Annotated in this window: 96 protein-coding genes, 1 tRNA gene and 2 pseudogenes (2 of these 99 cut by a window edge); 40 read left to right on the top strand and 59 right to left on the bottom strand. The window is 37.5% G+C overall.

From position 1 onward, the window contains the following. Positions 1 to 983 carry the 3' portion of a FecCD family ABC transporter permease gene (locus HO345_RS00730; RefSeq protein WP_253683395.1) on the top strand. The gene continues 49 nt to the left of window position 1, outside the view, so the window shows 983 of its 1,032 coding nt (coding positions 50-1,032); its start codon lies beyond the left edge, outside the window; the stop codon is at positions 981 to 983. Further along, complete coding sequence (locus HO345_RS00725) at positions 970 to 2,148, top strand: ABC transporter ATP-binding protein (protein ID WP_253683394.1); 1,179 nt, start codon at positions 970 to 972, stop codon at positions 2,146 to 2,148. Before HO345_RS00730 ends, HO345_RS00725 begins: the two co-directional genes overlap by 14 nt. A gap of 121 nt (positions 2,149 to 2,269) precedes the next feature. Here HO345_RS00725 and grdA read toward each other — a convergent pair whose 3' ends face one another. From grdA to trxB, 3 genes are all read right to left on the bottom strand, one after another. Beyond that, the gene (gene grdA / locus HO345_RS00720) at positions 2,270 to 2,743 is read right to left on the bottom strand and encodes a glycine/sarcosine/betaine reductase complex selenoprotein A (protein WP_010956809.1); all 474 of its coding nucleotides are present in this window, start codon (positions 2,741 to 2,743) and stop codon (positions 2,270 to 2,272) included. 126 nt (positions 2,744 to 2,869) lie between these two features. Further along, complete coding sequence (gene trxA, locus HO345_RS00715; RefSeq protein WP_253683393.1) at positions 2,870 to 3,187, bottom strand: thioredoxin TrxA; 318 nt, start codon at positions 3,185 to 3,187, stop codon at positions 2,870 to 2,872. A gap of 171 nt (positions 3,188 to 3,358) precedes the next feature. Beyond that, positions 3,359 to 4,312: a thioredoxin-disulfide reductase gene (gene trxB / locus HO345_RS00710; RefSeq protein WP_253683392.1), complete on the bottom strand. Its 954-nt coding sequence runs from the start codon at positions 4,310 to 4,312 to the stop codon at positions 3,359 to 3,361. A 231-nt stretch (positions 4,313 to 4,543) separates the two neighbouring features. Here trxB and HO345_RS00705 point away from each other — a divergent pair, with 231 nt between their 5' ends. Further along, positions 4,544 to 5,680: a sigma 54-interacting transcriptional regulator gene (locus tag HO345_RS00705; protein WP_253683391.1), complete on the top strand. Its 1,137-nt coding sequence runs from the start codon at positions 4,544 to 4,546 to the stop codon at positions 5,678 to 5,680. On the opposite strand, the gene HO345_RS00700 is transcribed toward HO345_RS00705, so the two are convergent. From HO345_RS00700 to tmk, 6 genes are read right to left on the bottom strand one after another with little or no spacing between them, the layout of a single operon-like run. After that, positions 5,677 to 6,777, bottom strand: a complete 1,101-nt coding sequence (locus HO345_RS00700; RefSeq protein WP_253683390.1) for a tetratricopeptide repeat protein — start codon at positions 6,775 to 6,777, stop codon at positions 5,677 to 5,679. The two genes, HO345_RS00705 and HO345_RS00700, sit on opposite strands and share 4 nt — an antisense overlap. A gap of 3 nt (positions 6,778 to 6,780) precedes the next feature. Continuing rightward, entirely contained in the window at positions 6,781 to 7,827 is a 1,047-nt protein-coding gene (locus tag HO345_RS00695) for a hypothetical protein (RefSeq protein WP_253683389.1), read from the bottom strand. Beyond that, a complete protein-coding gene (locus HO345_RS00690) occupies positions 7,824 to 8,786 on the bottom strand; it encodes a tetratricopeptide repeat protein (protein WP_253683388.1) in 963 nt (320 codons plus the stop codon). The genes HO345_RS00695 and HO345_RS00690 overlap by 4 nt, the downstream gene beginning before the upstream one ends. Further along, positions 8,783 to 9,412: a ribulose-phosphate 3-epimerase gene (rpe, locus tag HO345_RS00685; protein WP_253683387.1), complete on the bottom strand. Its 630-nt coding sequence runs from the start codon at positions 9,410 to 9,412 to the stop codon at positions 8,783 to 8,785. The genes HO345_RS00690 and rpe overlap by 4 nt, the downstream gene beginning before the upstream one ends. 53 nt (positions 9,413 to 9,465) lie before the next feature. Beyond that, a complete protein-coding gene (locus tag HO345_RS00680) occupies positions 9,466 to 10,077 on the bottom strand; it encodes a DUF8513 domain-containing protein (protein WP_253683386.1) in 612 nt (203 codons plus the stop codon). A 3-nt stretch (positions 10,078 to 10,080) separates the two neighbouring features. Beyond that, positions 10,081 to 10,722, bottom strand: coding sequence for a dTMP kinase (gene tmk, locus HO345_RS00675; protein ID WP_253683385.1), 642 nt, complete (start codon positions 10,720 to 10,722; stop codon positions 10,081 to 10,083). A gap of 32 nt (positions 10,723 to 10,754) precedes the next feature. Here tmk and HO345_RS00670 point away from each other — a divergent pair, with 32 nt between their 5' ends. Genes HO345_RS00670 through mutS form a run of 4 tightly spaced genes read left to right on the top strand, consistent with a single transcriptional unit; the run spans position 10,755 to position 20,957 of the window. Continuing rightward, positions 10,755 to 15,272, top strand: a complete 4,518-nt coding sequence (locus HO345_RS00670; protein WP_253683384.1) for a translocation/assembly module TamB domain-containing protein — start codon at positions 10,755 to 10,757, stop codon at positions 15,270 to 15,272. A 14-nt stretch (positions 15,273 to 15,286) separates the two neighbouring features. Then, positions 15,287 to 17,743, top strand: coding sequence for an outer membrane protein assembly factor BamA (gene bamA / locus HO345_RS00665; protein ID WP_253683383.1), 2,457 nt, complete (start codon positions 15,287 to 15,289; stop codon positions 17,741 to 17,743). A 9-nt stretch (positions 17,744 to 17,752) separates the two neighbouring features. Further along, complete coding sequence (locus HO345_RS00660; protein WP_253683382.1) at positions 17,753 to 18,280, top strand: OmpH/Skp family outer membrane protein; 528 nt, start codon at positions 17,753 to 17,755, stop codon at positions 18,278 to 18,280. A 13-nt stretch (positions 18,281 to 18,293) separates the two neighbouring features. Continuing rightward, positions 18,294 to 20,957, top strand: coding sequence for a DNA mismatch repair protein MutS (gene mutS / locus HO345_RS00655; protein WP_253684574.1), 2,664 nt, complete (start codon positions 18,294 to 18,296; stop codon positions 20,955 to 20,957). A 217-nt stretch (positions 20,958 to 21,174) separates the two neighbouring features. Here the strand turns inward: mutS and HO345_RS00650 are convergent, their stop codons facing one another. Further along, positions 21,175 to 22,443, bottom strand: coding sequence for an OmpA family protein (locus tag HO345_RS00650; protein WP_253683381.1), 1,269 nt, complete (start codon positions 22,441 to 22,443; stop codon positions 21,175 to 21,177). Between the two features lie 375 nt (positions 22,444 to 22,818). Here HO345_RS00650 and HO345_RS00645 point away from each other — a divergent pair, with 375 nt between their 5' ends. From HO345_RS00645 to HO345_RS00615, 7 genes are all read left to right on the top strand, one after another. Then, entirely contained in the window at positions 22,819 to 23,076 is a 258-nt protein-coding gene (locus HO345_RS00645) for a type II toxin-antitoxin system RelB/DinJ family antitoxin (protein WP_002677040.1), read from the top strand. Positions 23,077 to 23,208: 132 nt separating this feature from the next. After that, positions 23,209 to 23,517 carry a nucleotidyltransferase family protein gene (locus HO345_RS00640; RefSeq protein ID WP_253683380.1) on the top strand — a complete coding sequence of 103 codons (309 nt, stop codon included), beginning with the start codon at positions 23,209 to 23,211 and terminating at the stop codon, positions 23,515 to 23,517. Between the two features lie 188 nt (positions 23,518 to 23,705). Then, positions 23,706 to 23,921, top strand: coding sequence for a hypothetical protein (locus tag HO345_RS00635; RefSeq protein ID WP_253683379.1), 216 nt, complete (start codon positions 23,706 to 23,708; stop codon positions 23,919 to 23,921). After that, positions 23,918 to 24,313 carry a PIN domain-containing protein gene (locus HO345_RS00630; protein ID WP_253683378.1) on the top strand — a complete coding sequence of 132 codons (396 nt, stop codon included), beginning with the start codon at positions 23,918 to 23,920 and terminating at the stop codon, positions 24,311 to 24,313. The genes HO345_RS00635 and HO345_RS00630 overlap by 4 nt, the downstream gene beginning before the upstream one ends. A gap of 53 nt (positions 24,314 to 24,366) precedes the next feature. Then, positions 24,367 to 25,272, top strand: a complete 906-nt coding sequence (locus HO345_RS00625; protein ID WP_010694704.1) for a helix-turn-helix transcriptional regulator — start codon at positions 24,367 to 24,369, stop codon at positions 25,270 to 25,272. A 205-nt stretch (positions 25,273 to 25,477) separates the two neighbouring features. Continuing rightward, positions 25,478 to 25,990, top strand: coding sequence for a ClbS/DfsB family four-helix bundle protein (locus tag HO345_RS00620; RefSeq protein WP_253683377.1), 513 nt, complete (start codon positions 25,478 to 25,480; stop codon positions 25,988 to 25,990). Between the two features lie 32 nt (positions 25,991 to 26,022). Further along, positions 26,023 to 26,892 (top strand): SPL family radical SAM protein, encoded by an 870-nt coding sequence (locus HO345_RS00615; protein ID WP_253683376.1) that lies wholly within the window; start codon positions 26,023 to 26,025, stop codon positions 26,890 to 26,892. On the opposite strand, the gene HO345_RS00610 is transcribed toward HO345_RS00615, so the two are convergent. From HO345_RS00610 to HO345_RS00580, 7 genes are all read right to left on the bottom strand, one after another. Beyond that, complete coding sequence (locus tag HO345_RS00610) at positions 26,889 to 28,934, bottom strand: FtsX-like permease family protein (RefSeq protein WP_253683375.1); 2,046 nt, start codon at positions 28,932 to 28,934, stop codon at positions 26,889 to 26,891. The two genes, HO345_RS00615 and HO345_RS00610, sit on opposite strands and share 4 nt — an antisense overlap. A gap of 27 nt (positions 28,935 to 28,961) precedes the next feature. Then, a complete protein-coding gene (locus HO345_RS00605) occupies positions 28,962 to 29,723 on the bottom strand; it encodes an ABC transporter ATP-binding protein (RefSeq protein ID WP_253683374.1) in 762 nt (253 codons plus the stop codon). A gap of 94 nt (positions 29,724 to 29,817) precedes the next feature. Further along, entirely contained in the window at positions 29,818 to 30,897 is a 1,080-nt protein-coding gene (locus HO345_RS00600) for a sensor histidine kinase (RefSeq protein ID WP_253683373.1), read from the bottom strand. After that, on the bottom strand, positions 30,875 to 31,573 hold the full coding sequence (locus tag HO345_RS00595; RefSeq protein WP_253683372.1) for a response regulator transcription factor: 699 nt from the start codon (positions 31,571 to 31,573) through the stop codon (positions 30,875 to 30,877). Before HO345_RS00595 ends, HO345_RS00600 begins: the two co-directional genes overlap by 23 nt. A 143-nt stretch (positions 31,574 to 31,716) precedes the next feature. After that, positions 31,717 to 32,889, bottom strand: a complete 1,173-nt coding sequence (locus HO345_RS00590) for a M20 metallopeptidase family protein (protein ID WP_253683371.1) — start codon at positions 32,887 to 32,889, stop codon at positions 31,717 to 31,719. Positions 32,890 to 32,900: 11 nt separating this feature from the next. Beyond that, positions 32,901 to 33,572, bottom strand: coding sequence for a hypothetical protein (locus HO345_RS00585; RefSeq protein ID WP_253683370.1), 672 nt, complete (start codon positions 33,570 to 33,572; stop codon positions 32,901 to 32,903). 11 nt (positions 33,573 to 33,583) lie between these two features. Next, complete coding sequence (locus HO345_RS00580) at positions 33,584 to 34,318, bottom strand: DUF5058 family protein (protein ID WP_253683369.1); 735 nt, start codon at positions 34,316 to 34,318, stop codon at positions 33,584 to 33,586. Positions 34,319 to 34,567: 249 nt separating this feature from the next. Here HO345_RS00580 and HO345_RS00575 point away from each other — a divergent pair, with 249 nt between their 5' ends. Further along, a complete protein-coding gene (locus HO345_RS00575; protein WP_253683368.1) occupies positions 34,568 to 36,640 on the top strand; it encodes a sodium-translocating pyrophosphatase in 2,073 nt (690 codons plus the stop codon). A 143-nt stretch (positions 36,641 to 36,783) separates the two neighbouring features. Here the strand turns inward: HO345_RS00575 and HO345_RS00570 are convergent, their stop codons facing one another. Then, positions 36,784 to 37,818 (bottom strand): PTS sugar transporter subunit IIC, encoded by a 1,035-nt coding sequence (locus tag HO345_RS00570; RefSeq protein WP_253683367.1) that lies wholly within the window; start codon positions 37,816 to 37,818, stop codon positions 36,784 to 36,786. 49 nt (positions 37,819 to 37,867) lie between these two features. Further along, a tRNA-Ala gene (locus HO345_RS00565) sits at positions 37,868 to 37,940 on the bottom strand. Between the two features lie 112 nt (positions 37,941 to 38,052). On the opposite strand from HO345_RS00565, the gene HO345_RS00560 reads away from it, so the two are divergent. Further along, positions 38,053 to 38,550 carry a hypothetical protein gene (locus HO345_RS00560; protein ID WP_253683366.1) on the top strand — a complete coding sequence of 166 codons (498 nt, stop codon included), beginning with the start codon at positions 38,053 to 38,055 and terminating at the stop codon, positions 38,548 to 38,550. 77 nt (positions 38,551 to 38,627) lie between these two features. Here the strand turns inward: HO345_RS00560 and HO345_RS00555 are convergent, their stop codons facing one another. Together HO345_RS00555 and HO345_RS00550 are read right to left on the bottom strand one after the other, a co-directional pair. Further along, positions 38,628 to 39,746 carry a protein-glutamate methylesterase/protein-glutamine glutaminase gene (locus HO345_RS00555; protein WP_253683365.1) on the bottom strand — a complete coding sequence of 373 codons (1,119 nt, stop codon included), beginning with the start codon at positions 39,744 to 39,746 and terminating at the stop codon, positions 38,628 to 38,630. Positions 39,747 to 39,785: 39 nt separating this feature from the next. Next, positions 39,786 to 40,601 (bottom strand): CheR family methyltransferase, encoded by an 816-nt coding sequence (locus HO345_RS00550; RefSeq protein ID WP_010694693.1) that lies wholly within the window; start codon positions 40,599 to 40,601, stop codon positions 39,786 to 39,788. Between the two features lie 128 nt (positions 40,602 to 40,729). Between HO345_RS00550 and HO345_RS00545 the strand changes: the two genes are divergently transcribed. From HO345_RS00545 to HO345_RS00490, 12 genes are all read left to right on the top strand, one after another. Further along, complete coding sequence (locus HO345_RS00545; RefSeq protein ID WP_253683364.1) at positions 40,730 to 41,353, top strand: hypothetical protein; 624 nt, start codon at positions 40,730 to 40,732, stop codon at positions 41,351 to 41,353. Beyond that, a complete protein-coding gene (locus HO345_RS00540) occupies positions 41,310 to 42,095 on the top strand; it encodes an LptA/OstA family protein (protein WP_253683363.1) in 786 nt (261 codons plus the stop codon). Before HO345_RS00545 ends, HO345_RS00540 begins: the two co-directional genes overlap by 44 nt. Next, positions 42,088 to 42,825, top strand: coding sequence for an LPS export ABC transporter ATP-binding protein (gene lptB / locus HO345_RS00535; protein ID WP_253683362.1), 738 nt, complete (start codon positions 42,088 to 42,090; stop codon positions 42,823 to 42,825). The genes HO345_RS00540 and lptB overlap by 8 nt, the downstream gene beginning before the upstream one ends. An 11-nt stretch (positions 42,826 to 42,836) precedes the next feature. Beyond that, positions 42,837 to 43,448: an aminoacyl-tRNA hydrolase gene (gene pth, locus HO345_RS00530; RefSeq protein ID WP_253683361.1), complete on the top strand. Its 612-nt coding sequence runs from the start codon at positions 42,837 to 42,839 to the stop codon at positions 43,446 to 43,448. Between the two features lie 51 nt (positions 43,449 to 43,499). Further along, a complete protein-coding gene (locus tag HO345_RS00525; RefSeq protein WP_253683360.1) occupies positions 43,500 to 44,204 on the top strand; it encodes an early set domain-containing protein in 705 nt (234 codons plus the stop codon). 177 nt (positions 44,205 to 44,381) lie between these two features. Beyond that, positions 44,382 to 45,662, top strand: a complete 1,281-nt coding sequence (gene murA, locus HO345_RS00520; RefSeq protein ID WP_253683359.1) for a UDP-N-acetylglucosamine 1-carboxyvinyltransferase — start codon at positions 44,382 to 44,384, stop codon at positions 45,660 to 45,662. A 227-nt stretch (positions 45,663 to 45,889) separates the two neighbouring features. After that, positions 45,890 to 48,124, top strand: a complete 2,235-nt coding sequence (locus tag HO345_RS00515; protein WP_253683358.1) for a methyl-accepting chemotaxis protein — start codon at positions 45,890 to 45,892, stop codon at positions 48,122 to 48,124. Positions 48,125 to 48,205: 81 nt separating this feature from the next. After that, positions 48,206 to 49,147, top strand: a complete 942-nt coding sequence (locus HO345_RS00510) for an ABC transporter permease (RefSeq protein WP_253683357.1) — start codon at positions 48,206 to 48,208, stop codon at positions 49,145 to 49,147. Positions 49,148 to 49,149: 2 nt separating this feature from the next. Then, positions 49,150 to 50,112, top strand: a complete 963-nt coding sequence (locus tag HO345_RS00505; protein WP_253683356.1) for an ABC transporter permease — start codon at positions 49,150 to 49,152, stop codon at positions 50,110 to 50,112. Beyond that, positions 50,109 to 51,107, top strand: a complete 999-nt coding sequence (locus tag HO345_RS00500; RefSeq protein WP_253683355.1) for an ABC transporter ATP-binding protein — start codon at positions 50,109 to 50,111, stop codon at positions 51,105 to 51,107. Before HO345_RS00505 ends, HO345_RS00500 begins: the two co-directional genes overlap by 4 nt. Then, positions 51,100 to 52,062 (top strand): ABC transporter ATP-binding protein, encoded by a 963-nt coding sequence (locus tag HO345_RS00495; protein ID WP_253683354.1) that lies wholly within the window; start codon positions 51,100 to 51,102, stop codon positions 52,060 to 52,062. The genes HO345_RS00500 and HO345_RS00495 overlap by 8 nt, the downstream gene beginning before the upstream one ends. 31 nt (positions 52,063 to 52,093) lie before the next feature. Continuing rightward, positions 52,094 to 53,038 (top strand): cation diffusion facilitator family transporter, encoded by a 945-nt coding sequence (locus tag HO345_RS00490; protein WP_253683353.1) that lies wholly within the window; start codon positions 52,094 to 52,096, stop codon positions 53,036 to 53,038. Here HO345_RS00490 and HO345_RS00485 read toward each other — a convergent pair. From HO345_RS00485 to HO345_RS00415, 15 genes are all read right to left on the bottom strand, one after another. Further along, positions 53,035 to 53,835 carry a M15 family metallopeptidase gene (locus HO345_RS00485; protein WP_253683352.1) on the bottom strand — a complete coding sequence of 267 codons (801 nt, stop codon included), beginning with the start codon at positions 53,833 to 53,835 and terminating at the stop codon, positions 53,035 to 53,037. The genes HO345_RS00490 and HO345_RS00485 overlap by 4 nt on opposite strands. Before the next feature lie 23 nt (positions 53,836 to 53,858). After that, positions 53,859 to 54,182 (bottom strand): STAS domain-containing protein, encoded by a 324-nt coding sequence (locus HO345_RS00480; RefSeq protein ID WP_010694679.1) that lies wholly within the window; start codon positions 54,180 to 54,182, stop codon positions 53,859 to 53,861. A gap of 9 nt (positions 54,183 to 54,191) precedes the next feature. After that, entirely contained in the window at positions 54,192 to 56,318 is a 2,127-nt protein-coding gene (locus tag HO345_RS00475) for a SpoIIE family protein phosphatase (protein WP_253683351.1), read from the bottom strand. Positions 56,319 to 56,321: 3 nt separating this feature from the next. Beyond that, positions 56,322 to 57,773 (bottom strand): PP2C family protein-serine/threonine phosphatase, encoded by a 1,452-nt coding sequence (locus HO345_RS00470; RefSeq protein WP_253683350.1) that lies wholly within the window; start codon positions 57,771 to 57,773, stop codon positions 56,322 to 56,324. 71 nt (positions 57,774 to 57,844) lie between these two features. Beyond that, positions 57,845 to 59,026, bottom strand: coding sequence for a molecular chaperone DnaJ (dnaJ, locus tag HO345_RS00465; RefSeq protein ID WP_253683349.1), 1,182 nt, complete (start codon positions 59,024 to 59,026; stop codon positions 57,845 to 57,847). Between the two features lie 37 nt (positions 59,027 to 59,063). Then, entirely contained in the window at positions 59,064 to 61,004 is a 1,941-nt protein-coding gene (dnaK, locus tag HO345_RS00460; protein ID WP_253683348.1) for a molecular chaperone DnaK, read from the bottom strand. A gap of 19 nt (positions 61,005 to 61,023) precedes the next feature. Then, entirely contained in the window at positions 61,024 to 61,737 is a 714-nt protein-coding gene (locus tag HO345_RS00455) for a nucleotide exchange factor GrpE (RefSeq protein ID WP_253683347.1), read from the bottom strand. Between the two features lie 402 nt (positions 61,738 to 62,139). Continuing rightward, on the bottom strand, positions 62,140 to 62,433 hold the full coding sequence (locus HO345_RS00450) for a hypothetical protein (RefSeq protein WP_253683346.1): 294 nt from the start codon (positions 62,431 to 62,433) through the stop codon (positions 62,140 to 62,142). A gap of 101 nt (positions 62,434 to 62,534) precedes the next feature. Further along, the gene (locus HO345_RS00445) at positions 62,535 to 63,542 is read right to left on the bottom strand and encodes a formylglycine-generating enzyme family protein (protein ID WP_253683345.1); all 1,008 of its coding nucleotides are present in this window, start codon (positions 63,540 to 63,542) and stop codon (positions 62,535 to 62,537) included. A 39-nt stretch (positions 63,543 to 63,581) separates the two neighbouring features. Then, entirely contained in the window at positions 63,582 to 64,034 is a 453-nt protein-coding gene (locus HO345_RS00440) for a hypothetical protein (RefSeq protein WP_253683344.1), read from the bottom strand. Beyond that, complete coding sequence (locus HO345_RS00435; RefSeq protein WP_253683343.1) at positions 64,034 to 64,333, bottom strand: hypothetical protein; 300 nt, start codon at positions 64,331 to 64,333, stop codon at positions 64,034 to 64,036. Before HO345_RS00435 ends, HO345_RS00440 begins: the two co-directional genes overlap by 1 nt. A gap of 495 nt (positions 64,334 to 64,828) precedes the next feature. After that, the gene (locus HO345_RS00430) at positions 64,829 to 65,605 is read right to left on the bottom strand and encodes an ABC transporter ATP-binding protein (protein ID WP_253683342.1); all 777 of its coding nucleotides are present in this window, start codon (positions 65,603 to 65,605) and stop codon (positions 64,829 to 64,831) included. Next, positions 65,592 to 66,350, bottom strand: coding sequence for a precorrin-6A reductase (gene cobK / locus HO345_RS00425; RefSeq protein WP_253683341.1), 759 nt, complete (start codon positions 66,348 to 66,350; stop codon positions 65,592 to 65,594). The genes HO345_RS00430 and cobK overlap by 14 nt, the downstream gene beginning before the upstream one ends. Beyond that, positions 66,347 to 67,069, bottom strand: coding sequence for a precorrin-3B C(17)-methyltransferase (gene cobJ, locus HO345_RS00420; protein ID WP_253683340.1), 723 nt, complete (start codon positions 67,067 to 67,069; stop codon positions 66,347 to 66,349). Before cobJ ends, cobK begins: the two co-directional genes overlap by 4 nt. A gap of 26 nt (positions 67,070 to 67,095) precedes the next feature. Further along, on the bottom strand, positions 67,096 to 68,712 hold the full coding sequence (locus tag HO345_RS00415; RefSeq protein WP_253683339.1) for an ATP-binding protein: 1,617 nt from the start codon (positions 68,710 to 68,712) through the stop codon (positions 67,096 to 67,098). Positions 68,713 to 69,095: 383 nt separating this feature from the next. Here HO345_RS00415 and HO345_RS00410 point away from each other — a divergent pair, with 383 nt between their 5' ends. From HO345_RS00410 to HO345_RS00395, 4 genes are read left to right on the top strand one after another with little or no spacing between them, the layout of a single operon-like run. Beyond that, the gene (locus HO345_RS00410) at positions 69,096 to 69,869 is read left to right on the top strand and encodes a phosphatidylethanolamine N-methyltransferase family domain-containing protein (RefSeq protein ID WP_253683338.1); all 774 of its coding nucleotides are present in this window, start codon (positions 69,096 to 69,098) and stop codon (positions 69,867 to 69,869) included. 18 nt (positions 69,870 to 69,887) lie between these two features. Then, complete coding sequence (locus HO345_RS00405) at positions 69,888 to 71,528, top strand: outer membrane protein assembly factor BamB family protein (protein WP_253683337.1); 1,641 nt, start codon at positions 69,888 to 69,890, stop codon at positions 71,526 to 71,528. 20 nt (positions 71,529 to 71,548) lie between these two features. Further along, a complete protein-coding gene (locus HO345_RS00400) occupies positions 71,549 to 73,216 on the top strand; it encodes a P83/100 family protein (RefSeq protein ID WP_253683336.1) in 1,668 nt (555 codons plus the stop codon). Positions 73,217 to 73,229: 13 nt separating this feature from the next. Further along, positions 73,230 to 74,531 carry a 2-hydroxycarboxylate transporter family protein gene (locus HO345_RS00395; protein WP_253683335.1) on the top strand — a complete coding sequence of 434 codons (1,302 nt, stop codon included), beginning with the start codon at positions 73,230 to 73,232 and terminating at the stop codon, positions 74,529 to 74,531. 96 nt (positions 74,532 to 74,627) lie between these two features. On the opposite strand, the gene HO345_RS00390 is transcribed toward HO345_RS00395, so the two are convergent. The 5 genes from HO345_RS00390 to HO345_RS00370 form a co-directional block, all read right to left on the bottom strand. Continuing rightward, entirely contained in the window at positions 74,628 to 76,460 is a 1,833-nt protein-coding gene (locus tag HO345_RS00390; protein WP_253683334.1) for a hypothetical protein, read from the bottom strand. A 30-nt stretch (positions 76,461 to 76,490) separates the two neighbouring features. Beyond that, complete coding sequence (locus tag HO345_RS00385) at positions 76,491 to 77,276, bottom strand: outer membrane lipoprotein-sorting protein (RefSeq protein WP_253683333.1); 786 nt, start codon at positions 77,274 to 77,276, stop codon at positions 76,491 to 76,493. Next, positions 77,269 to 79,959: an efflux RND transporter permease subunit gene (locus HO345_RS00380; protein WP_253683332.1), complete on the bottom strand. Its 2,691-nt coding sequence runs from the start codon at positions 79,957 to 79,959 to the stop codon at positions 77,269 to 77,271. Before HO345_RS00380 ends, HO345_RS00385 begins: the two co-directional genes overlap by 8 nt. A gap of 47 nt (positions 79,960 to 80,006) precedes the next feature. Further along, the gene (locus HO345_RS00375) at positions 80,007 to 80,645 is read right to left on the bottom strand and encodes a transposase (protein ID WP_002684451.1); all 639 of its coding nucleotides are present in this window, start codon (positions 80,643 to 80,645) and stop codon (positions 80,007 to 80,009) included. A gap of 155 nt (positions 80,646 to 80,800) precedes the next feature. Continuing rightward, entirely contained in the window at positions 80,801 to 82,654 is a 1,854-nt protein-coding gene (locus tag HO345_RS00370; RefSeq protein ID WP_253683331.1) for an MFS transporter, read from the bottom strand. Between the two features lie 133 nt (positions 82,655 to 82,787). Here HO345_RS00370 and HO345_RS00365 point away from each other — a divergent pair, with 133 nt between their 5' ends. Beyond that, positions 82,788 to 84,302, top strand: a complete 1,515-nt coding sequence (locus HO345_RS00365; protein WP_253683330.1) for an IMP dehydrogenase — start codon at positions 82,788 to 82,790, stop codon at positions 84,300 to 84,302. Between the two features lie 57 nt (positions 84,303 to 84,359). Here HO345_RS00365 and HO345_RS00360 read toward each other — a convergent pair whose 3' ends face one another. From HO345_RS00360 to HO345_RS00345, 4 genes are all read right to left on the bottom strand, one after another. Beyond that, positions 84,360 to 85,091, bottom strand: coding sequence for a carbon-nitrogen hydrolase family protein (locus HO345_RS00360; RefSeq protein ID WP_253683329.1), 732 nt, complete (start codon positions 85,089 to 85,091; stop codon positions 84,360 to 84,362). A gap of 87 nt (positions 85,092 to 85,178) precedes the next feature. Next, the gene (locus tag HO345_RS00355; protein ID WP_253683328.1) at positions 85,179 to 86,699 is read right to left on the bottom strand and encodes a glycine hydroxymethyltransferase; all 1,521 of its coding nucleotides are present in this window, start codon (positions 86,697 to 86,699) and stop codon (positions 85,179 to 85,181) included. A 94-nt stretch (positions 86,700 to 86,793) separates the two neighbouring features. Then, complete coding sequence (locus tag HO345_RS00350) at positions 86,794 to 87,576, bottom strand: CDP-alcohol phosphatidyltransferase family protein (protein ID WP_253683327.1); 783 nt, start codon at positions 87,574 to 87,576, stop codon at positions 86,794 to 86,796. 77 nt (positions 87,577 to 87,653) lie between these two features. After that, a complete protein-coding gene (locus tag HO345_RS00345) occupies positions 87,654 to 89,639 on the bottom strand; it encodes a DUF4139 domain-containing protein (RefSeq protein WP_253683326.1) in 1,986 nt (661 codons plus the stop codon). A 135-nt stretch (positions 89,640 to 89,774) separates the two neighbouring features. Between HO345_RS00345 and HO345_RS00340 the strand changes: the two genes are divergently transcribed. Then, a complete protein-coding gene (locus HO345_RS00340; protein WP_010694630.1) occupies positions 89,775 to 91,115 on the top strand; it encodes a tetratricopeptide repeat protein in 1,341 nt (446 codons plus the stop codon). A 70-nt stretch (positions 91,116 to 91,185) separates the two neighbouring features. Here the strand turns inward: HO345_RS00340 and HO345_RS00335 are convergent, their stop codons facing one another. Continuing rightward, on the bottom strand, positions 91,186 to 91,890 hold the full coding sequence (locus HO345_RS00335; RefSeq protein ID WP_253683325.1) for a DUF2715 domain-containing protein: 705 nt from the start codon (positions 91,888 to 91,890) through the stop codon (positions 91,186 to 91,188). Between the two features lie 108 nt (positions 91,891 to 91,998). Beyond that, on the bottom strand, positions 91,999 to 92,820 hold the full coding sequence (locus HO345_RS00330) for a DUF2715 domain-containing protein (RefSeq protein WP_253683324.1): 822 nt from the start codon (positions 92,818 to 92,820) through the stop codon (positions 91,999 to 92,001). Positions 92,821 to 92,962: 142 nt separating this feature from the next. On the opposite strand from HO345_RS00330, the gene HO345_RS00325 reads away from it, so the two are divergent. The 3 genes from HO345_RS00325 to HO345_RS13050 are packed head-to-tail and all read left to right on the top strand — an operon-like array spanning position 92,963 to position 95,327. Next, positions 92,963 to 93,853: a DUF2156 domain-containing protein gene (locus HO345_RS00325; protein ID WP_253683323.1), complete on the top strand. Its 891-nt coding sequence runs from the start codon at positions 92,963 to 92,965 to the stop codon at positions 93,851 to 93,853. A 20-nt stretch (positions 93,854 to 93,873) separates the two neighbouring features. Continuing rightward, on the top strand, positions 93,874 to 95,187 hold the full coding sequence (locus HO345_RS00320) for a PALP domain-containing protein (RefSeq protein ID WP_253683322.1): 1,314 nt from the start codon (positions 93,874 to 93,876) through the stop codon (positions 95,185 to 95,187). Positions 95,188 to 95,192: 5 nt separating this feature from the next. After that, a complete protein-coding gene (locus tag HO345_RS13050; protein WP_010689391.1) occupies positions 95,193 to 95,327 on the top strand; it encodes a hypothetical protein in 135 nt (44 codons plus the stop codon). Here the strand turns inward: HO345_RS13050 and HO345_RS00315 are convergent. Both HO345_RS00315 and HO345_RS00310 read right to left on the bottom strand, forming a co-directional pair. Beyond that, on the bottom strand, positions 95,324 to 98,929 hold the full coding sequence (locus tag HO345_RS00315) for an alpha-amylase family glycosyl hydrolase (protein ID WP_366796410.1): 3,606 nt from the start codon (positions 98,927 to 98,929) through the stop codon (positions 95,324 to 95,326). The two genes, HO345_RS13050 and HO345_RS00315, sit on opposite strands and share 4 nt — an antisense overlap. A 115-nt stretch (positions 98,930 to 99,044) precedes the next feature. After that, positions 99,045 to 99,743 (bottom strand): annotated as a pseudogene (locus tag HO345_RS00310) (Rpn family recombination-promoting nuclease/putative transposase); the annotation flags it as partial. A 61-nt stretch (positions 99,744 to 99,804) separates the two neighbouring features. On the opposite strand from HO345_RS00310, the gene HO345_RS00305 reads away from it, so the two are divergent. After that, positions 99,805 to 100,695: a DUF4349 domain-containing protein gene (locus tag HO345_RS00305; protein ID WP_253683320.1), complete on the top strand. Its 891-nt coding sequence runs from the start codon at positions 99,805 to 99,807 to the stop codon at positions 100,693 to 100,695. Here the strand turns inward: HO345_RS00305 and HO345_RS00300 are convergent. The 9 genes and pseudogenes from HO345_RS00300 to HO345_RS13185 form a co-directional block, all read right to left on the bottom strand. Continuing rightward, complete coding sequence (locus HO345_RS00300; protein WP_253683319.1) at positions 100,692 to 101,270, bottom strand: hypothetical protein; 579 nt, start codon at positions 101,268 to 101,270, stop codon at positions 100,692 to 100,694. The genes HO345_RS00305 and HO345_RS00300 overlap by 4 nt on opposite strands. Next, positions 101,267 to 101,605 carry a hypothetical protein gene (locus tag HO345_RS00295; protein ID WP_253683318.1) on the bottom strand — a complete coding sequence of 113 codons (339 nt, stop codon included), beginning with the start codon at positions 101,603 to 101,605 and terminating at the stop codon, positions 101,267 to 101,269. Before HO345_RS00295 ends, HO345_RS00300 begins: the two co-directional genes overlap by 4 nt. Further along, positions 101,586 to 103,556 carry a FapA family protein gene (locus tag HO345_RS00290; protein WP_253683317.1) on the bottom strand — a complete coding sequence of 657 codons (1,971 nt, stop codon included), beginning with the start codon at positions 103,554 to 103,556 and terminating at the stop codon, positions 101,586 to 101,588. The genes HO345_RS00295 and HO345_RS00290 overlap by 20 nt, the downstream gene beginning before the upstream one ends. Positions 103,557 to 103,564: 8 nt before the next feature. Next, entirely contained in the window at positions 103,565 to 104,353 is a 789-nt protein-coding gene (whiG, locus tag HO345_RS00285) for an RNA polymerase sigma factor WhiG (protein WP_010694610.1), read from the bottom strand. 24 nt (positions 104,354 to 104,377) lie between these two features. Continuing rightward, a complete protein-coding gene (locus HO345_RS00280; protein ID WP_253683316.1) occupies positions 104,378 to 105,052 on the bottom strand; it encodes a hypothetical protein in 675 nt (224 codons plus the stop codon). A gap of 41 nt (positions 105,053 to 105,093) precedes the next feature. After that, positions 105,094 to 105,987, bottom strand: coding sequence for a MinD/ParA family protein (locus HO345_RS00275; RefSeq protein ID WP_010694602.1), 894 nt, complete (start codon positions 105,985 to 105,987; stop codon positions 105,094 to 105,096). Between the two features lies 1 nt (position 105,988). Continuing rightward, a complete protein-coding gene (flhF, locus tag HO345_RS00270; RefSeq protein ID WP_253683315.1) occupies positions 105,989 to 107,326 on the bottom strand; it encodes a flagellar biosynthesis GTPase FlhF in 1,338 nt (445 codons plus the stop codon). 69 nt (positions 107,327 to 107,395) lie between these two features. After that, positions 107,396 to 108,454, bottom strand: coding sequence for a pyridoxal phosphate-dependent aminotransferase (locus tag HO345_RS00265; RefSeq protein WP_253683314.1), 1,059 nt, complete (start codon positions 108,452 to 108,454; stop codon positions 107,396 to 107,398). A 55-nt stretch (positions 108,455 to 108,509) separates the two neighbouring features. Beyond that, a pseudogene (locus HO345_RS13185) lies at positions 108,510 to 109,315 on the bottom strand (Rpn family recombination-promoting nuclease/putative transposase). 193 nt (positions 109,316 to 109,508) lie between these two features. Here HO345_RS13185 and pyrG point away from each other — a divergent pair. Both pyrG and HO345_RS00245 read left to right on the top strand, forming a co-directional pair. Then, positions 109,509 to 111,119: a CTP synthase gene (gene pyrG, locus HO345_RS00250; protein WP_253683313.1), complete on the top strand. Its 1,611-nt coding sequence runs from the start codon at positions 109,509 to 109,511 to the stop codon at positions 111,117 to 111,119. Positions 111,120 to 111,218: 99 nt separating this feature from the next. After that, positions 111,219 to 114,020 carry an ankyrin repeat domain-containing protein gene (locus HO345_RS00245; protein WP_253683312.1) on the top strand — a complete coding sequence of 934 codons (2,802 nt, stop codon included), beginning with the start codon at positions 111,219 to 111,221 and terminating at the stop codon, positions 114,018 to 114,020. A gap of 94 nt (positions 114,021 to 114,114) precedes the next feature. Here HO345_RS00245 and HO345_RS00240 read toward each other — a convergent pair whose 3' ends face one another. After that, a protein-coding gene (locus HO345_RS00240) for a vWA domain-containing protein (RefSeq protein ID WP_253683311.1) crosses the window boundary here: on the bottom strand, positions 114,115 to 115,343 show its 3' portion. It continues 850 nt past the right edge of the window; 1,229 of the gene's 2,079 nt are visible here — the last part of the coding sequence; its start codon lies beyond the right edge, outside the window; the stop codon is at positions 114,115 to 114,117.

The raw sequence follows: 115,343 nt of genomic DNA, 5'->3' as shown, positions 1-115,343 counted from the left end.
CAATTTTATTTATATTTGCGGTATTTATAAATATTGTTTCAGGTTCCGTATCTTTTAGCTTAAAAGATATTTGGGATATCTGTATAGGAGAAAGAACTCCAAGTACCTTGGAATATAATGTCTTATTTAAAATAAGACTGCCAAGAATACTTGCTGCTATTCTTTTCGGTATTGCCTTATCAATATCGGGATTTTTATTACAGACCTTTTTTAGAAATCCTATAGCAGGGCCTTATGTATTAGGGATTTCCTCAGGTGCACGCCTTTTTGTAGGATTTATAATTTTGACTAATTTTACATTTAACATTGCCCTTAATTCCCTCTTCTTAGTATTTTTAGCCTCTGCCATAGGAAGTCTTTTATCAATGCTTTTGGTATTAGTCTTTGCAAAACGGGTAAGAGATATTTCAATATTAATTGTTGTAGGTATTATGATAGGCTACATAGCCTCCGCAGGAACTAATTTTATGATAGCCTTTGCTTCCGATTATAAAATTGCGGGTCTTACTATGTGGTCGATGGGCAGTTTTTCAGGCATCACATGGAAGATGATTCGGATTTCAGGTATAATTATTATTCCTTCTGTAATCGGAGTATTCTGTTTGTCAAAGCCATTACAAGCTTACCTCCTCGGAGAAAACTATGCAAAAAGCATGGGAGTTAATATTAAAAATTTCAGACTGGTCCTTATTTTTCTATCGAGTATTCTTTCAGCCTGCGTTACAGGCTTTGCAGGGCCAATATCCTTTGTAGGTATAGCAGTCCCGCATTTAACCCGCCTTACAGTTTCAACCTCACAGCCTAAAATACTGATATCGGCAGTTACATTGATGGGTGCAAGTTTTTCTCTTTTAAGCGATTATTTTGCCAGAACCTTATTTGCACCAACAGAGCTGAGTCTCAGTACAATTACATCCATGATAGGAGCTCCCATTGTAATTTGGCTAATGGTAGGAAAAAATAAAAAATATGGATCTATTTAAATTAAAACAGCTTGATGTCGGATACGGTAATTCCGTTATCTTAGGTAATATTGAGATAGAATTACAGCATGGACAAATACTTTGCCTTATGGGGCCTAACGGCTCAGGTAAGTCAACAATAATCAAAACAATTACACAACATATAAAAAAATTAGGCGGAAAAGTTTTTATAGGTGAAGAGGATATTGAAAGACTCAGTAATATAGAACAAGCAAAAAAAATGAGTGTAGTCTTGACCGACAGGATAAATCCTCATCTTATGACTGCCGAAGAAATCGTTGCAACAGGCAGATACCCTCACACAAATAAATTCGGAAAAATGACGGAAGCAGATTACATGGCTGTTGATGATGCAATAAAAATAGTAGACGGAGAGGCATTAAAACACAAAGAATTTCTTTCGTTAAGCGATGGTGAAAAACAGCGAATCATGATTGCAAGAGCGATTTGCCAAGAAGCTGACTTAATAATTCTTGACGAACCGACTTCTTTTTTAGATATCAGATATAAAATTGACCTTTTGGGAATCTTACGAACCTTGGCCCGTAAAAAAAACAAGATTATCATTCTTTCCTTACACGAACTCGATTTGATACCTAAGATTGCAGATAAAATCATTTTAATTTTGGACAAGGATAATTACCTATATGGCACACCGGAAGAAATTATAAGCGATACCTCAATTTGTAAGGCCTTTGATATCAAAAACGGTTCATATAATACCCTCTTAGGAAATATAGAACTGGCACGCCGAGATACCTCCTCTAAAATTTTTGTTGTCGGAGGTGAAGGCAAAGGAATTCCTGTATATCGGCTGCTCAATAAGTATGAAATCAATTTTAACTCAGGTATACTCTTTGAAAATGATTTGGATACACCAATAGCAAGAGCACTAAGCACAAAATATCTGACTCAAAATTCTTTTGAAGCTATAAGCGACAAAATATTTGATGAAGCAAAACTCGTGATCGAAAAATCAGAAATTATTATAGATTGCGGTGCATCTTTTAACGGTATAAATAGTAGAAATTTAGATTTAATAAAATACGCAGAAGAATTAAACAAAAAAATTCTCTCCTTAAAAGAAAGACAAGAGTATGCCGATTATACTTATTGTAATACCTTTTCACAATTATTAAAAACTATTAAATGTTTAAGCAAATAAAAAAAAGCGGTGCAGCTGCAAAAATGCTCCATTTTAAAGAATGGTGTCATTCTTGTACTACTGCACCGCCGACTAACACGAAAGAAGCTTACGGGATAAAACGCATAAGCTCCGAAAGGCATTACAGGAATTTGCAGCCTTTATTTCGGTATTCCGAAATTTCCGCGATAATAGCATTGACGTCCATAACCATTTCCATCATGCTTACCTGCTCTTCATAGACCGCAGGGTCTATTTGGCTCTTAATTTCCGGTTCTGCCACGTGATAGCACAAGAGTCCCAACGAGACTCCAGCCAACGGACCTGCAAAAGTCGGGTCGCCTACTGTAACAGTTTCGCAGGCTAAACCTGAAGATTCAGCTTCTGCACCGCCCAAAAGAACGATTACGTTCTCAGGACCGTATTTTTCAGCTAAATCTTTGACTCGCTTTTGGTTTTCCAAGTCCATTGCTCCTGCGCTTGTTCAGACAAAGCATTCGGTTGCAGCATATACAACCTCAGCACCTGCCGATTCTGCACAGAGCTTAATAGCCTCCCCGGGAACGCCGTCTCGGTCACCAATGATGATGACTTTTTTGGTTTTCAAATCAACCATAGCATCCTCCTAGGATAAATTTTTTAAGGCAGGATAACCTGCCCCACGGTCTATTAAACCGTATCTTTAAAAAGCCGTTAAAAAACTAATCGTCCTTTTTCCGGCTTAAAAGATTAAAACTTAAGATTAGATGTATTTTTTTACCATCTCTTCGATTTGATTAATTGTCAAATCGCTTCCGGTAACGCTGTCTTTTCTTTCGCCGTCAACATAGATGAGCATTGTAGGAAGACCTAAAACCTGCTCTTTCATGGCAACGCGTCTTGCACCGTCAATATTGAATGAGCAAAACTTTGCCTTTCCGGCGTGGCGTTCTGCCATTGCGTGAACATCCGGCATTAATTGTTTACAGGGAACGCATCCGTCCGACCAAAAATCTACAAAGGTTACGCCCTTTGACTGATGAACTTCTTGTTCAAAATTTTCTTTTGTCAATTCAATCATTTTCTTCTCCTATAAAGACTTTTTGCAGAAAACCTCAGTTTCCGAAAAAAGTTTTTTCACGCGGTTTGTTTACAAACCGCATATAATAATGCGATGTTTTGTACCTTTGGTACAAAACTCGATAGATAAACAGTGAGGCAGAATTCCTGCCGAACTGTTTATCGTATCTCCTTATTTTTTCATAGCCATTTTGGCTTTGATATCGTCGATATAGTGGCCTGCCCAGATTCCGGCGAGAGCACCGTCGGCAGCTGCCGTAACAACCTGACGTGATTCTTTTTGAATAACGTCGCCTACGCCGTAAATACCGGGTACGTTTGTTTCCATTTTTCCGTTTGTGAGGATGTAGCCGTTTTCATCAAGGTCTACCAAGCCCTGAATAAAGGCGGTTTGAGGATTGTGTCCGATAAATACGAATACGCCTTCGGTTTCGAATTTGGAGGTTTCGCCTGTTTTTGTATCTTTTAAGATAACGCTGTCTACAAGGCCGTCTCCGCAAACTTCTTCAACAACGGCATTCCATTTAAAGGCCATTTTGGGGTTGGCAAAGGCTTTTTCCTGAATGGACTTTGCAGCTCTAAGCTCATCCCTTCGGTGAACGATAGTTACCTTGTCGGCAAATTTTGTAAGATACATAGCTTCTTCAACAGCAGAGTCTCCGCCGCCGATAACTACGATTTCGCACTCTTCAAAGAAAGCACCGTCGCATGTTGCACAGTATGAAACACCCTTGCCCCAGTGTTCTTTTTCGCCCTTACAGCCGAGCTCCCTGGCACTTGCGCCTGTTGCAACAACAACAGCCAAGCATTCATATTTTACGCCGTCACTTCCGTGAACAATGCGTGCAGGTGAATTGGGAACAAGTTCGATTTTTTCGGCTCTTGCTCTTTTGAATTCAACACCGAACTTTTCGGCATGTTTTTTAAAGGCTTCGGTCAGAGCAGGACCTGAAGATTCAGGGAAACCGGGGTAGTTTTCGATTTCTTCAGTGATATAGCACTGTCCGCCTTGATTGGGCTTTTCTTCAAGAATAACCGTCTTTAACTTTGAACGGGCTGCGTAAATTCCTGCGGCCATACCGCCGGGACCGCCTCCAATTATAACCAAATCATATTTTTCTGACATAAAGTCCTCCTAAATATCTATAGTTAAATATACCAGTTTTTATCATTTTAATCAAGATGTATATCTAAACCGAGATATTTTCTAAAAAAATCTTAAAATAGGTTTAGAAACGAACTATACTGTATATAATGATAGAAAAATACGCCGAGCGCAAATACAAAGGTTCTCATAAAAAAGAACAAAAAAGTTTTGCAGCCTTGTAAGAAAAAAATAAATTTGCTAAAATACGGTATGAAAGATTGTGTTTACTCGGCATATTCAAAAGAGGATGCTCAACATTTTATTAAAGAAGTCGGGACTTTGTGGAATGTATCTTTAACCTTTGACAGCAGCAAAATAGTAGATATTTTAAAAGAAAAACATTTTGATTTTGTAATTATAGATGCAGAATCAGGCGGCCTTTTTCTACCCGATATCCTTGAATTAATTAAAAACGAATTTCCTCATATTCATATATTTATTATAATCCATTGTAAACAAAATGATTTACAATACACCCTATTAAATTCCCTTGTATCGGAAGTTTTTGAAATTCCAAAAGACTTTAAAGGGATATACGACAAAATAGAAAATTTTTTTCTGGAAGAATTGTGCAAAGAAAAAACACCGGCCTACACAAAGGAAGACGAAAATATACAAATAATAAAAAAAGAAATTATAGGTATCAGTAAGGAGATCTGTGAGCTTAGAGAATTTATCTACAGAGCAGCCAATTCAAACCTGCCGGTCCTCCTATCCGGAGAAACCGGAGTAGGAAAGGGACTGACGGCAAATTTAATACATAGGCTATCTCAGGTTAAAAACAAAAAATTCCTGCCGATAAACGTCAGCTGTATACCGGAATCATTAGCAGAATCTTTTTTGTTCGGCACTGAAGAAGGAAGCTTCACCGGTGCAGTTAAAAAAGAAGGTGCCTTTTTTGAAGCCTCCGGCGGCACAATCTTTTTAGACGAGATGGAAACCCTTTCACCGGATATCCAAGCAAAGCTTCTGCACGTCTTAGAATCAGGTCTTATAAGACCCGTCGGCTCGACAAAATCAAAACAGGTTGAATTCCGTTTAATAGCAGCAGCAAACGAAGATTTACAAAAAATGATTAACGAAAAAAAATTCCGCCAAGACCTCTACTATAGACTTCATGTTCTGCACCATGAAATACCTCCTCTGCGGAACAGAAAAGAAGACATAAAATACATTGTTCAAGCCTATCTTACCAAGGCAGAAAAAGCTATAAGCGATGAGGCACAAGCAAAACTTAATTTTCACAACTGGCCGGGAAACATAAGAGAATTATACAACTGTCTGGACAGAGCCTGCAATCTTGCCGGCAGTGAAGAAAAAATAGAAAACCGCCATATAAAATTCTAGTCGTTTTCAGCCGGTTTTTGGGTTTGATGAATCCCTTTTCCTTTTAAACAAACCGTACCGTCTTTTATAATTATTTGCCCCAACACATTTACCGGTCTATCCGGATCTATTTTTGACACAAAATCACAAAAAACAGGAACAACGCCTTCAAGGATTTGCTTTGTATCGTAACCGACCAAAAGGTTAAAGGCTGTACTATATGTACCGGTCTGTATATTGGCAGGCATTCCCTTCCATACCACCCAGCAATCAAGATAAAGGAGAGGCTCCTGTTTTACCTGAGCATAAGAATAAATATCCTGTATATTATCAAAACCGGGCTCTTCAAAATAATCCATCAAAAGTCTGGATTTTTGTTTTATCGAAAAAGAGGCATTTGATGAAAGAAGCCTGTTTATTTCAACTTGAGCAGCATTATCCCTATGAGCATTAAAATAGGTTTGAGCATCCGAATAAGCTTTTAATATTTGGCTCTGGGTCAATACATAAATATATGAACCTTCCATATCTACAGCATACTTTCTTTCATTGCTGTCCAATTTAAATTCCTCTAAATTGGCTCTTTCGTTGCCTGAGAACTGCCTTGTCTTAGTTATGTACGGCACAATAAAAATAAAAGAAATAATCGAAATACCTAAAACAAGAGCTACAGCAATACTTCTTCCTTTTTTTTCTTCATGTCCCGGTCTGGGGAAAAGAGTCTTTATTTTACCTGACTGAACAAAATTGCCTAATTTCTCCGGCGAGTTATTTTTACGAATAATGTTCAAACCTTTTTTTGCAAGTTTACAATTAGGGTTGTGTTCAAGAGCTTGTAAATAGTATTCTACGGCCTCTGTTGTAAGCGAGCGTCTCAAGGCCATAGCAGCATAAGTTGACAGCAAGTCGGAATCCGTCGGTTTTATTTGTCTGGCTCTTAAAAAATAATCCATAGCACCCTGGATATCACCTACATGAAAAGACGCCAAACCTAAATAAAAATGAAAGGCAAAAGAGTCTCTGTATTCAACAACATGAGGCTCCAATAAAGAGATAACATCATTGTATTTCTTTTTAGATAATAATTTTTTACCTTGATCTACAACGGAAATAGCCATTTTTTATTCCTGTATATTTTGTATTGCAGTATCTGTCTGTTGTATTAAATCCTCAATATATTCATCCGAGGCCATATCGGGATTTGATTCAACTTCAAGAATTTTATCCAATAAGGCTTGTATATATTGGTAATCTTTTTCATTTTTAGGCGGGGCTGCTTTATCCTGAGGAACAGGGGCATTAGTCTTCTCGGATACTTCCTCTTTTACAGAAGTGTTTTTCTTTCTTAAAAAGTCATAACAGCCTATAAACATTGTTACCTTTAAGCTGTCACTGTTCTCCAATACCTCGTTAGGCCAAACAAAAAGCAAGGCTGAATCATTATGCGAATATTGGGTACTAAATAATCTTCCCTGAACGGCTTTAGGCAGCCACTTAATACTTTGAAGTCTTTCCCAGTTGGCAACATAAATTGTTTCCGGCATTTTAGCTTCGGAATGATTGATTAAAAACAAACAAGCTAAATCGGAATTTGCAGAAATAATGGCAGAATCTTTTTCAAATTTAGGTTCTAAAACCGTTTCTCGAAAAATTCCTGTTCTTAAATCGGTATAAAGGGGAACTTTTCGGTTTTCTCCGAGCTTGGTGTCAAAAAGGGCCTTTAATGCAAATTCTGCCGTACCGCCGCTTGTATTTTCAATTATAGTTTCTATCTTTAAAAGCGGACTGCCGGTACCGTAAGTTTGTTCTGTAAACGATAATTTTTGAGTAACATAAAAAGAATCATCAAAGTCATATACAATTTTTATTGAATCTCCATCAGCTTCAATGGTAACGGGCTTCCCCAGTCTCTTTTTTAATTCATAGACCTTATTATCCTTATAAACATAGAATTTATTGGTACGGCCCAGAGACCTGTCATCATAAAGAGGAGTGTATTTTCCCTTTCCTCTGAGAGAAAGATTATAAAGACAAAAATTTCCCGTCTTTCTAAAAACCACCAACTTAAGATTATCTTTTAAAAGTTCGTAATCAGGCAGTGATTTAGCATGTAAAAAAAATGTTGTCAAACCTAATAATAAAATCGTAAAATATCTTTTTACTTTCATTGGCCGTTTCCCTCCAGAAGTTGGTTATACATACTCTGCAAAATTTTAGCTTTTTTTATAAGAGCTTCAATTGCAGCTCGTTTGGCTTTTGGATCGGAGTAATCTGCAGCAGGAGTTTCCCCATCCGCAGCCATCTCTGAAGTATATTTAGCATCCATTTTTGCTAAGATTGCCAAAAGCTCTTGATTTTTTAACTCAAACATTACAAGTTGGTCATGCAGTTCTTCATTACGCTTTCTTTCCATTTTAAGCTGCTCTGAAAGATCGGCAATCCTGATATCGCCTCCTGCATCGGAAGACTGCCTTTGATATGCAGCAATCGTTTGCTCATAAATTTTTTTATTTTTTTCCGATTCTTCAGAAAGCTTTAAAAGTTCCTCATGGCTTATTTTTAAAAGTTTTAAAAGCTCATCCTGTGTAGAAGCTTGATCTATAAGGGCTATCTTGTATCGGGAAGGTTCAACCTTGGCTGATGAGGGATAATCTATTATAACCCGCGAAAAAATAGTTCGAGCATCTTTTAAGCGTCCTACCATGTAGAGATTTTCACCTATCCAGTAATAGGCAGAGGCAGTTTGTCTGTGGTTCGGATATTTTCTTAAAAAGCCATATAAAATATTTATGGACTGATCATGCTTTGCAGACAGACAGCATATTCTTCCCTGTTGATACATAATCTCTGCGGCTTTAGAACTGTTTGGAAATCGTTTAAAAAAAGTCTCAATATCGTTTAGGGCAACCGGATAATTACGGGCTGAGGCATTTGCCATTATAAGCCAATATAGAGGCTCATCCAAAGAATTTTTTGAAACTTCCACTGCCTTTTGAAACGAAAAGAGTGCGGATGACCAGTCAGACCGGGCATAGGCATCCAGACCGGATGACATATAATCGGTGTAATTTTGTGTAAAGGCATTTACAGTAAAAAGTAAAAAAAATAAAATTAAAATCTTTTTCATATTCTTAAATCTCCCGAAAAGAAAGCTGAACCGGACACAATTACGTCGGCACCGGCATCAATAACCAACCCTACATTTTTTGAATCGATCCCGCCATCGACAGAAATCAAATAATTATAGTTTTTTTCTTCACGCAATGACCTTAGCCGCTTAACTTTTTCTAAACAATAAGGTATAAGCTTTTGTCCTCCGAATCCGGGATTAACACTCATAACCAAGATAAGATCGGCCAAGGGTGCTATTTCTTCAAGCATCCCGACAGGTGTGCTCGGTACGATGCTTACTCCGGCCTTCATTCCATGAGAACGGATATCGGCAATAAGTCTGTCTGCATGAATAGATGCTTCAGCATGAAAGGTAAAATAGTCTGCGCCTGCATCCGCAAAGGCCGAAACTAAATTTTCGGGATTATTGACCATCAGATGCACATCAAAAACAAGCTTAGAACAAGGGCGTATAGATTTTACCACCGGAGCTCCAAAGGTTAAATTAGGCACAAACTGCCCGTCCATAACATCTATATGAACCCAATCGCAGCCGTTTTTTTCTATAAAGGCCAATTCTTCACCTAATTTTGAAAAATCCGCACTTAAAAGCGAAGGGCTTAATTTAAAACACCTATCCATATTTACCATATTAGCAAACAAATGAATATATGTAAATAGGTAAACAGTAAAAATCAATAAGTAGTATCGTCCATATTCATAAAGTCTTCCCTGACCTTTTGAAGGCGGAGGAGCTCCCTTTTTATAGTTCGCTCATAGTTTAAGTCTCCGGAAGCAATGCGGGCTCTTTCATTTTCCCAAAAAGGAAGGCTGTCTAAAAATAAAAATTGGAATTCCCTCATATTGGCCTTTTCAGCCCATAGTTTTGCCTCATGCCAATAAACAAGGGCTGCTTCATAGAATTCTTCGGCCTTAGACAGGCTTTCTATATTTTGTTCTTTCCAAGGATAATTATAAAAGTATGCAGCCTGCTTATCGTATTTACTTCCCAATCTTAAATGCTGCTCAACCATTTTAAGGTTGAGGTGCATCATAAACATGTACCGGTATTTTTCCCATTCTTTTTTGGTAGTAATCTTTCCTAGAGCATGAATGGGATTACAAAAATCGGCGTTTATAGCTCTTTCAAGCCAATAAATATTTTCGACGATATCATCGGGGGCTTGTTCATAATGAATATGGTAGAGCTTATAGTATTGCTCCTTATATTCTACAAAATAAGGAAAAACCTGACTAGAGAAAATAAAAAAACATAAAATTGCAAAAAAGAAGAATCGCCTTTTCATCGATTATATTTTCGGCAAATCTTTTAGAATACTCCATAATTTCTCGTGAATTTCTTCAATTTGTTCAACAGCGTTAATTGTAACTATGTTCATTTTAGGCTCTTTTAGTCTGTACTCATCTATAATTTTCTTATACTCGTCTTGAACCTTGTATTGAAAGTTTTTTTCTTCGTATATTTCGAGAACATTACTGCGCCCCATTACCCGATTCATGGAAATATCTACAGGCAGATCAAAAAAGAATAAAAATTCCGGAAGGGGAAAACCCTCGTTTTGCAGTTTTGCAAGACCGGCAGCCCCTGCTGCAGCTTGATAGGCAAGGCTCGAAAAAACATATCTATCCGAAAAAACAGCCCTTCCCTCATTAAGCCGGTTAATAATACCTTGTAAGCCGTAAATATGCTCGCAGCGGTCAGCTGCAAATAAACGGGTCATCGTTTCAGGGGCAAGCTTAAACGAACCTTGAAGAGCCGAACGGATTAAAGTCCCTATAGGGCCCGATGTAGGCTCTTGCGTAAACGAAACAAGGGAGCTCTTATCCTCAGACTCAAACCTTTCCTTTAGAAGCCTTATCTGGCTCGTAGTACCTGAGCCGTCTATACCTTCAAATACAACAAAGTTGGGTAATATCATGAGGTCTATCATAACATTTTTTTTTTTGATATAATAGTAGGCTGGTGAAAAATATAAAAAAAATACGCATCATAGAAATTATCATTTTTCTCGCAATAGTTGTAAGCTCATTGATAGTTTTTTATCCGGCAGCCAAAGCACTGGAAAAGGAGCTGGTATATGTAAGGGACAAGCTTATCAAAACTGTGGAGGACGAATTTGAAATAAAAATCACCTATGAATCCATATCTCCTTCCTTTTTTGACAGGATAAAAATCAGGGATGTTACTATTTACAATGCTGCAACAAACGAAAAAATAGCTCATTTTTCGTTACTTTATATAGATTATAGACTTACCTCTCTAATAAAAAAAGATTTTACATCCGTAATTGCCTCCTTAGGAGTTTATGACGGAATTATAGACTTTAACATTGAAAAGAATAAAAATATTTTAAAGAAATTTAATACGGAAGATAGAGCCGAAGAGCTGATAACAACAAATCAAAAAACAGAAACCGATACGGCATCTTCTTTAGATATGCTAAAAATTATTGAAGCTGTTTCACAAAAAATTAAAAATACAAAACCCGTAAAACTCGAATTAAAAAATATTGCTTTAAACTACAGCAATAAAAGCTCAAATATAGATTTTTATACCTCAAGCGGAAAACTTACATTGGATTCCGGTAAAATTGACGTTTATATAAATTCAAGTCTTAGATATAGTAATTTTATGCAAACAAATTTTCCGGACTTAAGCACACTCATAAATATAAACGGTTCATTTTATCCCGGCAATATGTCGGCCTCATCGATACTAAACTTTTCGGATATAAAGATGGGAAATATTTATATAGATAAATTTTCTCTATTTGCATCATACTTAGACAAGACAGCATCCATTACAACCATGCAAGATATTCAGCCCATTGATGTAAAAATATCTTGGAATCTGGCAGAAAATGCAGGCAGCATAAATCTTGAGTGTAATGACTTAAAACCTCTGTTAGCCGTCTCCTCTCCCGAAGGAACAAACATTCTTAAAGAATTAAAAGATGCCGCTTTTACAGGGCAGTTTAATTTAAGTTTTTCTAGACCAGAAAAACTCCTGTGGGATACGGCTTTTTCGATTAAGCTGCCGAAATTTCAAATAGCCGGCAACAAAATTGAAAAATCCGTACTCAGCTTTAAGGCCGATGGAACTGATGACCTTATAAACCTTAAAAATTTAAAATTAACTAATTCCGATATAAATTTATCTGCACAAGGCTCCTACAAAATAAAAGAAATTTTACCTAATTTTTATTTAAACATTTCAAAATTTAAATTACCATCCGGTGAAAATATGGCGATGAACCTAAACGTCTCTTCAAATAAAAATAAAATATTTTTAAAAATTCCCCGTGCCGACATCGGCAAGGCCTCGTTAGAAAACATACAGGGCTTACTGGATAAAAAAACGGGAAAAACGGATATATATCTTTCCGGAAAGGATTCTAGCGGAGGTTTCAGTATTGACGGGACATGGACTCATCCTTCAAAAAACGGATCATCCGACAAAAATAAAGGTTATTTAGAGCTTCATGGAACTATAGACAGCATCAGTATTGAAAACATTTACAATGGAGCGGTTTCTTTTACGGACTTAACAGTTCCCATGCAAAATTTATTGGAGGCTTCAATCGCCCCCGTTCAAATGACAAGTGAATTTTATATATCAAGCGACCTTGAACACTTTTCGTATAATATAATACAGGCTGTTCTTGCATCAAAATCTAAAAACGGATTTTATAGCTTGTTTTCTCTGCAAGGGAACGAATCTTCTCTTAACATAAGCGATATCGACGTTCTTTTTAATAATATGAATCTACGAGGAAACATAAATTCAGCCTTTGAAAAAGACAGTATGATTTTTGATTCGCTTTTAACCTTAAACGATATAAGCTATAAGGTTTCAGGCCTCTTGACTGATGAAATGATAAGCATTTACGGAGATTATAATCTAAACGTAAATATTCTAAAGGAGGCCGAAAAAAAATTAAAAGGAACTATACAGGTAAAAGAACTTCCCGTGCCGTTTATAGATTCTCTTTTTTCTGCCGATACTTCTTTTGAATTTAACAATAATAAAAATTGGGAGCTTACCTGCAATTACGCAAAATTGGAATATCTTGGAACCGATATTACAAAAACCGATGAGGGCCTTGAATTTTATGCGGAAGGTTATGCAAAACCTACAGAAGTTTTTTTTCATAATGTAAAAGCCGGAATAAAAAATAAGCAGCTTGAAGGAACTGCAGCTTTTAATTTAATTCCTTCTTCAGACGAAAATATTAGTCAATACGCATCCAATCTTTCTCTCTTAGATAAAAACAAAACAGAGAGCTTTATTTTCAATTCACTATTTACGCTTTCGGATAAAATTTACTTTGACGGAACATGTAAAATAAAAGATATATCCCTTAACCGTTTTTTAAAAAAACAAAAACCTGAAAATAAAATAGGAGCAGAATTTATATTTCTGGGGAATAAAGATTCTCTTTCGGTAAAAGCCGACTTAAAAAATATGTCATTTAATTTAAACGGTAAAAATCTTGAGGGAAAGGCCTCTGCCTTTATCGATAACGATAAGATGAATCTTTATGAATCATCCTTTAAGTGGGGAATTCATAAGATTGATAACATTGAAGCTTTTATAAATCCTTCAGAGCAAAAAGGAGCTCTTACATTCTTATATGAAGCAGAAACAAAAAAGCAAGACAGCCAAGAAAATCCGGATACAAAAGCTTCTTTTTCATTTAATTTTACATCTACAGCAGATAAAAAAAATACGGAGAACCAAAACATAATCGAAAACACTATCGGTTTGACTTCTCATTTTACTATTGACATGAAAATATCCGATTGGATCCTCGCCGGTCAAAAGGGAGAAGGAAGCATCAAGGCTTCATTGGTAAAAGAACCAAGTATTATAGCCCTGTATGCAGGTGACAATGACGAAATATACGGTTTTAAAACAGATGACGGGCTTGTGTCCCTCCATATAGACGAATCTTTACCGCTCCATTTAAACGTTGACGGTAACCTGTCACAGGATAATATAAATCTTTCCGTATCAAATATAGGTATCGACCTTGCAAAGGTTATAAACCTTATACCGAATAACAATATTATAAAATTCTCAGGCGGCAATGTTCAAGGCGATCTCCAAATAAGCGGCACTCAAAAAGACCCTCTGTTTTACGGGACTCTTAAAGGAGAAAAGGTGTTCTGTACCTCACCCGGATATTCTCCCGATACCTATGGTCCTGTCGAAATTCCCATACAATTTAACGGAACCCTTATATCCGTACCATATACTATTCTTCACGGAAAAATCGGAAGCCTATGGGGTGAGGCTTCGTCGGAATTTATCGGATGGATTCCATATTATACTACCGTAGACTGCGGAGTCCTTGAAAACACACAAGGCTTAATAAAAACAAAAAATAGAGCTTTTCATGCGGACGGAAGAGCTGAAGGAAAAATAAGGCTTGAAATAAATCCTAAACTGGTTACTCTTGAAGGAGACGCATATTTTGACAAGGGCTATTTTTCGGTTCCATTTGCTGATCTGCAAAAACAAAGTGAGCAAAAATCAGACGGAAACGCTACAACTGCTTTTTACATGAATCTAAATTTAAATTTGGGAAAAAAATCCGAATTTAGGTATCCATCAACTGACTTACCTTTTTTAAGAGCCCTAGCTTATACCGAAAGTGAGCCTTTTAACCTAAACCTTGACACAAGCACGGAAAAATTTGAAATGTCAGGATCTGCAAAAATTCGTACAGGCGAAATATTCTATATAAAAAGAAACTTCTATATAAAAGAAGGAGAACTAAAAATTCTTAACTCGCCTTTTCAGGAAATTGAACCCATAATATCGCTAAGAGCAGAAATAAAGGATAAAATGGCCGACGGCCAGCCGCTTACAATAAATTTAACGGCAAAGGATCAGCATCTTGACCTTGAACGGTTTAGACCGGTAATCACAACCTCCCCCCCAATGGCTATGTCTGATTCCGATACAATGAACTTGATGGGACAGGTTGCCTTAGGCGATTTAAAAAACGGCAATATTTTAAAAGAAACACTACGCAATACCTCGGATATTTTAACAAATATGGGTATCATGAAGAAAGTTGAACAAGAAGTCAGAGACTTTCTTCATGTAGATGTATTTTCCTTAAGAAGTCTACTTATACAAAATGTTATTTTAGAAAATTTATTTAGATCTTCAAAGGATAAGCCATTGACAATTGGTAACTATTTTGATAATACAAGTGTTTACATTGGTAAGTATTTCGGTTCTGCCATATATGCAGATGCAATGCTGCATCTTAGCTATTACGATCCGCTTTCTGCAAAAACAGATGTTGTTAGAAAATCGGTTTATGAGAATTTACTGTTTCAACCTGAAATAGGTTTTGAGATGAATACTCCGTTTTTTCAGCTTAGATGGCACATAGCTCCGAGCAACCTCGATTCTCTGTTTGTATCAGATACAGGATTGACACTATCATGGAAATTTTCTTATTGATTAAGGGGATAAAAATGTTAAAGAAAAAAATTATAGGTTTTATGCTAATCTTATTTGCTTTAAATTGCTTTGCTCAAGAGCCTGAGGGATGGTATAATGGAAAACCTGTTTTAGAGATTCAGTTCAAAGGTTTACAAAATATCGCCGGCTCAGAATTAGATGAAATCTTCAAATCATACAAAAAAAAGCCTTTTTCTGATGAACTATATTGGGAAATATTACAAAAAATCTATGCGTTGGATTATTTTACCGATATTGTTCCTAAGGCAATACCGGCAGACGACAAATATCAATACGTATTTTTGGAATTTATAGTCAAAGAAAAGCCGGCCGTAAATAATATTGTATTTACAGGTAACAGCAATATCAGAAAAGCAGACTTACTTTCAGCTATCAAGGTAAAAAAAGGCGACATTTTTAATGAAGTTAATATAAAAAATGCTGAAAGAGCCTTAAAAGATTTTTATATCGAAAAAGGATTTACAAAGGCGGAAATATCAAGTAAAACTTCTGAAGATAAAGAAAAAAACAGTGTAAATGTCGAATTCTTTATAAAAGAAGGCAAGACATCCGTTATAACTAAGATACTTTTTGAAGGAAATTCAAAATTCCCCGAAAAGGCCTTAAAAAAAGTTCTTGTATCTAAAGAAGCATGGTTACTGCAAAAGGGATTTTTTAGAGAAGATGCTCTGCAAGCCGATAAAAGTGCGATTAAGCTATTATATGGAGAGCATGGATATATAGATGCCCATGTTGAAACTATAAAGAAGGACGTAGATACCGAATCCGATCCGCAAAAAGATCAAATTACCCTTACCTATGTAATAATGGAAGGAGAACAGTTTACCTATGCAGGAGTAGACTTTGAAGGAAACTATATTTTTTCAACCAAGGAATTAAGTGAAAAATTCAAGCTTAAAAAGGGTGATGTATTTAATTTAAGGAAATTTGAAACAGGATTTGGAGATGTAGCCAACCTATATTTTGAAAACGGTTATACCGGAAACTATATAGATAAAAAAGAAAATCGTAATACTTCAACTAAAGAAGTTTCTTATACGATTATAATCGTGGAACGTGAACGAAGCCATGTAGAAAATATAATAATAAAAGGGAATACAAAAACTAAGGACCATGTTATTCTAAGAGAAATCCTAATAAAGGAAGGGGATGTATTCTCTAAAACAAAACTAATAAATAGTTTTAGAAACTTAGCTAACCTAAGATATTTCTCGACCGTATTACCCGATGTTTTACAGGGTTCAGAGCCTGATCTTGTGGATATTGTCATCAATGTTGAGGAACAATCGACGGCCGGAATTCAATTCGGTGTTACTTTTTCAGGTTCGCCGGATCCGGATACCTTTCCCATGTCCGTATTTGCACAGTGGGAAGAAAAAAATTTATTTGGAACAGGAAGAGAGCTTTCGGCTAGTGTCAATGCCGCAAGCGATACACAGAGCTTAACCTTAGGGCTAACGGAAAACTGGTTTTTAGGTAAGCCTCTTTCGGTAGGTTTTAATTTTTCGGTATCTCATAAAAATCTATATACTTATCAGGATATACTTTATCCTTTTAACAATGTTCCTGACCCTCATACGAGTATGGAAGAATTTAATAAAAATCCCTCTTTATCCGATGCCTTTAAGATGAAATATGACCGTCTCGAATTCGGTTTAGGTATGAATTCGGGATACAGGTGGTTCCCTAAATTTGCAATTATCACTCTACGAGGAGAACTAAATTTCGGTCTTGTAAAGAATTTCTATAACAGTACGCTGTATAGACCTGCCGAAGAAAAAATTAGAAATCAACAGGCAAGATGGAGCTTAAGCAACTCTTTAAAGATAAAGCTGTCTGTAGATGACAGAGACCTTACATATGATCCTTCTAAGGGATGGTTTTTAAGCCAAGAAGCAAGCTTCTTCGGTCTTTTTCCTAAAATTGAAGATGAATACTTTTTTCAGTCGGATACAAAGGGAGAGTTTTATATTACACTCTTAGATTACCCTGTAAGCGACATCTGGAATCTAAAATTTGTTCTAGGTTTTTACTCCGGATTTTCCTTCCAAATCCCTCTTGCTAAACAGCCAATCAGTTTTGACAGAATGCTTTATATTGACGGAGCATTTAAAGGACGAGGCTGGATTGGAATGGGACTTCAAGGAGCCGGAACCGTTATGCAAAATAACTGGATAGAATTCAGATGGCCCTTAGCTCACGGAATCTTATCTTTTGACTTTTTCTTTGACGCTGTAGCCGTTAAAAATAACTTACAGGATTTAAAGTCCTTAAGTATAAACGATTATTATTTCAGTTTCGGCCCGGGATTGCGCTTTTCAATACCTCAATTTCCCCTGCGTTTGATGTTTGCAAATACCTTCAAATCCAAAAACGGAAAACCGGTATGGGGCAACGGAAAAGGTGCCGACTGGAGATTCGTTCTTTCATTCAATATACCCAATTTATAGGAGGTTAGTATGAATAAAAAAAGTACCTTAATTATTATTGTTATGTTATTGATGTCTCTTGGAATCTATGCACAACAGATTACCCGCTTTGCAGTTATAGATACAGGACTTATCTTTGACACCTTTAGGCGTGATGCAAAGGCGGCGAGGGACTATCAGGAAAAAAAGGAAAAGTTTGAAAATCAAAAGAAGCTCCTTGAATCCGAGATTATACAGCTTAGACAAAAAAAAGTTAGTGCCGAAGCTGACGGACAGGAAGCTGAAGTAAAAAAATATGAAGAAAAAATAAAAAGCAAGATAACCTTATTGATGGAATATGTAAAGGCTTCCAATGACGAACTAAATATGCTCAGAAAAAATCTTATCAATGATGATGTTTTTTACAGCAACCTATACGAATCCGTCCGCCGCGTTGCAGAATCTGAAGGCTACACAATGGTTTTAAGCTATGAGCATAACGCAGGTATCATATGGTATAGCCCTACTGTAGATATTACAGACAAGGTTATTCAAGAACTAAGAAAACGAAGTGAATAAACCTCAAACGCCCATGATGAGGCAATACCTCAGCATTAAGGCAAAATACAAAGACGAGATACTTTTTTTTAGACTCGGCGATTTTTATGAGATGTTTTTTGATGAGGCCGTCGAAGTAAGCCGAATCTTAAACCTAACCCTCACAAAAAGAAACGATGTACCTATGTGCGGTATTCCATATCATGCCGCAAAAATCTACATAGCCCGCCTCCTGCGTGCAGGAAAAAAAATTGCTATATGCGAGCAAGTTACGGAACCCGTAGCAGGAGGCCTGACCGAGCGCAAGGTAGTTGAAGTAATTACCCCCGGTACCGTTGCCGAAGACGACTTTTTAGAGCAGGGAAGCAATAACTACCTTGCCGCAGTCTATTGCTCAAATAAAAAAACGGAAGGCAACAGCGGATTAGACTACTATGCAGGCCTTGCCTATATCGATGTTACCACAGGCAATTTTTTTGCTACCTCTTTCCCCAAAACAGACTTTAAAGAGCAGTTTTTAAAAGAAATAGGAAGAATTAACCCCAAGGAAATTTTAATTCAGCAGTCGATTCAAAGCGAATTCCCGGCTTTAAAGCAAATCCTTTCGGAATTTCCTTCGATGATGCAAAACTTTTACCCCGACTGGAGCTTTAACCCCGATCAAGCCGAAAAAAGACTTTGCTCAAGCTTCGGGACGGAAAACTTAAAGGGCTTTTTACTCAATACCGATTCGCCTGAAGTTCCGCCCGCCGGTCTTTTACTTCAATACTTGGAAGAGATTTCGGGAAGGGACATTTCCCATATTTCCGGCATCAAAATTTATGCCGAAAGCGACTTCGTTTCCTTGGACGATTCCACGAGGAAAAATTTAGAGCTTTTGACAAACTTGAGGGATAACAGTCCCTCGTACAGCCTTTTTGAATCCGTAAATTATACAAAAACGGCCATGGGCACCCGCCTTTTGAGGAGGAGGATAAGCTATCCGCTCCGTTCAAAGAAGGAAATAGATAAGAGGCTTGACAAGGTAAACAGTCTTTTTAAGGACGGAAAGGCATCGGCTATTATACGGGAGACTCTTTCTTCCATACTCGATATTGAACGACTTTCAGGCCGCATTGCAATGCAAAAGACTCACGGCAAGGATCTTCTTGCCCTAAAACAAAGTCTTAACTCCGTAATAAGAATGGGCAGCCTCATAGAAGAAAAGAAACTTAATTTTTTGCAACTCAGCGATGAAGAAAAAAAATTGCTGACCGAAATCCAAAACCTTTTGGAAAATTCGATAGACGATGATTGCACAATAGCCTTAAATGACGGAAAACTTATAAAAAAAGGCTTTTCAAAAAAGGTAGACACGATAAAAAATATAAAAGAAAATGCCCACGAGATTCTTGAAAAGTATTTGGACGATGAACGGAAAAAAACGGGTATCAATAACCTAAAAATAAAATATAACAGAATGATGGGCTATTTTTTGGAAGTGTCTTTAGGAAATATCTCGGCTGTTCCCGATTATTTTATCCGCCAACGATCCCTGTCAAATGCAGACCGTTTTACCACCGAAACCTTAAAACAAATTGAAGATAATATAAATAACTCGGAAGAAAGGCTGATTGAAGCCGAAAAAGAAGTTTTTGATGAGGTTTGTGCCGAAATAGGCTCCCATCACTGCTTTTTACAAAAACTTGCCGAAGAAGTTGCCGAGCTGGATGTAAACCAATCCTTTGCACAGGCCGCAGTTTTACACGCTTGGACAAGGCCCGAACTTTGCAGCGATTCCGGCATCTTAAATATAACAGGCGGCAGGCATCCCGTAGTCGAAAACCATCTTAGAGCCGGAGACTTTGTACCCAATTCCATTAAACTCTTATCCGGAGAAAATTCCAATCCTGAAGATAGAAACATTCCGTCCTTTGCCGTCATTACGGGACCCAATATGGCAGGAAAAAGCACCTTTTTGCGGCAGACAGCCTTAATCTGCCTATTGGCCCAGATAGGCTCCTTTGTTCCGGCCGAAAAGGCCGTTTTAAGCCCCGTAGATAAGATTTTTTGCAGAGTGGGAGCTACGGATAATCTTGCTAGAGGAGAATCAACCTTTTTAGTCGAGATGATAGAAACGGCCTACATCCTTAATTCGGCAACTCAAAACAGCCTTGTTATTATGGACGAGGTCGGCCGTGGAACTTCTATGGAGGACGGTCTTGCCATTGCTCAGGCCGTAAGCGAACATCTCCTTGACACCATAAAGGCAAAAACCCTCTTTGCAACCCACTACCATGAGCTTACCCGTTTAGAGCATGAAAAAATCATAAACCTAAAATTGGACGTGCTTGAAGCGGAAGGAAAGATAGTCTTTTTAAAAAAAGTCGTCCCCGGAGCTGCCGGAAACTCTTACGGAATCCACGTTGCAGGCCTTGCCGGTATCCCGCAAAGCGTTCTAACAAGGGCCGAAAACCTTTTATATATGCGAAGCCAATTTCAAAAAGAACGAATCGGCCAAGAAACAGGTAATTCCTACAGCACAGCCAGAGCCTCCGAGGAAAAAGCTTCTTCAAGTCCGGCTGCAAAAGGCCTATCCCTCTTCCCTGAAGAAGAGCTTATCTTAAACGAAATCCTTTCAACCAATCCCGACGAAACAGCCCCTATAAAAGCCCTCCAGCTAATCGCCTCATGGAAAAACAGGCTCTCAGGAAAATAGGAAAGGTAAAGCCCAAGGAGCAAACCGCACAAGTATTGAGCTCATGCTCAACTTTGCAAAGATAAATTTAGAAGTTGAATTAAACGAGCTAATAGCTTATACTATGAAAAAAGTATAGAATTCAAGGAGATTTTGCCTAACCGCTCATATCGAGCGGAATCCTCATTCATTAAAAGTATTGATTCTTAGCCTGTTTATCGGCTTTTGATCAAAAAGTTTACTTATCCAAAATAGTAATTTCTACTCTTCTGTTTTTAGCCATATTTTCAGGTGAATTATTGGCGGCAACGGGCCTGCGGGCTCCGAAACCTCGGGTGTACACATGTTCTCTTTTTTGAACGCCCAAGTCAATAAGATAATTGGCTACGGCAGCAGCCCTTTCTTCAGAAAGCGATTGTCTTTCTTCTTCGGTACCGGCTAAAGCCGTATGTCCGGAGATCAAAAATTCCCTATCGGGAAATTTTAAAAGAATTTCGCCTATTTTTTTTAATTTTTCTTTTTCACTTTCTCTTAAAATTGCAGAATTGGGCAAAAACTGGATATTTTCAATACTGATTGTTAAGCCCTCATCGGTTTTTTCAATAGTAGTATTTTCAAGATTTAGATCTTCAACACTCTTTTTTATTTCTTCTTCAGTGCTTGTATCTATCTTTTTTACTTCAATAACCTTAGCCCTTGCTGACCCTATAAAATCATAGGTGTAGCCTGAATAAAGGAGCATTTTAATGCTAAATTCTTCATTATAGCAATATAGATTTCCTCTTTCTTCATCCCAATACAGGTTTTGCCTCGATTTTCCTAAAATTTTAACAGGCACGTCTATTTTTCCCTTATAATTTTTAAGAACCTCTTGAGGAACAGCATGGTTTAAATCATAGCTTGCAGTTATGTGGCGGTAGGTTTGACCGTCTATTTCTGCAAGGCCTATGTATTGATATTCAACCTTGAACGGAAAAGTGAAAGGCTTTTCAATCCCAAAGGCATCCCGAAAATCGTGGGCCTCAAAGCCTTCTCCTGTCCAAGTATCACCGGGTTTAACGGGATAATTTGGAAAAGTCGGCACGTTCCGTACCACAGGCATAAAATATTCATCGCCTATAGAGTAAAAGCCGGCTTCGTCCCGCCTAAAAACGCTTGGGTAATTTCGGGACCAGTCAAATGTTTTATTGGAATTTTGCTCGCTGGTCATAAACATACACGAAAAAAGAGCTGAAGCGGTTTTATCGCCTTCTCCGGTTTCTATATCCGAAACTTCTACCTCAATTCTGTTGATAATTTGGGCTTTATGATGGAATTTTCCGTTTACATAGACCTTTTCATCCACAACGGAGTGAATTTTATACGCATCATCGTCAATAAATTTAAATTTAAAGAGAAAATCAGCGTTTTTTTTACCCTCTTGAGCAAAAAGGAGAGAAAAAAGCAAAATAAACACAAACAAGACAAGTTTTTTTAAAATATTATTCTTAAAAATACGGTATTTCACACTTTCTTATCGGTATTTTTAGAATAAACCTTTAGAAACACTTTTTTACAAAAAAATGCTCTTTTTACACAAAAATTTAAAAATTTTTCTTAAATTTTTAAGTTTTTGTGTAACCAAAAGCCCCTAAATAGTTTTGTTTAGTGTATGTTGAACGACAACAAACAATTCAATATACCTCCTTTGCAGTTTCCCGACAGGTTTTTCTCCTCCTTTTGCCTGTCGGGTTTTTTATTTTTTATAGATAACTACTACAATCTAAATGCAGATTACATTGATAGTAAAAATACCTCATTTCAAAAATTACTGTATTTTATATATAATTATTGACATTATATATAATTATATATAAAATATAGGTATAAATTAGGAGGTTTTATGGCTCAAATAAATGTCAACATAAGGATGGATTCAGAAGTAAAACAAGAGGCTGAACAGCTTTTTGACAGTTTAGGCATGAATATGACAACTGCATTTAACATTTTCATTCGTCAATCATTGAGAATCGGCGGTATACCATTTAAAATTATAAGTGATGAAAGAGGTTTTTATAATAAATATAATCAAAAAAAACTACATGCTGCTGCTAAACGAATGAATGAAGGGAAATATATCGTGCATGATATAGTGGAATAGGCAAATAATTCAGTGTAGAACCCATTATGGTGAAAAATGATAATACTTATTTTATTGCGGCATAAAATTTATTTAATTTACTACATACAAACGCGGAATATTGTGCTATAATAAGGTTGTCAGGAGCAGACTATGATAACAAATGAAATCCGTGCTATTGCCGAGAGGCTTCAAAAAAGCGTAAATCCTCAAAAAATCTACCTTTTCGGGTCTTTTGCAAGGAATGAAGAGAAGGATGATAGCGACTATGATTTTTATCTTGTAATGTCAGATTCTATAACAGACAGGCTTTCAGTTTCCCAAAAAGCTTATCGCTCCTTGCGCGGTTTGAAGCGCCGTTCGGTCGATATAGTTGTCGGCTCTGTTTCCGGTTTTGAAGAAAGAAGAACCCGTAAGACCCTTGAAAATATCGTAGATCGTGAGGGGGTTGTATTGTATTAAAAATGAAAGTGATGTAAAAGAATGGATTCGCTATGCGGATATGGATGTTATTTCTGCAAATCATCTGAATGAAATTCAATATCCAAAGCCTATGGAGATAATCTGTTATCATTGCCAACAGGCGTTTTGAATCGGTAACTTGAAACCTAGTGTTTTTTGTGATATGATTAAAACAAGGAGGGTTAATTATGTCTTATGATATATTAATTGAGCAAATACGAACTCTACCGGAACAACTTTTGATGTCTGTTTCTGTATTTATTAAGTTTCTTCAATCGGAACAACATAGTGTTTTAACTAAGCATACAGAAATCAAAAGCAAGCAAGATTTTTTTGACTTGGCAGGGAAAATTCATTTAGATTGTAATGCCGTTACTGAACTACGGGAAAAAAGTCTTGTATGATTTTAGTAGATACAAATATAATAATAGATTTTTGGAACAACCCAATAGCCAAAGTAAAGAAAATTTTTGAGAAAAACGATATAGCAATTTGCGGCGTTATTAAAACAGAACTTTTACGAGGAAGTAATTCCGATTCGCAATTTTTACATATCGAGACAGCACTAAGCGGTTTTTATTACTTAGATTTTATTGAAAATGATTGGATTGAGCTTGCAAAACAATTTATTACTTTCAAAAGAACAGGCCTTACAGTTCCGTTTCAAGATGCTGTGATTGCATATCTTGGAATAAAATATGATTGCAAAATATGGACAAATGATAAACATTTTAAGCTTATGCAGGCAGCTATTCCCAAACTAAAATTATATGAAGAAACTCCGGAAGAATGTTAGGCAGGAGGTCATATCTGTAGTGTTTGTTTTCCTGAATTTTTAAGAGTTTAACTATGCGCTCGGAAAGACTTTTTGAAATCGTATTTATTCTCCTCAACAAAAAACGAACGACGGCGCAGGAGCTTGCAAAAAAATTCAGCGTATCGGCTCGTACCATTTACCGCGACATGGATATTTTAAGCAGTGCAGGAATTCCGGTGTATACAATGCAAGGTTCCGGCGGAGGAATTTTTATCGATGAAAGCTACACAATCAATAAATCGATTTTAACAAAAGAAGAACAGGAGAAAATACTGCTTGCTTTGCAATGCCTTTCACCAATTGATGAGATTCACACCGAATCCATTTTGAACCGCTTATCCGCAATCTTTCAAAAAAATGCAGATTGGATTAGGATTGATTATTCCCGCTGGGACAACAAAAACGATCATCAACTTTTTAAAACGCTTAAAGATGCAATTTTAGAAAGAAGGGCCGTCAAGCTGGAATATCTCAGCTCTTATGGAGAAAAAACGGAACGAACCGTCTACCCCTTACGTCTTTTGTATAAATCGAAGGCTTGGTATGCTGAATGCTATTGTACCGAAAAAAACGCATACAGACTTTTTAGATTAACCCGTATACTTTCTATTACAAAGACCTTAAAAACATTTAACCGTACAGACCTGCTAAATAAAATACCTGACGATAAAAAAGCAGCACCGCCTCCCCTTACAAACATTAAATTAAAATGCACTGCTAAAAACGCCTACAGACTCTACGATGAATTTCCGCAGGAGCTTATCGCAAAAAATTCCGACGGCTCATATACTCTGAATGCAGCCCTCCCTTTTGATTCGTGGGTCTGCGGTTTTATCTTGTCTCTAGGTACCGAAGTAGAAATCCTTGAACCGGAAAACTTAAAAACCGAAATCGCCCAACTTGCAGAAGAAATTATGAAAAAGCATAGAAAAGTTTAAATTCTTTTTTCAAACCTGACACATTCTGACAGGTTGATGTGCTATAATGAGTTTACATATTTTTAAAAGGAGATATGATAAACAGTTCGGCAGAAATTCAGCCTCACTGTTTATCAATATTGTATGCGGTTTGTAAACAAACCGCTTGAAAAAACTTTTTTCGGAAACTTAGGTTTCCTGCAAAAAGTTTTTATAGGAGTATACGATGCCGAGACCTACGACAAAAGAAGATTTGATTTTTGCTTCAAATGAGCAGTTTGAAAAACTGTGGAACTTAATTGACGGTATGACCGAAAAAGAAAGAACTGCCGATATAAATCCGAACGAGCGCGATAAAAATGTACGCGATGTGTTGGTTCATCTTTATGAATGGCACTGTCTTTTATTGAATTGGATAAAATCCAACACAAAAGGAAAACCGGCAGCCTTTTTGCCTGAACCTTACAACTGGAAAACTTATCCTGAAATGAATGTTGAGTTTTGGAAAAAACATCAAGTCACTCTTTATGCCGACGCCGAAAAAATGCTTAAAAAAACTCATAAAGAAGTTATGAAACTAATCGAAACCTTTTCCAATGAGGAACTTTTTTCAAAAGCTGTTTTTAACTGGACAGGTACAACCACTCTCGGAAGTTACTGCGTGTCCGCTACTTCCAGCCATTATGACTGGGCTATAAAGGATATAAAAAAAGCATTGAAAAAATATAGAGCACGATAACACAAATGCTGCCGGAGTTTTAGGAATAATACATGCACTTTGTTCAAGCGAAAGGAATTTTATCAGCTAAAAACGGAATGAACTTGTACCGCGGCTGTACGCACGGGTGTATTTACTGCGATTCAAGAAGTGAATGTTACCAAATAAAACATATGTTTGAAGATATCGAAATAAAAGAAAATGCAATAGAATTGCTTGAAAGCACCTTGCGTCGAAAACGAAACAAGTGTATGATCGGTACCGGTTCTATGACCGACCCGTACATGCCGCTTGAAGAAAAAATCGGCATGACGCGGAAAGCGATAGAAACAGTTTACCGATACGGCTTCGGGTTTACGGTAATAACGAAATCGCCGTTGATATTGCGAGACCTCGAACTTTTACGGGCGGTAAACAAAAAAGCAAAATGCGTTGTGCAGATGACGCTGACCACATATAACGATAGCCTGTGCAAAATACTTGAACCGAATGTTGCCGTTACGAGCGAAAGGTTTGCCGTACTAAAAAAACTGCGTGATGCGGGTATCCCAACTGTTGTGTGGCTCACACCGATTCTGCCTTTTATAAATGATACGATAGAAAACATAGAAGGCATTTTACAGTATTGCATCGAGGCAAAAGTGTTCGGTATCATCTGTTTCGGCATGGGCTTAACGCTCAGGGACGGCAACCGCGAATATTTCTATAAAAATCTTGACGCAGCTTTTCCGGGGCTAAAAGAAAAATATATACAACGCTATGGCAACAATTATTCCGTTATAAGTCCACACAATGCACGCCTTATGAATCTATTCCGCACACGCTGCAAGGAAAACGGAATAGAATACATCCCCGATACAATATTTTCTTATTTAACCGCTTTTGAGGATCAACGAAAAGAAACACAGCCTGAATTGTTTTAATTGATAATTTTATTGTACTTATTCAAAGTAATTTTATAAAAAAGCAAATATAAAATCAGGGTAAAGCCTCCGGTTAAAAGCAGGGCGGCAAAAAAGACTGCCGTGTTAAAAAGGCCGAAGACCAATAGGAGGCGACTGAACAAGGGAGAAGCAAAAAAGCAGTGGACTATCGAAACCAAAACAGGCAGCACAAAGAGCCAGACAAGCTGGGCGTGTGAAGCTTTTTTGATTAAAGAAGAGTCCATTCCTATTTTTAGCATTATTTGATAGCGTTTTCTATCTTCTACACCTTCAGCAATCTGTTTGAAGTACATAATTAGGATGAGCCATATTAAAAACATAAGACTTAAAAAGCCTCCTAAAAATAAAAAGCTTCCGTCAAATTCTCTTCTGTCTTTATAAGACTGAAATTTATTATCATAAAAAAAATCTGCATCCGAAGACTTTACCAATTTTTTTATGTCTTGAATGTAGCTTTGAGGAATAGTTTTAAGCTTATCGGCGGAGGTATTCCAAAACAATGCTTCTTCAAGTGCAAGCAGTTTTTTATTTTTAAACCTTGTTCTTGCATTTTCTTTTAATGAGTTTAATTCATTTTTAATAAGCTCAAGATTTTCAGAATTTTTAGCTATCAGATTTATATAAGGAAATGGCGAATACGGAATATAGGGCGAGTTATTCATTATAGAAACAAATTCGCTTTCAAGTTTTTTTAGTTTAAATTCTTTTTGCCCTATTTGTAATGGCTTTTTGTAGTCAATCTTCTTATTAGAAAAAATAAAAAACTCATCATCACTCATACTTGCAACATCTGTCAATAATTTTTTATAGAGTTTATCAGGGAAAATATTTTTAATATCTTCAAAACTGCATAACATAATCTGAACATTGTTGCGGGAAAAATATGAATCATCATTTTCATAAAGAGTATTATCCCTTATATTTGAAATTCCATAAAAATATCTTACATATAAAAAATCATTTGTTTCCATATTATGCTTTAAGCCTATTTTTTTTATGTCCGCAATTAAGCTTTCTTTATTTTGTAATTCTACATTGTCTTTTTTAAAGAGCCTATTCAATTGATGATTTCGTATAAAGGCCTTTGATATGATTTTCTCGCTTACCATATAAATACTTGTTACTGAAGCTAGGGTAAGCAAGATCATCGTAAGCAAAATACAAATACTTGCCAAGCCCTTTGCATGCTGTCCCATCCTATAAATCATCCCCGAAACGGAAATAAATTTTGCAGGCCTGTAATAGGATTTGCGTTTTTTCATTTTATTTAAAATAAAAATGGTAATACTTTCAAAAAAGAAAAAGGTTCCTGCAATCACAAGAAGAACGGCAGGTAAAAATGTTTTTAAGGCGGTTATGGGATTAAGACTTAAAACTGAAAGAGTATAACCGCTTCCGATAAAAAGAATAGCAAGAAATGTCTTTAAGCGTAAATATTTTGATCTTTTTTCTCCGCTCTTTGATTCGGTTAAAAGCTGAATGGGATTTAAAAGGCTTATCTTCTTTAAATTATAAAGATAATTTATTGTAAAAAAACAAAAGAATACTATACTCGCAGGTTTTAAAAAGCTAAAGGAAAGACTGTAGTTTATTTTTGAAGGAATACCGCTTACCTTAAACAAGATTAAAAAGCATAATTTTCCAAAAAGAGCGGAACCTATTGCTCCGAAGAATAAACTCAAAAAATAACAGGCTAGGAATTCAAAAAATAAAACTCCTGCAATATGTTTTTTTTCGAGTCCTAAAACGGTATAAAGTCCTATTTCTTTTACTCTGTTTTTAATCAAAAATTTATTTCCGTAAAAGATAAAAATCATTGAAAAGAAACCTACTATTATCACACCGAAATTCATCAAGGTAATTAAACCGGCTGAATTTTGACTAAAGGCTTCTTTTGAAAGCGTATACATAATCGAGAACATCATTATCGAAAGTGAGCAGGCAAAAATGTATGGAATATAGGTTTTTGCTCCCGTCGAAATATTTTTTTTGGCAAGTTGAAAATAAAAATTAAGTTTCATAAATTTTTCTCCCGTACCTTATTCCCATTAAGAATCCATTTTGTTCATCATAAAAAGACCTTCGTTGATCCTTTCTCTGAATAGAGCCTGTCCCATATCGCCTTTATATATTTCGTAATAAATATTTCCGTCACGCAAAAACAAAACACGCTTTGCATAACTTGCCGCCCGTGCACTATGGGTTACCATTATGATAGTCTGCCCTGCCTCATTCATTTTAACAAAGGTTTCTAAAAGCATGTCCGATAATTTTGAATCAAGAGCACCTGTAGGTTCATCGGCCAAGATGAGTTGCGGTTTTGTAATAAAGGCCCTTGCAGCAGCGGCCCTTTGACATTGCCCGCCTGAAATCTCATAAGGATATTTTTCGAGAAGGTCTGAAATCCTCAAGGCTTTAGCAAGAGGAAGGAGTCTTTTATTCATCTCATCAATAGGATAATTTGAGAGCACAAGAGGAAGTAATATATTATCCTTTACGGAAAACTGATCCAAGAGATTATAATCTTGAAACACAAAGCCTAATTTATTACGCCTAAAAGCCGAAATATCCTTAGTCTTTATTTTGGATATGGGTTCTCCTTTTAAAAATATCTCGCCGGAAGAAGGCTTATCCAAGGTTGCAAGTAAATTAAGCAAGGTCGTTTTCCCCGAACCGGATTCTCCCATAATAGCCGTAAATTCATTTTTCTTTACCGAAAAACTTACATCGCGCAAGGCAATCGTTCCCTGTTTTGAAAATCGTGACCTGTAAATTTTTTGAATATTTTTAACATCAAGTAATGTTTCCATAAAACACCTCCATAAAACTCCATACGATTTAAATAATTTTATCAAAAAATTAAAAGTCCTGCATTGACGGAGCCTTACATTTTGTTTTTTTGACTTACATTTTTGTAAGGATTGAAGTTTCTGTACCGAGTTTAACCTCTGCCCTAGTCCATGCACCTTGAAGAGAGTTTATTGTAAGAGTGCAGCCGAGCCTTTCGGATATTTCTCGAGCAAGGTAGAGGCCGAGGCCTGTAGCTTTTTCGCTGAGGCGGCCGTTTAAACCGGAATATCCCTTATCGAAGATTTTGGGGAGGTCTGAAGGGCTTATTCCGATTCCGTTGTCTTCAATTACAAGGACTGAAGGATTTTGATTTTCAATATAGATGCTTAAAATTCCTCTTTTGCCGTCTATACCGCAATATTTTAGGCTGTTGGAAATTATCTGCTCAATCATCAATTCAAAAAGAACCGGATCGCTTATAATGTTTATATCACAAGGTTTATAATTAAGTTCTATATTTTTATAAATAAAAATACTTCTGTATTTACGGAAGATGTTTTGCAAAACCTCATTTAAATTAAACTTAAGAAAATCCAAATCCTTATCCGGTCTTTGGAGCTTTAAATAATGCAATGCCATTTGGGTGTAATTATCTATACTTAAAAGAGCTCTTTTTATTTCAAATATTTCATCTTTTGAAGAATTCATATTTTGCAATAAAATATTTATAGAAGTAATGGGTGTTTTTATTTGATGAATCCAAAGAGAAAAATAATCGTTTTGATCGGTAAGCATTTTACGGTTCTTATAAATAGAAGCTTCTCTTTCCAAGATTATTTTTTTTATCTTTTTTAACGAAATAATTTGCGGTAAAGAAAGGTCAAGCCTATTTTCAAACTCTTCATCATCAAAAAATGCGCTTCCCGAATTTACTTCATATTGCTCCACGAGGTCAAAATAATTTTTTATTTTACGATAGTAAAAAATAAATTTTAATATAAGGAAGATAATCAAAATGGAAATGCTTAATGAGCTTATATAAGATACGAGCCCCTTTTCGGCATTGCTCAAATATAAGATAAGTACTTGTAAGAAGGTTAAAAGAAACGGAACAAATATAAATAAAAAATTATCTTTAAAAAAACTTTTTATAATTACGCTTAATTTTAACTTACCTGTTTCCATAATTTTCATTTAGTTTATATCCCAAACCTTTTTTGTTTTCGATAAAATTAAAAAGACCGGCGTTTTCCAGCTTTTTGCGCAAGCGGGTTATATTTACCGAAAGAGTATTATCGCTGACAAACTGATTATTTTGCCACAGCACATCCATAATTTTTTCTCTCGAAACAAATTCGCCTTGAGCCAAATAAAGGCATTTTAAAATTTTAATTTCATTTGCAGTCAACAAGGTTGTCTTATTATTATACACAAGAGTGAGCGTGCTCAAATTTAAAACAGTTCCGGCAAAACCGACTTCATTCATCGAAGCGGTAAATTGGTATGTCCGCCTGATAACGGCCTGTATCTTTGCAATGGTTATATCCATATCAAAGGGCTTTTCGATATAATCATCGCCTCCCATTTGCATGGCCATTACAATATCCATCTTATCGTTACGGGAGGATAAAAAGATAATGGGGACTTGAGACTTATTCCTGATTTCGGAACACCAATGATAACCGTTAAATGCCGGAAGCCCTATATCCATTAAGACCAGAGAGGGGGCATAGTCTTCAAACTCCTCCAAGATATTACTGAAATTTTTTGCACAGCGTACATTAAAGTCCCATTGCTCCAAATTCTTTTTTAAAACCGAGGCTATTGTTTTATCATCTTCTACAATCAAAATTTTTATAAGCTGTTTCATTTTTTTATCCCGAATTATAAAAACCAGTATAGCATATTAGGATATTTAATGCAAATATAAAAAGCCGCCCTAAACATCAAAGTTTAAGACGGCTTTAAGAATTTGATTTTTAATAAACTTATAAACCTTAACTCAGTATAAAATTATTTACCAAGTTCCTTCATTACATAAGCTGCAAAGAGCGCAGCGCCTCTGTAAAACTGTGATTCATCTAAGGCAAATTTGGGATTGTGGTGAGGCCAAACTTTTCCTTCAATAGGTGAAGGCGTTGCCAAGAATATAAATGAACCCGGAACTTTTTCTAAGTACCATGCAAAATCTTCTCCTCCCATAACAGGACGCTGCATAAGCTTAACATCATTCGGGAAAAGTTCTTTGGCAACTTCCATAACCTTATCTGTAACTTTCGAATCGTTTATAAGAGGCGGCGGCTGTCTAAAGAATTGATATTCAATTGCCCCCCTAAAAGACTTTGCAATATTGGAGGCAACTTCTTCAATCCGTTTTGCTATCAATTCCCTCGTCTCATTTGTTACAGCCCGTACGGTTCCCTCAAGATAGGCTTCAGGCGGAATTATATTGAATGCCGAACCTGAATGAAATTGCCCAACCGTTATTACAGCCGGCTCTGTAGGATGCACCTCGCGGCCTAAAATTTCCTGTATGGCGACAACTATGTGAGAGCCGATTACAACGGGGTCTACTGAAAGAGAAGGATAAGCTCCGTGAGCTCCTACACCTTTAACCTTAATTGAAAATTTATCCATACAGGCCATCATCGAGCCCTTTGAAAAAAGGAATTCCCCGGACTTTACTTCATCGCTTATACAGCCTACATGAAGTCCCAGGATTTCTTTTACATCATCAAGGATTCCTTTTTCACAAATGTCTACGGAACCTGTTCCCAGTTCTTCTGCAGGCTGGAAGATAAGCTTAACGGTTCCTTTGAAGCTGTCTTTTAAATCGTTTAATACCTTTGCGGCCCCAAGCAATATCGATGTATGAGCATCATGACCGCAAGCATGCATAAAGGAATTCTTAGAAGCAAACTCAAGCCCCGTAGCTTCACAAACAGGAAGGGCATCCATGTCCGCACGCAGAGCGATAACATCTCCTTTTTCTGCACCGTGAATATAACCTATAACGGCACTCTTTGCCGCATTTCTGTCATACTTAATTCCAAACTCATCCAATTTTTTACATACAAAATCTATTGTATTAGGAAGCTCAAAGCCGACCTCAGGATTTTGATGTAAATAGCGGCGCCATGAAATTATGTCTTTTTCTATTTCTTTTACTTTTTTTAATATATCCACTTTTTCCTCCCTTAAATTTCTTCTTTAGGCTTAGGTTTTCTATAAGTTAAAAAACCGAAAGCTACCGTTCCGAATACACAGGCCGGAATCATTATATATACCGGTATTTTGATAATGTTTAATAAAGACATGGCCAAGATAAAAGCAAATATACCGTATTTTATGTTTTTAACGGCAAACATTCCGAACATAGCACCGAAGATTGTAGGTGAAACATAGGCAAAGGCTTCCAACACTTTTTTGGGGAAGATGTTCATTAAGGCAGCTCCTCCTACCGCTGCAATAGTTACAATTATCAGATTGGTAACTATCGAGCCTGCAATTCCTAGAGTAGAAACTATTTCAGCTTTCTTTGTGCCGGGTTCCACACCGATAGCTTCTTGCGTAACGGCCGAAGTAGGCAAGCGTACGTTTCCGATATTACCTGAAAGAAAAGACATATAAGTTCCGGGCAAGCCTAGTATGGGGAAATAGCTGACAGGTTCAACAACAGAATAGATTGCATATACGGATGCAGCCAAGCCCCAGCCTGTCAATATATCCTGTGTTGACGGCTTTACTCCATAAACTGTCCAAACAAGAATAGAAGGCAGGAAGCAAAGAACCAAGGATAATAGGTTTGTCAATCTTCCATACCTTATAATCGGTTTTGTAAAAGTTTTTTCATATAATTCGTCACTCATTTAGCTTCTCCTTATTTTAAAATTAAATCTTTAAATACCATTGCAATTACCATTGCAAGAATCATAACAATACCTAAACTGTATTCTTTTAATTTAGGATATTTATTGCCGAGTTTTTCAAACAGAACCATGAGAAGAGCAGCTGATACGCCAGCAGCAATAGCCGGATAATTTTTTCCTTTTACCGACCGAAGAGCTTTTGTTATTTCGTTACTGAATAAAAAGCCGAAAGCTCCGCTCATTGCCGTGACCATTAAAATAGCCAGTTTTGCAGGATCACCGCGTGATATTTTGTTTGACAAAATATTCATTTTATCGGAGAATAAACCCGTCACAAAGAGCCATGCACTTCCGTTTAATGCCATAACCCATGTTGCATTTGCGAAATTTATTAAGCCGTAATCCGGACTTGATAAATCAATGCCTTGAGCTTGAGCCGCCATCTGTGCCGCTGCAAGCTCCGTTGAAGCTGCACCTATAATCGAAAGGCGCATCCATGCAAGAGGACCGCCTATTACCGACATTAAGCCCAGCATAACAATAAAAACACCCAAAACAGGACCGATAGAAGATGTCATACCGATACGGAAAGACTTCCGTACATCGGCATCACTTAAGCCGACAATTTTAGCAGCGTCCTTTGCTTTTTTGCTAAAAATTATAGCTTGAAACAATACCATAATCAATAACGGAAAAGCGGCAAACCATAAAATCCAAGAATTCGCAATGTTCAAATAACTGTCCATAGATTCCTCCTAAATTTCATTTTGTAATAAACCCTATAACAAATAGTCTAACATGCTTTTTTAAATTTGTCCAAGCTAAAATGTAAAAAATAAAATAATTTTAAAATAACCTTGCACAACATAAAAGCCCATTTTATTAAATAAATTCCACTACTTGCAAAACTCCCAAAAATATGCTAGGTTTAAAGATATTATGACGGAAAAACCGTATAATCTATTTCAAGTTGTACAACACAACAGGAGGAAAAAATGAGTATTTCACTCGCATTGTATGCCGTGCTCGGAGGCGGGATTGTTGCCCTGGCTTATGCACTTGTAAGAACCTTGTGGATTTATAAACAAAAGGTTTCAGATCAGTCTTTAAAAGAAATTGGGGGCCATATAGCCGATGGGGCAATGGCTTTTTTAAGAAGAGAATATTTAACTCTTCTTCCTTTTATCGCCATAGTTGCCGTTTTTTTAGCTATAGGAAATAATGGAGCTCTTAGGTTCCAGTCCCTTTCATTCTTGCTCGGTGCTCTTGCTTCAATGTCAGCCGGATACATAGGTATGCGTGTTGCAACACAGGCCAACTCACGCACAACACAGGCTGCGAAGGATCAGGGCCTAAACGGAGCCTTAAAAGTAGCCTTTTCAGGCGGAAGTGTTATGGGAATGAGCGTTGTAGGACTTGCTTTTATAGGTCTTTTTATAGTTCTTATTCTTTCTACTTCACTATTAGGAACTACAGAAAACGTACTTAAAGATATTATTTTACCCTTAGCTACAGCTTTTTCACTGGGAGCATCCTCTATTGCTCTTTTTTCACGTGTAGGCGGCGGTATTTACACAAAGGCTGCCGACGTAGGAGCTGACCTTGTAGGAAAGGTTGAAGCAGGTATCCCCGAAGATGACCCCCGAAACCCGGCCACTATCGCAGACAACGTAGGCGATAACGTAGGTGACGTTGCAGGCATGGGAGCCGACCTCTTTGAGTCCTTTGTAGGCTCATTGGTAGGAGCCATGATTTTAGGTCTAATCGTAAACACTCCGGATTCTTCTTTAAAATTGAGAATGATGCTTTTACCCTTGCTGATTTCGGTTGTAGGTCTTGCAGCTTCCTTAATCGGAACATTCTTTGTAAAGGCAAAACCGGGTTCAAACCCTCAAAAGGCCCTCAATACGGGAACCTTCGGAGCCGCTCTCATTGCAACAATTTTCGTTTTCTTTACCGTAAAATTTGTTATGGGAACCGAAACATTTAACGGAACTCAAGGTTATTTACACGTCTTTGCTTCTACGGTAATAGGTCTTGCTGCAGGCGTTTTAATCGGTATCATTACAGAATTCTACACAGGTACGGGAAAAAAGCCCGTTAAGGGAATCGTAGATGCTTGTGAAACAGGGGCTGCAACCACAATTATTTCAGGTCTAGCCGTAGGTATGAGAAGTGCCTTCCCCGTTATGATTTTAATCGGAGCTTCAATCTTTTCAAGCTTTATGCTTGCAGGCCTTTACGGCGTAGGTATAGCTGCTGTAGGAATGTTGGTAACCCTAGGAATCCAGCTTGCAGTTGACGCATACGGCCCAATAGCCGACAATGCAGGCGGTCTTGCCGAGATGGCAAACTTCCCCAAGGATGTACGCAATATTACTGACAGCCTTGATGCCGTAGGAAATACAACGGCCGCTATCGGTAAGGGCTTTGCTATCGGATCTGCAGCCTTAACGGCCATCATCCTCTTTACTTCGTTTAAAGAGCAGGCCGGTGTAGCAAGCGTAGATATTACAAATATCAATGTTCTTGTAGGTGTTCTTTTGGGAGGAGTTTTCCCCTTCTTGTTCTCGGCACTAACAATGTCGGCAGTAGGAAAGGCAGCCCATAAGATGATCGAAGAGGTACGCCGCCAGTTTAAGCAGCACCCCGGCATCTTGGAAAATACCGAAAAGCCCGATTATAAGAGATGCGTAGACATCAGTACTCAGGCTGCTTTAAAAGAAATGGTTATCCCCGGTATTGCCGCAATTATTACACCCATCCTTGTAGGCTTTGCAGGAGGCCCAGCAATGTTAATCGGTCTTTTGACAGGTGTAACGGTATCAGGCGTTGTATTGGCAGTCTTTATGTCCAATGCAGGAGGTGCATGGGATAATGCAAAGAAGATGATTGAAGGCGGAATCGCAGGCGGAAAAGGATCACCTTCTCACAAGGCCGCTGTTGTAGGCGACACTGTAGGCGACCCCTTCAAAGATACTTCCGGCCCCTCCATCAATATATTGATTAAGCTTATGTCAATGGTTTCATTGGTTATAGCCCCGATGTTAAAAATATACTGGGGATAAGTTATTGAATTTCCGGTAAACGGAAATCCGATAAACACAAAAAAAAGACGGCCTTATTTTTTAAGACCGTCTTTTTTTATTCGTGCGGAGGGTTTAATATCCTGTTGCTGCACAACGTACGCTCTGCGTTGTAATGAAGGGTATTAAAGATCCAGCTTTAAATCTCCATCCTTAATCCAATTTATTTTTCTTAAAATAAAGGTAAAAAATAATGCTAAAACAGCCGGCAGTACAAAATGTAAAAGAAGAATAGCAAAATATGTGTCGTGGCCTCCCCTTCCTATAGATTCCATTGCCGTGATAGTTCCTATTTGACCTACAAGGCCGCAGGTTCCCATTCCTGAACCAAGGGGTATGTTTTCCATTTTAAAAATGATAGTAGCCAAGGGGCCTAAAACAGCGGCCGTCAAGGTCGGCGGTATCCATATCCTAGGGTTTTTAATTATATTGGGCATGTGTAGCATACTTGTTCCTATGCCTACGGCAAAACTTCCTCCAAGGCCGTTATCCCGATAGCTCATAACCGCGAAGCCTATCATTTGAGCGGCACAGCCGACGGTTGCAGCTCCTCCTGCAAGCCCCGCAAGGGAAAGCATCATACAAATGGCAGCACTGCTTATGGGCAGGGTCAGAATAACACCGACCAACACTGAAACCGTAACTCCCATCCAAAAGGGCTGGAGGGCAGTAGCGTCCATAATGATTTTTCCTAGCCATGTCATAAAAGAGGACATTCCCGGCCCTACCAAGGCGGCAATAATAGTTCCCGAAATAATAGTTACCATAGGAGTAACGATAAGATCAATCTTTGTTTCGCGGGAAACGGCTTTTCCCAGCTCGGTACTGATTATCGTCGCGATAAAGGCGCCTACGGGTCCTCCAAGCTTGTTGCCTGCAAAGCCTACTATCGTTGCCGAAAAAAGCACAAAGGTGTGGGCTTTTAAAGAATGGGCTATGGCTATACCGATTGCGGCCCCCGTCATATCTCGGCAAATCGGCCATACGGTTTCGGTCAAAAAAGGAATATTAAGTTTAAGTCCTATGCTGTTTAAAATAGTCCCTACCAAAAGAGAAGAAAAAAGGCCCATAGCCATCGCACTCATAGCATCGATAAAATAACGTTTAGCCGATATTTCGATATTCTTTTTAGCCAAAAAGTTTTTAAAAGAGTTATTCATTTAAAATGCTCCCGGAATAAAATACTATATTTTTTAGCGGAAAAGATATTGGAGAATATGGGAATCGAACCCACGACCTATTGATTGCGAACCAATCGCTCTACCAACTGAGCTAATTCCCCAAGGCTGTAAATAAGATTCTCACAAACAACGTCCCATGATGTTACATCAAATGAAAAAAAAAAGCAATCAGGTATCTTGTTTTTTTCAAATTTTTTACGTAGAATGATGATTATGAAAAAAAATCTATATTTTTTATTCCTTATCACGGCTTTTCTTATCTTTACCTTGTCATGCGAAACATTTAATGCAGCTAATAGCAAAAAAACATTAAAAGAACAAGACCGTATTTCGGTTCCTTTCGATGAATACCTTACAGAAAGGGTTTGGCGCTTGGCAGGCTGCTATTCTGAAAACGGCCTTTATGTACAGCTTGATGCAAATTTGACAAGCTCCCGTATTAATTTTTTTTATAACGGAAAGTTTCAAGCCACAACGGGTATAACAAACTATGAAGGAACATGGAAGCAGAAAAAAAATAAAAAAGACAGTCCTTTTAAATTTCAAATAACCGGAAAAAAACTTATAGACCCTTCAAATACGATAGGTAAATCTTTTGACTCTTCTTTTGAAAGGAATTTAATAAATACCTACAGGATTGAAATAAGTAAAAATGAAATAAAATTTTATTCTAAAGAAGGCGAGCTTTTACTCCGGTTTATAAGACTGTAAGATAGCTTTTGTTAAAGATTTTACGCACAAAAAAACCGCCCTTTCGGACGGTTTTTATTTAAGATAAGTTTAAATTTTTAAGCAAATTCCTTTCCGTAACGGTTTATGGCAGCAGCCATATTATCAAGGCCTACCTGTTCCATAACTCCGCCCATTTCCCATGCAACCCGAGGCATACCGTATACAACTGAAGAAGCTTCATCTTGTCCTATGGTGCGGGAACCTTCGGTGTAAAGCTTTGTGATATTCTCAGCACCATCCTTTCCCATACCGGTCATGATTATTCCAAGGGCATGGTTTTGGTATTCCTTTGCAACAGATCCAAATAAAACATCAACGCTTGGTTTGTGACCGCTTTGAGGTTCCGTATCTATAATCTTTGCAACGGCGGCAAGAGAGCGTTTTTCTACAACCAGATGTTTTCCGCCGGGCGCAATCAAAATACGGCCGGGCTTTATAAGATCACCGTCTTCAGCTTCTTTTACTTCAAGAGGACAGATTTTATCCAAGCTGGACGCAAATTCCTTTGTAAATCCGGGGGGCATGTGCTGAACCACAACTATCGGCTGCGGAAGATCTTTATCGATAGATGCAAAAACTTGACGTAAAGCATTCGGCCCGCCGGTCGAAATACCTATAGCAATAATCTGAATATTTCCATGCTCCCGTTGAGCCTTAGGTTTTTCTTCTTTTTGAGGCTCAGCAGCTGTCATAGGCTTAGGGATAGAACTCTTAAACGGCTCAGAGAAAGGCTTCGCCGTATCTGTACTTCTTGTACCTGTCTCAATTTGATGACGGCGGCCGTAGGCAAGCAGCATTTTGGAAAGAGTTTCTGAAACGGTATTAAGATTGGCAGATTCCGAACCGGAAGGTTTTGTGATAAAATCGCAAGCCCCAAGTTCCAAACAATCCATAGTAACCTTAGCACCTTCTTTTGCAATACTGGACAAGATTACTACAGGGATCTTTATGTTTTGCTTTTTAAGTTCTCTTAAAAATTCAATACCGTTCATTTCAGGCATTTCCAAGTCTAAAACGATAACATCCGGGGCCACACGGTCAAGTTTTTGAAGAGCAAAACGGCCGTTCATAGCCTTATCGGCTATTTTTAGACCCGGAGTAGCATCAACAATCTTCCCTATAAGGTTCCTCATCAATGCAGAATCATCCACTATTAAAACACGAATATCTTCCATAAACAACTCCTTTAGAAGAATTATATAAAACCTTTAAAATCAAAAACCCTTTTGATAAAAACAAGCCCAATCCGTTTTTAAAAACTTAAATTGAGTTTCCATACCGAAAAGAGATTCGGAATGACCTATAAATAAAAAAGATTTAGGCGACATAGCGCGCCAAAACCTATCAATAACATCTTTTTGAGCAGGTTCATCAAAATATATCAAAACATTTCGGCAAAACACAAGATCAAAATCTGTATGCTTTGAGTCATGTTTTAAGTTATGATAGTCAAAATTCACCATTTGCATTATATCTTTTTTCACCTGATAGCCGTCATTTAGCTTGTCAAAATAAAGCTTCAAATAATCTTCAGGAATTCCTGTAACTCTGGATTCCTGATAAAAGCCGGTCTTACCGACAAGAAGACATTTTAAGGATAAGTCGGAAGCTGTAATTTCGGCAGTAAACCCTGCAGGAAGGTGTTTTTTCATAACCATTGCTATGGTGTAAGGTTCCTCACCTGTTGAACATCCGGCGCTCCATATTTTAAGTTTATTTTTACCTGCTGCCCTTTTCACCTTTACAAGCTCAGGAATAACGTAATTTTCCAATGCATCAAAATGAGGCTGGTTTCTAAAAAATCTTGTAAGGTTTGTTGTAACGGAATCTAAAAGGCTCTTTTGCTCTTCCGAATCCTTCATAAGCATTGCATAATAATCAGACACCTTTTCAAGTTTCTTATCCCTAAGTTTTTCTTTTAATCTGCTTTCCAAAATAGACCTATTAGTATCGGAAAAAGTAATACCGCTAGCGGTATATATTAAATCGCTGAACATATGGAATTCTTGATCAGTTAAAAAATCTGCCATACTCTAGGCTCCTGTAATCCTTAAATTTATTTTTTAAATCTTTCACATAGTGTATGCCTTATACGATATTATGTCAATCGGCAATCAAAGGCTTTTGACTAAGATTAAAAAAGATAGTATAATAAACCATGAATTTTAAGGAAGCTCAACATTTTATTATAGCCTCCATTCTCGCTATTATATCATTTTCTTGTACTTTAAACTATAGTAAAGAGGCACAAAATTTTGAAAAAAAACCGAATTTTGTATTTAAAAATGCAAATTTAGATCAATATGAAGAAAATTCCTTGAATTTACGTATAAATTTTATGGAATTAGAGATTTATGATTCGGATAAAATATGGGCCGGGAAAGATCTGCGTTTCTTTAAAATAGATAAAAAATCGCTTGAAACCGGCAAACCGGAGGCGGAACTCAAAGGACGAGCCGGGATTATCAAAATAGACGAAAAAAATAATCAATACTTTTTGGGTCAAAAGGTTCTTTTTGAAGATTTAAAAGAAGGTCTTATGATTTCCGGAGATGCATTTTTTTGGGACAAAAATGAAAATCTCCTATATGGAGTAGAAGGCGATTCGGTAACAGTAAAAAGGGGAGATGAGCTTTACATAAGCGGTGAAGGGTTTATAGCAAACACTCTTTCTAAAGAATTCGAATTTTTAAATTCGATAGAAGGTAAAATTCAGACTAAAAATAAGGAGAATGAAAATGAAGAAAATTCAAACCGAAATTCGGAATCACAAGAGCCTTAAACTTTTTGCCGTATATCTTCTCATATTCCTTTTTTTAATGAATATTAGTGCTCAAACATCAACAATAAGTTTTAAAGCCGATAAGGTAACAGCCTCAGTATCTGAAAATAAAAAATCGACTAATTTAATAGGAAATGCCAAAGTTAAGGTAGACAGCTTAACCATATCGGCAGACCGTATCGAAATTTTTGGAAAAGATTATAGATACGTAAATGCAAGCGGTTCGGTCAAGGGCGAGGACGACGAAAAGGGATACAGCTTTAAGGCCGATATAATCAATTTTGACAGAAAAACGGATATGGTTACAATGTTCGGAAAACTGGAGCTTAAAGACACAAAAAATGATGTCAGTATTAATGCCGAAAATATTGAATATAAAAAAAAGCAAGAAATAATTATCATGCGTTTTAATGTAAAAATAATAAATAAAGATATAAACTGTAATTCAATGTTTGCTTTATACAATAGAAAAGAATCAAAGGTAGAATTAACAGGAAGTCCCGTCGTAAAAAAAGGAAAGGACGAATTTAGGGCCGGAAAGATTTCCGTTAATTTGGATACGGAAGATATAACCCTTGACGGCCGAGTCAGAGGTTCCGTCGAGCAAGGAAAAGACGAAAAAGAAGACAATAAAGAACCTGAAGATAATAAAAACTCTCAAGATGAGAAAAACAACAATACCAGTCTTCAGGAAAACGGAGACAAACCGGACCAAAATCAAGAGGAAAAGCCCAATGTTTGACGAAAAAAGTATTTTAAAGGTTGAAGGATTAAACAAATTTTTTAGAAAAAAACATGCCGTAAAGGATGTCGGTTTTTCAATGTATCAGGGCGAAATTGTAGGCCTGCTGGGCCCTAACGGAGCGGGAAAAACCACCACATTCTATATGATTGTAGGTTTTTATAAACCGAATTCCGGAAACATATATTTGGACGGCAATAGAATAACAAACCTGCCAATGTATAAAAGAGCCCACGCAGGAATTTCATATTTACCGCAAGAAGCTTCCGTTTTTAGAAAGCTCACTGTAGAACAAAATATCTATGCAATTTTAGAAACACGCAAAGACCTCTCCAAAGAGCAAAAAAAGGAAAGGCTCGAATTTCTTCTCGAGGAATTCGGAATTACAGCAAACAGAAACCAACAAGCCTATACCCTCTCCGGAGGAGAAAGAAGGCGAACCGAAATAGCCAGAGCCCTAGCCATTGAACCTAAGTTTTTGCTTTTGGATGAACCCTTCGCCGGAATTGATCCGATTGCAGTGCATGACATTAAAAGTATAGTCCGTATTTTAGCCGACCAAGGCATCGGGATTTTAATAACCGACCACAATGTCAGGGACACCTTGGAGATAACCGACAGGGCCTATATAATCGGCAGCGGAGAAATTGTAGAACAAGGCTCACGGGATGAAATTCTAAATTCTGAAATTGCCCGAAAAATATATCTTGGCGAAGAATTTAGAATGTAATTGGAGATGAGATGATAGACTTAATCGTTTTTTTAGGCAACTACGGAAAAAAATACGAAAATACAAGGCATAATGCAGCCTGGGTTTTATGCGATTCAATAGAGATAGGCTCAAATGCCGTATGGCAGGGTAAATTTAAGGGGCAATATGCAAAGCTGCCTTCTTCTATGACGGCCGGCAGGACTGTACATCTATTAAAACCCGAAACCTATATGAACCTATCGGGAGAAAGCGTAATAGCTGCCGCATCTTTTTTTAGATTAAAGCCCGAAAATATTTTAATAGTGCATGATGAGCTGGAATTAAAACCCGGTATTCTCAGCTTTAAGTGGTCGGGAGGTCTCAGCGGACATAACGGATTACGCTCCATAAAATCGGTTTTAAATACGGCAGATTTTTTCCGTCTAAGGATAGGCATAGGCCGGCCCGATTTTTCATCTCAAGGAGGAGATGCTTCCCCCGATATTTCAGGCTATGTGCTTTCCCGTTTTGCACAATCCGAATTGGATGTCCTAAAAAGCCAAGTACCTCAAGCCGACTTTTTTTTTAAAGAATTATTGGAAGCTGATGAACCTCAAACTCTTATAAAAAAATGGGCTAAGGTACTGCCACCTCAAAGTTAAACTCCTGCTTAAGATTTTTTTTATTTTTCCGACACTAAAATAAGGATGAGTATGAAAAAATCAGTATTCTTATTAATTTTTATTAGTCTTTTTTTACCAATAGCTTTTTCTGAAAAGAGTATTGAGCCGGAAGTTTATCAAAAACTAGTAGAGTCTATTGTACGTATTGAAGCTCCTAAAATTAAGGATGGTCACATAATTTTTACCTCCACAGCTAAGAGGCATGTAGGTATAGCCTTTTCTCATGAAGATTACAAGCATATTCATTCCTTTAAAAAGCTCCCCCAAAATGAACTATATGAAGACAAGGAGCCTATCTTGTTCTATATTTTTCCGATTCCCGATGAGTTAACGGAAATAAAATACAGGCTTGTAATAGACGGACTTTGGTCATCGGATCCGGTAAATAGTAACACAGCCTTTGATAACATACACAGCATGAGTGTTTCACGTATTGAGGTCCCTTACAAAAAAGAGTATAAAACCGAGGTAAGCAATAAAAGATTGGTAAAATTTACATATTTAGGAGAACCTAAAAAAATTATAAGGCTTGCCGGTTCATTTAATAATTGGGATCCCTTTATGTATGATCTTATAGAGGTTTCTCCGGGACGATATGAGTTAAATTTGAATTTACCGTCCGGAACTTGGCTATATGCTTACTTTTCAGGCGGAAGCCGGCTGCCGGATAATACAAATAAAAATTATGTATATACGGCCGATGGACGGGTCGCTTCGGTTATAACCGTTAATTAAAGTTTTTATAGGAGATATGATAAACAGTTCGGAAGGAATTCAGCCTCACTGTTTATCTTCGAGTTTGCCTTTCAGGCAAACATCGCATCATTGTATGCGGTTTGTAAACAAACCGCTTGAAAAAACTTTTTTCGCAAATTGATATTTGCTGCAAAAAGTTTTTATAGGAGATTAAGTATGCACGAATATATTATACAAGGCGGATTTCCCGTAAAGGGAACAATAAAAGCAAGCGGAAATAAAAATGCAGCCCTGCCCTGCATTGCTGCCGCCATCCTTTCGGAAGAGCCCATTATCCTCAAAAACATTCCCGAAATTGAGGACGTTTTTGTAATGCTTCAAGTTTTTGAAGCTCTGGGAGGGCACTACGAAAAAATAGAAAAAAACGTATTTAAGCTCCAAATAGAAAAGGTAAAAACAAGCAAGATACCTGAGGATCTTGCGACAAAGATAAGGGCTTCCATTTTATTTGCAGGCCCGCTTTTGGCAAGAACAGGCAAGGCTGTTTTGCCCCCTCCGGGAGGAGACGTTATCGGAAGACGCCGCCTCGATACCCATTTTTTAGCCTTGACGGAATTGGGAGCCAGAGTCGAAACCGATCAAAATTTTTCTTTTATTGCACATAAGCTGATGGGAGAAGACATATTTTTGGATGAAGCCTCCGTTACGGCAACGGAAAATGCTATCATGGCAGCCAGCCTCGCAGAAGGAACTACCATCATATCAAACGCAGCAAGCGAGCCCCATGTTCAAGAGCTTTGTAAGATGTTAAATAAGATGGGAGCAAAAATCAGTGGAGTAGGCTCCAATATACTGACTATCGAAGGTGTCAAAAAATTGAACGGTACGGAACACCGTATCGGCCCTGATTATATGGAAATAGGCTCTTTTATCGGTCTTGCTGCCGTTACCCGCGGTCAGCTTAAAATTACCGATGTAGAACCGAGAGATATGAGACCGCTGCGTGTAGCCTTCGGCAAGTTGGGTATAGGCTGGTCTTTAGAAGGAACCACCCTTACCGTTCCCGATAAGCAAAAGATGCAGGTAAACTGTGACCTCGGCGGAATGATACCCAAGATTGACGATGCCCCATGGCCGGGTTTTCCGCCTGATTTGACAAGCATTATGACTGTAATAGCAACGCAGGTAGAAGGCACGGTTTTAATTCACGAAAAAATGTTTGAATCCAGAATGTTCTTTGTAGATAAGCTAATAGGAATGGGCGCCCGCATTACCTTGTGCGATCCTCACCGAGCAGTCATTTCGGGTCCAAGCTCCCTCCACGGAAGCGAATTGGTTTCTCCCGATGTAAGAGCCGGCATGGCCATGGTAATTGCGGCCTGTTGCGCCCGCGGAGAAAGCATTATCCGAAACGTCTACCAGATAGAAAGAGGCTATGAGCACCTAGTCGAAAGGCTTAAATCCATAGGCGTAAAAATAGAGCTCAACGAAAAATAGAAGGCATTTTTTTTCAAAAAAATTAAAAAAAACTATTGACTAACATTTATTTTTTTTGTAAACTCCAAATTACTTTCAATATAAGTGTGCTGATATTGTTTGAATAGTATTTTATTCTTTAAGCATAAAAGATCATTCTAATAGAATAAAATACTAACTCTTTAAAGTCCTCAAAGCACATTTCAATTATTTAATTCGTTTTAATCATACTTTTGGAGAATAAATTTATGGATGAAGCTAAAAGGAAAGAAGTCCGCAAAACTAAGGGAGAAGAAGGTTCTAAGGTATTAACTATAAGAACAAAAATTATAACAGCATTAATCTCGGTTCTATCTGTCTTTATTATTCTTACAAGTATAGTTCTTGTAAGAAAACTGAGTGAGACTTCAAAACAAAACGCTGTCGCAAAGCTATATGATTCCAGCAAAAATCTTAGCTCCTATGTCGAAACGGTTATAAAAAATGTTTATGATACAAATAAAACTTTAGCAAAAACATTTGAATCTTTCTCTGATATTCCGCCTGAAATCAGAAGATTTTATTTCAATAGCTTACAAAAAAAAATTTTAAAGGAATCCGAACAATTTATAGATGTATGGACAGTTTGGGAACCTAATGCCCTAGATGAGCTTGACTATAAATTTAAAAATACTGAAGGACATGATGATACAGGAAGATTTATTCCATATTGGACAAAGATAAACGGAAAAATCTCAATGACACCATTAACCGGCTATGCAGGCAGCTTTTGGTATGAAAAACCTAAATCTTCTCCTCAAGGTATTTTGATTGAACCCAATAATTATGAGCTCCAAGGAAACATGATTTATGTCGCAGGCACTGCAATCCCAATACGCGACAGAACAGGAAAAGCCTTAGGTGTAGTAGGGATTGACTACTCCCTTGATTATATGCAGGAAAAACTTTCAAAAGAAGTTTTCTTTAAATCCGGTTATGCAATTCTTATTTCAGCTAAAGGCACAGTTCTTGCACATAAAGATAAAAACTTAATATCAAAAACTCTTCCCGAATTTGAAAATAAAGAAATAGCAGATTATTTTTTTGACGCAAAGAGGTCTCTTACTCCATTTTTAATTGAAACTCAAATAAACGGAAATAAACATCTTGAAGTATTTACACCTGTCAAAATAGGCCGTACAAATGAAGTATGGTTTGTAGGCACTTCAATACCCGAAAAAGAAATCTATGAAGAAAGTACAAACTTAATTAAACTTGTTTCCGTAATTTTATTGACAGGCTTTATTGCATCAATAATCATTCTAACATTTATAATAAACGGAATCACAAAGAGAATTTCAAACGTAGTTAAAGCTCTCAGAAATATTGCTCAAGGAGATGGAGACTTGACAGCCCGTTTAGAGGAAAAGGGTAAGGATGAAATTTCAGATCTATCTCATTCATTTAATCAAACAATAGAAAAGATAGGCTTTACGATAAGGAATGTTGCGAACAGTACTTTGGATATGCAAAAGACAGGAGAAACTCTTGCAGTAAACGTTTTTGAAACCGCAAGTTCAATAGGCCAAATAAGTAAAAATATTTTAAAGGTAAAAGACCAAGCTGAATCTCAATCGGCAAGTGTGAGTGAAGCTACGGCAAATGTCGAACAAATTCTTCAAACAATAAAACAGTTAGACGGCCGTATTGAAAGTCAAGCCGCAAATGTTTCACAATCTTCTTCCTCAATTGAAGAAATGGTTGCTAATATTTCTTCAGTTACAAAAATATTGGATCAAAGCGATTCGGCAATTAAAGAGTTGGCAGATGCAACAGTCTACGGTAAGGATGCTCTTCACCTTTCAAATTCTGTTACACAAAAAATTGCAGAAGAGTCAGGCAGCTTGATTGAAGCTTCAAATGTCATTCAGCACATTGCAAATCAAACAAACCTATTGGCCATGAATGCTGCAATTGAAGCTGCCCATGCAGGAGAAGCAGGAAGAGGCTTTGCAGTAGTTGCGGATGAAATTAGAAAATTAGCCGAAGAATCAAGTCTTCAAGGAAAATCAATTTCTTCTGCTCTTAAGAAATTCTCAGAGGAAATCTCCATATTAGCATCTTCTTCAAAAACCGTAGAAGAAAAATTTAATGCAATTTTTAGTCTTGCTGAAAATGTAAAATCGATGAGCGGCAGCGTTATGGCTGCAATGAGAGCACAAGAGAGCGGAAGTCATAAAGTTCTATCTGCAATTCATGATATAAATAATATCACACTGGAAGTTCAATCAGGCTCTGCCGAAATGCTAAAGGCCGGTGAAGATGCCGTAAAAGAAATGAATCGGCTTGAAGGATTAACACAGATTATAAATGACAGCATCCAAGAAATGTCGGCAGGCACAGACCAAATACAAACTTCCTGTTCCGAAGTAAAGGGTATTTCACAAAAAAATAAAATGAATATTGAAGCCCTTGCAGAAGAGGTCGGCAAATTCAAAATATAACGGGACACTTAACCTCTTCCTATTATATAAAATTTATGGTATTCTAAACCTTAGGTTTAACAAAAGGGCTCGGTTTACAATATGCTTAAGTTTATTTTTAAGAGAATTTTATACGGTATTCTTACAATGTTCATAGTTGCAAGTATTACCTTTTTTTTAGTGCATATTATTCCGGGCAACCCCATTGAAACCATAGCTGAAAATTTACCTGAAGAAAGACGGAACGAGCTTTATTCTCAATACGGATACGACAAATCCCTTTTTACTCAATACATAGTTTTTTGGAAAAATCTTTTGGTTAAGGGAGATTTAGGAACCTCGCTTTATTACCGAGGAAGACTTGTTACCGATGTAATAAAAAACCACGCCCCTATTTCGGCAAGACTTGGACTCCAAGCATTATTTTTCGGCGTTTCAGTTGGTTTAAGTTTAGGTATATTATCAGCCGCTAAACGCGGAAAAAAAATCGATTATGCCGTTATCCTAATCGCAGTTATAGGAATATCTATTCCAAGTTTTGTTATGGGTCAGATGCTGCAATACTTTTTCGGCATCAAACATAATCTTTTTCCGATTACAGGTTGGGGAAGTTTTAAATATACAGTCTTGCCTTCTTTAGCCTTGGCCATAGGCCCGATTGCAAAATACTCCCGCTATATGCGATCCAATTATTTGGATATTATAAACCAAGATTATATTTTAACCGCAAGAGCAAAGGGAGCTTCAAAGGTAAGAATTATAAAAAGCCATATTCTAAGAAACGCTTTTTTGCCGATCATAACTATGCTCGGCCCTCAAATAGCCTTTACCTTCACAGGCACTTTTATAATCGAAAATATTTTTTCGGTTCCCGGACTGGGTTCCTATTTCGTGCGTTCAATTTCCGAAAGAGATTATACGATGGTAATGGGTCAAACTATTTTTATTTCTTTTTTATATGTAGCATCTCTCATTATAGTAGACATAGCTTATAATTTGCTCGACCCGAGAATTAAGGTGCAAGCAAAAAATGAGGTTCTTTAAAAATGGATGAAAAAAAAATTGCAAGCTATGATGAGCCGATTAAAGAATTAAATTTAAGTCCATCTGATTTTGAACCCGTTATAAGAACAAAAAAGGCACTTCAAACAACAAGGGTCAGTATAGGCTTTTGGGAAGATGTAAGACGGAGATTTAAAAAAAGCAAAAGAGCTCTTTTTTCTTGTGCAGTCTTGGGATTAATTATTTTGATATGTTCATTCGGCCCGATTTTAAGCGGACGGTCAGCCGATGACGGAAACTTAAAAGAAAAAAATTTAAGCCCCTCGTTTTCTCATTTTTTTGGAACAGATGAATTAGGGCGGGATATATTTACAAGGGTCTGTAAGGGCGGCAGGGTTTCTCTTATAATTGCAATTATAGGAGCTGCAATCGATATGAGCATAGGTTTAATTTATGGAGGTATTTCAGCATACTCAGGCGGAAGAACCGATACTATAATGATGCGCATAGTCGAAATACTTTCAAGTATTCCTTATTTAATTACCGCTATTTTAATTTCTCTTATTTTCGGTAAAGGAATTTTTTCGATTATCATCGCAATGACAATTACAGGCTGGTGCTTTACTGCACGGCTTGTCCGCGGTCAGGTCTTACAAATAAAAAATCAGGATTTTATTTTGGCGGCACAGGCCTTGGGCACGGGTTCATTTAAAATTATAATAAAGCATTTACTTCCCAACACTGTGAGTATTATGATAATCGCTTTAACCTTTGATATTCCTTCATTTATTTTTGGAGAAGCCTTTTTGTCTTATATCGGATTAGGAATTCAGCCGCCATATACCAGCTGGGGGGTGTTGGCATCCGAAGCCCAAAAGACAATGCTTTTTTATCCTTACCAATTATTTTTTCCCGCTCTATTTATAAGCCTGACAATTTTGTCATTACAGATTATCGGCGATGCTTTACGGGATGCAATGGATCCGCATTTAAGGAAGTACAAATGAAACCTATTTTACAAGTTAAAGATTTGGCTGTTACTTTCAAAACTTATGCAGGAACAATCCATGCCGTAAACGGAATTTCATTTAATCTATACGAGGATGAAACTCTTGTACTTGTCGGAGAGTCCGGCTGCGGAAAAAGCGTTACGGCTCATTCAATTTTAAAACTCCTCCCCGGAAAAAAAACACGCATACACGAAAAGTCCCAAATTATTTTTGAAGATAAAAATATCTTGGAATATTCCGAAGAAGAAATGCAGCACATAAGAGGAAATGAAATATCCATGATTTTTCAAGACCCTCTGACATATTTAAACCCTACGATGCCCATAGGCAAGCAGGTTATGGAAAGCATTTTAATTCATCAAAGGTTGAGCAAAAAAGAAGCCTTAGAGCGAACTATAAAAATTTTAGAGCTGGCTCAAATTCCTGACCCCGAAAAAAGACTCAAGCAATATCCTCACGAATTTTCGGGCGGTATGAGGCAGAGGGTTTTAATCTCGATAGCCCTAGCAAGCAATCCTAAAATTTTAATTGCCGACGAACCTACAACGGCACTGGATGTTACAATTCAAGCCGAGATATTGGAACTTATACAAAAAATTCAAAAAGAAACAAAGACGGCCGTAATGCTTATCACGCATGACCTTGGAATTGCAGCCGAAATTGCAGACCGCATTCAGGTTATGTATGCCGGAAAAATTATCGAACGCGGAAGAGCAGAAGATATTTTTAAAAACGCACAACACCCATATACAAAAGCCCTGCTTGCAGCCGTCCCTTCAATAGACCAATTAAAAGAAAATAAACTTTATTCACCCGAAGGGAATCACCCCGATATGCTTTCTGTTTCAGACGGCTGTGCTTTTGCCGACAGATGCGAAAAATGTATGAAAGTTTGCCTTAGGCATAAACCTCCCGAAATGCGGGTAAGAGATGAACACTTTACTTCCTGCTGGCTTCAACATGAATTTGCAAAAGGAAAAAACAATGGCTGATACTCTTTTAGAAGTTTGTAATTTAAAAAAATATTTTACTCTGGGACGTAAAGAAATTTTACATGCAGTAGATGATGTAAGCTTCACGGTAAACCGAGGAGAAACGGTAGGTATAGTAGGCGAATCGGGCTGCGGCAAAACCACTTTAGGGAGAACCGTCCTCGGCCTTTACCGCCCTACTGCCGGAAAAATAATTTTTGACGGAACCGAAATCGGCTCGGCTTCAAAAAAAGAACTGCATACTTTTAAAAAGAGGGCTCAAATAATTTTGCAAGATCCTTTTGCTTCTTTTAATCCCCGTATGACAATTTCTCAAATTATTTCGGAAGGAATGGAAGCTCACAATTTATATAAAACAAAAAAAGAAATGGAGAATAGCGTATATTCTCTTCTTGAAACCGTAGGCCTTGTTCCCGAACATGCCAATAGATTCCCTCATGAATTTTCGGGAGGCCAAAGACAAAGAATAGGAATTGCAAGAGCCCTGGCAGTGGAACCCGACTTTATAGTTTGTGATGAGCCTATTTCTTCCCTCGATGTTTCAATTCAAGCTCAGATAATAAATTTATTGATAAGGCTTCAAAAAGAATTTAAAATGACCTATCTATTTATTGCCCATGATTTATCTATAGTAAAATATATTTCCGATAAGGTCGGCGTTATGTATTCGGGGAAACTTGTAGAATTTGCAAAAAGTGCCGACCTATATAAAAACCCGCTTCATCCTTATTCTCAAGCCTTAATTTCTGCAATTCCAAGTACCGATATAGATTCTCCTATGTCGGCACGGCGTATTCATATCCATGGAGAAATAAGCAGTGCAATCAATCCTCCTCAAGGCTGCCGTTTTTACAAACGCTGCCCAAAGGCCTTTGAAAAGTGTAAATCAATTTCACCGGAATTAATCGAAACGGAAGAAGGGCATTTTACGGCCTGCCATTTAATTCAAGATTGATTTTATTTTATTATTTTGATATAATAAAAAAATGGATAGCGGTAACAGAATAAAACTTGTAAGAATTGCCTCTCTAATTTCTCTTATCGGAAACATAATAATATGCATCGCAAAACTTGTAATAGGAATTTATGCAAACAGTCTTTCAGTAATCGGCGATGGAATTGACTCTGCTACGGATATCGGCATTTCTATTATGACCCTTGCAGTAAGTTTTATAATAGGAAGACCTTCGGATAAGAAACACCCATGGGGTCATCAAAGAGCTGAAACTATGGCCTCACTCATCTTAGCCTTTATAATTATGATAGCCGGATTTCAATTATTTATCACAGCGACAGGGAAACTCATAAATGTTTATAAAGGAACCGTAACTATTCTGATGCCTCACATATTTGCCGTTATTGTTACGGTATCTTCAATTGCGGTAAAATTACTTTTAGCCCTAAACCAGTATATTATAGGCAAAAAAACCGGCAGCATGATGATTCAAGCCAATGCAAAAAATATGACAAATGACGTAATTCTTTCCGCTTCGGTTTTAGCAGGTCTTGCAATTTCACATTTTTTTAAAGCTCCTATTTTCGATGCAGTTACAGCCCTCCTCGTAAGCCTTTGGATTATGAAATCGGGTATAGAACTTTTTATGGAACTGAATATCGAATTAATGGACGGGAATACAAACGATATTTTATATAAACAATTATTTGAAGCCGTTAATTCCGTTGAAGGGGCTCATAATCCTCACCGCGCAAGAATAAGAAGGATGGCAAACCTTTTAGATATAGATTTGGATATTGAGGTCGATGCCGCAATCAGTATTTATGAAGGTCATTGTATAGCGGAAAAAGTAACTTCAGCAATTAAAGAAAAAATAGAAAATGTTTATGATGTCATGGTACACATTGAACCGTACGGAATTCATAACAATGAAGAAGAGGGTTTCGGCCTTTCCGAAAAGGATATAAACAACTAATTAAGTTTTGCTTTTTCTTTTTTCCAAAGGTCAATAAATTCCAGCATATATTGCTGAATATCGCTGAACCATTCTTTTTGAAATTTACAAGCCTCAACGCCCAAATACCTATAATGCCAGCACTCCCATTTATAGCCTGTAACATGCTCCATATCTTTCGGGTAAGATAAAGACCAACCGTAGTTTCCTGCATTTTCAAAAAGCCATTTCCCTTCAGCAGTATCGGCATAGTCATCCGTAATTGTACCGAAGTCAATGGCAGTACCAAGTTGATGCTGACTGGCGCCGGGAGGGGCAGAAAAAGACTGAGTGTTTTTTTTACCATGCATATTTACATATTTTGAAAAAAGTTTTGACTGATAGATATAAGAACGATAACCTGAACTTACCCTTATTTCTATTCCGTTTTTTTTTGCTGCTTCCGCCATTTTTTGCAATGGACGTTCTGCAATTTTTGCAAGATAGATATTGGTGCGATCTAGAACATACTTTCTATCTTTTATGTCATAGAGCAATATAATATTTTTAGGTTCATAATTTTTATCAAGAAGGTTAAGCTTATCTACCAAGACCAAAACATCTTCTTTTTCATTATTTAATACATTATTTAAATTCTTAAAAAAAATATTTCGATTGTTATTTATTTTATTAAAGATATCCTTAGGAAACCGTTTTGAAATATACGTATATACTTTTTTATATACATTTTCATCGGAAATTTTATTGTTAGGATAAATAGAAAATATAAAGACAAAAAAGAAAAATAGAAAGAAAATTTTCTTTAGAGTAAAATGCATATTTTAGTACTGATAAAAATTATTTATATCTCACCAATGGAATGGATAATATTAAACACATCTGAAAACCCTGTTGAATCCAAAGCCATTTTTACATCCTTGGCCGGATTCAACACATACATCTTGTGTCCGTTATCCTCACCATCATTATGGGCAGACATAAGCACTCCAATTCCCGACGATGATAGTGATGTTACCTTTGATAGATCCAAAATTGTATCGTGATCTTTAATTGCCGAATATACTCTTTTTTCAAAATCGCCGGATGTATATAAATTAACAGGGCCTTCTATAGACAATAATAAGCATCCGGATACCTCTGATTCATTAATAATTAAATTTTCCATAAAACCTCCTTATATATGTTTAAATGTCATGATAGTAATATCATCTTCAATTTCATGAGCAATATAATCCAAGAACGTTTTATATATCGCATTAGAAATCTCTTTAGCAGACTTAGTCTTATTCACTGCAATTAAACGGCTTACTCTCTCATTTCCGAATTTGTCGCCTTTTAAATTCTTGGAATCCAACAAACCGTCAGTAGTAAATACTATAATATCATTACGGTTCATTGTAATTTTTCTGACCTTTAAAAAGGGACGTATATTTTTTACAAAACCTAATACTCTTCCCTCTCCCTGTATTTCGATAACATTTTTATAAGAATCAATATACATAGACATGAGAGGAATACCGCAGTTAAGATAATATATTGTTGAAGTCTTAAAATCCATAATACCGAAAAGCCCCGCAAGGAAAGTTCCTTTAGGAAGATTATTCTTAATAAAAGAATTTATTTTTACTACAAGCTCCTTAAAATCAGAAGTCTCCGAAAGATAAGTATGCATAACAGACTTTAAAATAACCATTGACATACTTGCACTTAATCCTTTACCGGAAACGTCTCCTATCAAAAATAAATATCTATCTTCAGACAATCTAATAAAGTCGGTAAAATCGCCTCCCAATTGGTGAGCCGAAAAGGCAACAGAATCCACATCAATAACTTTCTTTTCAACAATATCTATATTTTTTTGGATTGAACCGATAATTTGATCGGACATTTCTATTTCTCTATCGAGAATAAGAACTATATCCTGCTTTGCTATATTCCGCAAATAATATACAACTAAAAAGAAATAAGAATAAAGACTGTTTAAGACATCAAAGTCATATGTAGTATAAGCCTCTCTTCTTTTTTTAGAAGAAATGGAAATAACTCCTATCAATTTTTGACCTTCACGTACACAAATCAATATTTCGGCATAGGTACTGTTCATAAAACCGATTAATTCACTTCTTACACCGGAAAAAGCAGGGTTTGTCAAAACTTGAGATCTCATTATGACCTGAATATTTTCATTCAATAAAAATTGAAAAATAGGTTGAGCAGCATCAAAAGTAGAAGTTACATTTATCGTCGAATAAACAGGTTCCAATATTCCGCTTTCACTAGTAATCAAAATATTGATAGCGCCGGCATTTAGCTGATCCAATAAAATATTAGAAAAACTTTCCATGACTTTTTCACGGCCTTTCGTATAGTCAACTTGCTGTAGTTTTTCCTCTATAGCTTCTGCATATTCGGAAGTATCACCCAAAAACCATTTAAATCTTTGAGAAACAAAATTCCTAATAATAAGAAAAACAAGAGCCCCTATAATCAACAAAACAACCTGAAAATAAAAATTACGGACATAGGTAAGAACCCATGAAGCCCAATATCCTGTTACGGCAGCAAACACTAAAATAAAAATCAAAAACCTCAATAAGGCAAGGAATAGTTGTTTTCTATCATATACCATTGAGGTTGAAAATCCGAATGAAGTAAAGAAAATTAGAAGCAAATATCCGAGAGGTGTTATAGCTATTGCCCACGAAAAAATAGTAGAAAAATAATAAACAAAACTCCAAAGAATTACGCTAAAAAGAAGAGCCAGAAAATAAATTATCATCTGCTGTCTGTAAATTCTACTTTCTTCCTTAAAAACTTTATATAGAGAAATCAACATTGCCAAAACAGGTACAAACAAAAGGAGGGTCCTTTCAAAAATACCTGAGGCAGGATTTCCCGCTATCATAAGTGATGTGAATTTAAAACCTGAGAGAGGATTCCAAAAGAAACCTTTTATAAAGAAAATTGCCAATGCAGTAATTCCTAAATGTAAAATACCATTAAGCACTGTAAAAGGAGTATTTTTTTTACGCTCAAAATAAGGCATTTTAACAGTAAACTGCAAGGTAAAAAAAGAAATCAAAACCATCCCTATCATGAAAAGTTTCGATATAATAGAAACGATACCGGAAAAATTGAAATATAATGCTAATATTAAGGTCAAAAAAAGCAAGGTCGTTATTACCGTCATTCCGGCAACCATAAAAAGGCTTTTTGCATAAGGCTCTTTTTTGACAATAAGGCTTATAGCCAATATCGTTAAAACAACAAGAAAAAAGAATACAAAAACAATCAGACCCATAATTTACCCCTTAACCTTAGCACACATTATAGTAATGTCATCTCTCATGGGCTGATTACCTGCATGAGCATAAGCCATACCGGCAACTTTTCGCACTATATCATCTGCACTATATTGAACAAAAGATTTTATAGATTCCATGTACATATCGGTCTCTGCTAATTCAACGCCTTCGCCATTCATAGATTCAGGAACACCGTCTGTCATCATCAAAATTACATCACCCCGATAAAGAGGCCTTTCACGCACTTCTATTTTATCGAAGTCAATGATACCTACAATACTGCAAGTAGATTCAAGTACCTTTACCTTGTAGCCGTCCGGAGATTCCGTAAGAATCATCGGATCTTCCATTGAGGCATTAACATATTTTATAGTCATTTTTTCGGTGTCAACTAAACCTAAAAATAAAACCGTATACTTATCCAAAAGGCCCATTCTTTTTATGGCGCTGTCTACTGCCAACACAAGAGCAGGAAGATCTTCTTTATTTTTTGCTATTTTAATTGTATTTACAACAATACCCATAACCAATGCAGCTGAAAGGCCCTTACCGGAGACGTCCCCTACAACTAGGAGGGTCTTATGCTCATCAATCTTTATAGCATCATAATAGTCTCCTGATACGTTTACAAGGGGTTTAAAATAAGCCGCCAACTCAAGCATAGGCATCTCAGGGAGCTTTTGAGGTAAGAAAGCCTTTTGTGTGTTTGCAACCATATTCCATTCTTGGCTTAATTCTGAAAAGTATAAAAGTTGTTCAAGAGTAGAAACCCTGTTTTGATAAGTCAAAAATTCCGAAAACATTGTATTAAAAATCTCAGGTTCAACATCGTTAAAATAACCGCAAATAATAAAAATTTGCATTTTTTCTAAGATTACCGCAGCAATACGTGCATCTTTAAGTTTACATCCCTGCATATCTGCATTAAAAAAATAAACTCCCGGCTTATATTCCACTGTAATTTCATGCAGAGAAGCAAAAGTTTCGGGAGAGGAAATAAATCTTGAAGTACTATTATATAATACGACATTTTCTATAGAATCTACAAGCATTACCGAACAGTCACCCGAATACTCAAGCTCATTACTTATGGTATCTATTAAATTTTCTATAGTGTAACAAAACCGAATTTTTTTCAAAAATTCCGCAAAGACCTTAGTTTTAGGTTTATCATATTCTCTACTTTCTATTTTCTTATAAGAGGTACGTATAAGCGAGTCAGTAAATATTGCAACAATGACAAAAACCAAAGCTCCTATAATAAACCTGTGCACTTGAGTCATTTCAGGAATCCTTGCCAATCGGCTCAAAGCCAGAGTCATATCATTAGCCGAATAAAATTTACCTAAAAACAAAAATCTTGGGCTGACAAATATCAAGAAGAGAGCAAAAACACACCCCATCCCAATACTTATCAGAATATTCGAAAGTAATTTACGTAATTTTATCATTATGATCTTCTCCAGCTTTGGAGGTATTATATCATAAAATAAAATAAAAATAAAGTGTAAAGTAAAATTTTTTAAGGTAAATCTTTTAAAGCTATTAAACTTGGATTTTCGTTTTCTCCTTCAAGCTCTGAAATTTCCTGTAAAAGTTTTTTTGACTTCGAAGAAAGCCTTGAAGGAATTTGCACTTGAATTTGAATATAGAGATCGCCCTTTCGGCCTATTCCTGAAGGAACGCCTTCACCCCTGATTCTTAAAAGTTTTCCGTTTTGTGTTCCGGCCGGAATTTTAAGTTTTAAGGTTTTTTCGTCAAGGGATTTTATGTTTATTTCTCCGCCCAAAGCAGCCTGAGTCATTGAGATGGGAACTGCACAATATAGGTCTATTCCGTTGCGCTCAAAATGAGGATGAGCTTGAACAAAGATAAATACAAAGAGGTCACCGTAGTCTCCGCCTGCCTGACCTGCATTTCCTTGACTGGGAATAGTAATCCGTTTTCCGTTTTCGACACCGGCAGGAATAGTAACGATTATACGCTGTTTTTTGCGCTCCAAGCCGTTTCCGCCGCATTTTTTACACGGTTTTTCGATTATGGAGCCTTCGCCGCCGCAGGTAGGACACGGCCTCGATATAGAAAAGAAACCGGTACTTTGACGCACCTGTCCCGTACCCTTACAATCTGGACACATTTTTTTTGAGCTTCCGTTTTCACTGCCTGTTCCGTGACATTCGGAGCACTTTTCATTGCGGGTATAGCTTAACTCGGCTTTTTTGCCGTAAACGGCATCAACAAAAGAAATTTGAAGATCATAGCGCAGGTTAGAACCGCGGATAGGGCCTGCATGACGGCCGCCGAAACCTGATGAACGGGAAGAAAACCCTCCTCCGAATAAATTTTCAAAAATATCCGAGAAACTTCCGCCGAAAATGTCTTCAAAACCTTGGAAGGCAGAAGGATCATAGCCTCCGCCGCCCGCCATTCCGTCTACGCCGGCATGGCCGAATTGGTCATACATGCTGCGCTTTTTTTCGTCGATAAGAATTTCATAAGCTTCGGTTGCTTCTTTAAATTTTTCTTCAGCAGCCTTATCCCCTTGGTTTTTGTCGGGGTGATATTTGATTGCTAATTTTCGATATGCTTTTTTGATGTCATCGTTCGAGGCTTTTTTATCTACGCCCAAAACCTCATAATAGTCTCTTTTAGATGCCGGCACTAAAAACTCCCAGTGTAAAAATTTGGGAACCTCTAAAAACATCAGTTTTTAGAGGTTCCTGTTTATTAAGTCTTAAAATTTATTTATCATTATCATCATTTACGACTTCATAGTCAACATCATCGGCTGTGCCGGTTTTGGGACCTGAAGTACCGTAATCGGTTCCCGCTTGGGCGCCCTGAGAACTGCCGGCATTAGGATCGGCTCCTGCTTGAGCTCCCTGCTGCTTGTACATTTCTTCTGCAATCTTATAGGCTGCCTGCTGAAGGCTTTCGGTCTTTGCCTTAATATCAGCGGTATTATCGGAATTAAGAGCCTGTCTTAAATCGGCTATTGCAGCTTCAATGTTTTGCTTATCGGCAGCACCGATCTTATCTCCCATTTCTTTGAGAGTTTTTTCGGTTTGATAAATAAGCGAGTCGGCATTATTTTTTGCTTCAACCTTTTCTTTTTCCAGCTTATCGTTTTCGGCATTGGCTTCAGCTTCTTTTACCATTCTATCAATTTCGCTCTCGCTTAAGCCGCTTGAGCTTTCGATTCGGATATGCTGTTCTTTTCCTGTTCCGAGGTCTTTTGCCGAAACGTGAACAATACCATTTGCGTCAATATCGAAGGTAACCTCGATTTGCGGAACTCCGCGCGGGGCGGGAGGAATACCTACGAGGTCAAAATTGCCGAGGGTTCTGTTTTGGCTGGCCATACCGCGTTCTCCCTGCAATACATGGATAGAAACGGCAGTCTGTCCGTCGGCGGCTGTCGAGAAGACCTGACTCTTCCTTGTCGGAATCGTAGTATTTCGGTTGATAAGGGGTGTAAATACGCCTCCCATCGTTTCGATACCCAAAGAAAGAGGAGTAACGTCCAAAAGAAGAACATCTTTAACATCTCCGCCCAAGATACCGCCCTGAATAGCGGCACCCATTGCTACGGCTTCATCGGGGTTTACGCTCTTAGAACCTTCTTTGCCGAAGATTTCCTTTATAATCTGTAAAATTTTAGGCATTCGGGTTGAACCGCCGACCAAAAGAATATCATCGATTTTATCGGGAGTTATACCCGCATCTTTTAAGGCTTTTCGGCAAGGCTCCTTTGTTCTTTCAAAGAGGTCTTCCGTCATCTGCTCAAACTTTGCCCTGGATAAGCTCTTTTGTAAGTGCTTAGGCCCGTTTGCATCGGCTGTAATAAAGGGTAAGTTTACCTCCGTATTTGCAACCGAAGAAAGCTCAATCTTTGCCTTTTCAGCGGCTTCGCGTAAACGCTGTAAGGCCATTCTGTCTTTAGATAGGTCAATGCCCGTATCTTTTTTAAACTCGTCAACAAGCCAGTTTACTATTCTGTTATCAAAATCGTCACCGCCGAGGTGGGTATCTCCGTTTGTCGATTTTACTTCAAAAACGCCGTCACCCAATTCAAGAATCGAAATATCGAAGGTTCCTCCTCCGAGGTCATATACGGCGATTGTTTTTTCTTTTTTAGAATCCTTGTTAAAACCGAAGGCCAAGGAAGCGGCAGTCGGCTCGTTTATGATTCGCTTTACTTCCAAACCGGCAATCTTTCCGGCATCCTTTGTTGCCTGTCTTTGTGCATCATTAAAATAAGCCGGAACGGTTATAACGGCCTCGGTTACGCTTTCGCCCAGATAGTCCTCGGCTGTTTTTTTCATTTTTTGTAGAATAAAGGCGGAAATTTCCTGTGTGGAATAAAGTTTTCCGTCAATGTCGATTCGTACATCTTCTCCCTGAGGTACGATTTTGTAGGGAACGCGTTTTAATTCGTCTGTGAGCTCGCTATATCGATGCCCGATAAAGCGCTTTACCGAATAAACGGTTCTTTCAGGGTTGGTAATCATTTGGTTTTTTGCAGGCTGGCCTACAACCCTTTCATCTTTTGAGGTAAAGCCTACAATGGACGGAGTTGTTCTTCCGCCTTCAGAGTTCGGTATAACGACGGGCTCACCGCCTTCCATTACCGATACGCAAGAGTTTGTTGTTCCTAAGTCAATTCCAATAATCTTTCCCATTTTCAATATCTCCTATAACCTAATTTTCGTTTTTTTTATCGGCGGCTTCGCTTTCTTCCGCCTTTTTTTCATCCTGCTTTTCGGCAGGCATTAGTACCATTACCTTGGAGTGACGAATCACTCTTTCTTTTAGCTTGTAGCCTTTTTGAAGTTCTTCTCCTACAACAGCCTCTTTTACATCGGGAGACTGAATCATTGAAACGGCTTCGTGAAGGTTGGGGTCGAAGGCTTCTCCCTTTGCGGGATAATAGCTAAGCCCGTACTTTGAACTCAGCATAGAAACCATTTGGTTCTTTATCATTACAACGCCTTCAACAAAGGCATTGTTTGCGGCCTCTCCGCCTTGAGTTTTGCCGGCCTCTATAGCTCTGTCAAAATCATCAAGCACCTGCACAAGGTCCAAAAGCAGATTGCTGTTTGCATAGTCTATTGCTTCCTGCTTTTCCCTAATCATGCGCTTGCGGTAGTTTTCAAAATCCGCAGCCTTACGCAAATACTGATCCTGCCAGTCCCTGCAAATAGTTTCAAGCTCTTCTATCCGCTTTTCAGGACTTAACACATCATCATTTTTTTCAGGTTTTTCTTCTTGCGGGGTTTCTTTTGGAGCTTCGCAACCGCATCCGGCTCCTTGTTCATCTTTCACGGCAGACTCATCTTTAGGCTGAAGGTCTTTTTCAAGGTCTTCCTTTTCCGCCTGTTTTTTGTCGGCCTGCTTTTCATGATTTTTGCTCATTTGAACTCCAACTATCCTATATCTTATAAGAAGATACTAATAGAAAAAAAAATGGTCAAGAGTTTTTGAAAAATCGTGGCAGAAAATTTACAAAATATTGCGGTATTAGAGGTTACCACATATAAAAAACGCCGATTATTCCCGCATAAGAATAACCGGCATTAAAAAGTTCGGATAAAAGTTTCTTGACCTTGAAACTCCGTTGGTTGTTACCCTCCCCTATGACCCCTCCTATCTTCAAAAGAACCGCTTAGGGGCAAGCCCCTAAGAACCCCTCGTCTTTACAAAGGCGAGGATAATTTAACCGCAAGGGGCAAATGTAAAATCGGCAGTTTCGAGCCTGTAATTCATAAGGGCAAAATTGTTCTGATAAACCTATATGATTAAAACAGTACTGTATCTCTATAACTTATTTAGCGGAACCAGTAAATAATCATTTCTTATTATCATCACATCTTCATTATAGGTGTTATTACATTCTTTACAAAGTGGAACTATATATATGGTTTTACTTTTCAATTTACCATCTTTATCACATTTGTACACATGTGACCCGCATTTATTATCATCATCAAGCTTATTATCGCAATTAGCATTTGAACAATATGCAGGACAGCTTTCTCCTGTATATTTTTCCCATTTTTCAATCATAGATCTTTCCTCTGCTTCACGATTACAATTTTTAACATAGGTCATTTTAATTTTCTCCTTAAATCATTTCCTTCTAAACCGCCCTGTGGGCGGTTTAGAAAAGTTAAATTCTTATAACAGACAGCAGAAGCTGTCTGTTATATCCCCTATGGCCGGCAAGCCAAGCGGAAGCCATAACTGGAGTGTCTATTGTAAGGACTACCTCCGTGACGGTAGCATACAATGCAGCTCTCCGCACTATAGTCACAACCGCCGCCTCGCATAACTCGGCTCGTACCCGTAGCTGGGCCCGGATAGTCTTGAGGGAAAGTATTCCCTGTATGGATATCCGCATGCCAATCCCAGCACCATTCCACGACATTTCCCGCAATATCGTAAAGACCATACCAATTAGGTTTTTTCTTCTTGACTTCGTGAGTTTTTAAATCAGAATCTCCGCCATCAATATTTGAATACCAAGCATATTCTATTAACCTGTTCTTTTGATTTGTATTCGACCATATATAGTTTTTTCCTCCCTTGGCAGCCCATTCCCATTCAGCCTCCGTTGGCAGTCTAAAACCGCTTTTATTCATATCAAGCTCTGCCTTATTCCAATCTACATTATCAGTGGTAGGGATTTGATCAAAGGTAAGAGTTTCAAAATCAACCGGAGTTCCTCCAACCTTTACAGTATAGCAGGGGTCAAGACCAAGCTTGAGGCTCAACTTATTACAAAAAGCTATTGCATGATACCAGTTGATATTTTCCACAGGACGCTTTTCTTGACTTTCTCCCGATGCAGGGTTGGATTTAAAAAAACTTGGGTTTTTATCCATAACCTTATACCATAGCTCTTGTGTTACTTCTGTTTCTCCTATAAGATAGGCCGAAAGCTGTATATCATGTAATCCATTATCATACAGATACTCTGCTCCCAGCTGATTCCCGGCACCGCTTACAGCCTTTATAGACTTCATCATAAAGTTTACACCATCAAGGGTATAAAACTTTCCGGGAGTGTTAGGAATTACTTCGGAAGATTCACCTCCGCCGGATTTTCCCTGACCTGTAGGACAGCCTGTAAATAAGAGCCCCGCAACCAACAACAATGCAGTAATTGATACTGCCCGATTTAAGACCTTAGTCTTAAGCTTGAAATTAGTGTTTTTCATAGCTAATCTCTCCTTTAAAATAATTTAATTTTTGATAGCTTATTCTCTAAGCCATTTTTCATTTAAGTCTATTATGTTCTTGTATTTGGAAGAAACTCCGAACTTATCAGGATATGTTTTAACCATTTCGACAATATAATCCCGATACTCAGCCTTCCAGTCTTTTTCTTTGAAATAACCTTTTTTTATGCAAAAGCAAAGTCTATCTAAAGAGTTAAACCAATTTTCCAAAGCCGTATTTAGATAAGCTTCATCAGTCGAGATAAGATTCGCGGTATCGGCATTTCCTGTTTTTAGTTTTACTTCAATTTCATGGGCTATATCATCTACCTTGGATTTTCTTAAATTTATTTCTTCTTCAATAGACAATACATTAAGCAATAAAGAAATATCTATTTGCTTGCGTAATTTTAATAATTGAGTAAAAGCTATACAAAGCCCTAAAATTCCTAGAATACAAGAACAAATTGAAGTTATATCTTGTATAACCATTAAACCAAACCCAGTTCTTTTTTTGTTTGTTGGATCAATTCCAAAAGTTTTTTTACATTTTCATTCGTCTGATGGGCTGACTGGCTTTCATCCATTTTTTCCAGTACTGAGCCATTATCAAGAACTTTTGTGTATTTTTTGGCAAGACCTTCTAAACTTGAAAGGAAAACTTCAACTTCATCTTCAGTTTTTCCAGCTTTTATAAGTCCCAAATTCATCTCATATACTTTTTTTACATCAATATTTCCTTTTGATTTTATTTCTTCAAAAAGATTATTAGCCCATATTTTAGGATTCATATACAACTCCTTTCCCGTACTTTACGGTATGTTTAATTTAGATTTTATTATTCTACACTTATCCCAAAGGATAAGAGCTCCCGGCTTTTCAATTTATCTTGCACATTAATCCCTCATTTCCAAATCATAACTGTCTCCCTCCTTTTAAATAGGACAAATTTATACAAAAAACCACAAAACCGAATAAATTCAGCAATGCGGTTTATAAATTGAGAAAAATAAGAATTATAATCTTTAATTAGAGATATTTTACTTAATGGAGAAATTGGGGGGGGGGGGGGGGTAAACTTAAGCTAACATTTTTCGGCACAGTACCGGCACACAAAAAATTAGAATGAGAAAAGTTGAATTTTAAGCCTAAGTAAGATTTTACTCTCATACCTACTATTATACTTCAAAATATATAAAAAAACAAGTCGTTTTGGACTTTGTTTAACCGTAAATATACAAAGTGTGCAAAAGAAATTCTAAGAATCTTAATAATGCCGGAGCGGCCTACAATCTCTTTTCAGGTATAACAACCGGATAACCCGCAGCGTTAAAGATTTTAGCTTCAATGTTGTAAATATTCAAAATATTTTGAGGATTCAGAACCTCTTCGGGACAGCCTTGTGCAAAAATTTTACCTTCTTTCATAGCAAAAAGGTAGTTGCCGTAACGGGCTGCTTGATTTAAGTCGTGAAGAACCAAAACTACCGTAACCCCGGTTTCCTTGTTTAGACGGTTTACGAGCTCCAAGAATTCTATTTGATGGGCCAGATCCAAATAGGTGGTAGGCTCGTCAAACAAAAGGATATCCGGCTCTTGGGCAAGGGCCATAGCGATCCAAGCTCTTTGTCGTTCGCCGCCGGACAGGGTCTCCAAGGTTTTGTCCCGCAAAGCAAAGGTATTTGTAAGCTTCATAGCTTCTTCTATTATCTTTTTATCGGAAGCTTCAAAACCCTCAAACCATTTTTTATGGGGATAACGGCCGAAATAGACCAGTTCTTCGATGCTTATATCGTCAGGGTTTTTATTTTGCTGTAATAGGATAGAAACTTTTTGGGCGAGTTTTTTGGAATCCATTTTTGAGATGTCTTTTTCTTCGATAAAGATTTTGCCGGAAACGGGTTTTATAATTCCTGCGATGCTTTTTAAAATGGTGGACTTTCCCGAAGCGTTGGGCCCGATTATCGAAACCACCTGCCCCTTTTTTACCCTTAGGCTTAAATTTTGAACAACAGGTTTGTCGCCGTAGGAAAGGCTTAAATCCTCTATCCTAAGCATGTCCATATTTTAAAACCTCTTTTTTAAATTCTTCAAATTCGATAATACCCTCTTCTTTTCCGCGTCCGAGAATTAAGGCTTTTATATTTAGAGCTTCACAGGCGGCGAGTTTTTCCCTTGTGCCTCCGGCATCTCCGCTGTCCTTCATCACAACATAGGAAGCTCCATATTCTTTAAACATAGCTTCATTTAAATTTTGAGAAAAGGGGCCTGTCATGGCAATTATGTCCTGAGTCGCAACTCCTGCATTTTTGCATTTTTCTATACTGTCTGCCGTAGGTAAAATTCTATATACAAAGCGGTTCGAGGAGCGGAAAGCTTCAAAGTCCGAAACGGTTTTGGAACCTGTCGTAAAAAAAACCGTAGAAGATTTTAATTCTTTTAAAAATGAGCAAAGGTCTTCCATATCCTCAAAGGTATAAAAATTATTTTGCTCTAAGTCCGTTGAAGATTGTGAAGTTCCTCGGGTAAAGCGCAAATATTTTATGTTCAAGTTTTGTGCGGTTTTTTTTGCATTTTGAGAAACGATTAGGGCATAAGGATGGCTTAAATCGGCAATGAGGCTTATTTTTTCTTCAATACAAAATTGTTCCATTTGAAGAGCATCCATTCTGCCGATTTTAAGTTTATGATTTTTAAAAAAGTCCTTGCTTTCTTCCGTTGCAACGCTCATTATATAGGGTACGGTTTTTACTTTTAAAAAATCCGCAAGGCTTCCGGCTTCAGTGGTTCCGCCTATAATCCAGATCATTTAATCTTATATCCTCGCGGGGTAATTATTTTTCCGTTTTGAATGTAGGTATTGCTGTTGCCTATTATTATCAGGCTGAACATATCTATTTCATCGTAATTTATTTTTTGAAGCTCGGTAAGGGTAATTTTTTCGTTATTACGGCAGGCATTTTTTACTATGCCTACGGGCGTTTGGGGCGCCCTGAATTTTAAGATTATATTTACGGCTTCTTCGATATAATCGGAACGGGTTTTAGATTTTGGATTGTAGAGGGCAATTACAAAGTCGCCCTCCGCCGCTAAGCCGACTCTTTTTTTTATAACCTCATAATCGGTGAGCCTGTCGGAAAGGCTGATAAGAGCCGTATCGTGCATTAAGGGAGCGCCCAGCCTTGAAGCTGCAGCAAAGGCGGCGGAAATACCCGGAATTATTTCGACATTTAAATCGGGAGCAAGCTCCAAGATTGGTCCTGCCATTCCGTAAAGACCGGCATCGCCTGTGCTTATAATGCTTACGGTTTTTCCTTCCTTTACCTTTGAAACTGCATACTTACATCTTTCAATTTCGCCGGTCATTCCCGTTTGAAAAACCTCTTTGCCTTCGATAAAGGGTTTTATATATTCAATGTATCCTGAATAGCCTACGATTATTTCGGATTGCTTTAAGGCCTCGGTCGCCTGAGCCGACATATATTCCGCCCCGCCAGGGCCTATACCTACAACAAATAGTTTACTCAATTTTATTTCCTCGCTTGTAACTCATTTTATAAAAGAGTTTCGGTTTTCCAGTCTTTTATGGTGCGCTCTTTTTCATCAAAGGAGGAACCGATTAAGACAATTTTTTTACCGCTTGATTTAAAAGGAACTGCATAGCCTTTTTCTTTTATCTGTGCTATTGCATCTTCCGAGCTTCCGTTTCCGTCAAGTTTAAATTCAAAGATATAAATTGTATCTTTTGTATGAACAATACAGTCTGCTCTTCCGGCTGCACAGTGTATTTCTGTTTCGACAAATTGACCCATCAGCTTAAAAATCAAATAAACGGCAGTCTGATAGTTTTGCTCTCTAAGTTTTAACTTTTCTTTGGGAAGATTATCGTAAGGAATTCCGGCAATTATGGACTTCATTCTTTCCATAAAGCCGTCCATATTTCCCCCTTCAATATCTTTAGAAAATTGGGCAACGGAATAAGCCGCTTCCGAGCTTTTAATATCTGAATAGACAGGCAAAAGATTGCTTAAAAAACCGTAACGCACTTCATCATTAGGAAAACCCAAAGAATAAAGCTTGTATTTTGAATCATAACTTTTTATTGTTAAATATCCTGCCTGAAACAAAATCGGCAGAGGATTTTTTGTGTCGGCTCGGTAATCGGCTAGACCGGCTTCATCAAGCTCAACATTTCCGTCTAGGTCGGGAATATTATAGTGAGCATCCTTTAGGTAGTTTACCAAGAAGGTCGGAGTGCCCGTAGCAAACCAATAACTGCCGGCATTGTTTGCCGAAAAAACATTTAAAACACTGAATGGGTTATAGACACTTTCTCCTACGCCGGCAAACAAGTAGCCGTCATATCGTTTCTTTAAAAGTTCTACACAAGATTCATAGCTTATCTTTTCTTTTTCTGCCAAGGCCTCAATTTCAGGCTTAAAAGTAAGGTGCAATTCTTTTTCGGTAATACCGCAAATTGAAGAGAAAGCCTCGTGTAGACTTATATCCTGTAAATTATTTAAATCGCTAAAAATACTTATCTTACTGAATTTTGTTACGCCCGTTAAAAACGAAAAGCGGATATATTGATCACAAGTTTTTAAAACCGAATAAAAAGATTTAAGAGTGCTGCGGAATTCTTCGTTTAGGGCTTCATTTACATACATTGTTTGTAAGAGGGGCTTGTCATACTCGTCTACGAGGATAACAACTTTTTTTCCGGTTTTTTCATAAGCCCTATTGATGATACCGGCAAAACGGGCGGTCAAGCCGTCATCCGTTTTATTGCTCCCATATATTTTTTCAAAATCGGTAAGATGGTAATTTAGAACCTGCTTTACGCCTTCTTTTTCGTTATACTGCCCCATATTAAAATCCAAGTAGAGGACAGGGTATTCAGTCCAAGGCTCCGAGCCTTCCGACCTAGCTCTTTCTTCTTCCGCCTTTTCAATATATAAACCTTTAAAAAGGTCTTTCTTTCCCAAAAAATAAGCTGCAAGCGTAGAAAGGAAAAGGCTTTTTCCAAATCGGCGCGGGCGGCTTAAAAAATAGGGCGATGAGGTTAAAATCAGCCTAAAAAGATGCTCCGTTTTATCAACATAAAGATATTTATCTGTTCTAAGTTTTTCAAAACTTTGAATACCGACAGGCAGCTTTCTGTAAAGATTCATTATGAGCCTCCTTAGCCTTTCTTTTTTATAATTATATAATAAAAAGCTCTTATGTACAAGCTGAGATAAACTATTCAACTTAGAACCCTATAATTATATGAAGACGGGCAAGGAGATAATGCCTAAAAAGGAGTTTGCATGAAACAATTATTTACAGTAACTCTCCGAAACGGCTATGCTTTTAAGCGTGCATTTGTTAATAAACAAGGTCAAGACTATTGTAAAATCTTTAACCGAACGTTATTATAATAATGGTTCTGCAACGAGGTAAAGTCTTTATTTTTCAACTAAGATTTTCTCTCAAGCACATATCATCTCTGCGTTTTTTTTGTATCTGCACTGTCTCTTGACTCTGATGCACAGATATTCTATACTTAATAACTATGGATCAACTGATATTTACTTTTAATATTGCACAACTTGTCTTATTCGGCGTAGGCTTAATTTGTTTTGTAGTACTGTTTTTTGTTCCGGCCGGATACGGTAAAATGATAAATAAAAAATGGGGCTTTTCTTTTAACAATAAAATTGCATGGTTTGTGATGGAAGTTCCTACGCTTATCACTATGATTGTACTAATGTGTGTATGGGCTAAACCTGAAAATTTTGTAAGAATTATAATAGGCCTTTTTTTTGTACTGCACTATGCTCAACGCGTTCTAATCTTCCCATTTTTATTAAAAGGAAAAAGTAAAATGCCCATCCTCATCGTTTTGATGGGAATCACATTTAATACGATAAATGCCTTTTTAATAGGTGCATGGCTTTTTTACCTTTCCCCCAAGACCATGTATCCTATTTCATGGCTTTATGATCCGCGTTTTATAATCGGCGTTCTTATTTTTTTACTCGGAATGGCCATAAATATAGATTCGGACAAGTATATACGCTCCTTAAGAAAGCCGGGAGATACCGCACACTATTTTCCGCATAAAAGGATGTATAAATATGTTTCAAGTGCCAATTATTTCGGCGAAATATTGGAATGGTTCGGCTTTGCTCTTTTATCATGGAGCTTTGTCGGCCTCTTGTTTGCCTTTTGGACCTGTGCCAACCTTGTTCCTAGGGCCTATACTATAAATAAAAGATACAGGGAAGAATTTCCTGAAGAATTTGCAGCCTTAAAACCTAAGAGGGTGTTTCCTTTTATATTTTAACGAAATGCGAGCAAAATTATGAAAAAATTGTTTTTTAGTATATTTTTTTGTTTTTTTGTTTTTTCTTTTAAAGTATCGGCTCAAACCCTTGATGCCCATTGGACCTTGGTTTTTGCCGGCAAGAACATAACGGTTCCGGTTTTTTGGAATGGAAACATTTATACGGCAGGAGACGATAAGGCCTTAAACTGCATTACCTCTCAAGGGACGTTTTTATGGCGAAGAAATACAAGTGAATTCCCAAGCGAGTTTTTATCGGTTTCTCAAGCTGGAATAGTTTTTATGGTTACCGCAAAGGGAAATATCGAAGCATTTTCTTCTCAAGGAATGCCCCTCTGGACCTATCCTCTAAAGAAAAAGCCGATTTTTCCCGTACACACCGCACGGGACGGCCGAATTTTTATAATCCAAGATAATAACATAATTTGCCTCACCTCGGGAGGAAAACTAAAGTGGGAATTGCCCCTTGTTTCCGCCCCGGTATTTCAACCTGCAGAAACGGGCTCCAAAGATATAGTTTTGATTTTAAAATCGGGAGATTTCTTGCGTGTTTCTATCTTCGGTTCGATTGTAGAGCAGTACAGGCTTAAAAAGACCGTTTCTGCTATAGGAGAGGCTCCGGACGGTTACATACTCGCTTGTACGGACGGCTCAATTTCATACTATAAAACAGGCGGAGGTTCGGAAGCTCTTTGGCAAACTACCGAACCGGAAATCTGTAAAAATATTTTTTATAAGGGCGGAAAAGTCCTTTATATGTTTGAAAGTGGTAAAGTTGTTTTCAAAAATCTAAAAACAAATGAACTCATATGGGAAGAAAAGACTTCGGGCAATTTTTCAAACGGAGTGCATTGCTACGCAATCGGTAACGAATTCAATATTACAGCAAAAGGATTCGGCTGTCTTATTACAGATGCAGGGCGCATCAAATGGGAAAAAAAGATACCGGAAACTCTCTTTTTCCCCATAATAACCGAAAACGGGCTTTTGGTCGGAATAACAAACGAGATTTTAAATGCCTACAGAGTAGAAACAAAGCTTTTGCGAAAAGGAACAAAACGAAATGCTCCTGAAAATTTTTATTCTATAATACAAAAAGATGACAAGGGTAAGGAAGACTTTCCGTTTTTTGTTGAATATGCTACTACGGCAGAACTTTTAGATGTTATACAAAAAGAAATAGAAAACGGAACCGTAGGCGAAAAGGAGCCCCGCTATGCCTTCCAATTAAAAACTATCTTGGAAAATAAGCGCAAGGCTTCATATTTTTCACAAGACTTTAATTCCTTTGATAGAGCAAGGGCCGCAGAGCTTTTAGGAAGATTAGGCTCCTATGAATATCGGGACATTTTATTGAGCGGAATCTACAAAATAGATGATCCTGATGTACTTGCCGGGATTTTGCGGGGCTTGGAACATCTTGCCTACGATCCCGATGACCGCACAATGGAAGGTATCCGCTTTGTAATGGGAAAGGCAAAATACGATGACATAAACCTTATGGCTGCAGTCTGCGATTGTTTGACCGCCTTGATGCGATTCGGCTCAAATGAAACGGCATCTGCTGCAATTTCAAGTATTTTTTATATTATTAAAGGCCCTTATTCCAATATTATTCAAAATTATGCAAGACAAAAAATAAAAAATATAGTAAAATAGAAAGAACGGAGGATTTAATTATGAGAAAGCTATTGGTTTTTTCGTTTTTTTTGATTATGGTAGTTTTTTCGGGCTTTGCAATTGAAGTTGATAAGCCTGAAATTGATTCTGTAAAAAATAAGACTATAGAATTTATAAACTACACGGGACCTCATGATGCAGTAGATAGTGCTGACACAATTCGGGGCATAGGTTCAAGTCTTGCAGGTGCCGTAAAAGCAGGCCGTGCAGGCGATATGAATAGGTACTCAGTTATTCACTGTGTCGACCCTGCAGTAAAAGAAGGCCTTGATGCGGATATTTTCATTATCGGAAAAAATGCCGGTGTTGATCATATTAACAACGTAAGGCTGATAATTGCAGGATATTTAAAAGCTGCTTACGGATATTCCGATAAGGATGCGGCAACTCTTGCACACTTTGTTACAATCTACAATGCCGTTTACCGCAAAAACATGGACTTTTTTAACCAAAAGTACAAGCAGGTTGTTACAAAGAATTTGACAAAAGAAAAAGCAGGTTTAGCTTTGCGTTACGATGAATGGCCGGGACAAACCCAAATAGTTATTCCGCTGACAGACCAAAAATACGCCGGCACTATAAGCTCTGTAGATACAACTTCTATTTCCGATAAAAAGGTTGTCGAAAAAATGCGTGAAGATAAGGATAAGGACATTGAAAAACGCAAGGAAATGGTTGACCTAAAAGAAAGAGAAAGCGAGGAGGCTGCTAAACGTGCAGAGATTGCAAAAAAAGAAGCCGATGTAAAACAAAAAGAAGCTGACAAGCAAAAGAAGGAAGCCGATACAAAGCAAAAAGCCGCTGAAAAACAAAAGAAGGAAACAGAGCAAAAGCAAAAAGAGGCTAAAAAAGCTGAAGAGAAGGCTGCAAAAACAGGAAAACCTGAGGATAAAAAAGCAGCTGAAGAGAAGAAGAAGGAAGCTGAAAAGTCTCAAAAAGAGTCTGAAAAGAAGACCGAAGAGGCTAAAAAAGCTAAGGAAGTTGCCGAAGAAGAGCAAAAAAAGGCAGACGAGGCCAAAAAAGAAGTAAAAGAAGAAGAAAAAATGGCTGAAAAAAAGACTGAAGAAGCTCAAACGGACAGAAAAGACATTGCTTCCGATACACAGAAAATCATAGAAGAAAAGAAAGCAGAGAAAAAAGCTGAGGGAGATGCAGCAATAGCCTCATCAATTCCCGGCTATGGTTTGAAGGTCGTGGACGATTCAAAAATGCTTTCGGAACTTGTTCTTTTGGATTTAAAAACGGAAGAAGAGCTTAGAACTTCTGGAATCAATACAATCAGAGGAAGGAACCTGCACATTGTAGGAAAAAACCTTATGGCCATTGCAGGCACTAAGTCCGGTAATGCAGTTATAGCTTTGGTTCTTATCGATGCAAAATCCCTTGAAATTGTTAAACAAAGTCAAGAGAATATTGCAGCTGAAAGCGTTTTGGTCAAAAACGGAAACGATTATTATGCAGTAATTGATAATAACGGAAAATACCTAATCGGACGCTATAACGATAAACTTGAACTTCAAGCTAAATCTGCCGTGGAAGTTTTACCCTATACACCCATAACGATAGGCGATAAGGGCTTATTAGTTCAGGACAACAAGAACAGTATTCGATTATTAAAATTTACAGATTTAACCAATATAGTTGTTGCCGAAGAGGAGAAAAAATAAGGAGTTTATTTTTATGATAAACGAAAAGAAAAAGTATCAAATTTTTGGCATGCCTCTCACACTTTTCGGAGTTATTTCGGCAGTTGTAATTGCTGCAACATGGTGGAATAAGCTGCCGGGCGGCATGATAGGAGCCCTTCTTTTGATGATGGTACTTGGTGAAGTCCTAAACATTATCGGAGATAATACTCCTATAGTAAAAACATTCTTTGGAGGCGGGCCGATCGTAATTATCTTTGCATCCAGTGCCCTTGCTTATTATAATGTATTGCCCGAAGGAATTTTAAAAAATACTTCAACTTTTATGAAAAGCGGAGGTTTTTTAGACTTTTACATTGCAGCCCTTATTACAGGTTCTATCCTAGGAATGGACAGAAAGCTTTTAATTAAGGCTGCTATACGATACTTCCCGTGTATTATAGGCTCGGTTGCAGCTGCGTTAATCTTTGTTTCATTAGGAGCTCCTCTTTTTGGAATAAAGGCAACTGAGGCTATTGCCCACATCGGTATCCCGATTATGGGCGGAGGTATGGGTGCCGGTGCGGTTCCGATTGCTCAAGTTTTTGCTTCAGCATTAAAAATCCCTGCAGAGCAAATTCTTTCCAAACTTGTACCGGCTGTAGCCCTCGGCAATGCTTTTGCAATAGTCGCAGGCGGTCTGCTCGATAAACTCGGAAAGGTTAAACCCTCTTGGACGGGAAACGGACAGCTTCTTGCAAGCGGAACATTTGAAGTTCCTAATGATGAGGAACTTCAAAGGCATTTTTCTTTGCAGGAGTTCGGAATTGCTATCGTTATTGCAACAGCCTTTTTTACATGGGGAAATATAGTCTCTAATCTATTTAAACTTATCGGCGTAAATATTCACACCTATGCTTGGATGATTATAAGCGTTGCTGTTGTAAAGGCTGCAAATATCTTACCAAAGAACTTTGAAAATGCTTGTGCTCTTTGGTATAAATTTGTCGCAAAAAACTTTACCGCAGCCCTCTTGGTCGGTATCGGCATTGCATATACAAATCTCGGTGATATTATCGGAGCATTCAGCATTTCTTATGTTGTACTTGTACTCTTGGTTGTAATCGGCGCAATAATCGGTGCCGGACTTATAGGAAAACTTGTAGGCTTTTATCCGATTGAATCTGCTATCACTGCAGGTCTTTGTATGGCAAACATGGGAGGAACGGGAGATGTTGCCGTTCTTACGGCCTCAAAGCGCATGGAGCTCATGCCCTTTGCCCAAATCTCATCCCGCTTGGGAGGAGCCTTTATAATCCTGCTTGCCTCGTTCTTAGTACCGCTGTTTTTCGGCTAAATTAAGCAATCTTGTGATAAAATAATTTTGCAAAACCCCTTCAAATCCTTTAAGGATCGGAGGGGTTTTGTTTATTCTGCCAGATTTTTTGTTTAATTAAAAATGATATTCAAAGCTTAATTGAACAAAGTGATTATTTTTCCATGAAGCAAATTCGCTTTTTTTATCTTTTGCATAAATATAAGCACCCGTTCCCTCCACATAAAATTCGTCTTTTATTCTATATTTTATTTTGGGCATAATAACTGCATCATTGTGTTCTATTCCCCAAATTATTGTTATAGAATCGGTTAAATTTTCGTGGAGCCATGAGTCTGAAATATTTACAACGAGCTTATTGTTTGAAGCTTTTTGAGCCTTATTCCAATCCATATCGATAAAACCGTTTTTATTATTTTCTTTTACATTTTTAAAACCTAAAATGTAAGAGCCTATATTTTGAACATTAAGATTTATGTTGTTAAGAGGAATATCTACATCAAAACCTAAAACCCACTGAATGCTGTTATTATGAACGGCAGGATTATTACCCTTAAAATCGTAGCTCATATAATATGCAGCTTCCGATCTAAAATTAAACATAAAAATTGCAGCTCCGAAATCCATACCGAAAATATGAATAGGATCGTAATAAACACAATCTCTTATATTCCCGCCGCTCATAGCTTTTTCGACCATTGCAGAAACATCGATAGATGGAGTTTTATAATGCCCAAAATAATATTGGCAAGCCATATCGGTCGGCCCCAAAGAACCTGAAAGCCGTAAGCCGTACTGCCCGTATTTTATCTGATTCATATCGGGAAGAAAAGAGTTCATTCCGATTTTTATAAAAGGATCTAAATCAAAGTTTTGGATTATTGCATTTGCTTTTTTTAAATCGGATTTTAATTCGGTTTCAAGTTTTTTTCCTTTTTCGGAAATCTCATGGGCAATCTTTGAAGTAAGTTGAGTTAAAAAAGGTTCTCCTTTAAGCATTTGTTGTATTTCCTCATCGGTATAAGCACTTCCATCAGGTTTAGGCGGTAATAAGGTATTTGCTATTTCGGTTATCGAGAATGTAATTTTTTGCTTTGCAAGATTTTCTAATAATTTTTTTATTTGCGGTTTTACGAAAGGACCGATACCATCCAATAAAGCCTCTTGATCCAACTTTGAAACGACATCTTTCATGTCAATGGTAATTGAAGAGTTTATATTTATGTTTTGTATCTGTGCAGAAATAGGGTCATGGAGCATTTTTTGAATTTTGTTCTCATTAAAAAAAAATGCAAAACTTGTATCTTCCATAATAGAGTTTAAATCGGTTATTACTTTTTGTTTCGCCTCCTCAATTTGAGAAGGTACCCAAGGCCCTTTTAGGGAAAGTCGGTCGGGGGTCATAAGAGGTGTCCATGCAGCTTCAAGGCGCAAGGCTATAGGAGCGTTGTAGGCTAGATGAATCATCGGCTCTCCTATTCTTTGGTCAATGTAAGAAGGAATAGTAAAATCCGTAAAATCGTTAGCATTAAACACATCCAAAACATGCAGCATATCACCCCTTCCCCAAACCAATTTCATCTTTCCTGTTGATAGTACAAAATCTCCAAGATAGGCTCTCATTGTGCATTCATCAATAAAATCAAGAGGATATTCTAAAATAGTCCTCATATTGAATTTAAAATGAGAGTCAATTTCCGTTTTTGAAGAAGAGTGTTTTAAATTTATGCCGAAATTAGGAACAGCTTCCGCCCGCTTTAAATCAGGGTGAGAATAGAATCTTATTCCAAGAGCGGCAAAGCCTGAAAATTCAAAATTCGACGATAAACTTTGTCCGGTTTCCGAGTTTGCACTTTCATCGTTGAAATTAGAATCATCAAAAAATGAGTCTTGAGCGTGGGCAAAATGTAGAAAAACAAAAATCATACAAATAAATATATATTTTTTCATAATGCCTCCGTTAAAAAATCGCAAAATACCTTATAATCTTCCCGTATTTAAAAAATTCTGTGTGAACATTTTATCATTAATCGGTTTGTCTATTTCTATATTTAAAATTTCGAGATGGGTAGAATGTTTGGTTTGAACGTTCGTTAAATTTCCTTTTATAGGGATCCAATATCCGTTCTTTTGTTCAAGTTTTTCTACCTTCAATACTTTGAGCAACGCACCTTTTTTGTCATACATTTCGGCCATTACCGGAATACAAGTTACTTTGTCGATGTAGGTAATTTTTTTTGAATAGCGGCTGCTTTTCGGATCTACTGCCGCCGATTCGACTTTCCAGCAATTGTAAGAATCAACTGTTTCTTCACCGAGCAGAGTATGAGTATCATCATCTATCTTTCTTGTTTCAAGATCATCATAATCGGCATCAGTTCCCATAAATGGTTTTGACCCTTCGGCTCCCGCAATACGGCGGACAGTTCTAAGAGCCGGAAGATAAATCCACTTATCATTGGCCCTATCCTTGTTTACAATCTGCAAAAATCTTGTATCTTTAACTGAAGCAGGCTTTTTAAAAACGATAACGGCAGCTCCTGTTTTATCTCCGGGATCTTTTGCCCATTGTTCTATCATCCGTTCTTCAGTATTTCCTTTAGAATCGACAAGAGTCATCTTTAAGGCAGAGTGAGTAAACTTAGGCCGTTTTACATCGAGTGATTTTTGAACAATACTTTTACCGTCTTCTGCAAACGTAAATCCGATACATAATACCGTTAATGCAAACAGTATAACCGCTTTTTTTAACAATGACTTATTCATTTGTTTCTCCTTTCAGCTTTTGCGCAAAAATGTTTTTATGCGGTTTAGCCATAAATGATGGTTTAAAAATATTTAATACGACAGGTAATATGGTCAATGCAGCAACGGAACTTGTGAACATTACTACCGCTACCAAAAAACCTACAAACCTGAGGACTACGAATTTAGAAAAACACATTACCAAAAAACCGCATCCGACCGAAAAAGCGTTTACGGCAATTCCTTTTCCTGAATGGCGGAGAGTTTTTAATGTAACCTGTGTTAAGTCTTCACTTATTATTCTTTCATTATGATAATTATTCATAAAGTGAACCGTGTAATCTATTCCGATTCCTATTGCAATAGCCGCAACCAAACTTGTTACCATATCAAGGTTTATTCCCGTTAAACTCATAATGCCGAAATTAAGTAAGATGGAAATACCGAGAGGAATAGCCCCGATTAGGCCTGCAATAAAAGATCGGTAAAAGAGAGATAAAATACAAAATACTATTACAACAGCCAAAACCAAACTTGATACCTGACTTGAAATTATCATAGAAGTCATAGCTGTTTCCAATTCTCCCAAACCGGCAGCTTCTAAAGTATAGCCTTGAGGAAAATGTGTACTTGCAAAATATTCTGCATCCTGAATAACATTTTTAATTTTCCCCGTATCATGAGTCCGCATTATAATCTGCATTCTGCTTTTCTTAGGTTCAAGAGTTTCATCTAAAAGAGAATCAAGAGCTCCCGAATATAAAAGCAAATACTGCGAAATAATATTTTTTAATTCTTCTTTTTGTGAAACAGAATATTTTTCGATATCGTCGGGTATTTCATAATAAGCCGCTCCTCTATAGTTAATCTCACGCTTTAAGGCTTCAATAAATTCGGATACACCGAGTTCTCTTGAATTAGAAGAAGCATAAGCTTTAGCGTAAGCCGAAACGAATAGCTCTATAGTTTCTTCCCGATTTAAGTTATCTTTTAATACCGAAACTGAACCGGAAGTAATTGCATCGGTTTCAGAGTATGAATCACTTTCAAGAGTATCTTCATCATCGAAAAAACTGTCAACAGATTCTGAATTTTCCGTATCGATATTTTGAGACTCTATAGGATGAGCATTCATAACCTGATTCATTCGTTTTATAAATTCTGTAAAAGAAACAATGCTGCCTATTTCGGGATGATTTGATTTTAAAAAAATTTCAAGATCATCCATGCTCTTTAAAATTTCGGGATTGCACATATCTCCTTTTTCACGTCCTGTTACAACCAAGCTAAAACCTGTAGTTCCGACATATTTATTATCGATAGAAACTACATCACTGCGTATCTTTGAATTTTTAGGAAAATATTCCAAAAATGCCGACTCAATATTAAGATTAAAAATTCCCCAAATTGAAATTCCTATTATGACTAAAAGACCGATAATGAAAACAGCCTGTCTTTTATTAAAATAGGAATAAAATCTATCGAGAACAGCTCCTTTTTTATTTACACCCAGAGCTGCAAGGCGGGCATTTTTTTTAACATTTAGGAGGCTCATTCTTTTTTGCTGTTTTTGTATTTGTTTGACCGATTTTAACATTAAAACAGAGGGTATAAATAAAAAAGCTAAGGAAAGAGCGATGACAATACCTACCGCACTAAAGATCGCAAAAGATTTCAAGGGCTTTATAGGACTTGTTATTGTAGAAACAAATCCTGCAATTGTTGTGATGCCTGCAAGTAAAACAGGCGGACTGGCACTTTTAAGTGTCTGCATTATAAGTTCATGGTGGCGGCTTACACTTGTAATAGGAGGCTCCTTTTCCAATTTTTGGTAATAATAATTTATTATGTGTATCCCGTAAGCGGAACCTACAGCGATAAGCAAGACGGGAAGACAGCTTGAAACTATCGTAAGAGGTTCTTCTATGATTGACATAATGCCGGCTGTCCAAATCGTACTTATTAAAACCGTCAATAGAGGGAGAAGAGTTCCTTCTATATTTTTAAAGGAGAAAAAAAGGCAAAGCAAAACGACAACCGTTATTAATGGAATTAGATTTTTTAAATCTGCATACATAAATATTTTTCCATATTCACCTAATACCGGATCTCCTGCAATTTTATAGTTTAAACTTTTATCCTTACTCAAATTTGTTTCAATTATGTTTAAGGTCTCATTGTAAATACGGCTTACTTCCGGCGGAGTTGAGTCTGAGTTTAAGGTTGCAATTATTTGTACGCCTTTAAAATCTGAAGACAGAACGGTACCGATATATGCCTTAGGCCATTCTAAAATTCTTTTTTGTAGATCATCTATTTCACTCTTTGTTCCATTAAAACTTTCGGGGATTAATGCCCCTGTCGAAAGAGTTCCTTGATCATCGGTAATAAAATCAACATTTGTTATCGACTTTACATTTACAATATTGTCAAGATTTTCCAAGTCTTCGGTAATTTGTGCAATTATCCCAATAGTTTCTTTATGAAGGATAGTTTCTTCTTTTGTTTCTATCACGACATCCATTATATATTGATCGCCGAAATCTTCAGTTAATTGGTTAAACCGTTTGTACGAATTATGCTCTTCAGGAAAAAAATGCCGCAGTTCATTATCCATAATTATATTCGGAAGCATAAAAGAAAAAAATACAGTTACACCTAAAACAATTGTTAAAATAATAAAGCTCAATTTTGTTTTATTCATAAAGTTCCAATCTCCTTAGATAAGTACTTTTTAATATTTATAACAATTTAAAATTTTTTAAAAATTTTTTTAATCAAAGCACATAAATCTTCATCACGATGATTATATCTAAACTCACATTCTTTTAGATGAAGTAAAAAAGAACCTGATGAAAAGCCGTTAAATTTTGCCAAACGTTTTTTTGCAAAGGTTAGAAAATTTTCAATTCCCGCTGTGTGCTCACTTTTTATCTCACTTTCATCATAAAAAACCCTGTATTGATCGCAATCCTTTAGCAACGAAGTGTTAAAAGGTTCAATTTTGTTTTGATGAGAAATAAGCTTCTCCAAATCGCCCTTTATTATTGAAAGGAGGCTTTCATGGGAATCGTCATGCACCAAGCTGACAAATATTTTTTTGCCTTTCTTTAAAAGCCCCAATACAGGACGTGCGGCAATAAACTCTTGTATCTTTTTTCTTCTAATTTTAGCTTTTTTAAAATAGGAAATATGCCTGACATTGGCCGAAATTTCTTTTGCCTGCTCAAAGATGCTATATTTAAGTATTTTTTCCCGAATTATTCCAAAATATCTGTTTACGGTGTTCCGATTGATTCCGGTAATTTTTGCAGTAGCCGCAGCAGTAATATCTTCACTGAAACATAAAAAAATTCTATTAAGTTTTGTTGTTGTAAGTCTAGTATACATATAGAATTATAAAATTTTACCCCTTCATATTCTAGTCTAGGTTGTATATTTATAATATATATCAGATTTAGTAAAAAGTCAATAAAATTTTTATAAAAATACAAAAAAACCTCTTGAGTCCTTAAAGGGCTCAGGAGGTTTTCTTCATGCGGCTCTTACATTCTGCCGTAAGGCTCTCCTATTAAAAGCTCACAAACCTTCTTGGTCTTTTCGTCCGCGTCTTCTTTTTTACCGCCTGCCTCCAATCTATTCAGTTCATCAAGAATTATTGTATGGTTTTCAGGACTTACATTGAATTTAAGACCGAAGAAGATGCCGAAAAGAATCATAAACAAGGGCATTATTATAAAGGAAATCTTTACGCCCTTTAAAGTCTTCTCCTTTTGCTGCGGTTTTTGAACCTGACCTATACCGGAATATTTAAAATCAATCTTATCCAAAAGCTCCTTCAAATCATAAAGGTCATTTTTTGTATAAAAATCTTGAGGTTTGATTTTTTTATAAACTTCTCCCGATTTTACATAAGAAGATTCTACCAAGAATTTTTTATCAATTTCATTGAAGTCTTTTTTATCGAAAGAAGAAAGTAAATTTTCAAAAACATCTTGAGGAATTTCATCAAAGTTATCTTTTTCTTCCTTATACACTGAGCTGATAATCTCATCAGTGCTTCGGCTCATGTATTTTAGATGGAAATTCCCGTCTTCCCGCAGAGAATAATACTTGTTTATATTTTCAAAGTTTTCATTATTTTTTACAGCCAAGTTTTGAGCTTCTTGAAATTGCTTTTGGGTCAAAACCGAGGGCACCGGATTTTTATAACCTATACCGCTTAAAACAAAGCCTATTGTGGTCATTATCACTAAACCTAAAAAAAGTTTTCGGGTAAGAGTCATCGCAGCCGAATAGGTTCCGGCTCGGTTTTCTCCGCTCATAAGTTTGTCTATGTCAGACAAAAAAGGAAGAAGCTGATGGGGAATCAAATTGTTTGCCGAAATTCCGACACCCATAAGCACCATGTTCAATATCAAAAATACCGGATTTGTTTGAGGCGTATGGAAAGACATAAGGACTATGGAAACGGCAAAGATGATTAGGGCAGAAACATAGACGGGTTTATGCCCTCTCTTGTTTATTATGCGGTTATGAATGGGAAGGGTCGCCATCATGGTTAGTAAGAGCGCACCTTGGGCTATTACAAAAACACTTCCGCGGTTTAAATAATCCACAATATAGAACAAGACTAAAGACATAACTATATCCAAAGCTCCGTAGGAGCAGACATACATCGCAATATGAATTCTACAAGACTTACTTTTAAAAAGGGATAAAAAGTTTTTTATAAATTTGGCATCCGATTTTTTTTGGCTCTTTTCTTCGGGCAATTCCCATGTTTCAAAATAAAGAGGAATCCATGGAAGGGCGAAGATAAGGGCAAAGACTATACTCATCACAAAGTAGCCCATCATGCTGCCGTGAAAGGCATCGATAATAGGCTGAGCCAAAAGCCCGCCCAAAAGGGTAGCTATAAAAGAAAACATGAGTCGGGAACCGTTGAGCTTATTTCTTTCGGAAAAGTCCTTAGTTATCTCGGCTGAGAGGGCCGCATAGGGTATGTAGGAAACGGTCGAAACAGTAAAAAATATAATATAGGCTATCGTATAAAAGATAAATTTTCCGGCCTGACTTTCGATTCCGGTCGGGAACCAAATTATGATAAAGGAAAGAGCGATTGGAATAATTGACACCAAAAACCAAACTCTTCTTTTTCCGAAACGGTTTTGCGGAGTATTATCGGCAATGTAGCCCATCATAGGATCCGATACGGCGTCCCAAAATTTTCCGATTGCAGGAATAAGCCCTGCCAGAACAGGATGAAGTCCTATTACATTTACCAGATAGTACATCGCAAATGTAGTAACGATAAAAAAACAGCCTCCGCCGTATAAATCGGCAGCTCCATAGGCGAGATAAGTCCGCCAAGTCATCTTTCTTTGCTTGTTTAACATAAAGATATTATACAATAGCTTTTAATGGAATGCAAGCGTAATTTAAATATTAAATACCGATCTAAAAATTCAAAGTCCTTGATTTTTTTTCAAAAAAATTATAGTATTAAGAAATTTATTTTTGAGGTGATCTATGGCTTTTTTTTATGATGAACCTTCGCATACATTCAGCGAATATTTATTGGTCCCGCGTCTTTCGGGAGTCGAGCACATTCCTCAGGCAGTTTCTCTTAAAACGCCTTTAACAAAATATAAAAAAGATAAAGAGCCTAAAATCAGTTTAAATATTCCTCTTGTTTCTTCGATTATGCAGTCCGTTTCAGATCATAATATGGCTATTGCGCTTGCAAGGGAAGGAGGCCTTTCTTTTATCTTCGGCTCCCAATCAATTGAAAGTGAAGCTAAGATGGTTACAAAAGTAAAAAACTATAGGGCAGGTTTTGTCGAAAGCGATTCAAACCTCACGCCTGAGCATCATTTAAGCGATGTTTTAGACTTAAAGGACAGAACAGACCACACTACCGTTGCAGTAACCCATGACGGAACAGGACACGGGAAACTATTAGGTGTAGTTACAGGCAGGGATTACCGCATAGGGCATACCGATTTAAGTACAAAGGTAAAAGAATTTATGACCCCTATCGAACGCCTCCATGTTGCCGAAGAAGGGATAAGTCTAAAAGAGGCCCAAGATATTATCTGGGAATTTAAGCTCAATTCGCTTCCGATTCTTGATAAAAAAGGCAGCCTTGTCGCCTTTGTTTTTAGAAAGGATTATGAAAGCAATGCGGAAAACCCGCTCGAACTTCTTGATGAAAAAAAACGCTACATGGTAGGAGCCGGTATAAATACAAGGGACTATGAAGAACGAGTTCCCGCCCTTGTGGGAGCGGGAGCCGATGTACTTTGTATAGACTCTTCGGACGGCTTTAGCGATTGGCAAAAGCAAACCATTAAATTTGTAAAAGAAAAATACGGGGATTCAATTCCCATAGGGGCAGGCAATGTTGTAGACGCAGACGGCTTTAATTTTTTAGCGGATGCAGGAGCCGATTTTATAAAGGTCGGAATAGGAGGCGGTTCAATCTGTATTACCCGTGAGACAAAGGGAATAGGAAGAGGTCAAGCCACTGCCGTAATCGAGGTTGCCAAAGCCCGGGACGAATATTTTAAAAAGAAGGGTGTTTATATTCCCATCTGTTCCGACGGCGGAATCGTTTTTGATTACCACATAACATTAGCCCTCGCTATGGGAAGCGACTTCTGTATGCTGGGACGCTACTTTGCCCGCTTTGACGAAAGCCCTACCAACAAGGTCTTAATTAATGGAAACTATATGAAAGAATACTGGGGCGAAGGTTCAGCGAGGGCCAGAAACTGGCAGCGATACGATTCGGGCGGAGAGAAAAAGCTTTCTTTTGAAGAAGGTGTAGACTCCTATGTGCCATATGCAGGAAAGCTCCACGATAATGTTGCAGTAACCTTAAACAAAATACGCTCGACAATGTGTAATTGCGGGGTTTTAAGCATTCCGGAATTCCAGCGTGATGCAAAAATAACTTTAGTCTCTTCGGCAAGTATTATAGAAGGCGGCCCCCATGATGTCGTCCTAAAAGACATGAGCCACTCCTCAGGCTCCAATTATTAAGTAAAGAGCCGCTCGAATTACTAATTAAAGAGCGGCTCATATTTTTCCGATGTCATGTTAAATTTCGTATAATAAAAAACCTGTTTCGCCCATCGGTATTTCTTTTATAAGTTTACCCTGGTGCCAAACAAAGGCCCCGCCTCCTATAGCCTTAGCATTTTCCTTTACAAGGGAGTTTATAAATAAAACCGGTTTATCGAGGATAGCAGTTCTTTCGGCGTAGGCAGAGCCTTCACCGTTTTTCCATTCTTCCTTTGTATAACCGCAAAATACCGGCCACAAAAAGGCATCGGGGTTGAGGCTGATAATAGACTCTAAAAGATTATCTTCCCATAAGTCTCCGCAGATAAAAACGGCAAGGCGCTTACCTTCAAAATCAAACTCAAAAAACTCTTTTCCTTCACGATAGTCGGCACAGGTGCCTTCAATTCTCCAGCCTTTGGAAACTCTTTTATAAAGGCAAAGTATTTCTCCGTTTTTTCCTAATATTATGTATGAGCTGAAAATAGCACCATGGTCGTTTTCGATAAAGCCAAAACCTATGGCTGTTTTTTCTTTTTTGGCAATTGAACGAATCTTTGCAATGGGTTCCGAGTTTATTTGAAGAGCTGTCAAAATATCTTTTTTATATTCAAAACAAAGAGAGTCAAAGCCCTGTAAAAAACTTTCTCCAAAGAGAAGAAGATCGGGTTTTTCAGACCTAGTCTTTTCTATAAAGCCTTCGATTTGAGATATATTAAAATCAATATCATTATCTATATTTTCCGATGCGCAAAGTCCTATTTTCATACTTTCCTCCATAAAACTCAATAAAAAAGGGGCTCCCAATAAAAGCAAAAGCCTTCCGGAGCCCCTTATCTCAATTAAAAGATATTTTTAGCAATAAACGCTCTTTAAATAGTCCAAATCCAATTCAGGATAAAGAACAAATTTATGTAAAAGAGCATCTACTTCTTTTTGTATCTCTGCTTTTACGGCAGGGTCTACAACTACATTAGCCTTGCTGGGAGCTCCGCTCTTTGTTACGCCGGGCTTTGAAGCCTTTAATACCCTGTCGATAATTGAAGCTATTTGCTTCATTTCGGGTTTTCCCATGCCGAGACTTGTTACGGCAGGAGTACCTACGCGTAAACCGCTTGTCCACCAGGGGCCGTTCGGATCAAAGGGCAAGCTGTTTCTGTTAAGGGTTACACCGCACTCGGACATTGCAGTTTCCGCTTGGCGGCCGTTTAAGCCGTATTTTGTTACATTAATCAGCATTAAGTGATTATCTGTTCCGTTTGTCTGGAGCTTCATTCCGAGCTTCATACATTCTTCGGCAAGGGCAGCGGCATTATCGCGTACATTGTGGGCATAGTCTTGATATTCCTTGCTGCTTGCTTCGCGGAAGGCAACAGCCTTTGAAGCCATAACATGGGGAAGAGGGCCGCCGATTACGAGGGGGCATCCCTTATCAACGAATTCGGCAAATTCTTTTTTGCAAAGGACCATAGCACCGCGGGGACCTCGAAGAGTTTTGTGGGTTGTAGTTGTTACCACATCAGCCCAAAGAACAGGGTTATATTCGCCTTCAAAAACTTTTCCGGCAACAAGACCGGCAAAGTGGGCCATATCAACCATTAAAACGGCGCCGCATTTATCCGCAATCTCTCTAAATTTCTTAAAGTTAATCTTTCTGGGATAGGCACTGTATCCGGCTAAAAGAATCAAGGGCTTTTCTTCCATTGCTCTTTTTTCGATTTCGGCATAATCAAGCTCACCTGTTTCTTTGTTTACCGTATATGAGCATGTTCTAAACATTTTTGAAGAAACGTTTTGAACATAGCCGTGGGTAAGGTGTCCGCCCGAATAGTAATCCAAGCCCATAAGTTTTTGATTTCCAAGAGCATGGCGTAATTCTTCCCACTCCTCATGGCTCAAACCTTCAAGGCTCATCTTTTTAACTTTTCCGTCTACAACTGTCTCAAATTTCTTTAAGAAGGGCTCTTCAACCTTGGCATTTAAGATTGCCCAATAAGCTACGATATTTGCATCGGCTCCGGAGTGAGGCTGAACATAAGCGTGCTCGGCTCCAAATATCTTACATGCTTCTTCGCAAGCAGCCATTTCAACGGCATCGACGTTTTCGCATCCTCCGTAATATCTATGCTCAGGGAAACCTTCGGCATATTTATCGGTCAGCAGGTTACCCATAGCAGCTTGAACTGCCAATGAAGAATAGTTTTCGCTGGCGATAAGTTTTAAGTGACTCCGCTGATTTTCTATTTCTTTTACAATGCTTGATGCAACTTCAGGGTACACGGAGGCAACCTGATCCAAATTGGCTAAATATGCAACCATAGCTAACTTTGCATTTGAGCCTTCTTTTTCAAGGTATTTCTTTAAACCTTCTTTCATTTTATAACTCCTATCAAAACAGTGTTTGTATACTATAACTTCAATATTATAACAATTTATAAAATTATATTCTAGTCTTTTTTAGTATTGATATCTAAGTTTCTCTACCTCTTTTGCGGTATTTTTTATAATGATCATAGAAAATAAATATTTTTTCAAACAAAAATACAAAAATAATAAAACCGCAGGAATATTCTCCTATTAAAAATAATTGTTTAAAGTTATAAAAGAAAGGAACAAAAAATTGCAGCATCTTGAGACTGTAAAGAATCATAGTTGCCGCTATCGTTATTTTACCGCCCCTTGTAGACTTTATTTCAACCGGAAACTTCAATAACATAAAAAAGAGCATTCCCAAAGCCTGAAACATTAATCTTACAAAAATCAAATAGAAAAACCAATTAGGCAATAGACCCAGTTGATAATATACAATTGAAACAAGAGCAAGCAGGGAGTAATCACTCATAGAATCCAGCATACGCCCGATCCTTGTTTCTTGATTAAATTTACGGGCTATAAAACCGTCAAAAAAGTCCGTCAAAAAAACCAAGATTAAAACAACAGCCAAGATTATTTTTATCTGTTCTATCGAATTTTGCTTTAAAAGAAAGGCTATTAAAGGTACAGAACTTATGCGGAACAGGGTAATCCCATTTGCAAGGTTAATTTTATCAAGTGAAAGATTGCTCTCCACATTTACAAACTCCTCCTTGTATAGAATCAAAAAAAGCAAAATCAAGGAATGCCAGAGAGTTATATGTATTAAAAATGCACTAAAAATCTCAGCATCCGTACTAAATATCTTATAAATTGCAAAAACAGCTGAACACTGGAACAGCCAAAAAAATAAAACCAATCTGCCGATTTTTTTTTCCATAATTAAAGAAACAACTCCGAATTCTATCTTTTATTTATAATTTTTTCTTTTTCATAATGAATCAACGTAAAAAATAATTATTCTATATTAATTTTTTCAACATAATCTAAAAAAGCGGATCGCAGATTAGAATATTCTTTTTCACTTTGGCCGATTTTCTTCTTTAAATTCTCCAAAGAATTTTCTATCTCCAAAAGCTTATCTAAAAAAAGCTTACCCTGTTGAGTCTCAGAACCGACAGCTTGAAGATTTTTACGGACTCGATCCTGCTCGGCATTAAGATTTTTTTGCTCATTTTGTAAACTAGTCAAGGCAATTTGGGCCTTATCAACTTTTACCTTTTCATCTAAAACATCCTTAAAAGCTTTTTTTATCTTTTCAGGCATCTTAGAATTGGAATAAATAGCTATCATGGAATTATTATCCATCGTATTAACTTGAATAATTTCTTCAAAAAACCTTTCTTCAACTACATCAAGTTTTTCTTGAGCGTTAGCCTTAACCTTGATATTAAACCTATACTTGTTCGATGTCTTTTCCAACAATTTTTTTTCATCGGCAAGGTTAAAACCTGAACTTATAAAATGTTCAACGATGACGGAGCGTTCTTTTGATGCAGAATTCTTGATAGTATAGACAGAGTTTTTAGACGACTTATATCTTTTTGTTAAAACTCCTTTTACTATTTTAAGGCTATGAATATGCTTGTCAAAGTCCTCGGTTTTTGTACCCTTCACATCTATATCATCACCGAAGGCTATGAGCCGTTTTTCATTTTCCGGTAAAAACTCCAAAATAGCGTCGCCTGAGTACTCCCCATTTTCAAAAACCGTAATAGGCCCTGCAGGAAACTTTAGCCCGGAATTATTTTCGATACTGATACATAACTTAGGATGTACATCGGAACCATAGGGTATATTCGAAAAAACCGAGTATTTTTGTGCAGGAAGCGATGCAAGGCTAAGCGGAATCATTGTACTCTTCTGCCTAGGTAAATTAACAGGCTTTACAGGGCTGAAGGCAAACATTTCCCCCGCACTACTCTTCGCAATGGCCTGATTTTCAAAATAAGAAGATTCCTTGGCTTCGTCCATGGAGGGAGCAGCCGCCTTTGCATAAGCCCTTTTTTCCATCAGCGGTATGGGCATAGTTTCTTCATAAGCCATATCGTCATCATAAGCGGAATCAAAGGTTTCAATACCGGCCGTCTGACCTGCAAGAATCGGAATAGTTTCTCGCTCGGTATAATAGGGTTCATATAAATTTTGTCTAAAGCCTATTGGTCGGCCGCTTGTAAGGGTGAGTTTTACATCCTTCCAATCAAGATCCGTAGAATTATCGATTATAGCCCAAGCCTGAAAAGCTGCACTTGTATTGCCCATATCAAGCCTATACGAAGGCTTCCAAATAGGAGCTTCCATGACATAAGACAACCCTATATTACGCTCTCCGGCAGCTTCTATATCAATCGAAATAAGCTTCCTTTCTTTTGCAGAGGCCTCTAAAATAAGACCTAAAGCCTTTTGTAAGTCCTCATTCCTTTGGGGATCCGTAAATTTAAAAGATTGCACATCTTTTAAGGATATTATCTTAACACCGTCTGCCGCAGCAATCGACAAAATCATATCCGGTTTAGAATCCTCAATTTTATCCACACTTAAAATTTTACCGGTAATCTTACTCGGCGTGTAAACTTCAATTTCTGCACCCTTCTGCGAGTTAAGAATCTTAAAAATAGAGTTATTTTCAGATAAATCTATCTTTAAACTTTGCATAGTTTTTTTAAGGGTATCTTCCGATTGATAATTTATCGATAAATTCTTTGCAGCAGGATCTTTTACAAAAATAGATTTTAGCACGTCACTTATCTGAGAAGGTAAAAACAACATCTCGATCTTTCCGTTGCCTCTTACCCTGCCCTCATGCTCATAATGAGCAACACCTGAAGAATATAGAGTTACCCTTTTTAAGGGAAGGTCATCCTCACTAAAATCCTTTACCGGATCAGAAAAGACTGTAGTCATACACATTAACGAAATTAACATAAAAAATAATTTTTTCATACCTCCTCCAAGGAAATAATATCCCCTCATTATATCACATACAAGAGCTGCTGCCTAGGGTATATTTTACAGTATTATTACAAATTCAATTCACCTTCCATTGACATATCTTAAAATAAAACGCATAATAGGAGAATGGTATCGACTATTATTATTTCCTTTTTTATTATTATTATTGCTGTTGTTATCCTTGTACTTGTAGCTACACGAAGCAAATCATCCTCTTCGGGAGGAAGAAAGAAAGTTAAAGGCAGAGCCGTTTTAATGAAAGAAGCTTCACGCCGCTTAGCTCAAAACCCTCATGATGTTGAAGGTTTATTTATAATGGGAGATATTTATTATCAAGACCAAGACTGGGAAAAGGCTTATACGGCATACTCAGCCTTACTGGATAGAATGAAACCGCTCGAAATGAATAAGCAGCTGGATGTTGCTATCAGGTATGGAACCTGTGCTCTAAAAACAAACAGGCTCCCTGAGGCAAAAAAAGGCTTTCTTCTTGCAGAAACAATCAATCCAAAAAATCTTGATGTAAGCTATAACTTAGGCTATATCTATTACCTCGAAAAAGAGTATGAAAAAGCCGTTAAATTTTTCAAAAGGACCTTAATACTTGAACCAAACAGCTTTTTGGCAACAAAGTATCTTGGATATACTTTAAAACATTTACATAAATACACTGAAGCCCTTCCGGCTTTAAAAAAAGCTCTGGACTTTAAACCCGATGATAAGGAAGTTTTGTTTGCAATGGGCGAATGTTTTTATGAAACGGAAGCTACCGACCGATGCTTAAAAATATTAAACCATCTTAGAGTAGATCCTGTTTTCGGCCCTCAAGCCTCATTATACACAGGTATGATAAAGGCAAAGGCCGATCAGCTGGAAAGAGCTATCGAAGACTTCCAAATAGGCTTAAAGCATACCGGCACACCTTTGGATATTTCTAACGAGCTAAAATATAGATTAGCTCAAGCCTATATAAAAACTCACGAAATTGGTCAAGCCCTTCATCTTTTAAAAGAAATCCAGTCCATAAGCCCGGGATATAAGGATGCGGCAACCTTAATAATGAGATATCAGGAATTAAACAAAAACAAAAACTTACAAATATACCTAATGTCGGGACAAAGTGAATTCGTAGCTCTTTGCCGCAAAATCGTAGCCCGTTTTTATCCGAAAGCTAAGGTAAAAATAGTGGATATTTCCGTATTGGCAGCCTACACCGATATAGTAGCCGAAATAGATACATCCCGTTTTTCGGATACGGTCATTTTTAGATTTTTTAGATCGCAGGGAACGGTAGGTGAGCTGCTTCTTAGAGAACTGCATGCACGGCTAAAAGAAGTCAAGGGCGGAACAGGAATTTGTATGAGCGCCGGAACCTTTACCGAAGAAGCTGTTAGGTTTTCTGAAGGGCGACCTTTAGACTTATACGACAAAACAAGGCTGTCAAGCGTTTTAAACTCCTTAAAATAAAACTTTATTTGCTCAATAAAAAAGGCAGCTCATTTAAATGGGCTGCCTTTTTGCGTAAAACAATTAAAATTTATAACCTAATAGAAAGGCCTAACTTTAAGTTTACACTGTTGGCAATAACATCTTGTATAGTATTTTTATTTGAAAAAGTGTAGGGCTGACCGGCGACATTAAAAGTTTTTTCAACCTTCAGAGGTGCAAAATAAACAGTATCGGCAATACCTCCATAAATACCTATCATTTTTGTAAAGTAAAAACTTGCCAAAACATTTACGCCTACACCGAACATGACATCCAATTTGTCGTAACTAAGATTTTGACCAGCTATAGAAATAGACTGAGTAGCCTTCATAGCATTTAAACCGAGACCTCCTCCCAAAAAGAGGTTAAACCTTGTTTTTTTAAACAAAGTTATACCTGCTCCAAGCTGAGTGTCAAGAATAAAGGCATTCTTCGCTACAAACTTATCCTTTTCAGCACGTGAATCCTTTACAAGATCGTTATGGTTTTTTCCGGGAAAGGCAATTTGGGCCATCAAATAAATAAAACCCGCTCTAAGGTCGACAGCAAGTCCTGCGGCATTATTCTTTTCGTCTTTAAGCTCTTGTACTGCCTTTTGTATATCAGCATGGACTGTACCCAAATTACCATTATTTTTAGTGTGAACAAAATAATTCGTAAAGGCAGGACCGAACGAAATCGCAAAATCTGCAAATGCAAAAACAGCAGATGCAACCGAAATAATCAAAATAAAAATTATTTTTTTGTGTTTCATAATAAACCTCCGCATAATAGATACCTGTTTATATAGTTAATATAAACAGGTACACTTGCTAAACAGTCTTTTAAAAAAGATAGTTACAATTTTTCTTAACTTTAAAAGTTAGAGTTTAAAGGCTACAGCCAATCTTAATGTAAGGTTGTTGGCCCATGAGTATTTTATAAGGGACTTGATATCCTGTTTATCATCCTTGGTAATCGTATAGGTAAAATTACTTCCGTCTATTGTTCTTCCTTTGTAATACCTTTTGTTTGAAAACGGAATAAAATGTACCGTATCTTTAATATCAAAGGAAACACCAATATTTTTTGTAAAATAGTAACGCAAAGCTACATTTATACCAAGCCCGACCATAGCAACACTTCGAGTTTCATTAAGTTCCTTTGCAACAGGGTTACCATGTTTATCTTTTATCGTTTTTACAAATTCATCTGGAAGGTCTCTTCTTGTCTGAATATAGTTTACACCCAAACCGCCGCCTACAAAAATATTGACAGGTAAACTCTTTAAAACATTTATGCCTACCCCTATCTGGCCATCGACAATAACGGAATTTTTCAACTTATTTGTAGCTCCCAACTCCTTCAATTTTTTTGCAAGAGGGTCATCTCCTGTAGGTATCTGCGTAAAGGGGAGACCTACGCTGATATTTGCATACACATAGCTCATTTTAAGGTTTAATCCTAAGGCCAAGGCATTGTATGAATCAACAGCCTTCGGATCTTCCAGTCTAAGGTTTCCAGTTCCTAGCACATTCCCTAAACCTTCTGCCAAATTAGTTTTAAGAGAATCCCTCTTATACCTAGTTACCATATTATGGTTCATATAACCGATACCGACATCACCAGAAATATCCATAAAGTCAAAGGCCGATAAAGAAAGCATACAGCTTAACGCCACAATAATAAAAACAATCTTTTTCATAATTCATCCTCCGAAATAAAAATTTGATAAGTCTGACTCTTATCTTCCTACATTATAAACCAATATCAATATATTTTCAATCAAAAATAAGTATTTTTTTATATCTATTGCCGTTTTTTCTTAAAAATAGTAGGATATATGCATGAGTATACCACAGTATCCTGAATTTGCACCCATTTCGTTGGACATGCAATCCGAAATGGAATTTTACTTAAAAAGGCTTCCTGACGGAATCTCGGAGCTGACTTTTCTGAATTTATACCTTTTTAGACATAATTATAAATATCAGGTAACAAAAACAGAAAAATTATTGATAATAATAGGGGAATATAAGGGTGAAAGCTTTTTTATAACCCCATGCTGTACAGTAGATGTCGAAATAACAAAGGAATTATTGGCAAAATATAAAAAATGGATGATCCTTTCAAAATCTTTTTTGGATAATAACACAAATGTATTCAATCTGCCTTTTTTAAAAGAGCTAAAAATTGAGGAGGATAGGGATAATTTTGACTATGTTTATCTCAGAAAAGATTTGGCCGAGTTAAAGGGTAAGGATTTTCATAAAAAAAAGACCCATATAAACAAGTTTGAGAAATCTTATGACAAAATAACAATCGAACCTCTCACCCTTGAAAATGTGGAAGATGCCAAAAAAATCCTTGAAGAATGGAACAGTACAAAACAGGACTCAAATCCTGAAAATTCCGACTATGAAGCAGCCTTAGAAGCCCTATCAATCTTAAGCAGAACCTCGATGATGGGCATCATTCTCTATGTTTGGGATGAACCTGTGGCTTGGACTCTTGCAGAAATAACACAAAACAATAAAACCGCCGTTATTTTATTTGAAAAAGCCTTAGCATCTTACAAAGGGAGTTTTCAGTACATCAATTATGCCTTTGCAGGTTATCTGCCTGAATACATAGAATTTATCAACAGAGAGCAGGATTTAGGCGATGAAGGCTTAAGACAAGCAAAAATGACATATAAACCGATAAAATTTATAAAAAAGTATAGAATTTTATCTTAAATATGATACAATAGAAAAGCATGGATTTAGTAAGTACAAGAAACAACAATAAGATTGTATCCTTTTATGAAGCAGTAACAAACTGTATGCCGGCAGACGGAGGGCTTTATATACCGAAAGAAGCCTTAGACTTAAGCGATTGGGCCTATCACCTTAACGAAACTTCAAGTTTTACATCTATTGCGGGAGCCTTAACCTCTGCAATCCTACGAGAAGAATTCAGCCCTGCAGTTTCGGAACGTATTGCTGTTTCAGCTTTCGGAAATTACAGCCCCAGAGTGCGCCAACTGGACGAAAAATTCTTTTTGCTGGACCTTTTTCACGGCCCTACCGGTTGCCATAGAGATTTCGGCTTTTTATGGTTTGCTTCAGTTCTTGAACATATTTTAACCATAACCGATAAAAAAGCCATAGTTTTAGGAACAGGAACCAAGAAAAACGGTCAAAGCATGGCTGCCGCCTTTTGGAACAAAAAAAGGGTAAAGACTCTTTTAATTCATCCCAAAGGTTATGCCTCCGGTATACCGGAAGAATATTTAGCCGAAAACGGAGGTTCTATTTACTCGGTAGAATGTGACGGAGATGTAAAGGATGTCGAAAACTTAAAAAGGTCCGTATATCTTGATAGGAATCTTGTAGGAAAATACGGTCTGACTTTAGCAAATACAGTAAACATAGGCAGACTTTTGCCCCAAATATTTTTCTATTTTTATGCTTTTACCCGCTTTAAAAAACACTCTTTTGGCGAAATCTATTATGCCCTCCACTCCGGTAATTATGGAAACCTTTCGGCAGGGCTTTTTGCATGGAAGAGCGGCCTTTCATTAAACGGGTTTATTACCGATTCTACGCCTGAACTATCGGTAAACAAAGATGGAGACTGCTTTTGCAAAACTATGGAAGTTCCTTTGAGCCGAAGAAGTGCAGCAGATCCTGTAAGTCCCTCAAATATCGAACGCTTGGAACAGATTTTCGAAATAAGCCCTGCAATTATGAAGGCATTGATTTTTCCTAAGCAGGTAGATCCAAAGGATTATAAAGAGCTTATACGAAAGGCCTATCAAAGATATGGAGTTATGATAGATACTTCGACAGCCGCAGCCTATGGAGCAGCCATAAAAAGTAATATTTTAAAAAATAAGGGCCCGGAAACCCTTGTTCTTATCTCAAAGGATCATCCGGCCTTTGAAGCCGATATAATCGAGGAGGCTTGCGGCGAAAAACCCAATCAACCGGAATACATGAAAAGTTTAGACAAACCTATAAAAAATATAAAAAAGATACAGCCATCTAAAAAAGAAATAGAAAATATGCTAGAATATATGGAGAGGTAGTTTTTATGTCATATAAACTTGATGGAGCCAAATTCCCTACGCTTGAAGAACTGGTAGAAGCCCTCTACCCTATTTATGCAGATAAAATGAGTGAGGAAGAATTTAAAAAATATGCAGAGGAAAATGCCGAAAAAGACTAGGCCTTTTCGCTTGAAAAATCAATAATATTTTTCAGCTTATATTCGGCAGCTGAAAATATCTTGGTCATATCCAAATAAATTCCTGCATAAAAGTTTAAAGATAAAATGTTGCATTTATGTACACCATCTTCAGGCCAATCTTTCCATACAAGTTTAAACAAAATATTTATCAAAATCAGCCTCTCGGTAGATTCTTTATTAAACCAAAGCTCCCCATTCCACTCGTTTAAACCTAAATAGTTTTTTAGCACTTCATCATGTACACAAAAATCCATAAAGTCCTTAACGCAATCCCTTTTTGAATCCGAATTTTCAAAAAAATCTTTCTCAGTTTCAGGCAAGGAAAATAAACGGTTTAACAAAAATAAGGTGCTTTTTGCATTTACTTCGGGAAGGCCGAAAGAACAAAGAAGCTCGGTAAGAGCAGAATCAAGGCAGCACATTTTAATCTTTTCTTTAGGAAAAAATTTAAACAGGGCCGACAATAAAAGGCCTGCCGTATACAAAAGCACATTCTCTTTTTTGTCAAGAACCAAGGACTTGAGAGCATTTAGAAAGAGAATATCTTCGGTTTTAAGACTTTCATCCTTAATATTTTCAGCAATCAAAGAAGGCTCATTTGAACAAAGATATAAAAAGCAATCTATAGAATTTTTAAAGCACAAAGCACGCGTCTCGTTTTTTTCTTTAATGCTTTTTAAGCTTTCTTTTTCTTCATCATAAGGAAAGGTCTTAAAAAATACTTCTTCAAAGGTATTAAAAAATTCTAAAAATCGAGGATAAAGTTTTTTCGATATATCTTCAATTGCTTCCGATACATCTTCAATTGTTTCTTTTTTATAGGTATCACAATAATCCGAAATTTGAGGGAACAAGTCTTTAGCGCATAAGTCGTAAATAGTATTGTAAAGACTTCCATACTTACATTTATTTATTTCAAATTCAATATCTTTAAAACCCCGTCCATCCGCTTTTTGATAAAGAGCCCTACAATAGCCGTCATCATCCTTAATCTCATGGATGTTTAAAAATACTTGGCATTTATAACCGTCCAAAGCTGCAAAAAAGCCTTTTTCGGCAAGCTCGGAATTTTTTCTTAAAAAGAATAAGGAAGAACGCTGTTCATAAAACACCGTAAAATAATCCTCTCCCGAATTTAAATTAAGAGCATCTATAAGATTTTCCTGCCTTAATTCCTTTTCATTTTGCGATTTTTTTACGGCAAAGGCTGCCGAAAGCTTAATCCAGCCGGAGGCTCTTTCATAGGCGTTATTATAAAAAATCAACGAACGCTCTCCATTGAAAAAATTCGACCAAACAAAAACATTTTCGCTTACGCTTCCTTCATTCCAAAAATCAAAGAGCCTAAATTTTTCAACACCGGAAAAAATATAGCGTCTTTTTAAAAGAGGGAAAATTTCCTTTTTATGTCTTTCAAGCAGACCGTAGTTTACAGCCTCATCCTTATAAGCTCTTTTATATTCCATACCGTACTTTTCGGTAAAGCCTTCTAGCTGACCGTGCCCGAACATAGGAAGCCCGGGCATAGCCGACATCATCGTGCAGACACCGAAGTATTTATCTCCGTCTCCGAATTGGGCTATGGCAGTTTCTTCATCGGGGTTATTCATAAAATTGACATAACGCCTTAATACCTCAGGATCGAATTCGAGGGTATTTTTTATGGTTTCCCTGTATTTTGCGTTTTCTTCTTTTTTGAGCATATTCATAAAGGCGGAATTATATACGCGGTGCATTCCTAGGGTGCGGACAAAATAGCCTTCCATCATCCAAAAGGCTTCGGCAAGCAAGAGGGTGTCTGGAGCTTCTTTTGCACAGCGGTCTACAACCTCTCTCCAAAATTCTTCGGGGATTCTCCTTTCAAATTCTTCAATAGAGAGGGCATAGCGGGAACGGCTTGCAATGTCTCCGCCTGAACCGGGAGCCGGATACCATAGGCGGCGGATATGTTTTTTAGCAAGAACCATGGCCGCATCGAAGCGTATGATTGGAAAATTTCTTGCAACATGGAGAATTTTTTGAATAACTTTTTCGCGGGCTTCACTGTTTAAAAAATCTATTTGAGCCGTATCGTTCCACGGGAGGCCCGTGCCGTCATTTCCATGATAGATATAGCGAACATCCCCGGAATAGTTATCTACGCGCTTAAAAACCACGGCACAGTCCGTCTTTGAATAATAACCGTTTTCAAGATAAACGCTTGTTCTTCCGTCTCGGGAAAGATTCTCACCATCATAACTGTATGAAGGAAAGGGCTTATCTCTTGTCTGCAAAAATAGATTCGGCTCTTCCATAATCCATTTGGAATCAAGGCCCGTATGATTGGGAACCATGTCGGCCGCCATTCTGATTCCGAACTTCCAAGCTCTTTCCCGTAAATTAGCCAGAGCCGGCCAGCCGCCTAGTTCTTCTGCGATGTCATAGTCATAGATACTGTATGCACTTGCAGCCGCATCTGGATTTCCGCAAATTTCTTTAATACGGCGGCTCGCCTCGGAACGCTGCCAAACGCCGATTAACCAAAGTCCGGTAATTCCCGAATCTGCAAAAAATTTGAGCTCTTCATCGGGGATTTGATCAAGACGCGTAATCGGGGCGGAATATTTTTTACTTAACTGATCCAGCCAAACCAAGGTGCTCTTTGCTATTAAAACCAAATTGGGCATCCAATTTTTATCGGGAGTGAAGGCCTCGTATTCTTTTAACAAATTTTCAAATGTGTAGACCGGAGCATCAAAGCTGCCTCCTTGAGGCGGTGCCCAGCCAGCCTTTTCTTCTTCCCTTATTAAGTCCTCGGCCCCCAAAAGTTTAAGCAAAAGATTTTGAGTAAAGCTGCTCCAGTTTTCTTTTATATATTTAAGCTGGTCTAAAATGCTATTTGGACAACGCTTAATGGGTTCTTCTAAAAAAGAAAGAATATCCAGCTGCCCCAGCTCCTTTCCTAATCGGCTTCCTATGGGCTTATTCTTTTTTGACCATTTTTTTATCCTGTCCCAAAAAATTTCATATGAATCGATTGTTTTTAAATTTGAATCATTAAATAAAACCTCAAACTGTGCATTTGCAGGATTTCTATTTGCAAGACATAGGAGAATAAACTCTTCAAAGGCCAGCAATTTGTTGGGTACATTTGATGAGCTGTCATTTGATTCAAACCACTCATCCAATGAGAGCTTATCCGTATAAACATCCTTTGGAGGAAAATCTTTACAAAACTCTTTTAACAAAAAATCGAGGCTATGCAGACTTTTATCTTTAAATTCTTCTTCGATAAATTCATATCCTTTAACAAAAAAATCGGCATCAACATTTTGACGGTAAAGCCTTAAAACATAATGAAGAACTTCATCTAAAATTCCCATCGCATTTAATTCGCCTGCTTTTAAATGAGCTTGACCTTCTCCAAAAAGGCCTTCGTTTACAATAGAATTAAAATTAAAAACGAAATTATGAACTTCGGAAATATTTTCAAATATGACATTTCCGCATGAAGAAAAAAGAACCGACTTTAAATTACACTTTTTGCGGACATCTCCGTTAATGTGAAATTCCATTTCTTGAAAAAAAAAGTCCATAGCCATAAGTTAAGTATAACATTAACAAGCTTAAAACGCAAGGTTCTTTTGTAAATATACGGGCATCTGCTCCGCCTATTTGCAAAAGTCATTTCAGTACTGAATCAGAAGGGCGGTGCTTTCAAATGTTTTCCACTTCTTCTTTGGTGAGACCGGTCATTGTACAAATTTCGGTTATAGGGTAATTATGAGTACGCATAAGTTTTGCTGTTTCAAGAGCTTTTTGATAAGAACCGTCGGCAAAGCCTTGGCTAATACCTTCTTGCCTACCTTTTATTTCGCCCTGCAATATACCTACTTCAATGCCTTGTCGATAACCTTCATTTATACATGAAGCTCTGTCATGCTCGTATTTCATACGGGAATCATAAAGCCATTTATCTTTAGGACTCATTTCCATTACAGAAATAGCGGCATTTGCTTTTTTCATTATCTCTGAATTTTCTGCTAACACTTCTCTCACCTCCGGATTATCAATTAGGAGAGGAAAGACAACCCGACAGAACAGGTTTGCCTTGAAGCTGCGCTGGCTGTACCTTTCCTCCCCTATAACCCCTCCTATCTTTACCTCGAAGCTATGCCGGTTGTTCCCGTCTGCCAAAGGGAGCTCCCTTTGGAAACCCCTTCTTAACTTTTGATATATTAAAGTATATTACCATTATTATAATAACATTCGGCTAAAAATTTTACAATAGTCTTGACCTTGTTTTATGTTTTCATTATACATTTTAGACCAATAATACAAGGTTCTTTCAGGAAAATCAAAATGCCAGTTGTTTTGAATTTCGATATCAACAAAGGTTCCGTCGTTTAGCCTTAACAGCTCCCATTGTAAAATAAAATAAATTATGTTAAACTTTTGCCGATGAGGGATAAATAAGATGAAAAAAAAGGCCTTTATTTTTTTATATTTAAGTTTGGTACTAAATCTTTTTCTTTCGTGCGGAGGGAAAAAAGCAGCTTATGAAGCCGGTAAAAGCGCCCGAGCCGAAAACTACATGTCCGAATCCAAAAGCTCATCATCCGATTCGGCCTTTCAAGAAGACAAAAAAGAATCTGACGATGTAAATACTGCAAGCTTAGATAACGGCAATATCGAAAGAAAACTTATAAAAGCAGGTTTTATAGAATTTGAAACTGAGGATATAAAAAAAACAAGGGAAATAATCGAAAACCTCGTAACAAAATATCAAGCCTATATAAGTCAAGAAGATGAGAAGAATTTTTATTCCAGTATTAGGCAGACAATCAGTATTAGAATACCAAAAGAAAATTTTGATAATCTTTTAAATGAGCTTACTATAGGTATTAAAAAACTTGATAATAAAAACATTACGGTTGAAGATGTTACGGAAGAATTTGTAGACAGCCTTGCCCGGTTAAAGGTAAAAAAAGAAACCGAACAAACTTATTTAAAAATTTTAAGCCAAGCAAAAACGGTAAAAGACATTTTAGAAGTGCAAAACCAAATTCAAGATTTACGCTCAGATATTGAAGCTATTGAAGGCCGTTTACGCTATTTACAAAAATCCGTAAATTACAGTACCTTAAATATTTCAATGTACCAAATTATCAGTAGCAGTATAGCAAGGCCATCCTTTTTTACCAAGGCCCTTAATGCCGTAAAGGAAGGGATAGGTCTTTTTAGCGATATAATTATCGGCATCCTTTATCTTTGGATATTTATACTTATAATTATAATTATTGCGGTAATTATCATCAAAAAAAGACGCAATAAAAAAAGATTAAATGAAAAACCTTTAGATAATTAGGTATTCATAGAAATTATAAGCTCTATTTCGCCGGTGGGAAGGGGAACTTTTTCGGCTATCAGCTCTATTGAAAGGCCTTTTTTAGCCATTTCAATTATCTGTTCCTTCATTGAAGCAGTTTGGTCGGGGACAATTCCCGATTTAGGGGCCAGAATTTGTTTTGTATATATCTTAATAGGTTCGTTTTCGATAGGCGGATTTTCTTTTGAAATTACGGGCTTTTTAGTTTTTGCAAAAACCTCCGGATCAAGTCCTGAAAAGGCATTAGCTTTAGCCGCCTCTGCAAGGCTTTCGTAAACTCTCTCGGCAGCGCTTCGTTTTTCTTCTTCTTTTCCTGCAAGTAATATACGCTTATCCAGCTCAAGGATAAGGCTGTTCACTTCCTTAATCTTGTCTTCCATTATTGTAACGGACTGATCGGTTTGAAAAGCAATTTGAGCAACCAATTTTTGAGTTTCATTTTTTATATTATTGATTGAAGCCCTATCCGAAAATTGATTTTTAAACTTAAAATAAAAAAAGAAGATTAAAAAAATATTTAATACCAATAAAATAATTGCAAAAACAGTCATCATCCTGAGATATCCACTCTTTGTCCCAAAGAAGGGTCTTTTATATATTCTTCGCTATCCGGTTCCTGCTCGGTTTGAGCCGTGGTCTGCTTTTTGGGATGTTCTCCTCCCCTATCGTCCTCATCGGGAGACCTGCCGTCCTTATTGATTCTAAGATTCTTATTACTATCGGAATCTACAAGCTGAACAGTACTCAATCTTTTTTCTGCATCAATTTTATTTTGCTGCTGCTGGGCATCCTTTACCATAGAAGCAAGCTGCTGTTCGGCCCCCTGTTGTTTGCCGACCTTAGCCATTTGAGCATATAGAGTTTGCAGATCAATTGGTTGAATAGCCACTCGGAACCTTCTTAAAATCCTCTTCGTTCTCTTCTTGATACTTTCCGTAACGCACAATTCCCTTGTCAAGATAGAATGTAGTAGCCTTACAATCCATTCTTACATCCTCGGTGGTATCCCGTATAACTATGCGTACTCCCGGATATACATGTCCGGAAGCGGAAACCCTGCCCTGATTTTTCAATGTATTTAAGTATTCTCTTATTTGGGTAATTTCTTTTTCTACTTCGTGAATATCGGTTTGAAGAGTATATTTATACTCGTTCATCTTGTTATAGTTTTCTTCTTTATCTTTTGGAAGCTCTCCCCGCTTGGATTTAAGCTCTTCAAGACTCATTAGATTAAGCTTTAAATCTTCCAAGCTTTTTTGATCCATCTCCTGCTTTTGCAACAAGAAGTTTAAGCGCTCCTTACTTTTCGGATCGAAGCCTACACTTAGTACAAGATCGTTTCCGCCTGAAACACTTCCTAAATTCCTTGCCGAAATAGATTCGGAAGCACTCAGATTGCCGCTTATTATATCGGCCTTCTTTCCTCGGCATATAATTTTACGGTTAGCCATTACGTTCGATTTTATAATACCGTCCGAAACAATTACCATATCTCCGGCTTCAACAACATCGGTATTTTGAATAAATTTAGACCAGATAGATTTTCCGGCTCTTATTACACCGCCTTCTTTGCCCATGATACCCTGACTTACAACGATATCTCCCTCGGTATCAAGCTCTGCCCTGCCGACCGAGCCCTTAACTTCTATATTTCCCGAAGCCTTTATAACAAAGCCGTCATCTACGTTTCCGTTTACAAAGACCGAACCCAAGAAGGTAATATTTCCGGTTCTGATTGAAACGTCGCCTTCAACTACATAGATTTCTTGTACGGTAATCTTATTTTTGACTAAAAGAACCTGTCCGTTTACTTCGGCAACTATAGTTAAACCATCCGCAGCAATCTTTGTATTTTTGCCCACAGGCATTGCAACATCTTTTCCGTTAAGGGCCTCAAGGTATTTTCCTGTAACGGTTTTTCCCGCCTTTCCTCTTTGAGCAGGAACCTTTTGAGCTACAGGCTGTCCTTCAACAACATTTTGAATAAGGTTCAATTCCTTAAAATTGATTTGACCGGAACGGGTTTCCTGCAAGCGGACCCGCGTATTATCTACCTCAAAATTATAAAGAATCTTGGCATCAGCACCGTTTTGAGGAGCTATTCCTTCCGCTACCAGATAATCTTCACGGTAAACGGGAGAATCTTGAAATTGTTTGACCCTCTCTTCATTTATTCCGACTATTATCCTATTATTCTTTAAAAATGCGATAATGGTATCTGCCGAAAGGTCGACACCTCCGGTTGTCGGGGGAGTAACATAGAGGTAGGCCTTCATTTCGTCATCGCTTATGTTGACAACCATTGCAGCATCATTGCCGGGGATTCGTTTATAAGGAGCAACCCTGACATATTCACCGTGTTTTTCCTCCAATATGGGAGCAAGAATATCGTCCTCCGGAATGGGGAGAGCTCTGTCCCTAAACTTGTCTCTGGCAGCCTTTATATCAAAAACACGGCCTGTGCCTGAGGGAGCAGTTACCTTAAAGTAAATACCGTCGGCTGCACAGAAAACATACCCCATTCCGTCTTTATTAATAACAGTCCCATCTTCAATTATATCTTCGGACTCAACCTTTTCTTCTTCGATATTTTGCGGTTTCTTTACCTTTATGGTTTCATAGGCTCTTATCTTCCATTCTTTTGGGACTATTGCAAAAAAACCTGAAGCACCTTTTTGTAAAATTTCATAGTCTATCGATGAAACAGGCATCCCTAATTGTATAGCTGCGTTTGCAAGGGCCTCATCAAGGGTTTCTCCGCTTATATCAACAAAAAAACGCCCGGAATCAAGTTCGTGCATTTCAGACATTTTTTCCTGTATTTGATTAAGCCTAACCATAATCCCCCCTATTTTATGCCCTTTGTAACATTAGAAAGTTTAGCTTTCAATTTTATATTTGCGCTTGTGTGTATCTGAGAAACCCTGGATTCGGTTACATGAAGAACCTCTCCTATTTCCCTGAGGGTCATGTCCTCGTAATAGTACATAATTAAAACTTTTTTCTCTCTTTCAGGTAATTCTTTAAGAGCCTCGGATATAACTCTCCTTACATCTTCACGCTCTACAATAACATCAGGGTTTAAAGAGGAAGGAGCTTCAATTATGTCTCCTACCGAAAACTCTTCCGAGTCATCATTAGAAAACCTTAAATCGGTCAAAGAAATAACGCTTGTTGCAGATATTTTAAGCAGTAGAGAATTATACTCCTCAATATCCAAGCCCATTGCATAAGCTATTTCTTCGTTTGAGGCGGAGCGGCCTAGACGAGCTTCTAGTTCGGCTATAGTTTCTTCAATTTCACGGCTTTTTTGACGTACCGAACGGGGAACCCAGTCTATAGATCTCAGCTCATCGAATATAGCGCCCCTTATTCTATTAACGGCGTAGGTATTAAATTTAACGTTTTTATCGAGATCATATTTTTCTATAGCGTCCAAGAGGCCGAAAACGCCGTAACCGACTAAGTCGTCAAATTCTACATTTGTAGGCATTCCTATACCGACTTTTCCGGCGACGTATTTTACCAATGGAGCATACTTTAAAATAAAATATTCTCTGATTTTAGGATCTGAGGTTTTTTTGTATTTATCCCAAAGTTCTTCTTCAGGTATATTTTCATAATCCGTATTTGCCATTACCCACACCTTTTATTTTTTAATTTATGAATCCCTTTTAAGCACAGTACGAATAGCACTTACCATAGTATTCGTATCCATCCCTGAACCCGCTAAATCCGTTGATACATCAAATGCGGAAGTTCCTCTTTGAGTAAAGTCCATCTGATCATCTCCTTGCTCAGGTTCATCTTCAGGTATAAAATCCTGCAAGTCGGGAAGTTCTTCCAATTCTTTTACAGTATTTTTTTCTTGTTTTTTTTCGGTTTCATTCGAAACACTATTTTTTGATGCAGAAGTTTGTGAGGCATCCCTTATACTCTCAAAATCTTCATCGATCAAGTCCTCATCAGTCAGTTCTTTGGTATCATCCGATATCGAATTCTCATCTGCCGGCTCAGCCTCTATCATATCCGATTCCGAATCGGCTCTTTCTTCATCGTCTATAAACGGCATTTCTACAGGTTCATCTATACTTATATTCAAATTTTTACCGGTTTCTTTTTTTTCCTGTTCCTGAATATTAACAGGCTGAAATAAGTCCGGCACAAAATGATCCAAAAGAATCTGAGCCCCTAAAACAAAGCCTCCGCTTATCAAAGAGATGATAAGTGAACGCAAAAGTATCGTAGAAAAACGCACCCCGCTTATCAGCCCTAATAGGAAAGACAGAGCCAAAGCAGCTAGTGCACATATAAGGGGAATTTTAAATTTTGCCACGGCTCCGGTAACCTCCTAATTTTAAATTAAAAAACTTCAACCTATTCCCACTTTTTTCCAAAGAGCTTTTGTAAAAAGCCGGAAAAGCCTGAATATTCATTATAATCCGTTTTTTCAAGTTTTGCAACTATGTGGCGCAAACAACTCGCCGCTTTACTTTTTGGAGCAGATATAAAGAAGGGCTTTTGCTTTAAAACAGCCTGTTCAACCGCAGGATCATTGTAAATAAAGCCCAAGTACTCGACTTTTAAATTTAAAAACTGGGCAACAATCTGAATCATGCGTTCGGCTATTTTTTTACCTTCAAGGGCAGAATTTACACGGTTTACAACCATTTTTAGGTTTAAATCATAGTTTTCAACTTCGGTTGCGATTATTTTTATAATTCCGTAAGCATCGGTTATAGCTGTAGGTTCCGAAGTGGTAACAATAACAACCTCATCGGCGGCGGCAACAAAGCTGAGAACGTTTTTGGAAACACCGGCACTGGTATCGATTATTATTATATCCGCCTCCGCAAGAGTATATAATTCTTTAATAAAATCTGACCTTTCGGCTTCTTCCATATTTGCAATCTTTGAAAAACCTGAAGCTCCGGCAACGAATTTTATTCCATATTCCGTATCGATTATGATGTCCGACATTTTCTTTTGTTTTTTCATTACATGATAAAGATTGAATTTCGGAATTATGTTCATCATAACATTTACGTTTGCAAGACCAAGATCCGCATCGATTACAATAACGTTTTTTCCCATCTTGGCATAAGCAATGGCCATATTTGTAGAAATATTCGTTTTTCCGACCCCGCCTTTTCCGCTGGTTACGGCAATAATCCTTGTCTTCCTTTTAGGAGGAAGGTTTGAAAGCGCAGCCTTATCACTGCTGTTTTTATTTTTCATTAATGTTTTTAAATCTTCTGCCTGATCCGTCATCTTAGCTCCATACTATAGAAATTTCGTCATCGAAATTTTCGTTGATATAATCCAAAGAGAACCCTGTAAGTTTTCTTAACAAAACAAGCTTGGAAGCCCGAGCTATATCCTTGGGTACTGTTTGGCCTTCGGTTATATAGGCGACGGGAATCTTGTATTCATCCAATACACTGATAATACTGCCCACATGAGCCGTTTCATCAAGTTTTGTAATTATAAGGCTCGAAAAATTAAAAACGGAATATTGTTTTATTATTTCGATTATGTCGGCAGCCTTAGTTACGGCACTTACTACAAGATGGGTTTCAATCCTGCCCGGTTCTATCTCATCGAAATACTTTTGCATCTCAAGTATCTTTTCGGGATCGGTCGGACTCCTCCCCGTCGTATCTATACATATAATATCGGCAGAATCCTTATATAGATCGAGATATTTGTGTAAATCTAATGGGTCGGTTGCTATGATAAGGGGGATACCCATGTGCTCACAGTATTTTTTTATTTGAAAGGCTGCTCCTATCCTAAATTGGTCAAGGGTAATAACCCTCACATCAAGGGAACGCTTTTCAAGTTTAGAAACAGCCAGAATATAATAGGCGGCAAGTTTTGCAAGGGTTGTCGTCTTGCCTATACCTGTAGGCCCGACCAAGGCAATAAGTTTTTGCTTTTTAGCGGAATCGTCATTATTTATTTCTTCAAGTTTTATTTGTATGGAAGAAGCTACCCAGTCCAAAACTTTTTTTTGCACAAGTTCAAAATCGTCTAATTCAGCTAAACTCAAATTTTTAGCTATTTTTTCTTTTATGGAGCGGATATATTTAGCGGTAAAATCATTTTCTTCCAAAATAGCCGCAATTTTCGAAATATTTTCATGCTCTTGGGACGGAGAATTCTTTAGCCTTATTTCTTCTGCAAGCCTGCCGACGGTTTCTGCAAGGGCCTTTAACTCTTTAGAGTCAATATCGGTTTTTATGGGAGCAGAACTTTGATTTTCAAGCTTTTCGATATAGGGCATCATTTTCTCGGCCATTTCTTCCGATTGAGCCGCAGCCAGTTTCATTATTTTTAAACGCTCTTCTGCAAGATTTGCCGGAGAATAAGGTTTTATGGGAGCAACAGCTGACTTAGGTTTTACTTCTTCATTATTTGAGAATTTGGGAATAAAGGCTTCATTTTGAATATTAAAACTCAACCTTATTGTTTCCTTATTAAAAAGACTAAGGAAGCCTTCATTTCTTTTTACCTCGCGGCGGGTAACCATTATATTCGGCCCATACTTTTCTTGAATTTTTTGAATACACTTTTCGTATGTTGAAGCTTCCTCGACAAATGTTTCCATATAAACTTTATACCACCCGAAGCCATTATAAAACATTTTTATAAATTTTACAATACAGATACGGGATGTTTATTTTGACCTTTTAGAGCTAATTGCTTTAATAAATTTACAATTATCTTTATGAGAACGTACGGCAATCCTGATATGATTATCTCCGAGAGTTTTAAAACTGCTGCAAGTTCTTATCAAGATTCCCCTTTTTTCAAAAAACTTTAAAGCTCCCTCATCTTTTGCATTTAAAACTTTAAGAAGAATAAAATTGCACTGACTTTTATAGGCCTGTAATTTTATCTCTCCGCTTGTTCCATATTTTTCGATATTTTCAAGCAAAAAAGCTCTTTCTTTTTGGATATAGGCCTTGCTCTTTGCTATAAAATCCTCGTCAAAAAAGATTGCAGGAGCGGCAGCTTCTGCAAAGGCGTTTATGTGCCAAGCCATCTCGATTTTCGAAAGAGCGGCAGCCGTATCGGTTGAGGTACAGGCATAGCCTAGGCGTATCCCCGGAAGACCAAAAAATTTGGTTGCAGCCCTTATTATACAGATATTTTTATAGCCGCCTTTTTTAAAAAGAGCTATGCTGTCATAATCAGGCGGACAAAACTCGTAAAAAGCCTCATCTAAAAGTAAAAACGCACCTGTTTTTTGTACGAGAGAATAAATTTGTAAAAGAGCCGTTTTTTCTATTCTTAAGCCTGTGGGATTATTCGGATTCCCTAAGATAAGGAGATCGCCTGCCCTCAGTTTTTTTTTAAGACCGGCAATATCGGGCAAAAAATCCGGAAGATAAGGAAGCTCTAAAACCGGTTTATTATGCACAAGAGCCCTTAATCCGTATTCCGAAAAACAAGGCGTGCATAAAACAACTCGTTTAAACATTGAACAAAAATTATCGATTATTTCTACAGCCCCATTCCCCAAAACAATATTTTCAGGTCTGCATTTTAAATATTGAGCCGTTACCTTTTTTAGCGAGCGGTAACGGATATCGGGATAAACCAAAAGATTATTAAAAGCTGCACCTAAGGCCTTTTTTAAGCCCATAGGTGCCATTAGAGGATTTATATTACTGCTAAAATCGATTAAAACTTCGTCCTTTTTTTTATAAGACAAAACCCCGCCGTGTTCCAAACCATACCGCCTTTTTAAAAAAGCCTATTCAAAACCGCCACAAATGGATCCGGTTTCAAATGCTTTTTACTTCTTCTTCGCTGAGACCGGTAGCTTCTGCTATATTCTCAATCGACAGTCCCAACTGGAGTAAATTCTTTGCCGTTTCAAGTTTAGTTTGGTAAGAACCGTAGGCGAATCCTTGTTCAATACCTTTTCGATAACCCTCGCTTATACATGAAGCCCTATCATGTTCATATTTCATACGGGAATCATATAGCCATTTATCTCTAGGATTCATTTCCATTATTGTAATAGTCTCATTTGCCTTTCTCATCGTCGGAGATTCTTGTTCTAACATTTTTCTTACCTCCCAATCAATTAGGGGAGGAAAGACAACCCGACAGAACAGGTTTTCTTTCCTCCCCTATAACCCCTCCTATCTTTTCCGTCTGCCAAAGGGTGCTCCCTTTGGAAACCCCTTCTTAACTTTTGATATATTAAAGCGTATTACCATTATTATAATAGCATTCGGCTAAAGATTTTACAATAGTCTTGGCCTTGTTTTATGTTTTCATTATACATCTTGGACCAATAATATAAGGTCCTTTCAGAAAAATCAAAATGCCAACTGTTTTGAATTTCAATATCGACAAAAGTTCCGTCGTTTAGCCTTAACTTGATATCCACGATACCGAGCTTTTCACTTAAAAGCTCCTTATGAAACTCCTTATCCAGAAGTTCCAAATCTGCGATGTTTTCAGGTGGAATGTCCAGTATACATTCCAGCAAGTCCTGTAGAACATCTTTGTTTTCCTCTACTCCGAAGACTCGTTTAAAAGCATAGTCGTTGCGGAGAGTGATTTTAAACAATTTTTCCATAATTAAGCCTCGTTAATAATTTTTTTATAAAGAAGAAAAATTTCCCCCCTTTCATAATTATTATAGAAATTATTTATAATGGATAGCAAAATTCAAACTGCCCACTTGCGGATAAGTCAAAAATAAGCTATACTAAATTACGGTTGGAAGCCTAAAAACGGCTCAGCCGTTTTTTTTTGGTCGGGGGAAAATTATGAAATCTAAGTTTATCTTTATAACGGGCGGAGTTGTTTCATCTTTAGGCAAGGGCCTAACGGCAGCTTCTATAGGAATGCTTTTAAAAAGCCGCGGATATTCCGTAGTCAATCAAAAATTCGATCCTTACTTAAATGTGGATCCGGGTACTATGAACCCCTACCAGCACGGTGAAGTCTTTGTCACGGAAGACGGGGGCGAAACCGACCTCGACCTGGGCCACTACGAAAGATTTACCGATGTTCCCCTACATAAATTTAACAGTACCTCGGCCGGAAAAGTTTATCTTGCCATATTAGACAGGGAAAGAGCCGGAGGCTATAACGGGGGCACAGTCCAAGTTGTTCCCCATGTTACAGACGAAATCCAGTCCCGAATTCTAGGAACGGCCGAACAAACAGGAGCCGACTTTGTTATTTCCGAAATAGGCGGTACCGTAGGAGATATTGAAGCCCTCCCCTTTATCGAAGCCATCCGCCAAATCCGCTACACAGTCGGAAAAGAAAACTGCATGTTCGTTCACTTAGGTCTTTTACCCTATCTAAAAGAATGCGGCGAAATCAAAACAAAACCGATGCAGCACAGCGTAAAAGAGCTTTTAAGTTTCGGTATACAGCCGGACATTCTAATTTGCCGAAGCGAAAAACGCCTTTCAAAACCGACTCGAGAAAAGCTAAGCCTTTTTTCAAACATTCCTCAAGATGCAATAATCGAAAACTTAACTGCAAAATCTATTTACGAAGTTCCGCTGATGCTGGAAGAAGCAGGTCTTGGAAAGGTTTTGTGTAAGCTTTTCAATATTGAAAATAAAGAGCCTAATCTGGAAGAATGGAAAAAAATGGTTCAAACCTACTATAAGCCCGAAAAAGAAATAACCATCGCCCTTGTAGGAAAATATGTAGAGCTTCCGGATGCCTATCTCAGCGTTGCCGAAGCCTTGACTGCTGCCGGTATTTACCATAAAACCTCAATCAAACTTCTTTGGATTGACTCCAAAAAAATAGAAACTAAGGAAGATGCTGCTGCCTTTTTAAAGGATGCAGACGGAATTATAGTGCCGGGAGGTTTCGGCGACAGGGGCATTAACGGAATGCTTTTAACTGCCCAATTTGCCCGCGAAAATAAAGTTCCGTATTTTGGAATCTGCTTAGGTATGCAGATTGCGGCCATCGAATACGCCTTAAACGCCCTGCACATCGAAGAAGCCAATTCTTCCGAATTCGATAAAAATGCTAAAAATCCTGTTATCGACCTGATGCCCGACCAAAAAGATGTAAAAATCGGCGGCACCCTCCGCCTAGGCCTATACAGATGTATGATAGCCGAAGGCTCCCTCGCAGAAAAGGCCTATAAATCTCACGAAATCCAAGAAAGACACCGCCACAGATACGAGTTCAACAACCTATACAGGGAAAAATTCGATAATTCGGATATGATTTTTTCGGGTCTTAATCCTGAACGCAATTTAGTGGAAATCGTTGAGCTAAAAAGCCATCCTTGGTTTGTTGCCGTTCAATTTCATCCCGAATTTGCCTCAAGGCCCAACAAGCCCCATCCCCTGTTTAGGGATTTTATTGAAGCTGCAATCGGCAACAAAATCAGCCGATAGCTCAAAAGAAAGACCTTTTAAAAGGAGCCTTTCTACAAGATTCCCTTCTAAAGAGGCTTATAACTAAAGCCGATATTAAAGCGGGGAGGCTATACGCTTATGCAAAATATTATTCTCACAACAAAAAAAATATTTAAACTCGCATTTATTTTAATTTTAATTACGGCAAACTTTATGTCGTGTAAAACCGCTCCTGCAAAGGAAGAAACTCTAATTGATCTTATAAAGGCAGGAAAATCGGAAGAGCTGCAAGAAAGACTTAACAGCTCTGCCATAAATATGAAGGATGAAGAAGGAAACAGTCTTTTACATATTGCCGCTGTTAAAAACAATCCTATAATCGTGCGTCTTTTGATAAACATGGATGCCGACATAGAAGCAAAAAATGATACGGGAGCAACACCTCTCGCAGCAGCTTTAAACAATTCGGCTTATGATGCCGTTAAGGTTCTGGTTGAATATAATGCAAATATATTTGCTAAAGATAATGAGGGCGAAAAGCCTTTCGATACAGCCTGTAAAAACAATGTTCCCAATTTAATTTTGACGGCTCAAACCATAAAACAAAAAGATGAAAATCAAGACACGGCCCTGCATCTTGCAGCAAAAGCGATGGACAAGCAGCTTACGGAGCAAATTCTGGCTATTGCCCCCCCTGAAACCGCATACAATAAGGAGAACTTAAGTCCGCTTGGTATAGCATACGAACACAATGATGCTGAAGATTCAGCCGAAATTGCATCCATTCTTTTACTTGCAGGCATAGAGCCAATGGGAAAGGATTTTGCTGAATTTGAAACGGCAAGCCTTGCCCGCAACTACTCAATGCGTTTTGGAGACGGAGAAACCCTGCTTCATATTTTTGCAAGAAAGGGCTATACCGGATTTTTAAAATTCTTAATTAAAAACAAGGTTCCAATAGATGTAAAGGATATTTCGAGCTCAACGGCAATGCAGGAAGCCGTTTATAACGGAAATACGGAAGCCGCTATCTTGCTATTACAGGCCGGAGCCGATCCAAACAGCCGTAACTCATCCGGAAACACAGCCCTCCATTTGGTTATGCCGGAGGCCTCACGCTCAAAATTATTTAACGAGCTTATTACTGCAGGAGCCAATCCTAACCTTAAAGATAACTACGGAGAAACACCCCTTCACATTGCAGCCCGAATCGGAATGAATGATGACATCCTCGAGCAGCTGTTAAAAGCCGGAGCCGACATAAATGAAAGAAATAAAAAGGGACAAACTCCTCTCATTTTGGCTATCGACAGAAATCAAACACAACAAGTGGATTTTTTGATAAATCACGGAGCCGATATCCATGCCGAGGATAAGTCGGGTGAATCCGCCTTTATCCGTTCCATAAGCGCAGGCCTGCCCATGGTAGAGCATGTTGTAACCGAAAAAAACAGCGCAGAAAGGGACTCCAACGGATCTACCCCGCTTCACTTGGCAGTCAGCCATAGGGCAAGTTCCGATATTATTTATTATCTGGTAGAAAAAAAGAGTTTAATAAATACTCGTAATAAATTGGGAAACACGCCCCTTCATATAGCAGCCGAAAAAAACTACCGCGAAGCGGGAGAAATATTGATAGCAAACAATGCAGACATATTCTATGCCAATCTAAACGGCGACAGTCCATTAAAATTTGCCATGACCTTACGCGAAGGTAGAGAAGATTGGATGATAAACTCCCACACAATAGGTGCCGGAGACGGAGCAGGAAACACCCCCCTCCATCTTGCTGCAGAATGGCAGATTTTACCGATGATACCTTATTTAATCGATAAGGGAGCTGATATAAATGCAAGAAATGCGAATAATGAAACACCTCTTTTTAACGCAGTCAGAACCGACAGCCCTGAGGCCGTAAAAGCCTTATTAGGTGAAGGCCTATCAAAAAAAGCCGATTTGGACGCAAGGGACTTTTTAGGAAATACGATTTTACATGCAGCCGTAAGATGGTCTGCATATAAATCCGCCGATTTTATTTTAAGAAAGGATACGGAAGAATATGTAAGGCTTATAAATGCAAAAAATCTTGCAGGAAAGACGGTTTTACATGAAGCGGCTAAACAGGGCGAAATAAAATTCATCAATATCTTTTTAAAAGCCAAGGTTGACGTAAATTCAGCTGATGAAACAGGCCGCTCCCCCTTATCCGAAGCAGTACTTACAAATCAAACCCAAGCTATCGACCTCTTATTAAAAAATGGAGCATCTCCCGTTCAGCAGGATATGTACGGCAGAACCGCCCTGCATGAAGCTGTAGAAATTTCGGAAGAAAGCCTCATTCTTGTACGTAATGCAGGCGGCAATCCATTAGCCAAAGATGCCTACGGAAAAACACCCTTCAGCCTCGCCTTAAATAAAAATATAAGAACTGTAGATCTGGTACTCGGCAATGACAGTCTTTTAGCCGACACTGATGGGGACACGCCTCTCCACATAGCAGTAAAGGAAAAAGTAAGCCTTGATTATTTCCAAAGAATTATGAAAAAGAAATATCCCGTAAATAAGAGAAATAAAAACGGAGAAACGGCTCTTTTACTTGCAGTTCAAAACAATCAAAAAGAAATAACACGGACACTCTTAGCGGGAGGAGCAGATCCTTTTATAGTCAACAATAAGGGAGTTTCCGCTATAACGGAGATTTTTACACATCATACCGACTTCGTTCCTATAGCAGCCGAATTCTCATTAAAGCAGACAGATACACTTGGAGAAGGAATGCTGCATTATGCCGCCAAATTTGCAGATCTACAAACCTTAAAAGACCTCTTAGCTCTGCCCGGTATAAAGCTTGATGTAAAAAATACGGCAGGAGAAACACCTTATCAAGTTGCCCTAAGATGGAATAGAAGTGAAATAGCAGAACTTTTAAAAACGGAATAAAAGCCTTTCTAAAGCTTAAAAAAATTAAAAACAACTTAAACAAAAAAGCCGCAATCTTAAAATAAGATTGCGGCTTTTTTTTATAATTAAAACATTACTTATCGTACTTTATCGACGTTAAGATACTGTTTAATTTTTCCGTCGGGTTTTCATACTCCCTAAAGGTAAAATAAACATGATATCCCTTATCCGATACAATGGTAACGGTTTTACCGATACAGTTATTTACAACATTCGACTTCTCATATGGGAAGTACTTAGGCTTAAGAATAGCCAAATGATAATCCTGACCGTCATATCTAACTTGAGCCAGATGGGCAGGAAATGGCACTAAGAAGATTAAAAAGTTATCGGTTTTACCGCCTCCCAATGTCAAACTCGTGCCCGGTTTCATAACATGAATATTACGCATTCCTATATTTCTATTTTGATTTAGAACATAGATTTCGGTCATGCCGGATTTATTACGCTTTATTTCTATTGTTTCAAAGAAGTTGGCTGGAGACATATATGTTCCTCGCGGCTCCTTTGCGGCAAAAGAAGCAGCTAAAACGCGGCGGCGTAAAATTTCATCATCCTGTCGTTGTGCAGCAACTCGATCTAAATTATCTGCAGAATACATAGAACTTCCGTCACCTGCAAAGTTTTTGCTTTCAGAATAGATTGATGTATTCGATGAAGCATTAAAAGCATTTAAGCGGTTTGCATGGTCATCTTCATCCGAAAGCTTATGAGGATACCTCTTATCCTCCTCCTGATAATTGATCTGAGAGCTTGCAGCCGCATAGCGGGCTTGATTGGAGGACGAGCTTGAACCTCTTCTCCTTGTAAAGAAGACTATCAAGAATATAAGGAGAAGAAGCAAGATAATTCCAAAAATGATAAACCAAAGAGCGTTGGAATCTTTGAGTTTTTGAAAGCTGGTTGGGAAAACGGCTAAGGAGGTTTCCATAACCTGAGGTAAAACCCTCTTTCCTTCTGCAAATTCAAGCCTCATAATAATATTATAATTACCTTCCTTATATTCCTCAGGAAGAATGGCTGAAACCTTAATCGGCACATCCTTTTCGCCAGCTTTTATCTTTGTATTTTGTGAATCAACAGGTATTTTGCTGATATTAACACCGTTATCAATGACAATATGAGTTAAATGAAGCTCTACATCTTCATCGGAGTCATTTGTTACCTCAAATGAAAAAGCAAGTTTATTACCCTGAGCTTCAAGCCCTTCGTCAGGGAAATTGATTATAGGCAGATTTTCCGCATTTTCCGTAATTGTAAACTTGTCATTTTTATCCTTGGAAAGATCGCTGCTTGAAGCCC

Source organism: Treponema denticola (assembly GCF_024181645.1).
GTDB lineage: Bacteria > Spirochaetota > Spirochaetia > Treponematales > Treponemataceae > Treponema_B > Treponema_B denticola_A.
This window is presented reverse-complemented; position numbering and strand designations above follow the sequence as displayed.

Excerpts from the sequence above, each read along its gene's own strand:
- HO345_RS00550 (WP_010694693.1), bottom strand. The coding sequence starts at position 40,601 with ATGGCAGATTTTTTAACTGATCAAGAATTCCATATGTTCAGCGATTTA.
- HO345_RS00610 (WP_253683375.1), bottom strand. The coding sequence starts at position 28,934 with ATGAAACTTAATTTTTATTTTCAACTTGCCAAAAAAAATATTTCGACG.
- HO345_RS00555 (WP_253683365.1), bottom strand. The coding sequence starts at position 39,746 with ATGGAAGATATTCGTGTTTTAATAGTGGATGATTCTGCATTGATGAGG.
- HO345_RS00365 (WP_253683330.1), top strand. The coding sequence starts at position 82,788 with ATGGCTTTTTTTTATGATGAACCTTCGCATACATTCAGCGAATATTTA.
- HO345_RS00315 (WP_366796410.1), bottom strand. The coding sequence starts at position 98,929 with ATGGCTATGGACTTTTTTTTTCAAGAAATGGAATTTCACATTAACGGA.
- HO345_RS00630 (WP_253683378.1), top strand. The coding sequence starts at position 23,918 with ATGATTTTAGTAGATACAAATATAATAATAGATTTTTGGAACAACCCA.
- HO345_RS00370 (WP_253683331.1), bottom strand. The coding sequence starts at position 82,654 with ATGTTAAACAAGCAAAGAAAGATGACTTGGCGGACTTATCTCGCCTAT.
- HO345_RS00375 (WP_002684451.1), bottom strand. The coding sequence starts at position 80,645 with ATGTATACTAGACTTACAACAACAAAACTTAATAGAATTTTTTTATGT.
- HO345_RS00485 (WP_253683352.1), bottom strand. The coding sequence starts at position 53,835 with ATGCATTTTACTCTAAAGAAAATTTTCTTTCTATTTTTCTTTTTTGTC.
- pth (WP_253683361.1), top strand. The coding sequence starts at position 42,837 with ATGATAGACTTAATCGTTTTTTTAGGCAACTACGGAAAAAAATACGAA.
- HO345_RS00355 (WP_253683328.1), bottom strand. The coding sequence starts at position 86,699 with ATGAAAGAAGGTTTAAAGAAATACCTTGAAAAAGAAGGCTCAAATGCA.
- HO345_RS00445 (WP_253683345.1), bottom strand. The coding sequence starts at position 63,542 with ATGAAAAACACTAATTTCAAGCTTAAGACTAAGGTCTTAAATCGGGCA.
- dnaJ (WP_253683349.1), bottom strand. The coding sequence starts at position 59,026 with ATGTTTTTAGAGGTTCCCAAATTTTTACACTGGGAGTTTTTAGTGCCG.
- HO345_RS00575 (WP_253683368.1), top strand. The coding sequence starts at position 34,568 with ATGAGTATTTCACTCGCATTGTATGCCGTGCTCGGAGGCGGGATTGTT.
- trxA (WP_253683393.1), bottom strand. The coding sequence starts at position 3,187 with ATGATTGAATTGACAAAAGAAAATTTTGAACAAGAAGTTCATCAGTCA.
- HO345_RS00400 (WP_253683336.1), top strand. The coding sequence starts at position 71,549 with ATGAGAAAGCTATTGGTTTTTTCGTTTTTTTTGATTATGGTAGTTTTT.
- pyrG (WP_253683313.1), top strand. The coding sequence starts at position 109,509 with ATGAAATCTAAGTTTATCTTTATAACGGGCGGAGTTGTTTCATCTTTA.
- HO345_RS00525 (WP_253683360.1), top strand. The coding sequence starts at position 43,500 with ATGAAAAAATCAGTATTCTTATTAATTTTTATTAGTCTTTTTTTACCA.
- HO345_RS00645 (WP_002677040.1), top strand. The coding sequence starts at position 22,819 with ATGGCTCAAATAAATGTCAACATAAGGATGGATTCAGAAGTAAAACAA.
- HO345_RS00275 (WP_010694602.1), bottom strand. The coding sequence starts at position 105,987 with ATGACGGATCAGGCAGAAGATTTAAAAACATTAATGAAAAATAAAAAC.
- tmk (WP_253683385.1), bottom strand. The coding sequence starts at position 10,722 with ATGATAGACCTCATGATATTACCCAACTTTGTTGTATTTGAAGGTATA.
- HO345_RS00625 (WP_010694704.1), top strand. The coding sequence starts at position 24,367 with ATGCGCTCGGAAAGACTTTTTGAAATCGTATTTATTCTCCTCAACAAA.
- mutS (WP_253684574.1), top strand. The coding sequence starts at position 18,294 with ATGATGAGGCAATACCTCAGCATTAAGGCAAAATACAAAGACGAGATA.
- HO345_RS00290 (WP_253683317.1), bottom strand. The coding sequence starts at position 103,556 with ATGGTTAGGCTTAATCAAATACAGGAAAAAATGTCTGAAATGCACGAA.
- HO345_RS00510 (WP_253683357.1), top strand. The coding sequence starts at position 48,206 with ATGCTTAAGTTTATTTTTAAGAGAATTTTATACGGTATTCTTACAATG.
- HO345_RS00495 (WP_253683354.1), top strand. The coding sequence starts at position 51,100 with ATGGCTGATACTCTTTTAGAAGTTTGTAATTTAAAAAAATATTTTACT.
- HO345_RS00640 (WP_253683380.1), top strand. The coding sequence starts at position 23,209 with ATGATAACAAATGAAATCCGTGCTATTGCCGAGAGGCTTCAAAAAAGC.
- HO345_RS00705 (WP_253683391.1), top strand. The coding sequence starts at position 4,544 with ATGAAAGATTGTGTTTACTCGGCATATTCAAAAGAGGATGCTCAACAT.
- HO345_RS00335 (WP_253683325.1), bottom strand. The coding sequence starts at position 91,890 with ATGAAACACAAAAAAATAATTTTTATTTTGATTATTTCGGTTGCATCT.
- HO345_RS00505 (WP_253683356.1), top strand. The coding sequence starts at position 49,150 with ATGGATGAAAAAAAAATTGCAAGCTATGATGAGCCGATTAAAGAATTA.
- cobK (WP_253683341.1), bottom strand. The coding sequence starts at position 66,350 with ATGATCTGGATTATAGGCGGAACCACTGAAGCCGGAAGCCTTGCGGAT.
- HO345_RS00515 (WP_253683358.1), top strand. The coding sequence starts at position 45,890 with ATGGATGAAGCTAAAAGGAAAGAAGTCCGCAAAACTAAGGGAGAAGAA.
- HO345_RS00615 (WP_253683376.1), top strand. The coding sequence starts at position 26,023 with ATGCACTTTGTTCAAGCGAAAGGAATTTTATCAGCTAAAAACGGAATG.
- rpe (WP_253683387.1), bottom strand. The coding sequence starts at position 9,412 with ATGGATAGGTGTTTTAAATTAAGCCCTTCGCTTTTAAGTGCGGATTTT.
- HO345_RS13050 (WP_010689391.1), top strand. The coding sequence starts at position 95,193 with ATGTCATATAAACTTGATGGAGCCAAATTCCCTACGCTTGAAGAACTG.
- HO345_RS00595 (WP_253683372.1), bottom strand. The coding sequence starts at position 31,573 with ATGAAACAGCTTATAAAAATTTTGATTGTAGAAGATGATAAAACAATA.
- HO345_RS00435 (WP_253683343.1), bottom strand. The coding sequence starts at position 64,333 with ATGAATCCTAAAATATGGGCTAATAATCTTTTTGAAGAAATAAAATCA.
- HO345_RS00330 (WP_253683324.1), bottom strand. The coding sequence starts at position 92,820 with ATGAAAAAGATTGTTTTTATTATTGTGGCGTTAAGCTGTATGCTTTCT.
- HO345_RS00580 (WP_253683369.1), bottom strand. The coding sequence starts at position 34,318 with ATGGACAGTTATTTGAACATTGCGAATTCTTGGATTTTATGGTTTGCC.
- HO345_RS00430 (WP_253683342.1), bottom strand. The coding sequence starts at position 65,605 with ATGGACATGCTTAGGATAGAGGATTTAAGCCTTTCCTACGGCGACAAA.
- HO345_RS00305 (WP_253683320.1), top strand. The coding sequence starts at position 99,805 with ATGAAAAAAAAGGCCTTTATTTTTTTATATTTAAGTTTGGTACTAAAT.
- HO345_RS00345 (WP_253683326.1), bottom strand. The coding sequence starts at position 89,639 with ATGAAAAAATTATTTTTTATGTTAATTTCGTTAATGTGTATGACTACA.
- HO345_RS00475 (WP_253683351.1), bottom strand. The coding sequence starts at position 56,318 with ATGGGTCTGATTGTTTTTGTATTCTTTTTTCTTGTTGTTTTAACGATA.
- HO345_RS00690 (WP_253683388.1), bottom strand. The coding sequence starts at position 8,786 with ATGAAAAAGATTTTAATTTTATTTTTTTTACTTTTTACTGTAAATGCC.
- HO345_RS00300 (WP_253683319.1), bottom strand. The coding sequence starts at position 101,270 with ATGATGACTGTTTTTGCAATTATTTTATTGGTATTAAATATTTTTTTA.
- HO345_RS00660 (WP_253683382.1), top strand. The coding sequence starts at position 17,753 with ATGAATAAAAAAAGTACCTTAATTATTATTGTTATGTTATTGATGTCT.
- dnaK (WP_253683348.1), bottom strand. The coding sequence starts at position 61,004 with ATGGGAAAGATTATTGGAATTGACTTAGGAACAACAAACTCTTGCGTA.
- murA (WP_253683359.1), top strand. The coding sequence starts at position 44,382 with ATGCACGAATATATTATACAAGGCGGATTTCCCGTAAAGGGAACAATA.
- HO345_RS00455 (WP_253683347.1), bottom strand. The coding sequence starts at position 61,737 with ATGAGCAAAAATCATGAAAAGCAGGCCGACAAAAAACAGGCGGAAAAG.
- HO345_RS00410 (WP_253683338.1), top strand. The coding sequence starts at position 69,096 with ATGGATCAACTGATATTTACTTTTAATATTGCACAACTTGTCTTATTC.
- HO345_RS00585 (WP_253683370.1), bottom strand. The coding sequence starts at position 33,572 with ATGAGTGACGAATTATATGAAAAAACTTTTACAAAACCGATTATAAGG.
- HO345_RS00490 (WP_253683353.1), top strand. The coding sequence starts at position 52,094 with ATGGATAGCGGTAACAGAATAAAACTTGTAAGAATTGCCTCTCTAATT.
- HO345_RS00570 (WP_253683367.1), bottom strand. The coding sequence starts at position 37,818 with ATGAATAACTCTTTTAAAAACTTTTTGGCTAAAAAGAATATCGAAATA.
- HO345_RS00635 (WP_253683379.1), top strand. The coding sequence starts at position 23,706 with ATGTCTTATGATATATTAATTGAGCAAATACGAACTCTACCGGAACAA.
- lptB (WP_253683362.1), top strand. The coding sequence starts at position 42,088 with ATGTTTGACGAAAAAAGTATTTTAAAGGTTGAAGGATTAAACAAATTT.
- HO345_RS00360 (WP_253683329.1), bottom strand. The coding sequence starts at position 85,091 with ATGAAAATAGGACTTTGCGCATCGGAAAATATAGATAATGATATTGAT.
- HO345_RS00340 (WP_010694630.1), top strand. The coding sequence starts at position 89,775 with ATGGTATCGACTATTATTATTTCCTTTTTTATTATTATTATTGCTGTT.
- HO345_RS00390 (WP_253683334.1), bottom strand. The coding sequence starts at position 76,460 with ATGAAAAAATATATATTTATTTGTATGATTTTTGTTTTTCTACATTTT.
- trxB (WP_253683392.1), bottom strand. The coding sequence starts at position 4,312 with ATGTCAGAAAAATATGATTTGGTTATAATTGGAGGCGGTCCCGGCGGT.
- flhF (WP_253683315.1), bottom strand. The coding sequence starts at position 107,326 with ATGGAAACATTTGTCGAGGAAGCTTCAACATACGAAAAGTGTATTCAA.
- HO345_RS00395 (WP_253683335.1), top strand. The coding sequence starts at position 73,230 with ATGATAAACGAAAAGAAAAAGTATCAAATTTTTGGCATGCCTCTCACA.
- HO345_RS00440 (WP_253683344.1), bottom strand. The coding sequence starts at position 64,034 with ATGGTTATACAAGATATAACTTCAATTTGTTCTTGTATTCTAGGAATT.
- HO345_RS00450 (WP_253683346.1), bottom strand. The coding sequence starts at position 62,433 with ATGACCTATGTTAAAAATTGTAATCGTGAAGCAGAGGAAAGATCTATG.
- HO345_RS00500 (WP_253683355.1), top strand. The coding sequence starts at position 50,109 with ATGAAACCTATTTTACAAGTTAAAGATTTGGCTGTTACTTTCAAAACT.
- HO345_RS00560 (WP_253683366.1), top strand. The coding sequence starts at position 38,053 with ATGAAAAAAAATCTATATTTTTTATTCCTTATCACGGCTTTTCTTATC.
- HO345_RS00325 (WP_253683323.1), top strand. The coding sequence starts at position 92,963 with ATGAGTATACCACAGTATCCTGAATTTGCACCCATTTCGTTGGACATG.
- bamA (WP_253683383.1), top strand. The coding sequence starts at position 15,287 with ATGTTAAAGAAAAAAATTATAGGTTTTATGCTAATCTTATTTGCTTTA.
- HO345_RS00405 (WP_253683337.1), top strand. The coding sequence starts at position 69,888 with ATGAAAAAATTGTTTTTTAGTATATTTTTTTGTTTTTTTGTTTTTTCT.
- HO345_RS00600 (WP_253683373.1), bottom strand. The coding sequence starts at position 30,897 with ATGAAAATTATGGAAACAGGTAAGTTAAAATTAAGCGTAATTATAAAA.
- HO345_RS00415 (WP_253683339.1), bottom strand. The coding sequence starts at position 68,712 with ATGAATCTTTACAGAAAGCTGCCTGTCGGTATTCAAAGTTTTGAAAAA.
- HO345_RS00385 (WP_253683333.1), bottom strand. The coding sequence starts at position 77,276 with ATGAATAAGTCATTGTTAAAAAAAGCGGTTATACTGTTTGCATTAACG.
- HO345_RS00540 (WP_253683363.1), top strand. The coding sequence starts at position 41,310 with ATGAAGAAAATTCAAACCGAAATTCGGAATCACAAGAGCCTTAAACTT.
- HO345_RS00680 (WP_253683386.1), bottom strand. The coding sequence starts at position 10,077 with ATGAAAAGGCGATTCTTCTTTTTTGCAATTTTATGTTTTTTTATTTTC.
- HO345_RS00725 (WP_253683394.1), top strand. The coding sequence starts at position 970 with ATGGATCTATTTAAATTAAAACAGCTTGATGTCGGATACGGTAATTCC.
- whiG (WP_010694610.1), bottom strand. The coding sequence starts at position 104,353 with ATGGCAAATACGGATTATGAAAATATACCTGAAGAAGAACTTTGGGAT.
- HO345_RS00470 (WP_253683350.1), bottom strand. The coding sequence starts at position 57,773 with ATGATAAAATTACGTAAATTACTTTCGAATATTCTGATAAGTATTGGG.
- HO345_RS00620 (WP_253683377.1), top strand. The coding sequence starts at position 25,478 with ATGCCGAGACCTACGACAAAAGAAGATTTGATTTTTGCTTCAAATGAG.
- HO345_RS00700 (WP_253683390.1), bottom strand. The coding sequence starts at position 6,777 with ATGGCTATTTCCGTTGTAGATCAAGGTAAAAAATTATTATCTAAAAAG.
- HO345_RS00605 (WP_253683374.1), bottom strand. The coding sequence starts at position 29,723 with ATGGAAACATTACTTGATGTTAAAAATATTCAAAAAATTTACAGGTCA.
- HO345_RS00545 (WP_253683364.1), top strand. The coding sequence starts at position 40,730 with ATGAATTTTAAGGAAGCTCAACATTTTATTATAGCCTCCATTCTCGCT.
- HO345_RS00380 (WP_253683332.1), bottom strand. The coding sequence starts at position 79,959 with ATGAATAAAACAAAATTGAGCTTTATTATTTTAACAATTGTTTTAGGT.
- HO345_RS00320 (WP_253683322.1), top strand. The coding sequence starts at position 93,874 with ATGGATTTAGTAAGTACAAGAAACAACAATAAGATTGTATCCTTTTAT.
- HO345_RS00245 (WP_253683312.1), top strand. The coding sequence starts at position 111,219 with ATGCAAAATATTATTCTCACAACAAAAAAAATATTTAAACTCGCATTT.
- HO345_RS00695 (WP_253683389.1), bottom strand. The coding sequence starts at position 7,827 with ATGAAAGTAAAAAGATATTTTACGATTTTATTATTAGGTTTGACAACA.
- HO345_RS00350 (WP_253683327.1), bottom strand. The coding sequence starts at position 87,576 with ATGGAAAAAAAAATCGGCAGATTGGTTTTATTTTTTTGGCTGTTCCAG.
- HO345_RS00480 (WP_010694679.1), bottom strand. The coding sequence starts at position 54,182 with ATGGAAAATTTAATTATTAATGAATCAGAGGTATCCGGATGCTTATTA.